73 protein-coding genes and 3 rRNA genes (2 of these 76 running past the window's edge) are annotated in these 88048 nt (G+C 55.4%); 49 read left to right on the top strand and 27 right to left on the bottom strand.

Going from position 1 to position 88048, the window contains the following annotated elements; translation table 11 throughout:
• The 7 genes from L466_RS00005 to aceK form a co-directional block, all read left to right on the top strand.
• Positions 1-42: ribosomal RNA gene (locus tag L466_RS00005) — 16S ribosomal RNA — on the top strand (it extends 1498 nt beyond the left edge of the window).
• Between the two features lie 208 nt (positions 43-250).
• Positions 251-3155, top strand: a 23S ribosomal RNA gene (locus L466_RS00010).
• 63 nt (positions 3156-3218) lie between these two features.
• A 5S ribosomal RNA gene (gene rrf, locus L466_RS00015) occupies positions 3219-3334 on the top strand.
• Together the 16S, 23S and 5S rRNA genes form the textbook arrangement of a ribosomal RNA operon.
• Positions 3335-3512: 178 nt before the next feature.
• Positions 3513-4442, top strand: a complete 930-nt coding sequence (gene metA, locus L466_RS00020) for a homoserine O-acetyltransferase MetA (RefSeq protein ID WP_014168174.1) — start codon at positions 3513-3515, stop codon at positions 4440-4442.
• Positions 4443-4712: 270 nt separating this feature from the next.
• On the top strand, positions 4713-6314 hold the full coding sequence (gene aceB, locus L466_RS00025) for a malate synthase A (RefSeq protein WP_032681929.1): 1602 nt from the start codon (positions 4713-4715) through the stop codon (positions 6312-6314).
• 31 nt (positions 6315-6345) lie between these two features.
• Positions 6346-7650 carry an isocitrate lyase gene (gene aceA, locus L466_RS00030; RefSeq protein ID WP_020882864.1) on the top strand — a complete coding sequence of 435 codons (1305 nt, stop codon included), beginning with the start codon at positions 6346-6348 and terminating at the stop codon, positions 7648-7650.
• Between the two features lie 88 nt (positions 7651-7738).
• The gene (gene aceK / locus L466_RS00035; RefSeq protein WP_032681928.1) at positions 7739-9466 is read left to right on the top strand and encodes a bifunctional isocitrate dehydrogenase kinase/phosphatase; all 1728 of its coding nucleotides are present in this window, start codon (positions 7739-7741) and stop codon (positions 9464-9466) included.
• A gap of 43 nt (positions 9467-9509) precedes the next feature.
• Here the strand turns inward: aceK and iclR are convergent, their stop codons facing one another.
• Positions 9510-10337, bottom strand: coding sequence for a glyoxylate bypass operon transcriptional repressor IclR (gene iclR, locus L466_RS00040; RefSeq protein WP_020882862.1), 828 nt, complete (start codon positions 10335-10337; stop codon positions 9510-9512).
• Between the two features lie 194 nt (positions 10338-10531).
• On the opposite strand from iclR, the gene metH reads away from it, so the two are divergent.
• The 3 genes from metH to rluF all read left to right on the top strand — a co-directional run bounded on the left by metH (position 10532) and on the right by rluF (position 16965).
• A complete protein-coding gene (metH, locus tag L466_RS00045; RefSeq protein WP_032681927.1) occupies positions 10532-14215 on the top strand; it encodes a methionine synthase in 3684 nt (1227 codons plus the stop codon).
• A gap of 114 nt (positions 14216-14329) precedes the next feature.
• Positions 14330-15961, top strand: coding sequence for a Na/Pi cotransporter family protein (locus tag L466_RS00050; protein ID WP_020882860.1), 1632 nt, complete (start codon positions 14330-14332; stop codon positions 15959-15961).
• Between the two features lie 134 nt (positions 15962-16095).
• Positions 16096-16965 carry a 23S rRNA pseudouridine(2604) synthase RluF gene (gene rluF, locus L466_RS00055; protein ID WP_032681926.1) on the top strand — a complete coding sequence of 290 codons (870 nt, stop codon included), beginning with the start codon at positions 16096-16098 and terminating at the stop codon, positions 16963-16965.
• Here the strand turns inward: rluF and L466_RS00060 are convergent, their stop codons facing one another.
• The 3 genes from L466_RS00060 to lysC all read right to left on the bottom strand — a co-directional run bounded on the left by L466_RS00060 (position 16966) and on the right by lysC (position 19675).
• Positions 16966-17238 (bottom strand): YjbD family protein, encoded by a 273-nt coding sequence (locus tag L466_RS00060; RefSeq protein ID WP_014168182.1) that lies wholly within the window; start codon positions 17236-17238, stop codon positions 16966-16968.
• Between the two features lie 50 nt (positions 17239-17288).
• Entirely contained in the window at positions 17289-18233 is a 945-nt protein-coding gene (gene panS, locus L466_RS00065) for a ketopantoate/pantoate/pantothenate transporter PanS (protein ID WP_014168183.1), read from the bottom strand.
• Between the two features lie 92 nt (positions 18234-18325).
• Positions 18326-19675 carry a lysine-sensitive aspartokinase 3 gene (gene lysC / locus L466_RS00070; RefSeq protein ID WP_014168184.1) on the bottom strand — a complete coding sequence of 450 codons (1350 nt, stop codon included), beginning with the start codon at positions 19673-19675 and terminating at the stop codon, positions 18326-18328.
• 375 nt (positions 19676-20050) lie between these two features.
• On the opposite strand from lysC, the gene pgi reads away from it, so the two are divergent.
• The 5 genes from pgi (at position 20051) to L466_RS00095 (ending at position 25897) form a co-directional block, all read left to right on the top strand.
• The gene (gene pgi / locus L466_RS00075; protein ID WP_025206404.1) at positions 20051-21700 is read left to right on the top strand and encodes a glucose-6-phosphate isomerase; all 1650 of its coding nucleotides are present in this window, start codon (positions 20051-20053) and stop codon (positions 21698-21700) included.
• A gap of 367 nt (positions 21701-22067) precedes the next feature.
• On the top strand, positions 22068-22310 hold the full coding sequence (gene yjbE / locus L466_RS00080) for an exopolysaccharide production protein YjbE (protein ID WP_014168186.1): 243 nt from the start codon (positions 22068-22070) through the stop codon (positions 22308-22310).
• A 118-nt stretch (positions 22311-22428) separates the two neighbouring features.
• Complete coding sequence (locus tag L466_RS00085) at positions 22429-23067, top strand: YjbF family lipoprotein (RefSeq protein WP_025206403.1); 639 nt, start codon at positions 22429-22431, stop codon at positions 23065-23067.
• Positions 23064-23801: a capsule biosynthesis GfcC family protein gene (locus tag L466_RS00090; protein WP_032679376.1), complete on the top strand. Its 738-nt coding sequence runs from the start codon at positions 23064-23066 to the stop codon at positions 23799-23801. Before L466_RS00085 ends, L466_RS00090 begins: the two co-directional genes overlap by 4 nt.
• Positions 23801-25897 (top strand): YjbH domain-containing protein, encoded by a 2097-nt coding sequence (locus L466_RS00095; protein ID WP_014168189.1) that lies wholly within the window; start codon positions 23801-23803, stop codon positions 25895-25897. Before L466_RS00090 ends, L466_RS00095 begins: the two co-directional genes overlap by 1 nt.
• 38 nt (positions 25898-25935) lie before the next feature.
• Here the strand turns inward: L466_RS00095 and L466_RS00100 are convergent, their stop codons facing one another.
• Positions 25936-26391: an acyltransferase gene (locus L466_RS00100; RefSeq protein WP_014168190.1), complete on the bottom strand. Its 456-nt coding sequence runs from the start codon at positions 26389-26391 to the stop codon at positions 25936-25938.
• A gap of 8 nt (positions 26392-26399) precedes the next feature.
• Complete coding sequence (locus tag L466_RS00105) at positions 26400-26915, bottom strand: GNAT family N-acetyltransferase (protein WP_032681925.1); 516 nt, start codon at positions 26913-26915, stop codon at positions 26400-26402.
• Positions 26916-27044: 129 nt separating this feature from the next.
• Here L466_RS00105 and psiE point away from each other — a divergent pair, with 129 nt between their 5' ends.
• Positions 27045-27455 (top strand): phosphate-starvation-inducible protein PsiE, encoded by a 411-nt coding sequence (gene psiE, locus L466_RS00110; RefSeq protein ID WP_020882851.1) that lies wholly within the window; start codon positions 27045-27047, stop codon positions 27453-27455.
• 96 nt (positions 27456-27551) lie between these two features.
• Here the strand turns inward: psiE and malG are convergent, their stop codons facing one another.
• From malG to malE, 3 genes are all read right to left on the bottom strand, one after another.
• Positions 27552-28442, bottom strand: coding sequence for a maltose ABC transporter permease MalG (gene malG / locus L466_RS00115; protein WP_014168193.1), 891 nt, complete (start codon positions 28440-28442; stop codon positions 27552-27554).
• Positions 28443-28456: 14 nt separating this feature from the next.
• Complete coding sequence (malF, locus tag L466_RS00120; RefSeq protein ID WP_020882850.1) at positions 28457-30001, bottom strand: maltose ABC transporter permease MalF; 1545 nt, start codon at positions 29999-30001, stop codon at positions 28457-28459.
• A gap of 66 nt (positions 30002-30067) precedes the next feature.
• Positions 30068-31258 carry a maltose/maltodextrin ABC transporter substrate-binding protein MalE gene (gene malE / locus L466_RS00125; protein ID WP_020882849.1) on the bottom strand — a complete coding sequence of 397 codons (1191 nt, stop codon included), beginning with the start codon at positions 31256-31258 and terminating at the stop codon, positions 30068-30070.
• 372 nt (positions 31259-31630) lie between these two features.
• Here malE and malK point away from each other — a divergent pair, with 372 nt between their 5' ends.
• The 5 genes from malK (at position 31631) to ubiA (ending at position 36721) form a co-directional block, all read left to right on the top strand.
• Positions 31631-32740 (top strand): maltose/maltodextrin ABC transporter ATP-binding protein MalK, encoded by a 1110-nt coding sequence (gene malK, locus L466_RS00130; protein WP_014168196.1) that lies wholly within the window; start codon positions 31631-31633, stop codon positions 32738-32740.
• A gap of 42 nt (positions 32741-32782) precedes the next feature.
• Positions 32783-34093 carry a maltoporin gene (locus L466_RS00135; RefSeq protein WP_020882848.1) on the top strand — a complete coding sequence of 437 codons (1311 nt, stop codon included), beginning with the start codon at positions 32783-32785 and terminating at the stop codon, positions 34091-34093.
• A gap of 114 nt (positions 34094-34207) precedes the next feature.
• Positions 34208-35161: a maltose operon protein MalM gene (gene malM / locus L466_RS00140; protein ID WP_032681924.1), complete on the top strand. Its 954-nt coding sequence runs from the start codon at positions 34208-34210 to the stop codon at positions 35159-35161.
• A 180-nt stretch (positions 35162-35341) separates the two neighbouring features.
• Positions 35342-35839, top strand: coding sequence for a chorismate lyase (ubiC, locus tag L466_RS00145; RefSeq protein ID WP_014168199.1), 498 nt, complete (start codon positions 35342-35344; stop codon positions 35837-35839).
• Between the two features lie 12 nt (positions 35840-35851).
• Positions 35852-36721 carry a 4-hydroxybenzoate octaprenyltransferase gene (gene ubiA / locus L466_RS00150; protein WP_025206398.1) on the top strand — a complete coding sequence of 290 codons (870 nt, stop codon included), beginning with the start codon at positions 35852-35854 and terminating at the stop codon, positions 36719-36721.
• Positions 36722-36785: 64 nt separating this feature from the next.
• On the opposite strand, the gene plsB is transcribed toward ubiA, so the two are convergent.
• Positions 36786-39206 (bottom strand): glycerol-3-phosphate 1-O-acyltransferase PlsB, encoded by a 2421-nt coding sequence (plsB, locus tag L466_RS00155; RefSeq protein WP_020882845.1) that lies wholly within the window; start codon positions 39204-39206, stop codon positions 36786-36788.
• Positions 39207-39360: 154 nt separating this feature from the next.
• On the opposite strand from plsB, the gene L466_RS00160 reads away from it, so the two are divergent.
• From L466_RS00160 to L466_RS00175, 4 genes are all read left to right on the top strand, one after another.
• Positions 39361-39729, top strand: a complete 369-nt coding sequence (locus tag L466_RS00160; protein WP_032681923.1) for a diacylglycerol kinase — start codon at positions 39361-39363, stop codon at positions 39727-39729.
• Between the two features lie 108 nt (positions 39730-39837).
• Positions 39838-40446 carry a transcriptional repressor LexA gene (gene lexA / locus L466_RS00165; RefSeq protein ID WP_014168203.1) on the top strand — a complete coding sequence of 203 codons (609 nt, stop codon included), beginning with the start codon at positions 39838-39840 and terminating at the stop codon, positions 40444-40446.
• A 63-nt stretch (positions 40447-40509) separates the two neighbouring features.
• A complete protein-coding gene (dinF, locus tag L466_RS00170) occupies positions 40510-41847 on the top strand; it encodes an MATE family efflux transporter DinF (protein WP_032681922.1) in 1338 nt (445 codons plus the stop codon).
• Positions 41848-41966: 119 nt separating this feature from the next.
• Positions 41967-42176 carry a CsbD family protein gene (locus tag L466_RS00175; protein ID WP_014168205.1) on the top strand — a complete coding sequence of 70 codons (210 nt, stop codon included), beginning with the start codon at positions 41967-41969 and terminating at the stop codon, positions 42174-42176.
• A 48-nt stretch (positions 42177-42224) separates the two neighbouring features.
• Here L466_RS00175 and zur read toward each other — a convergent pair whose 3' ends face one another.
• Positions 42225-42737: a zinc uptake transcriptional repressor Zur gene (gene zur / locus L466_RS00180; protein ID WP_014168206.1), complete on the bottom strand. Its 513-nt coding sequence runs from the start codon at positions 42735-42737 to the stop codon at positions 42225-42227.
• Positions 42738-42852: 115 nt separating this feature from the next.
• Here zur and L466_RS00185 point away from each other — a divergent pair, with 115 nt between their 5' ends.
• From L466_RS00185 to pspG, 4 genes are all read left to right on the top strand, one after another.
• Entirely contained in the window at positions 42853-43341 is a 489-nt protein-coding gene (locus L466_RS00185) for a cupin domain-containing protein (protein WP_025206396.1), read from the top strand.
• A gap of 221 nt (positions 43342-43562) precedes the next feature.
• On the top strand, positions 43563-44822 hold the full coding sequence (gene traF, locus L466_RS00190) for a conjugal transfer protein TraF (RefSeq protein WP_153853120.1): 1260 nt from the start codon (positions 43563-43565) through the stop codon (positions 44820-44822).
• 82 nt (positions 44823-44904) lie between these two features.
• Positions 44905-45900, top strand: coding sequence for a tRNA dihydrouridine(20/20a) synthase DusA (gene dusA, locus L466_RS00195; protein ID WP_032681921.1), 996 nt, complete (start codon positions 44905-44907; stop codon positions 45898-45900).
• 136 nt (positions 45901-46036) lie between these two features.
• Complete coding sequence (gene pspG, locus L466_RS00200) at positions 46037-46279, top strand: envelope stress response protein PspG (protein WP_020882842.1); 243 nt, start codon at positions 46037-46039, stop codon at positions 46277-46279.
• Positions 46280-46463: 184 nt separating this feature from the next.
• On the opposite strand, the gene L466_RS00205 is transcribed toward pspG, so the two are convergent.
• A complete protein-coding gene (locus L466_RS00205; protein ID WP_014168211.1) occupies positions 46464-47447 on the bottom strand; it encodes a quinone oxidoreductase in 984 nt (327 codons plus the stop codon).
• A gap of 66 nt (positions 47448-47513) precedes the next feature.
• On the opposite strand from L466_RS00205, the gene dnaB reads away from it, so the two are divergent.
• The 8 genes from dnaB (at position 47514) to L466_RS00245 (ending at position 54731) form a co-directional block, all read left to right on the top strand.
• Complete coding sequence (gene dnaB, locus L466_RS00210) at positions 47514-48926, top strand: replicative DNA helicase (RefSeq protein WP_008503375.1); 1413 nt, start codon at positions 47514-47516, stop codon at positions 48924-48926.
• 16 nt (positions 48927-48942) lie between these two features.
• On the top strand, positions 48943-50022 hold the full coding sequence (gene alr, locus L466_RS00215; protein WP_014168212.1) for an alanine racemase: 1080 nt from the start codon (positions 48943-48945) through the stop codon (positions 50020-50022).
• Between the two features lie 22 nt (positions 50023-50044).
• Entirely contained in the window at positions 50045-50602 is a 558-nt protein-coding gene (gene pnuC, locus L466_RS00220; RefSeq protein WP_032681919.1) for a nicotinamide riboside transporter PnuC, read from the top strand.
• Positions 50599-51609, top strand: a complete 1011-nt coding sequence (locus L466_RS00225) for an AAA family ATPase (RefSeq protein WP_032681917.1) — start codon at positions 50599-50601, stop codon at positions 51607-51609. Before pnuC ends, L466_RS00225 begins: the two co-directional genes overlap by 4 nt.
• Before the next feature lie 75 nt (positions 51610-51684).
• Entirely contained in the window at positions 51685-52878 is a 1194-nt protein-coding gene (tyrB, locus tag L466_RS00230) for an aromatic amino acid transaminase (RefSeq protein ID WP_032679391.1), read from the top strand.
• Between the two features lie 253 nt (positions 52879-53131).
• Positions 53132-53845, top strand: a complete 714-nt coding sequence (aphA, locus tag L466_RS00235) for an acid phosphatase AphA (protein ID WP_014168217.1) — start codon at positions 53132-53134, stop codon at positions 53843-53845.
• 113 nt (positions 53846-53958) lie between these two features.
• Complete coding sequence (locus tag L466_RS00240) at positions 53959-54375, top strand: secondary thiamine-phosphate synthase enzyme YjbQ (protein WP_014168218.1); 417 nt, start codon at positions 53959-53961, stop codon at positions 54373-54375.
• A 2-nt stretch (positions 54376-54377) separates the two neighbouring features.
• Complete coding sequence (locus L466_RS00245) at positions 54378-54731, top strand: MmcQ/YjbR family DNA-binding protein (protein ID WP_014168219.1); 354 nt, start codon at positions 54378-54380, stop codon at positions 54729-54731.
• Positions 54732-54734: 3 nt separating this feature from the next.
• Here the strand turns inward: L466_RS00245 and uvrA are convergent, their stop codons facing one another.
• Complete coding sequence (uvrA, locus tag L466_RS00250) at positions 54735-57557, bottom strand: excinuclease ABC subunit UvrA (RefSeq protein WP_014168220.1); 2823 nt, start codon at positions 57555-57557, stop codon at positions 54735-54737.
• 251 nt (positions 57558-57808) lie between these two features.
• Here uvrA and ssb1 point away from each other — a divergent pair, with 251 nt between their 5' ends.
• Positions 57809-58336 (top strand): single-stranded DNA-binding protein SSB1, encoded by a 528-nt coding sequence (gene ssb1, locus L466_RS00255; RefSeq protein ID WP_020882840.1) that lies wholly within the window; start codon positions 57809-57811, stop codon positions 58334-58336.
• A gap of 63 nt (positions 58337-58399) precedes the next feature.
• Here the strand turns inward: ssb1 and L466_RS00260 are convergent, their stop codons facing one another.
• The gene (locus L466_RS00260; protein WP_032681916.1) at positions 58400-58681 is read right to left on the bottom strand and encodes a YjcB family protein; all 282 of its coding nucleotides are present in this window, start codon (positions 58679-58681) and stop codon (positions 58400-58402) included.
• 489 nt (positions 58682-59170) lie between these two features.
• Between L466_RS00260 and L466_RS00265 the strand changes: the two genes are divergently transcribed.
• Both L466_RS00265 and L466_RS00270 read left to right on the top strand, forming a co-directional pair.
• Positions 59171-60571, top strand: coding sequence for a sensor domain-containing diguanylate cyclase (locus L466_RS00265; RefSeq protein ID WP_032681915.1), 1401 nt, complete (start codon positions 59171-59173; stop codon positions 60569-60571).
• A 339-nt stretch (positions 60572-60910) separates the two neighbouring features.
• Positions 60911-62476 carry an EAL domain-containing protein gene (locus L466_RS00270; protein WP_032681912.1) on the top strand — a complete coding sequence of 522 codons (1566 nt, stop codon included), beginning with the start codon at positions 60911-60913 and terminating at the stop codon, positions 62474-62476.
• A 6-nt stretch (positions 62477-62482) separates the two neighbouring features.
• On the opposite strand, the gene soxS is transcribed toward L466_RS00270, so the two are convergent.
• On the bottom strand, positions 62483-62809 hold the full coding sequence (soxS, locus tag L466_RS00275; RefSeq protein WP_013095071.1) for a superoxide response transcriptional regulator SoxS: 327 nt from the start codon (positions 62807-62809) through the stop codon (positions 62483-62485).
• A gap of 98 nt (positions 62810-62907) precedes the next feature.
• On the opposite strand from soxS, the gene soxR reads away from it, so the two are divergent.
• From soxR to L466_RS00295, 4 genes are all read left to right on the top strand, one after another.
• Positions 62908-63366, top strand: a complete 459-nt coding sequence (soxR, locus tag L466_RS00280; RefSeq protein ID WP_014168225.1) for a redox-sensitive transcriptional activator SoxR — start codon at positions 62908-62910, stop codon at positions 63364-63366.
• A gap of 302 nt (positions 63367-63668) precedes the next feature.
• Entirely contained in the window at positions 63669-64340 is a 672-nt protein-coding gene (locus L466_RS00285; RefSeq protein WP_032681911.1) for a glutathione S-transferase family protein, read from the top strand.
• A gap of 296 nt (positions 64341-64636) precedes the next feature.
• Entirely contained in the window at positions 64637-65986 is a 1350-nt protein-coding gene (gene ghxP, locus L466_RS00290; protein ID WP_020882835.1) for a guanine/hypoxanthine transporter GhxP, read from the top strand.
• A 152-nt stretch (positions 65987-66138) separates the two neighbouring features.
• Entirely contained in the window at positions 66139-67785 is a 1647-nt protein-coding gene (locus tag L466_RS00295; protein WP_014168228.1) for a Na+/H+ antiporter, read from the top strand.
• Positions 67786-67833: 48 nt separating this feature from the next.
• On the opposite strand, the gene L466_RS00300 is transcribed toward L466_RS00295, so the two are convergent.
• Positions 67834-68715, bottom strand: coding sequence for a LysR family transcriptional regulator (locus L466_RS00300; RefSeq protein ID WP_025206385.1), 882 nt, complete (start codon positions 68713-68715; stop codon positions 67834-67836).
• 102 nt (positions 68716-68817) lie between these two features.
• On the opposite strand from L466_RS00300, the gene L466_RS00305 reads away from it, so the two are divergent.
• Positions 68818-69228: a CidA/LrgA family protein gene (locus L466_RS00305; RefSeq protein ID WP_032679393.1), complete on the top strand. Its 411-nt coding sequence runs from the start codon at positions 68818-68820 to the stop codon at positions 69226-69228.
• A complete protein-coding gene (locus L466_RS00310; protein ID WP_023310063.1) occupies positions 69221-69910 on the top strand; it encodes an LrgB family protein in 690 nt (229 codons plus the stop codon). Before L466_RS00305 ends, L466_RS00310 begins: the two co-directional genes overlap by 8 nt.
• Positions 69911-69942: 32 nt before the next feature.
• On the opposite strand, the gene actP is transcribed toward L466_RS00310, so the two are convergent.
• From actP to acs, 3 genes are all read right to left on the bottom strand, one after another.
• Complete coding sequence (gene actP / locus L466_RS00315; RefSeq protein WP_025206383.1) at positions 69943-71592, bottom strand: cation/acetate symporter ActP; 1650 nt, start codon at positions 71590-71592, stop codon at positions 69943-69945.
• The gene (locus tag L466_RS00320; RefSeq protein WP_014168233.1) at positions 71589-71903 is read right to left on the bottom strand and encodes a DUF485 domain-containing protein; all 315 of its coding nucleotides are present in this window, start codon (positions 71901-71903) and stop codon (positions 71589-71591) included. Before L466_RS00320 ends, actP begins: the two co-directional genes overlap by 4 nt.
• Before the next feature lie 72 nt (positions 71904-71975).
• Complete coding sequence (gene acs / locus L466_RS00325) at positions 71976-73934, bottom strand: acetate--CoA ligase (protein WP_032681910.1); 1959 nt, start codon at positions 73932-73934, stop codon at positions 71976-71978.
• Between the two features lie 423 nt (positions 73935-74357).
• On the opposite strand from acs, the gene gltP reads away from it, so the two are divergent.
• Positions 74358-75671 carry a glutamate/aspartate:proton symporter GltP gene (gene gltP / locus L466_RS00330; RefSeq protein ID WP_013095082.1) on the top strand — a complete coding sequence of 438 codons (1314 nt, stop codon included), beginning with the start codon at positions 74358-74360 and terminating at the stop codon, positions 75669-75671.
• Between the two features lie 73 nt (positions 75672-75744).
• On the opposite strand, the gene L466_RS00335 is transcribed toward gltP, so the two are convergent.
• Together L466_RS00335 and fdhF are read right to left on the bottom strand one after the other, a co-directional pair.
• Positions 75745-76419, bottom strand: coding sequence for a tetratricopeptide repeat protein (locus L466_RS00335; RefSeq protein WP_014168236.1), 675 nt, complete (start codon positions 76417-76419; stop codon positions 75745-75747).
• Between the two features lie 324 nt (positions 76420-76743).
• Complete coding sequence (gene fdhF / locus L466_RS00340) at positions 76744-78891, bottom strand: formate dehydrogenase subunit alpha (RefSeq protein ID WP_081750655.1); 2148 nt, start codon at positions 78889-78891, stop codon at positions 76744-76746.
• A gap of 255 nt (positions 78892-79146) precedes the next feature.
• Between fdhF and L466_RS00350 the strand changes: the two genes are divergently transcribed.
• A complete protein-coding gene (locus L466_RS00350; RefSeq protein ID WP_014168239.1) occupies positions 79147-79878 on the top strand; it encodes a response regulator in 732 nt (243 codons plus the stop codon).
• On the opposite strand, the gene L466_RS00355 is transcribed toward L466_RS00350, so the two are convergent.
• The 6 genes from L466_RS00355 to L466_RS00380 form a co-directional block, all read right to left on the bottom strand.
• A complete protein-coding gene (locus L466_RS00355; protein WP_151712590.1) occupies positions 79875-80882 on the bottom strand; it encodes a carbohydrate kinase family protein in 1008 nt (335 codons plus the stop codon). The genes L466_RS00350 and L466_RS00355 overlap by 4 nt on opposite strands.
• Positions 80879-81739, bottom strand: coding sequence for a ketose 1,6-bisphosphate aldolase (locus tag L466_RS00360; protein WP_032681907.1), 861 nt, complete (start codon positions 81737-81739; stop codon positions 80879-80881). Before L466_RS00360 ends, L466_RS00355 begins: the two co-directional genes overlap by 4 nt.
• A gap of 10 nt (positions 81740-81749) precedes the next feature.
• Positions 81750-82436 (bottom strand): D-lyxose/D-mannose isomerase, encoded by a 687-nt coding sequence (locus tag L466_RS00365; RefSeq protein ID WP_032681905.1) that lies wholly within the window; start codon positions 82434-82436, stop codon positions 81750-81752.
• Between the two features lie 84 nt (positions 82437-82520).
• Positions 82521-83462 (bottom strand): ABC transporter substrate-binding protein, encoded by a 942-nt coding sequence (locus tag L466_RS00370; protein ID WP_014168243.1) that lies wholly within the window; start codon positions 83460-83462, stop codon positions 82521-82523.
• A 30-nt stretch (positions 83463-83492) separates the two neighbouring features.
• Positions 83493-84488, bottom strand: coding sequence for an ABC transporter permease subunit (locus tag L466_RS00375; RefSeq protein ID WP_014168244.1), 996 nt, complete (start codon positions 84486-84488; stop codon positions 83493-83495).
• Positions 84485-86005 carry a sugar ABC transporter ATP-binding protein gene (locus L466_RS00380; RefSeq protein WP_032681903.1) on the bottom strand — a complete coding sequence of 507 codons (1521 nt, stop codon included), beginning with the start codon at positions 86003-86005 and terminating at the stop codon, positions 84485-84487. Before L466_RS00380 ends, L466_RS00375 begins: the two co-directional genes overlap by 4 nt.
• 181 nt (positions 86006-86186) lie before the next feature.
• On the opposite strand from L466_RS00380, the gene L466_RS00385 reads away from it, so the two are divergent.
• Positions 86187-88048: the 5' portion of an ATP-binding protein gene (locus L466_RS00385; protein ID WP_032681902.1), read on the top strand. 427 nt of this gene lie beyond the right edge of the window; 1862 of the gene's 2289 nt are visible here — the first part of the coding sequence; its start codon is at positions 86187-86189; the stop codon falls past the right edge of the window.

The raw sequence follows: 88048 nt of genomic DNA, 5'->3' as shown, positions 1-88048 counted from the left end.
CAAGGTAACCGTAGGGGAACCTGCGGTTGGATCACCTCCTTACCTTAAAGAACCTGCCTTTGTAGTGCTCACACAGATTGTCTGATGAATGATAAATTTCAAAATGTACTGCGAAGTGCATTGTGAAATTTTGCTCTTTAAAAATCTGGATCAAGCTGAAAATTGAAACGACACACAGTTAATGTGTGTTCGAGTCTCTCAAATTTTCGCAAACTGATGATGAATCGAAAGAAACATCTTCGGGTTGTGAGGTTAAGCGACTAAGCGTACACGGTGGATGCCCTGGCAGTCAGAGGCGATGAAGGACGTGCTAATCTGCGAAAAGCGCCGGCGAGGTGATATGAACCTTTGACCCGGCGATGTCCGAATGGGGAAACCCAGTGTGATTCGTCACACTATCGTTAACTGAATACATAGGTTAACGAGGCGAACCGGGGGAACTGAAACATCTAAGTACCCCGAGGAAAAGAAATCAACCGAGATTCCCCCAGTAGCGGCGAGCGAACGGGGAGCAGCCCAGAGTCTGAATCAGCTTGTGTGTTAGTGGAAGCGTCTGGAAAGTCGCACGGTACAGGGTGAAAGTCCCGTACACGAAAACACACAGGCTGTGAACTCGAAGAGTAGGGCGGGACACGTGGTATCCTGTCTGAATATGGGGGGACCATCCTCCAAGGCTAAATACTCCTGACTGACCGATAGTGAACCAGTACCGTGAGGGAAAGGCGAAAAGAACCCCGGCGAGGGGAGTGAAAAAGAACCTGAAACCGTGTACGTACAAGCAGTGGGAGCCTCTTTATGGGGTGACTGCGTACCTTTTGTATAATGGGTCAGCGACTTATATTCTGTAGCAAGGTTAACCGTATAGGGGAGCCGAAGGGAAACCGAGTCTTAACTGGGCGTTAAGTTGCAGGGTATAGACCCGAAACCCGGTGATCTAGCCATGGGCAGGTTGAAGGTTGGGTAACACTAACTGGAGGACCGAACCGACTAATGTTGAAAAATTAGCGGATGACTTGTGGCTGGGGGTGAAAGGCCAATCAAACCGGGAGATAGCTGGTTCTCCCCGAAAGCTATTTAGGTAGCGCCTCGTGAATTCATCTTCGGGGGTAGAGCACTGTTTCGGCTAGGGGGCCATCCCGGCTTACCAACCCGATGCAAACTACGAATACCGAAGAATGTTATCACGGGAGACACACGGCGGGTGCTAACGTCCGTCGTGAAGAGGGAAACAACCCAGACCGCCAGCTAAGGTCCCAAAGTCATGGTTAAGTGGGAAACGATGTGGGAAGGCACAGACAGCCAGGATGTTGGCTTAGAAGCAGCCATCATTTAAAGAAAGCGTAATAGCTCACTGGTCGAGTCGGCCTGCGCGGAAGATGTAACGGGGCTAAACCATGCACCGAAGCTGCGGCAGCGACACTATGTGTTGTTGGGTAGGGGAGCGTTCTGTAAGCCGTTGAAGGTGTCCTGTGAGGGGTGCTGGAGGTATCAGAAGTGCGAATGCTGACATAAGTAACGATAAAGCGGGTGAAAAGCCCGCTCGCCGGAAGACCAAGGGTTCCTGTCCAACGTTAATCGGGGCAGGGTGAGTCGACCCCTAAGGCGAGGCCGAAAGGCGTAGTCGATGGGAAACAGGTTAATATTCCTGTACTTGGTGTTACTGCGAAGGGGGGACGGAGAAGGCTATGTTAGCCGGGCGACGGTTGTCCCGGTTTAAGCATGTAGGCGGAGGTTCCAGGTAAATCCGGTTCCTTGTTAACGCTGAGGTGTGATGACGAGGCACTACGGTGCTGAAGTAACAAATGCCCTGCTTCCAGGAAAAGCCTCTAAGCATCAGGTAACATCAAATCGTACCCCAAACCGACACAGGTGGTCAGGTAGAGAATACCAAGGCGCTTGAGAGAACTCGGGTGAAGGAACTAGGCAAAATGGTGCCGTAACTTCGGGAGAAGGCACGCTGATATGTAGGTGAAGCCCCTGCGGGTGGAGCTGAAATCAGTCGAAGATACCAGCTGGCTGCAACTGTTTATTAAAAACACAGCACTGTGCAAACACGAAAGTGGACGTATACGGTGTGACGCCTGCCCGGTGCCGGAAGGTTAATTGATGGGGTTAGCGGTAACGCGAAGCTCTTGATCGAAGCCCCGGTAAACGGCGGCCGTAACTATAACGGTCCTAAGGTAGCGAAATTCCTTGTCGGGTAAGTTCCGACCTGCACGAATGGCGTAATGATGGCCAGGCTGTCTCCACCCGAGACTCAGTGAAATTGAACTCGCTGTGAAGATGCAGTGTACCCGCGGCAAGACGGAAAGACCCCGTGAACCTTTACTATAGCTTGACACTGAACACTGGTCCTTGATGTGTAGGATAGGTGGGAGGCTTTGAAGCGTGGACGCCAGTCTGCGTGGAGCCAACCTTGAAATACCACCCTTTAATGGCTGGTGTTCTAACGTAGACCCGTGATCCGGGTTGCGGACAGTGTCTGGTGGGTAGTTTGACTGGGGCGGTCTCCTCCCAAAGAGTAACGGAGGAGCACGAAGGTTAGCTAATCCTGGTCGGACATCAGGAGGTTAGTGCAATGGCATAAGCTAGCTTGACTGCGAGAGTGACGGCTCGAGCAGGTGCGAAAGCAGGTCATAGTGATCCGGTGGTTCTGAATGGAAGGGCCATCGCTCAACGGATAAAAGGTACTCCGGGGATAACAGGCTGATACCGCCCAAGAGTTCATATCGACGGCGGTGTTTGGCACCTCGATGTCGGCTCATCACATCCTGGGGCTGAAGTAGGTCCCAAGGGTATGGCTGTTCGCCATTTAAAGTGGTACGCGAGCTGGGTTTAGAACGTCGTGAGACAGTTCGGTCCCTATCTGCCGTGGGCGCTGGAGAATTGAGGGGGGCTGCTCCTAGTACGAGAGGACCGGAGTGGACGCATCACTGGTGTTCGGGTTGTCATGCCAATGGCACTGCCCGGTAGCTAAATGCGGAAGAGATAAGTGCTGAAAGCATCTAAGCACGAAACTTGCCCCGAGATGAGTTCTCCCTGAGACTTTAAGTCTCCTGAAGGAACGTTGAAGACTACGACGTTGATAGGTCGGGTGTGTAAGCGCAGCGATGCGTTGAGCTAACCGATACTAATGAACCGTGAGGCTTAACCTTACAACGCCGAAGATGTTTTGGCGATGAGAGACGATTTTCAGCTGATACAGATAACAGAATTTGCCTGGCGGCTTTAGCGCGGTGGTCCCACCTGACCCCATGCCGAACTCAGAAGTGAAACGCCGTAGCGCCGATGGTAGTGTGGGGTCTCCCCATGTGAGAGTAGGGAACTGCCAGGCATCAATTAAAAGAACCCCGTACCGTATGGTGCGGGGTTTTTTGCTTTTTGGGCTTCTTACTTCCTCCTTGAAACTTTCTCACCTTCCGCTTGCAGACTCGACATTCAGCCTGTTTCTGGGTATCGTTAGCTGTCTGGATGTCTAAACGTTTATACGTATGCTGTGAGGATATGAGGTTATGCCGATTCGGGTGCAGGACGAGCTACCAGCCGTCAATTTCTTACGTGATGAAAACGTCTTTGTGATGACGACTTCACGCGCTACAGGTCAGGAAATTCGCCCACTGAAGGTGCTTATTCTCAATCTGATGCCGAAAAAGATCGAAACAGAGAACCAGTTCCTGCGTTTGCTTTCGAACTCGCCGCTGCAGGTTGATATCCAGCTGCTGCGAATTGATGCCCGTGAGTCGCGAAATACGCCTTCAGAGCATCTGAATAATTTTTACTGTAACTTCGACGACATTCGCGACGAAAACTTCGACGGGCTGATTGTGACCGGTGCACCGCTGGGCCTGGTCGAATTTAATGATGTTGCCTACTGGCCGCAGATCAAACAGGTACTGGAGTGGGCTAAAGATCACGTCACGTCCACGCTGTTTGTTTGTTGGGCGGTGCAAGCCGCCCTGAATATCCTCTATGGAATCCCCAAACAAACCCGCACTGAGAAGCTTTCAGGTGTTTACGAGCACCACCTTGTCCAACCTCACGCCCTGTTGACGCGCGGGTTCGATGACTCCTTCCTGGCCCCACACTCGCGCTACGCCGATTTCCCGGCACAGCTGATTCGTGATTACACCGATCTCGATATCCTGGCCGAAACCGAAGACGGGGATGCTTACCTGTTTGCCAGTAAAGACAAGCGCATTGCCTTTGTTACCGGCCATCCTGAGTACGATCCGAACACCCTCGCGTCGGAGTATTTCCGTGACGTTGAAGCCGGTCTGAATCCGGACGTTCCGTACAACTATTTCCCCAAAAACGATCCACAGAACAAACCGAGAGCCACCTGGCGTAGCCACGGGAATTTGCTGTTTACGAACTGGCTCAACTATTACGTCTACCAGATCACGCCATACGATCTGCGCCACATGAATCCAACGCTGGAGTAATCTTCTGCACTAAACGATCCTAAAGCGTTTCAGCTATTCACATCAGGCACCTTCGGGTGCCTTTTTCATTTCCGAAATGTCACTCAACAAACAATAAAACTTTAATTTCATATTAATCAATGCGTTAAATGCATTTAATAATTAAAATGGAAATTGTTTTTGATTTTGGAAAAAATATAGATAGTCTTAATTCTGCTGAGCGAAAACTACACAACGATCTTTCGTTCGCATCGGGGGCGTGATTTTGGATCTTTGATGAGGAGCAGAGTAATGACTCAACAGGCAACGACGGTCGATGAACTGGCCTTTACCCAGCCGCATGGCGAGCAAGAACAGCAAATTTTGACAGCAGACGCTGTCGAATTCCTGACCGAACTGGTGACCCGCTTTACGCCAACGCGCAATAAGCTGCTGGCGGCACGCATTCATCAGCAGCAGGAAATTGATGATGGCAAGTTGCCTGGGTTTATTTCGGAAACCGCTTCCATTCGCCGTGGTGAGTGGAAAATCCGCGGCATTCCGGATGATTTACAGGATCGGCGCGTCGAAATCACCGGCCCGGTGGAGCGCAAAATGGTGATCAACGCCATGAACGCGAACGTAAAAGTCTTTATGGCAGATTTTGAGGACTCACTGGCGCCGGACTGGCATAAGGTTATCGACGGGCAAATCAATCTGCGCGATGCCGTAAATGGCACCATCAGCTATACCAACGAAGCCGGCAAAATCTATCAACTGAAACCCAATCCGGCGGTTCTGATCTGTCGCGTACGTGGACTGCATCTGCCTGAAAAGCATGTCACCTGGCGTGGCGAAGCCATTCCGGGCAGTCTGTTTGACTTCGCCCTCTATTTCTTCCACAACCACAAGAATCTGCTGGCAAAAGGCAGCGGCCCCTATTTCTATCTGCCGAAAACACAGGCCTGGCAGGAAGCGGCCTGGTGGAGTGAAGTGTTTAGCTTCACGGAAGATCGTTTCAACCTGCCGCGCGGCACCATTAAAGCCACCCTGCTGATTGAAACGCTGCCTGCCGTGTTCCAGATGAACGAAATTCTGCATGCGCTGCGCGACCATATTGTTGGGCTGAACTGTGGACGCTGGGATTACATCTTCAGCTACATCAAAACCCTGAAAAATCATCCCGATCGTGTACTGCCGGATCGCCAGGTTGTCACCATGGATAAACCGTTCCTGAGTGCCTACTCACGCCTGTTGATTAAGACCTGCCACAAGCGTGGGGCCTTTGCGATGGGGGGAATGGCAGCATTTATCCCAAGCAAAGATGCTGAACGTAACAATCAGGTGCTCAACAAGGTGAAAGCCGATAAAGAGCTTGAAGCACGAAATGGCCATGACGGAACGTGGATCGCGCATCCGGGTCTGGCGGATACGGCAATGGACGTCTTCAACCGCGTACTTGGTGAGAACAAAAACCAGCTGTTTGTGACGCGTGATGAGGATGCCCCAACGGCTGAAGAACACCTGCTGGCACCGTGTGCGGGCGAGCGTACGGAAGAGGGCATGCGCGCCAATATCCGCGTAGCCGTCCAGTACATTGAAGCGTGGATCTCCGGTAACGGCTGCGTGCCGATCTACGGCCTGATGGAAGATGCCGCTACCGCCGAAATCTCTCGCACCTCAATCTGGCAGTGGATCCACCATCAAAAAACGCTCAGCAACGGCAAGCCGGTGACCAAATCCCTGTTCCGTCAGATGCTGGCCGAAGAGATGCGGGTGATCCAGGACGAACTGGGTGAACACCGCTTCAGCAGCGGACGTTTTGATGACGCCGCTCGCCTGATGGAGCAAATCACCACATCCGATGACTTAATCGACTTCCTGACCCTGCCGGGCTACCGCTTCCTGGCGTAATTCACCCCACAACAATATGGAGCATCTGCACATGAAAACCCGTACCCAACAAATCGAAGAATTGAAGAAAGAGTGGACCCAACCTCGCTGGGAAGGCATCCGCCGCCCGTATAGCGCGGAAGAGGTGGTGAAATTGCGTGGCTCGGTCAATCCGGAATGTACCCTGGCGCAGCGCGGCGCGGCGAAAATGTGGGATCTGCTGCACGGCGGTGCCAAAAAAGGTTACATCAATAGCCTCGGCGCGCTGACTGGCGGCCAGGCCCTGCAGCAGGCGAAAGCCGGCATCGAAGCCATCTATCTTTCCGGCTGGCAGGTTGCGGCGGACGCCAACCTGGCCTCCAGCATGTATCCGGATCAGTCGCTCTATCCGGCAAACTCGGTACCAACCGTGGTGGATCGGATCAACAACACCTTCCGCCGTGCGGATCAGATCCAGTGGGCGGCAGGCATTGAGCCAAACGATCCGCGTTTTATTGACTATTTTCTGCCAATCGTCGCGGATGCGGAAGCGGGATTCGGCGGCGTGCTGAACGCCTTTGAGCTGATGAAATCGATGATTGAGGCCGGTGCAGCGGCCGTTCACTTCGAAGACCAGCTCGCGTCAGTGAAGAAATGCGGACACATGGGCGGGAAAGTCCTTGTCCCAACCCAGGAAGCGATTCAGAAGCTGGTTGCGGCGCGTCTGGCGGCTGACGTGCTCGGCGTACCTACGCTGGTGATTGCCCGTACCGATGCGGATGCGGCTGACCTGATCACCTCTGACTGCGATCCTTACGACAGCGAGTTCATTACCGGTGAACGCACCAGCGAAGGGTTTTATCGTACCCATGCTGGCATTGAACAGGCGATCAGCCGTGGGCTGGCATATGCACCGTATGCGGACCTGGTCTGGTGCGAAACCTCCACGCCGGACCTGGCGCTGGCAAAACGCTTTGCCGATGCTATCCACGCCAAATATCCGGGCAAACTGCTGGCCTATAACTGCTCGCCGTCCTTCAACTGGCAGAAGAAACTGGACGATAAAACCATCGCCAGCTTCCAGCAGCAGCTGTCCGACATGGGCTACAAATATCAGTTCATCACGCTGGCTGGCATTCACAGCATGTGGTTCAACATGTTCGACCTCGCGCATGCCTACGCGCAGGGTGAAGGCATGAAACATTACGTTGAGAAGGTGCAGCAGCCGGAATTTGCTGCCGGTAAAGAGGGCTATACCTTCGTTTCGCATCAGCAGGAGGTCGGGACCGGTTACTTCGATAACGTGACCACTATCATCCAGGGGGGCACCTCCTCCGTCACCGCCTTAACGGGATCGACGGAAGAAGCCCAGTTCTGAGCCGTGTAACGCCCGGTAGCACGCTACCGGGCCTGTGAACATACTCCCTCTCCCGTCGGGAGGGGGCCGGGGTGAGGGAGCATGAACAATGTCGCGTGGTCTGGAATTACTGATTGCCCAAACTATTCTGCAGGGCTTCGATGCCCAGTACGGACGTTTCCTGGAAGTCACATCCGGCGCGCAGCAGCGTTTTGAGCACGCCGACTGGCATGCGGTTCAGCAGGCCATGAAGCAGCGAATCCACCTTTACGACCACCATGTGGGTCTGGTGGTGGAGCAGTTGCGCTGCATTACCGACGGCAAAATCCCTGACGCGGAGTTTTTACTGCGCGTGAAGGAGCATTACACCCATCTGTTACCTGATTACCCGCGCTTCGAGATTGCGGAGAGCTTTTTCAACTCCGTCTATTGCCGGTTATTTGACCACCGCTCATTATCTCCTGAGCGGTTATTTATCTTTAGCTCTCAGCCGGAACGCCGCTTTCGCACTATTCCGCGTCCGCTGGCGAAGGATTTCTTTCCCGATCGTGGCTGGGAAAAACTCCTGCATCGCGTATTAACGGATTTGCCGCTGCGTTTGCCCTGGGAGAATAAAACCCGTGATATCGGCTATATCTCTGCGCATCTCAAGGAGACCTTCGGCGAAGAGGTGCTCGGGCAAAGCCATTTGCAGGTTGCCAATGAGCTTTTTTACCGTAATAAGGCCGCCTGGCTGGTCGGTAAACTGATGACACCGTCGGCCATTGTGCCGTTTCTGTTACCCATCCATCGTACCGATGACGGTGAACTGTTTGTTGATACCTGCCTGACGACCAGCGCCGAGGCCAGCATTGTCTTTGGTTTCGCCCGCTCCTACTTTATGGTGTATGCCCCGCTGCCTGCTGCTCTGGTGGAGTGGTTGCGCGAGATCCTCCCGGGGAAAACCACCGCCGAGCTGTACATGGCCATTGGCTGTCAGAAGCACGCCAAGACGGAAAGCTATCGGGAATATCTGCGCTATGTCACCACGGCAGATGAGCAATTTATCGAAGCCCCCGGTATTCGCGGCATGGTGATGCTGGTCTTTACCCTGCCGGGTTTTGATCGGGTGTTTAAGGTCATCAAAGATACGTTCGCGCCGCAGAAGGAGATGACCGCTGCTCACGTCCGCGCCTGCTACCAGCTGGTTAAAGAGCACGATCGCGTCGGGCGAATGGCGGACACCCAGGAGTTCGAGAACTTTGTGCTGGATAAGCAGCAGATCGATCCGGCATTAATGGCGTTATTACTGCAGGAAGCGCCGGCGAAAATCACCGATCTGGGCGACAAAATTGCCATCAGCCATCTCTATATCGAACGCCGCATGATCCCACTCAATATCTGGCTGGAGCAGTCCGAAGGTCAGGCACTGCGTGATGCCATTGAAGAATACGGCAACGCTATCCGTCAGCTTGCCGCCGCGAATATCTTCCCGGGCGACATGCTGTTTAAAAACTTCGGGGTCACCCGTCACGGGCGGGTGGTGTTCTACGATTACGATGAAATTTGCTATATGACTGAGGTGAATTTTCGCGATATACCGCAGCCCCGCTATCCGGAAGATGAACTGTCCGGCGAGCCGTGGTACAGCATCTCACCGGGAGATGTCTTTCCTGAGGAGTTTCGTCACTGGCTGTGCGCTGACCCGCGCATCCGGCCACTGTTTGAAGAGATGCATGATGACCTGTTTCGTGCCAGCTACTGGCGGGGTCTGCAGACGCGCATCAGGAATGGGCATGTGGAAGATGTGTATGCCTATCGCCGCAAACAACGGTTTTGCATCCGATATGCGGTGTAATGCCCCCTCTCCCGACGGGAGAGGGATTCAGGTGCACCCGATGTTATCGAATCCCGCCATATGCCAGCGTGACCTCTTTCGCCGCCTTAATCACCAGCGCACCTAACTCCGTGACGCGGTCATCGGTCATACGGGAAATCGGTCCGGAGATCGAAATGGCGGCAAACGGCTCGCGGTGCTCGTCAAAGATGCAGGCCGCAATGCAGCGCAGGCCTAACGCATGCTCCTCGTCATCAAACGAATAGCCGCGCTTGCGGGTCAGGGCCAGATCTTCTTTCAGATGTACCGGTGAGACCAGCGTGGCGTGGGTGTAGGCGTGCAGCCCTTTCCGGTGCAGCAGCCCGGTGACCTGCTCTTCGCTGAGCTGCGACAGAAACGCTTTCCCCGCCCCGGAGGCATGCATCGGCAGCTTGCCGCCAATCGGTGCCGACATACGCATTAGCTGCGTGCACTGTACCTGATCGATGATAATGGCCTGATGGTCGCTCTGGTCGAGCACGGCCAGGTTTACCGTCTCGCCGGAATCTTCCATCAGCTTGCGCAGAATAGGGTGCACAATCGCCAGCAGGTTGCGGCTCTGCAGGAAGCTGCTGCCGACGATAAACGCATGTGCGCCCACCGCCCAGTGTCCCAGCTCGCCCACCTGGCGCACAAAGCCCAGCTGCTGCATCGTGGTCAACAGTCGATGGGTCGTTGAGTTCGGCAGGCCAGCCTGCTGTGCCAGCTCTGTCAGGGCCACGCTGCTGTGCGACTCGGCTATCCATTCCAGCAGCTTCAAACCGCGCGTGAGCGATTGAACCTGTCCGCCCTGAGAGGCGGCGGTGGTGGCAGCAGGTTTTCTGCCGCGTTTAGCGGGAACGGTCGTGACCATGACGAACTCCTTTTTCTGTATCGTGGAAATCATTTTCGTTTTATTTGGTGATTTTGCAACCGTTATCCTGACTGATCGGATGAGTGATAGTGAACATGTCTCATGTTACCGCTGTGTGACTTTTACACCCTGCGAGATTGTGCCAGTATGGACTGCTGGCCTTTTGGCCTGGTTGAGCGTTGTCGGGAGCAAGTGTGAGCAGCAAAGTAGAGCAACTGCGTGCGCAGTTAAATAAACGAATTCTGGTGCTGGACGGCGGCATGGGTACCATGATCCAGAGCTATCGTCTGAGTGAAGACGATTTCCGTGGCGAGCGTTTCGCCGACTGGCCATGCGACCTCAAAGGTAACAACGACCTTCTGGTGCTCAGCAAACCACAGGTCATTTCGGCGATCCACAACGCGTATTTCGAGGCGGGTGCGGATATCGTCGAAACCAACACCTTTAACTCGACAACCATCGCCATGGCGGATTACCAGATGGAATCCCTGTCGGCGGAGATAAACCTTGCCGCGGCAAAGCTGGCCCGCGCCTGCGCTGATGAATGGACAGCCCGTACGCCGGACAAACCGCGCTACGTGGCCGGGGTGCTTGGCCCGACCAACCGCACCGCGTCGATTTCACCCGATGTGAACGACCCGGCCTTTCGTAACATCAGCTTTGATCAGCTGGTGGCGGCGTATCGTGAATCGACCAAAGCGCTGGTGGAAGGCGGTTCCGATCTGATCCTGATTGAAACGGTATTCGATACCCTCAATGCCAAAGCCGCGATTTACGCGGTGAAAGAGGAGTTCGAGGCGCTGGGCGTCGACCTGCCGATCATGATTTCCGGTACCATCACCGACGCCTCTGGTCGTACCCTCTCCGGCCAGACCACAGAAGCTTTTTACAACTCCCTGCGTCACGCTGAAGCGCTCTCTTTCGGCCTGAACTGCGCGCTGGGTCCCGATGAGCTGCGCCAGTATGTGCAGGAACTTTCGCGCATCGCTGAATGCTATGTCACCGCACACCCGAACGCCGGCCTGCCGAACGCCTTTGGTGAATACGATCTGGATGCAGACACCATGGCGGCGCAAATCCGCGAGTGGGCCGAATCCGGTTTTCTGAATATCGTCGGTGGTTGCTGCGGTACCACGCCAGAGCATATTGCCGCGATGAGCAATGCGGTGGCGGGTCTGCCGCCGCGTCAACTGCCTACGCTGCCGGTTGCCTGCCGTTTGGCCGGCCTTGAGCCGTTGACCATCGGTGACGACAGCCTGTTTGTGAACGTCGGGGAGCGGACTAATGTGACCGGTTCGGCGAAATTCAAACGGCTGATTAAAGAAGAGAAGTACAGTGAAGCGCTGGACGTGGCCCGCCAGCAGGTTGAGAGCGGCGCCCAGATCATCGACATCAATATGGATGAGGGGATGCTCGACGCCGAAGCGGCGATGGTGCGCTTCCTCAACCTGATTGCCGGTGAGCCGGACATTGCCCGGGTGCCGATCATGATTGACTCCTCTAAGTGGGAAGTCATCGAGAAAGGGCTGAAGTGTATTCAGGGTAAAGGCATTGTTAACTCCATCTCGATGAAAGAAGGCGTTGATACCTTTATCCACCACGCGAAGATGGTGCGCCGTTATGGTGCCGCCGTGGTGGTGATGGCCTTCGATGAAATGGGCCAGGCCGATACCCGTGCGCGCAAAATTGAGATTTGTCGCCGCGCATACAAAATTCTGACCGAAGAGGTGGGCTTCCCGCCGGAAGACATCATCTTCGACCCGAACATCTTCGCGGTTGCTACCGGTATTGAAGAGCACAATAACTACGCGCAGGACTTTATCGGCGCGTGTGAAGACATCAAACGCGAGCTGCCGCATGCGCTGATCTCCGGCGGCGTATCGAACGTGTCATTCTCCTTCCGCGGTAACGATCCGGTGCGTGAAGCTATCCACGCCGTGTTCCTCTATTACGCTATCCGTAACGGTATGGACATGGGGATCGTTAACGCCGGACAGCTGGCCATTTACGACGACCTGCCGGCGGAACTGCGCGACGCCGTAGAAGACGTGATCCTCAACCGGCGTGATGACGCCACCGAGCGCATGCTGGATCTGGCCGAGAAATACCGCGGCAGTAAATCCGATGCATCGGTAAACATTCAGCAGGCGGAGTGGCGTGCCTGGGACGTGAAAAAACGTCTGGAATACTCACTCGTTAAGGGAATTACCGAGTTTATTGAACAGGACACCGAAGAAGCACGACAGCAATCGACGCGCCCGATTGAAGTGATCGAAGGGCCGCTGATGGACGGCATGAACGTGGTCGGCGATCTGTTTGGCGAAGGCAAAATGTTCCTGCCGCAGGTGGTGAAATCCGCACGCGTCATGAAGCAGGCGGTGGCCTATCTCGAACCCTTTATCGAAGCCAGCAAAGAGAAAGGCTCCAGCAACGGTAAAATGGTGATCGCCACCGTGAAGGGCGACGTGCATGACATCGGTAAGAACATTGTGGGCGTCGTACTGCAGTGTAATAACTACGAGATTATCGATCTTGGCGTGATGGTGCCGGCGGATAAAATCCTCAAAACCGCGCGCGAAGTGAATGCTGACCTGATTGGACTTTCCGGGCTGATTACCCCGTCGCTGGACGAGATGGTCAACGTGGCGAAAGAGATGGAGCGTCAGGGCTTTACCATTCCATTGCTGATTGGCGGGGCGACAACGTCCAAAGCGCACACGGCGGTGAAAATCGAGCAGAACTACAGTGGCCCGACGGTTTATGTGCAAAACGCCTCGCGTACTGTGGGCGTCGTGTCGGCATTGTTGTCTGCCACCCAGCGTGATGATTTCGTCGCGCGTACCCGCAAAGAGTACGAGACCGTGCGTATTCAGCATGGCCGTAAGAAACCGCGGACGCCGCCGGTGACACTCCAGGCCGCACGCGATAACGATCTGGCGTTTGACTGGGCCAGCTATACGCCCCCTGTGGCGCATCGTCTGGGCGTTCAGGACGTCACTGCCAGCATCGAGACGCTGCGTAACTACATCGACTGGACACCGTTCTTCATGACCTGGTCACTGGCGGGCAAATATCCCCGCATCCTTGAAGATGAGGTGGTCGGGGAAGAAGCCAAACGCCTGTTCAACGACGCCAACGAAATGCTTGACCAGTTGAGTGCGCAAAAAAGCCTCAACCCGCGCGGCGTGGTGGGCCTGTTCCCGGCGAACCGTGTGGGCGACGACATCGAAATTTATCGCGACGAGACCCGCACGCACGTGCTGGCAGTAAGTCGCCATCTGCGCCAGCAAACCGAGAAAGTGGGCTTTGCTAACTACTGCCTGGCCGATTTCGTTGCACCGAAGCTTTCCGGGAAAGCGGATTATATCGGGGCGTTTGCCGTGACCGGGGGTCTTGAGGAAGATGCGCTGGCGGAGGCGTTCGACGCGCAGCACGATGATTACAATAAAATCATGGTGAAAGCGATTGCCGATCGTCTGGCGGAAGCCTTCGCAGAGTACCTCCACGAGCGCGTGCGCAAGGTACACTGGGGCTACGCGGCCAATGAGAACCTCAGCAACGAGGAGCTGATCCGCGAAAACTATCAGGGGATTCGTCCGGCTCCGGGCTATCCAGCCTGCCCGGAACACACCGAAAAGGGCACTATCTGGACATTGCTGGATGTAGAAGCCCATACCGGCATGAAGCTCACCGAGTCTTTCGCCATGTGGCCTGGGGCATCGGTGTCCGGCTGGTATTTCAGCCATCCCGACAGCAAATACTTCGCCGTCGCGCAGCTGCAGCGCGATCAGATTGAAGATTACGCCCTGCGCAAAGGCATGAGTGTCTCAGAGGTTGAACGCTGGCTGGCACCCAATTTAGGCTACGACGCTGACTAACGTCACTTTTCCTTACAACAAACAGGGCGCTCATGAGGCGCCCTGTCTCTTTCTTACGTTTAAACCCTTATACTGAATCATAAAAACGTAGAACGATAAGGAGGAGAACCTTCCGTGCTGACCCTGTTACACTTGCTTTCCGCAGTAGCACTGCTGGTATGGGGCACGCATATTGTCCGTACCGGCGTTATGCGCGTCTTTGGCGCGCGCTTACGCACCGTTCTCAGCAGCAGCGTTGAGAAGAAGCCGCTCGCCTTCTGCGCGGGCATCGGCGTGACGGCACTGGTGCAGAGCAGTAATGCGACGACCCTGCTCGTGACCTCGTTTGTGGCGCAAGATCTGGTGGCGCTGGCACCGGCGCTGGTCATTGTGCTGGGCGCTGACGTGGGGACCGCGCTGATGGCGCGTATCCTGACCTTCGATCTCTCCTGGCTGTCGCCGCTGCTGATTTTTATCGGTGTCATCTTCTTCCTTGGCCGTAAGCAGACGCGTGCCGGACAGCTTGGCCGCGTGGGGATTGGCCTTGGGTTGATCCTGCTGGCGCTGGAGCTGATTGTGCAGGCGGTGACCCCCATCACCGAGGCCAACGGCGTTCAGGTCATCTTTGCCTCGCTGACCGGGGACATCATGCTGGATGCGTTGATCGGCGCGGTATTTGCCATCGTCAGTTACTCCAGCCTGGCCGCTGTGCTGCTGACGGCGACGTTAACCGCCGCGGGGGCGATCTCGTTCCCGGTCGCGCTGTGTCTGGTGATCGGGGCCAACCTTGGCTCTGGCCTGCTGGCGATGCTCAATAACAGCGCCGCAAACGCTGCTGCCCGGCGCGTGGCGCTCGGAAGCCTGCTGTTTAAGCTGGTGGGTAGCCTGATTATTCTGCCGTTTGTCTATCCACTGGCCAACCTGATGGACAATCTCCCGTTACCGAAGGCTGAGCTGGTTATCTATTTCCACGTGTTTTACAACCTGGTGCGTTGCCTGGCGATGGTGCCTTTTGCTGAACCCATGGCCCGCTTCTGCGAACGGCTTATTCGGGATGAACCGGAGCTGGATGCGCGTCTGAAACCTAAGCATCTGGACACCTCCGCGCTGGATACCCCGGCGCTGGCGCTGGCTAATGCCGCGCGCGAGACGCTGCGCATGGGCGATGCCATGGAAACGATGCTTGAAGGGCTGCAAAAGGTCATGCACGGAGAGCCGCGAGAAGAGAAAGAGCTGCGCAGGCTGGCGGACGATATCAACGTGCTCTATACCGCCATCAAGCTCTACCTGGCGCGTATTCCGCAGGATGAACTGGCAGAGGAAGAGTCCCGCCGCTGGGCGGAAATCATCGAAATGTCGCTTAACCTCGAGCAGGCCTCGGATATCGTTGAGCGTATGGGAAGTGAAATTGCTGACAAATCCCTTGCCGCGCGCCGCGCCTTCTCGGTTGAAGGCCTGAAGGAGCTGGAGGCGCTGCACGAGCAGTTGCTGAGCAACCTGAAGCTGGCGATGTTGGTCTTCTTCTCCAGCGACGTACCGAGCGCACGCCGCTTGCGTCGTAACAAACATCGTTTCCGTATCCTCAACCGGCGCTACTCGCACGCCCACGTTGAACGACTGCACCAGCAGAACGTCCAGAGCATTGAAACCAGCTCCCTGCACCTGGGGTTGCTGGGGGACATGAAGCGTCTCAACTCGTTATTCTGCGCGGTCGCTTATAGCGTCATGGAGCAGCCGGATGAAGACGACGATCGAGATGAATATTAATCTCTGAAAGCGCCTTTATAAGGTGGTTAACCTGAAAACCAGCAGGTTTACGCCGGGCATGATGCCCGGTAACCGTCGGCTAATCTTTTTACCAGCCCAAACCTAAGGTATATTTCGCCTTTACAGGAGAAACTATGCTGCCAACTCAATCAACACGATTAAACAAATACATTAGCGAGAGCGGGATCTGCTCACGTCGCGAGGCGGACCGTTACATTGAACAGGGTAACGTGTTCCTCAACGGCAAACGCGCCACCATCGGTGACCAGGTCGTGCCCGGTGACGTGGTCAAAGTGAATGGTCAGCTCATTGAACCGCGTGATGCGGAAGACCTGGTATTTATCGCGTTGAATAAGCCGGTTGGCATCGTCAGTACCACGGAAGACGGCGAGCGGGACAACATTGTTGATTTCGTTAACCACAGCAGCCGTATCTTCCCGATTGGCCGCCTTGATAAAGACTCACAGGGGCTGATTTTCCTGACCAACCACGGCGATCTGGTGAACAAAATTCTGCGTGCCGGTAACGACCACGAGAAAGAGTACATCGTCACGGTCAATAAGCCGATCACGGACGACTTTATCCGCGGTATGGGCGCAGGTGTGCCGATTCTGGGGACCGTCACGAAGAAGTGCAAGGTGAAGAAAGAGGCGCCGTTTGCTTTCCGCATTACCCTTGTGCAGGGCTTAAACCGTCAGATCCGCCGGATGTGCGAGCACTTCGGTTATGACGTGGTGAAGCTCGAACGTACGCGCATTATGAACGTGAGTCTGACCGGTATTCCACTGGGCGAGTGGCGTGATTTAACGGATGACGAACTGATTGAGCTGTTCAGGCTCATCGAGAATTCATCGTCTGAAGCGAAGCCAAAAACGAAAGCCAAACCGAAAACCCAGGCCATTAAGCGCCCGGTGGTGAAAGCGCCGCCATCAGAAGAGAAAAGCCGCGGCAAACCTGCGGGCAAACGCTTCGTCCAGCCGGGGCGTAAAAAGAAAGGGCGCTAATTAGCGCCTTCCACGGGGTGAGGTATTGGCTGACCAGGAAAAGGTCGCTTCTTTATCGGGTTTATAAGCCTGCTCTTTTTTCAGCTTGCGGGCTTGTTTCGCCTCAGTTTCACGCTGAGCCATCAATTTATCGATGTACTCTTTTTTAACCTGATTGGTTTCGGCGTTAGTCAGCGTGCGGCCATGGGCGATACGAGCGCGGTCGAGGAGCGTTTTCAGTTCGCGCTGCTCAGCTTCCGTCATGTCTTTCTGGGTCAAACGTGGTGTAGCCATTGCTGAAGCCTCCTGAAGGGGAGGCTCCAGTGTAAAGCAAGCGAAGGAAATTAACCCTGTTTCACTGCATCTTTTTTCGCGGGCTCATTAATGGGTTTGCCTGACCAGTAGCCTGCCAGCAGCGAGCCGGACAGATTATGCCAGACGGAGAACAGCGCACCCGGCAGGGCTGCCAGCGGCGAGAAGTAGATCTTGCCCAGTGCTGCGGCCAGCCCCGAGTTTTGCATCCCCACTTCGATTGCCAGCGTACGACAGGTAGATTCGTCGAAACCAAACAGCTTCCCGCCCCAGTAACCGCCCAAAAGACCAAGGGTGTTATGCAACACCACCGCGATGATCACCACAAAGCCCACTGAGGCAATGTGCGATGCAGAGCCGGCAACCACGGCGCTGATGATGGCCAGAATACAGACCATCGAGAAGGCAGGCAGGTACGGTTCAACGGCTTTGACCACGCGCGGGAACAGATGGTGAATCACCAGGCCCAGCGCAATCGGGATCACCACAATCTGCAGAATACTGAGCAGCATCCCCATGACGTCTACCTGAATCTGCGCATCCACATACAGACGCGTTAACAGCGGCGTGGCAATCACGCCCACCAGCGTTGAAACGGAAGAGATGGTCACCGAGAGCGCCACATCACCTTTTGCCAGGTAAATCATCACATTGGATGCCGTGCCGCTGGCCACGCTGCCAACCAGCACCATACCGGCGGATAAATCTGGCGGCATTTTAAAGGCCATGGCCAGCAGCCAGGCCGCAAGCGGCATGACCAGATAGTGCAGGAAAATCCCTGCCGCTACGGGGGCCGGGCGCGACAGGACGCGTTTGAAGTCGTCAATTTTCAGGTGTACGCCCATGCCGAGCATAATCAGCATCAGCAGCGTCGTGACCCACGGGCCAATGCCCGTAAAGTGGGTGGGAGTGTAATACGCGAGTACGGAAAGCAGCAGTGCCCACAACGGGAACAGCCGGGTGATGGCGGATAACATAGATTGTCCTTGCAGTATTGTCGTGTTGTTTAGTTATAAAAAAGCCGGGTCTGTGCCCGGCTTATAGGTATTGTTTATCGTGCTAACGAATTTTATTCAAACAAATTCTGATGAAGTTTTTGCACGACCTGCTCGGCCTGATCGGCTGGCACCAGGAAGCAGAGGTTGTAGCTGGAGGCGCCGTAGCAAATCATACGAATGCTGAACGGGTCGAGTACGCCGAAGACCTCTTTGCCCACGCCGCAGGCACGCGACAGCTTGTTGCCGATGATGGCAACCAACGCCAGATCTTCTTCCACTTCCACGCGGCACAACTCAGAGAGTTCGATCAGCAACGACTGCGTCAGCAGGGTGTCGCCGGTTGACGTGGAGCCAGTGGTGTCCAGCGTCAGCGCAATGCTCACTTCGGATGTGGTGATCAAATCCACGGAGATATTATGGCGCGCGAGGATGCCAAACACTTCCGCCAGGAAACCGCGAGAATGCAGCATATTGTGGCTGTGCAGCGTCACCAGCGTCTGGCGGCGGCGCAGGGCCAGCGCTCGGAACAATGGCGGGTTTTCGGTTTTCTTGCACACCAGCGTACCGCCTGCTTTGGGATCCTTACTGGAGCCAACGAAGACCGGGATATCGCTGCGCACGGCCGGCAACAGCGTCGCCGGGTGCAATACTTTCGCGCCGAAGGTGGCCATTTCGGCCGCCTCTTCAAACGCGATCACATCAATGCGTTTCGCCGCAGAGACCACGCGCGGGTCGGTGGTGTAAATACCCGGCACGTCAGTCCAGATATCCACACGGGTGGCATGCAGCGCTTCGCCGAGCAGGGCTGCCGTATAGTCACTGCCGCCGCGGCCAAGCGTTGTTGTACGGCCTTTGGCTTCGCTACCGATAAAGCCCTGAGTGATCACCATCCCTTCTGCCAGGCGCGGAGCCAGCTGCTGCTGGGTCAGCTCGGCCAGCATTTCAACATCCGGCTCGGCACGGCCAAAGCGATCGCTGGTGCGCATGACTTTGCGCACGTCAAACCACTGGGCATGGACGTTACGCTCGCGGAGGATCTCCACGAACAGCAGCGTGGACATCAGCTCGCCGTGGCTGACCAGTTCATCGGTCAGCGCGGTGGAGGTCGCCAGAGAGGCGGCTTCAGCCAGGGTAGTGATATTTTCCAGCAGGCGTTCCACTTCCTCACGGATCACGTTCGGATTCTGCAGACGTTCAAGGATGTTGAACTGAATTTTGCGCAGTGCGTCCAGCTTAACGAAACGTTCGGTTGCTTCCAGTCCTTCAGACAGAGAAACCAGCAGGTTCGTCACGCCAGCAGAGGCGGAAAGCACCACCAGGCGGGTATTCGGATCGGCCAGCACCACATCGGCGCTGCGGTTCATGGCATCGTAATCGGCCACACTGGTGCCGCCAAATTTGGCGACCACAAAACTCGTCATAACAACCTCGTGTCAGGGAATGAATAAAGCGACCTTGGCACAAGAATGAAACGAGAACAGGTGCAGGCGCAAAATACGGCCCTATAAATAAAATGTGGGGGAGGTCCTGTCAATGCTGGGATTATGCGGATTTTTTATGGGGGGGTACCCCTCAGTAACAGGACTTATAACAGGGCCATATTTTATGCTTCTTTTTACCGCCTTTTGACCGACATTTCGCCGCCCCTGAAGGGCGTTTCAGCAGCTATACTTTTCGGGTCTTTTCACCTGTGTTTGATGCAGGCCAGGGCAATGGCATAAAAACCATCACAATTTTTATTTGCAGGCGCTACAATCGACCGCAGTCACAATTCTCAAATCAGAAGAGTATTGCTAATGAAAAACATCAACCCAACGCAGACCGCTGCCTGGCAGGCACTACAGAAACATTATGATGAAATGAAAGACGTCACCATCGCGGACCTGTTCGCGAAAGATGCCGATCGTTTCAATAAGTTCTCCGCGACCTTCGATGACCTGATGCTGGTGGATTTCTCCAAAAACCGCATTACCGAAGAAACGCTGGCGAAGCTGCAGGATCTGGCGAAAGAGACTGAGCTGGCCGACGCCATCAAATCCATGTTCTCCGGTGAGAAGATCAACCGCACCGAAGACCGTGCCGTGCTGCACGTGGCGCTGCGTAACCGTAGCAATACTCCGATTGTCGTTGACGGCAAAGATGTGATGCCGGAAGTGAACGCAGTGCTGGAAAAGATGAAAGCTTTCTCTGAAGCGATCATCTCCGGAAGCTGGAAAGGCTACACCGGCAAACCGATTACAGATGTGGTTAACATCGGTATCGGCGGGTCTGACCTTGGCCCATTCATGGTCACCGAAGCGCTGCGCCCATACAAAAACCACCTCAACATGCACTTTGTTTCTAACGTCGATGGTACCCACATCGCCGAGGTGCTGAAGAACGTGAATCCGGAAACGACCCTGTTCCTGGTCGCGTCTAAAACCTTCACCACTCAGGAAACCATGACCAACGCCCACAGCGCGCGCGACTGGTTCCTGAAAACCGCAGGCGACAACAAGCACGTGGCGAAACACTTCGCCGCGCTGTCGACCAACGGGAAAGCCGTTAGCGAGTTCGGTATCGACACTGCGAACATGTTCGAGTTCTGGGACTGGGTGGGGGGTCGTTACTCTCTGTGGTCCGCTATCGGCCTGTCGATCATCCTCTCCGTCGGCTTCGACAACTTTGTTGAGCTGCTCTCCGGCGCGCATGCGATGGATAAACACTTCTCCACCACCGCACCTGAGAAAAACCTGCCTGTGCTGCTGGCGCTGATTGGTATCTGGTACAACAACTTCTTCGGGGCTGAAACCGAAGCGATTCTGCCATACGACCAGTACATGCACCGTTTTGCGGCCTACTTCCAGCAGGGCAACATGGAATCCAACGGTAAATACGTTGACCGTAACGGTAACGCCGTGGATTACCAGACTGGCCCAATCATCTGGGGCGAGCCAGGCACTAACGGCCAGCATGCGTTCTATCAGCTGATCCACCAGGGCACCAAAATGGTTCCGTGCGATTTCATCGCCCCGGCCATTACCCATAACCCGCTGTCAGACCACCATCCGAAGCTGCTGTCTAACTTCTTCGCACAGACTGAAGCGCTGGCGTTCGGTAAGTCTCGTGACGTGGTTGAGCAGGAATACCGCGACCAGGGTAAAGATCCGGCCACGCTGGACCACGTTGTGCCGTTCAAAGTGTTCGAAGGCAACCGTCCAACCAACTCCATCCTGCTGCGCGAAATTACGCCGTTCAGCCTGGGTGCGCTGATTGCCCTGTACGAGCATAAGATCTTCACTCAGGGCGCTATCCTGAACATCTTCACCTTTGATCAGTGGGGCGTTGAGCTGGGTAAACAGCTGGCAAACCGTATCCTGCCTGAACTGGGTGACGATAACGCGATTAACAGCCACGACAGCTCCACAAATGGTCTGATCAACCGTTATAAAGCATGGCGCGCGTAATTAAAGTGTCATGAAAAAGTGCCGGCGAAATGCCGGCATTTTTTTATCGGATAATTCCTGATGTCTGTTATTAAACTCAAATTCCTGTAGTGAGTTTAATCTGAAAATAGCCGTTAACCTGTTAATTGCTGCGGTTTATTTTAGGAAAATACGGATAATTACCGTCACGGGATCTAATTCTATTTCATTGATTTATATAAGTTATATTATTATCTAATCGTCCTTTTGTTTCCATTTTATCCAATTGTCCGAAAACCCTTCTTCTATTTACCCCTACGGCAAACCCTCTCCTTTAGTTGTGTATACTCGAATCCGCCTGAAATTCTTTTTGGGCAAATCTCCATTCATTAAATGAAGGGAAATTCTTATGAAGAAAGTACTGTATGGCATTTTCGCCATATCTGCGCTTGCGGCGACATCTGTTAATGCGGCTCCGGTTCAGGTCGGAGAAGCGGCAGGTTCGGCTGCGACGTCTGCGTCTGCGGGGATTTCTACCGCGTCCAGCGCCAGCACCGTAAGTTCAGCCGTGGGTGTCGCCCTGGCGGCAACCGGTGGCGGTGATGGCTCCAATACCGGAACCACGACCACCACGACCACCAGCACCCAGTAATAACGGGTGTTTTAATCATAACCACACTTCGGTGTGGTTATTCTGGCTTTTCAGTAGCCTTCGGGACCTGTAGACCGGGTAAGCGCAGCATCACCCGGCAATAATGCGGAGAAGAGTCGTGAAGCGACCTGGGATCATCCTGATTTGTCTGCTTTTGCAGGCATGCTCGGCCACCACCAAAGGGCTGGGCCATTCACTGTGGGAAAGCATGTTCGGTACGCCGGGCGTGCATCTGACCGATGACGAACTTCAGAACATGCCCTATGCCAGTCAGTACATGCAGCTCAACGATGGCCCACAGCTGTTTGTGGTGCTCGCTTTCGATGAAAACGGGCAGCAGAAATGGGTGACGCAGGATCAGGCCACCATCGTAACGCAGCACAGCCGTATCGTGAAAACCCTGCTCGGGGGCGACAACCTGCTTGAAGTCAACAATCTCGCCGCCGATCCGCTGAACAAGCCGAACCAGATAACCGACGGGGCAAGCTGGACCCGCACGATGGGCTGGACCGAACACAAGCAGGTTCGCTATGCCACCGCCCGCTCCACCTTCCGCTGGGATGGCACGGACAGCGTCAATGTGGGCAGCGACGAAACCCGGGTTCGCGTGCTGGATGAAGAGGTCACTACCGATCAGGCAACCTGGCATAATCGCTTCTGGGTGGACGATGACGGCCAGATACGCCAGTCGTTACAGTATCTGGGTGCCGGATTCTTCCCGGTCAAAACCACGCTGATCAAGGCCGCGAAATCATGAAAACACTTATTCGCGTTGCGCTGATCGCAAGCTTTGCTACGCCGCTCGCATGGTCTGCCGGGACGGTAAAAGTCTATACGCAGGACAATACGAAGCCTAAAACATTGACCAACGCCGGACACTTAATCGATCTCGTCGGCCAGCCAAGGCTGGCGAACAGCTGGTGGCCGGGTGCGGTCATCAGTGAACGACAGGCGACGGTGGTGGCGGAGCAACAACATAACGCGCTGCTCGCCAGGCTAACAGGGCTGGCGGAGCAGGAAGAGGGTGACGACGCGGCGGCCATTAACAGCCTTCGCCAGCAGCTTAAGGCGCTGAAGGTCACCGGACGGTTGCCGGTCAATCTCGATCCGGACCACGTTCGCGTCGCGGAAACGGCTAACCCGTCACTGGAAGGTGAGTACACGCTCTGGCTACCTGTTCAGCCTTCTACCATTACCGTGTTCGGGCTTGTCAGCAGTCCCGGTGACAAGCCGTTTATGCCGGGTCGCGATGTGGCGAGCTATCTCGATGAACAAAATTTGTTGAGCGGTGCGGATAAGAGCTACGCATGGGTGGTGTACCCGGACGGCCAAACGCAAAAAGCACCAGTAGCCTACTGGAATAAACGCCATATCGAACCGATGCCAGGCAGCGTCATTTTTGTCGGTTTTGCCGACCATTTCTGGACGAAGGCATATGACGGGCTGAACGCCGATATCCTTCACTCCCTGAAACAGCGGATACCGGAATAATGAAAAGAACCTATCTCTATAGCATGCTGGCGTTGTGCGTGAGTGCCGCCTGCCATGCAGAAACGTATCCGGCACCCATTGGCCCGTCTCAGTCAGACTTCGGCGGCGTCGGTTTACTGCAAACGCCTACCGCGCGCATGGCGCGGGAAGGGGAAATCAGCCTCAACTACCGTGATAACGATCAGTATCGCTACTACTCCGCCGCTGTACAGCTGTTTCCGTGGCTCGAAACCACGCTGCGCTACACTGACGTGCGCACCAAACGGTACAGCAGCGTCGAGTCCTTCTCCGGCGATCAGACCTACAAAGATAAAGCGTTCGACGTGAAGCTGCGTCTGTGGGAAGAGAGCTACTGGATGCCGCAGGTCTCCGTTGGCGCGCGGGATATCGGCGGTACCGGTCTGTTTGATGCGGAATACGTGGTGGCCAGCAAAGCCTGGGGACCGTTTGATTTTTCGCTCGGTCTCGGCTGGGGGTATCTGGGCACCAGCGGCAACGTGAAAAACCCGTTTTGCTCCTACAGCGACAAATATTGCTATCGCGATAACAGCTATCAGAAAGCAGGCTCCATCAACGGCGACCAGATGTTCCACGGCCCGGCCTCGCTGTTTGGCGGCGTAGAGTACCAGACGCCCTGGCAGCCGCTGCGCCTGAAGCTGGAATACGAAGGGAATGACTATTCACAGGATTTCGCCGGTAAGATTGAGCAGAAGAGCAAATTTAACGTCGGTGCCATTTACCGTGTGGCTGACTGGGCTGACGTTAACCTCAGCTATGAGCGTGGCAATACCGTGATGTTTGGCGTGACGCTGCGTACCAACTTTAACGATATGCGGCCCCACTACAACGACAACGCGCGCCCTGCCTACCAGCCGGAGCCGCAGGATGCCATTCTGCAGCACTCCGTCGTGGCGAACCAGCTGACCCTGCTGAAATACAACGCCGGTCTGGCGGATCCGAAGATTCAGGTGAAAGGCGATACGCTGTACGTGACCGGCGAGCAGGTGAAATACCGCGACTCGCGGGAAGGGATCGAACGTGCCAACCGGATCATCATGAACGATCTGCCGGACGGGATCAGCACGATCCGCGTGACCGAAAACCGTCTGAACATGCCGCAGGTTACGACGGAAACGGATGTCGCCAGCCTTAAGCGCCATCTGGAAGGCGAACCGCTTGGGCATGAAACCGAGCTGGTGCAAAAACGCGTTGAGCCAGTGGTGCCAGACACCACCGAGCAGGGCTGGTATATCGATAAGTCGCGCTTTGATTTCCATATCGATCCGGTACTGAACCAGTCTGTTGGTGGGCCAGAAAACTTCTACATGTATCAGCTGGGCGTCATGGCGACGGCGGATCTGTGGGTCACCGACCACCTGCTGACCACCGGCAGCCTGTTCGGTAACCTTGCCAACAACTACGACAAGTTCAACTATACCAACCCGCCGAACGACTCGAAGCTGCCGCGCGTGCGTACTCGCGTACGTGAATATGTGCAGAACGATGCTTACGTAAACAACCTGCAGGCCAACTACTTCCAGTACTTCGGTAACGGTTTCTACGGCCAGGTTTACGGCGGTTATCTGGAAACGATGTTTGGCGGCGCGGGGGCTGAAGTGCTCTACCGTCCGGTAGACAGCAACTGGGCGTTTGGTCTTGATGCCAACTACGTAAAACAGCGTGACTGGCGCAGCGCGCAGGACATGATGAAGTTCACCGACTACAGCGTTAAAACCGGCCATCTGACGGCCTACTGGACGCCGTCGTTTGCCCCGGATGTACTGGTGAAAGCCAGCGTTGGTCAGTATCTGGCGGGGGATAAAGGCGGCACGCTGGATATCTCTAAACACTTCGACAGCGGTGTGGTGGTCGGTGGCTATGCCACGATCACTAACGTCTCGCCGGACGAGTACGGGGAAGGGGACTTCACCAAAGGCGTGTACGTCTCCATTCCGCTGGATCTGTTCTCGTCAGGCCCAACCCGCAGCCGTGCGGCAATTGGCTGGACGCCGCTGACGCGTGACGGTGGTCAGCAGCTGGGGCGTAAATTCCAGCTGTACGACATGACCAGCGATAAGAACATCAACTTCAGATGATGCGTGAGTGCCCGGTAGCGTTACGCCTGCCGGGCACCTTACAAACGCCGCAACAGTCTCGCCGGGTTCCCGGCGTAAACCCCTTTTTCGGTGATGGACTTTGTCACCACGCTTCCCGCCCCAATCACCGCCCCATCACAAATTGAGACAGCCAGAATGGTGGCCCCGCTGCCGATTGAAACGTCGTTGCCCACGCGAATGTGTCCCCAGCTGCGCCGGTCGGCATTGGGTTTACCGTCGCGGAACATATCGTTGGCGAACATCACCCCATGGCCAATGAAACAGCGCTCACCGACGGTGACGTACTCGCAGATGAAGGTATGGGACTGAATTTTGCTGTCAGCACCGATGTGCGAGTTAGCCTGGATTTCAACAAACGGGCCGATAAAGACGTTATCGCCCAGCGAACACTCATAAAGATTCGCGGGTTCGTAAATGACGACGTTTTCGCCGCAGACAACATGACGAATAGCCGTCTGGCGTTGCTCTGGCATACATCTCCTTAGACTGGCATCGACATAATATGGAGGGTGCTGGTTTGCGCCGCAGTGACGAAGAGGGTGTCTTTGACATGTTTCAGCCCCTGCGCTTCGTAAAACCGGCGTGCGCGAGGGTTCTTTTCGAGGACTTCCAGCCACAGCAGATTTTCCGAACAGGCTTTTGCCTGGCGAATCACTTCCGCAAGGAGTTGCTCGCCGTAGCGGTGTCCCGTGGCATCCGGCAATAAATAGAGTTTATGCAGGAGCGTACCCGACAGCCCCTCGGGCTCGATGGTCTGCTGGGTTGAGAATTTTGCGAATCCGACTGGCATTTGTGCGCTGGCAATGAGCCAGTAAGTGCCCGGCTGCAGCAGGCTGTCTGCTATCGCCTGCGGCGCGTATTCCTGCTCAAGAAAGGCGGCAAGCTCCGTCTGGTTTTCCCATAGATGCCCAAAGTGATGCCGGTAGCTGGCATACCCCATTTCACTCAGCTGTTTTGCATCATCCACGGTGGCGCGTTGAATGGTTACTTTCATCATCCCTTCGTCGAAATAAGTGTGTCACAGTGCAACATGCCACAGCGCTGAACATAATATAAACAAAAAATATAGATCACCGTCACATTTTTGCGTTATACAGGAACCTCGCCCTGGAGAATGAGGTGCTCTATGACATCCCTGACTCGCCCGCGCGTTGAGTTTATCTCAACAATCCTCCAGACCGTGCTGAACCTCGGTCTGCTGAGCCTTGGCCTGATACTGGTCGTCTTTTTGGGAAAAGAGACGGTGCATCTGGCGGATGTGCTGTTCGCCCCTGAACAAACCAGCAAATATGAGCTGGTGGAAGGCCTGGTGGTCTACTTTCTCTACTTTGAATTTATCGCGCTGATTGTGAAGTATTTCCAGTCGGGCTTTCACTTCCCGCTACGCTATTTTGTTTACATCGGGATCACCGCGATTGTGCGGCTGATCATCGTGGATCATACCTCCCCGCTCGACGTACTGATCTATTCGGCGGCGATCCTGCTGCTGGTGATCACGCTCTGGCTGTGCAATTCGAAACGGCTGAAACGGGAATAAAAAAATGGCGGCCCGGAGGCCGCCTAACAACAGTCACAAGTTGGGTCAATACAATACGTCTAAAGTTGAGGGTTGCAGTGGCATAACAAATGAAACTTAACCTTTCACACCGCCCGCCGTCAGGCCATTCACCAGCCAGCGCTGCGCCAGCAGGAACACGACAGTGATAGGGATGGCGGAGAGTACAGCCGCCGCAGCAAAGTCGCCCCACAAATAGTTCTGCGGATTGAGGTATTGCTGCATACCGACGGCCAGCGTATAGCTGTTGACATCACGCAGTAACAGGGAAGCGACCGGCACTTCGGTGATGGCTGCGATAAACGACAGGATAAAGACCACCGCCAGGATCGGCACCGACAGCGGCAGAAGCACCAGACGGAATGCCTGCCACGGGGTCGCGCCATCCAGCGCCGCCGCTTCTTCCAGCGAGCCGTCGATGGTTTCGAAATACCCTTTGATGGTCCACACATGCAGCGCGATACCGCCAAGATAGGCGAAGATGACGCCACCGTGGGTGTTCAGGCCGATAAACGGCACATACTGGCCCAGTCGGTCAAACAAGGCATACAACGCCACCAGTGACAGTACCGCCGGGAACATCTGGAAAATCAGCATCCCTTTCAGCAGCGTGGCCTTACCCGGGAAACGCATACGGGCAAAGGCGTAAGCACAGGTCGTGGAGAGTGCGACAATTCCAATCGCGGTAATCCCGGCAATTTTCACCGAGTTCCACAGCCATAACAGCACCGGGAACGGCGGTGGCGTGACGCGGCCATCCGCGTGTTCAACGCTGAAGCCCAGCGCTAACTTCCAGTGCTCCCAGGAGATTTCATCCGGGATCAGGCTCCCGGTCGCGAAGTTACCGGCACGCAGGGAGATGGCGATGACCATCAGCAGCGGGAACATGATTGCCGCGATAAAAATCAGCAGCCCTAAATGCGTCGCGAAGAGGCGCAGTTTCTGAGATTTGGGTTGGACCATAGACATATTCTGTGCCCTCCTTAGTCGAATTTCATGCGTGTTGCTTTCAGGTTCACAATCGCCAGAGCGCCAACCAGCAGGAAGATCAGGGTGGCAATCGCTGCCGCCAGACCGAAGTCCTGACCGCCGCCGCCTTCGAAGGCGATACGGTAGGTGTAGCTGACGAGCAGGTCGGTATAGCCTGCCGGCGTGGTGGTGCCAAGACGGTCAGGCCCACCGTTGGTCAACAGCTGAATCAGCACGAAGTTGTTAAAGTTGAAGGCAAAGCTGGCAATCATCAGCGGCGTCAGCGGCTTAATGAGCAGCGGCAGCGTAATCTTAAAGAAATTCTGGAACGGACCCGCGCCATCCATTGCCGAGGCTTCGTACAAATCGTCCGGAATCGCCTTCAGCAGGCCCATGCACAGGATCATCATGTACGGATAACCGAGCCAGGTGTTCACGATGATAATCATCGAGCGGGCGGTGATGGGGTCGCTGAACCAGGCCGGTTTGATGCCGAACAGCGCGCTCAGCATCATGTTGATTTCACCGAAGCTCTGGTTAAACAGCCCTTTGAAAATCAGAATCGAGATAAACGACGGGACGGCATACGGCAGAATAAGCAGCACGCGGTAAATGGCTTTCCCTTTCAGAGATTCCCACTGCACCAGACACGCCAGCACCATGCCCACGGCAACGGTCAGGATCACCGTCAGTATGGAGAACACCACGGTCCAGACAAAGATGGCGAAGAACGGTTTCTGGATCCCTTCATCGGTGAAGACGCGGGTGAAGTTGTCCCAGCCTATCGTCACGGTGTAGCCCGGGCTGAGCTTGTCATCACCCCATTTGCCATCAGCCGTAATGGACTGGTAAAAACCAATGTCGTTGTTTGGACGGTACTTCACGCCGCTCTGGTTGTTTGTCAGCGTGCCGTCGTCCGCCAGCGTATAGAGCGGTTGTGTCCCGGAGAACTGGCGCAGTGAACTCATGGTCACTTTGCTTTCGTCCGGCAGTTGGGCGGTAAGCTGCGTCAGTGCCTGACGGTTCTGCGTAATGATGCGCAGGTTAGCGCGTTCGCCTTCCGGCAGGGCCGCAGCCTCTTTTAAGGCCAGCTTCTGCTCGCCGCCAAATTTGAAAGCGTCAGAGACATAATTTTTGCCGGTTTCTTCGTCAGTGAGTGCTAACTTCCACTCGCTGCCCGCAGGATACAGGCCGAAGTTAAAGGTTTTGCCCGCCTGATAAGAGCGGTCCATCAGCACCTGTTGGGCGCGTTCCTGCGCAAGCTGGTTGGTGCTGCTGTAGTTGGTGAACGCGATAGCAATGGTACAAATCAGCGGGAACAGGACAAACAGACCCATCCCGGCCACGCCCGGGTAAACATATCGCCAGGCATAGGCTTTACGGTTGGCGAAAATATACAGGCCAGCAGAGCTTAAAATCAGCGTCATGATGGCGAACAGATATTCCCCTTGTACGTACATTAAAACAACAAGGTAACCCACCAGCAGACACAGCAGACCCATTACAGACCACTTCAGGGCAGAGCTTTGCCACCAGTGTTTCTTTTTAATGACATCCATGGGGTTCTTCCTCTACAACACATTTTGTTCTCCCTCTCTCCGCAGGGGAGAGAGGGGATAAAAGCCTTACTTCGTGATACGACCCTGAGCATCTTTCAGCGCAGCATCAACCGTCTGACGACCGCTTGCTGCGTTGATGACGGCGGTACGGGTTGCGTACCAGAACGCTGCCATTTGTGGGATGTTCGGCATGATTTCGCCTTTCTGGGCGTTATCCATGGTTGCCGCGATACGTGGGTCTTTCGCCAGCTGATCCTGGAAGGATTTCAGCGCAACCGCGCCCAGCGGTTTGTCCTTGTTCACTTCATCCAGACCCTGATCGGTCAGCAGGTAGTTTTCCAGGAACTCTTTCGCCAGCTCTTTGTTCGGGCTGGCAGCGTTAATACCTGCGCTCAGCACGCCAACGAACGGTTTAGACGGCTTGCCTTTAAAGGTTGGCAGCAGGGTTACGCCGTAGTTGATTTTGCTCTTGTCGATGTTGGTCCAGGCCCACGGACCGTTGATGGTCATCGCGGTTTCGCCTTTGTTGAACGCCGCTTCTGCGATGGAGTAGTCGGTATCCGCGTTCATGTGTTTGTTCTTGATGAGGTCAACCAGGAAGGTCAGGCCTGCTTTCGCGCCAGCGTTGTCCACGCCCACGTCTTTCACGTCATATTTGCCGTTTTCAAATTTGAACGCGTAACCGCCGTCGGCAGCAATCAGCGGCCAGGTGAAGTACGGTTCCTGCAGGTTGAACATCAGCGCGCTCTTACCTTTCGCCTTCAGCTCTTTATCCAGTTTCGGGATCTCTTCCCAGGTTTTCGGTGGGTTGGGTACCAGGTCTTTGTTGTAAATCAGAGACAGCGCTTCTACCGCGATTGGGTAAGCGATGATCTTGCCGTTATAGCGAACGGCATCCCAGGTGAACGGGTACAGTTTGTCCTGGAAAGCTTTGTCCGGCGTCACTTCAGCCAGCAGACCCGACTGGGCGTAGCCACCGAAACGGTCATGTGCCCAGAAGATGATGTCCGGACCGTCACCCGTTGCAGCCACCTGCGGGAATTTCTCTTCCAGTTTGTCCGGGTGTTCAATGGTAACTTTGATACCGGTGTCTTTCTCGAATTTCTTGCCCACTTCGGCCAGGCCGTTATAGCCTTTATCGCCGTTAATCCAGATAACCAGCTTACCTTCTTCAATTTTGGCGAGAGCCGGTGCGGAAATCATCATTGCTGCAAGGGCGGACAATGCGAAAACGCGTGCGCCAGTCTTGATCTTCATATCTGCCATCCTTTTTTGGTGATGTGCTCGTGGATACACTGAGGTGGTTCAACGTGACTCAGTCTCCTTATTTGACATCCTCTTTCCATCCTCCCAACCCCTACGCCCCACCCCCCGTTTGTGTGATCTCCGTTACATAAATTTAAGTTATGAGTGCTGGCGCACATAAAAACATAGTGAATTTTGCAGGTGGCTTCACGAATTTCGCCTCAGCCCTCCAGCGGCGGTCGCAGAGCCTGCTCTCTCATCCTCCCGCCTCCTCCCCCATAAAAAAGCCGGGGGGTGGAGGATTCACGAAAGTAATGGATACCCCATAGTGAACTTATCTTGAATGTTTCTGTCGGTGACAGGTTGTAACGAAGGGAGAAGGGCATGGCGAGCGTACAGCTGCGTAATGTAACGAAAGCCTGGGGTGACGTTGTGGTGTCGAAAGACATCAATCTGGACATCCACGAAGGTGAATTCGTGGTATTTGTCGGCCCATCTGGCTGCGGTAAATCAACTCTGCTGCGTATGATTGCCGGTCTTGAAACCATCACCAGCGGCGATTTGCTGATTGGTGATACCCGAATGAATGACATTCCGCCTGCCGAACGTGGCGTCGGCATGGTTTTCCAGTCTTATGCACTCTATCCCCACCTTTCCGTAGCCGAGAACATGTCCTTCGGTCTGAAGCTGGCGGGCGCGAAAAAAGAGGTGATTAACCAGCGCGTCACGCAGGTGGCGGAAGTGTTACAGCTGGCACACCTGCTTGAGCGTAAACCAAAAGCCCTTTCCGGTGGTCAGCGTCAGCGTGTGGCAATTGGCCGTACGCTGGTCGCCGAACCGCGCGTGTTCCTGCTCGATGAACCGCTTTCTAACCTGGATGCCGCCCTGCGCGTCCAGATGCGTATCGAAATCTCCCGTCTGCACAAACGTCTTGGCCGCACGATGATTTACGTCACCCACGATCAGGTCGAAGCGATGACGCTGGCCGACAAAATTGTGGTGCTGGACGCCGGTCGCGTGGCGCAGGTGGGTAAACCGCTGGAGCTTTATCACTACCCGGCAGACCGCTTTGTTGCGGGCTTTATTGGCTCGCCAAAGATGAACTTCCTGCCCGTCAAAGTGACCGCGACAGCCATTGAACAGGTACAGGTGGAGCTGCCAAACCGTCAGCAAGTGTGGCTGCCGGTCGACAGCGCCAACGTACAGGTGGGGGCCAATATGTCCCTCGGTATTCGTCCTGAGCATTTACTGCCGAGCCACATCGCCGATGTGACGCTGGAAGGTGACGTTCAGGTCGTCGAACAACTTGGTCACGAAACACAGATTCATATCCAGATCCCCGCCATCCGTCAAAACCTGGTCTACCGCCAGAATGACGTGGTGTTGGTAGAAGAGGGTGCCACATTCGCTATCGGTTTGCCGCCAGAGCGTTGCCATCTGTTCCGTGAGGATGGCACCGCATGTCGTCGGTTGCACAAAGAGCCAGGCGTTTAAGCATTCCAATTACAAAGAAAAGCAATGATCTCAGGAGATAGAATGATGATTACTCTGCGCAAACTTCCTCTGGCAATCGCCGTGACGGCAGGCATTTTGTCTGCACACGCGGGTGCCGTGGACTTTAAAGGTTATGCTCGTTCTGGCATTGGCTGGACCGGGAGTGGCGGTGAACAACAATGTTTCCAGGCAACCGGTGCACAAAGTAAATACCGTCTCGGTAACGAATGTGAAACCTACGCCGAACTGAAACTGGGTCAGGAAGTGTGGAAAGAGGGCGATAAGAGCTTCTATTTCGACACTAACGTTGCGTATTCCGTTTCTCAGCAGAATGACTGGGAATCCACCAGCCCGGCCTTCCGTGAAGCAAACGTGCAGGGTAAAAACCTGATTGAATGGCTGCCAGGCTCCACCATCTGGGCCGGTAAGCGTTTCTATCAGCGTCATGACGTCCACATGATCGACTTCTACTACTGGGATATCTCTGGTCCTGGTGCGGGTATCGAAAACATCGATCTGGGCTTCGGTAAACTGTCTCTGGCCGCGACCCGTTCTTCTGAGTCCGGCGGTTCTGCAACCTTCGCCGATCGTGATGCGAACGGCGACCGTATTTATGACAACGTAGTACCAAACGATGTCTTCGACGTCCGTCTGGCCGGCCTGGAAACCAACCCGGGTGGTACACTGGAACTGGGTGTTGACTATGGTCACACCAACATTCCTGACGATTACTATCTGCAGCCTGGCGCCTCTAAAGATGGCTGGCTGTTCACCGCTGAACACACCCAGAGCATGTTGAAAGGCTTCAACAAGTTCGTGCTGCAGTACGGTACGGACTCCATGACCTCTAACGGCAAAGGTATTCCGCAGGGCGGTAGCATTGATAACGACGGTTCCATGTGGCGTGTGCTGGACCACGGTGCAATCACCCTGGCAGACCGTTGGGACCTGATGTACGTCGGTATGTACCAGAATATCGATCGTGACAACAACAATGGTACAGAGTGGTGGACTGTCGGCGTGCGTCCAATGTTCAAATGGACGCCAATCATGAGCACCCTGCTTGAAGTGGGCTACGACAACGTTAAGTCTCAGAAAACTGACGAGAAAAACAGCCAATACAAAATCACCCTGGCACAGCAATGGCAGGCAGGCGACAGCATCTGGTCTCGCCCGGCTATCCGTGTCTTCGCAACCTACGCGAAGTGGGATGAGAAATGGGGCTATGCGAACAACGACTCAGGCGCAGGTTACACCTCCGGCGTAGCGTATAGCGACACTTCCGCGAAAACCTTCAGCCGTGGCGACTCCGACGAGTGGACCTTCGGTGCCCAGATGGAAATCTGGTGGTAATGCGGTAGACCTGACGTAATGACCTAAAAAGAGGGGCGCAAGCCCCTCTATCCTTAGGGTGCTGCGCGCTATTGCCTGGCCACCGCAGTGCTCACGCTATCAGAGGTAATAACAATGAAAATGAAGAAAAGTCTCGTCGCGCTGTGCCTCTCTGCGGGGCTGCTGGCCTGTGTTCCGGCGATCACCTTCGCAGATGTCAATTTCGTGCCACAAAATACCAGCGCTGCGCCTGCCATCCCGGCGGCGGCGCTCCAGCAACTGACCTGGACGCCGGTTGACCAATCCAAAACCCAGTCGACCCAACTTTCTGCGGCAGGCCAACAGCTTAACGTGCCGGGGATTGCCGGTCCGGTTGCCGCTTTCAGCGTCCCGGCCAATATTGGTGAGCTGACCCTGACGCTGACCAGCGAAGTAAGCAAGCAGACCAGCGTATTTGCGCCTAACGTCCTGATTCTGGATCAAAACCTAACGCCATCTGCCTTCTTCCCGAGCGACTATTTTGGCTACCAGGAACCTGGCGTCATGAGCGCTGACCGCCTCGAAGGCAAAATGCGCCTGACGCCTGCTCTGGGACAGCAGAAGATTTATGTCCTGGTCTTCACCACGGACAAAGATTTGCAGCAGACCACTAAGCTCACCGACCCGGCAAAAGCCTATGCCAAAGGAACCGGTAACTCTGTTCCGGATATCCCGGATCCGTTAGCGCGTCATGTCACCGACGGGTTGCTGAAGCTGAAAGTCTCAACAAACAGTGCTTCCAGCGTACTGGTTGGCCCTCTGTTTGGTTCATCCGGTACAGGCCCGGTCACGGTGGGGAACACTGCTGCGCCTGTGTATGCCGCACCCGTTGCTACGGCGGCGGCTCCGGCTGCAACCGCAGCCCCAGCTCCGGCGAAGAAAGCCGAGCCGGTACTGAACGACACCGAAGAATACTTCAATAACGCCATTAAGCAGGCGGTGAAGCGCGGCGATGTCGACAAAGCGCTGAAACTGCTTGATGAAGCCGAACGTTTAGGTTCAACCACTGCCCGTTCCACCTTTATCAGCAGTGTAAAAGGCAAGGGGTAACCGTTTCCCCACAGTGCTGATTTGTTAGTAGTTTAGTGCGCCTGAGTGGGCGCACTTTTTTTGGTGTCACACGGGCTGTTGCGCTCTTGTTGCGATCGTGATCGTTAAATAACGTTTGGCCCCCCTCAATCCGCTTTTCTGCGATACAATGCCATTACGTTATGTATCGGAGAGTCTGGCATGTCACACCCCGCGCTAACGCAACTGCGTGCGCTGCGCTATTTCGACCAAATACCTGCGCTTGACCCGGAGCAACTGGACTGGCTGCTGCTGGAAGATTCCATGACTAAACGTTTCGAGCAGCAGGGCAAAACCGTTACGGTGACCCTGGTTCAGGAAGGGTTTGTCTCTTGCGCTGAGATCGCCTCTGAGCTGCCCCTGTTGCCGCAGGAAGAACGCTACTGGCTGCGCGAAATTTTACTCTGTGCAGACGGTGAGCCATGGCTTGCCGGACGAACGGTCGTTCCCGAGTCCACCCTTTCCGGGCCAGAGCTGGCGCTACAACGGCTGGGGAATACGCCGCTGGGGCGCTATCTTTTCACGTCGTCCGAGCTTACCCGGGATTTTATTGAGATTGGTCGCGATGCCGAACTGTGGGGGCGTCGTTCCCGCCTTCGCCTGAGCGGTAAGCCGTTAATACTGACGGAGCTTTTTTTACCGGCATCGCCGTTGTACTAAGAGGAAGAAAAAATGGAGTGGAGCCTGACGCAGAATAAGCTGTTGGCTTATCACCGCTTGATGCGTACAGATAAACCCATCGGCGCGCTGCTGTTGCTGTGGCCGACCCTTTGGGCGCTATGGGTAGCAACACCAGGGGTACCGCCGCTGTGGATCCTGGGGGTGTTCATTGCAGGCGTCTGGCTGATGCGTGCGGCGGGCTGCGTGGTCAATGACTATGCGGATCGTAAATTTGACGGGCACGTAAAACGTACGGCCCATCGTCCGTTGCCCAGCGGGCAAGTGACCGAGAAAGAGGCCCGTACGCTGTTTATCGTACTGGTGCTGCTCTCTTTCCTGCTGGTGTTAACCCTGAACACCATGACCATTCTGCTTTCAGTTGCGGCCCTGGCTCTGGCCTGGGTTTATCCGTTCATGAAGCGCTACACCCACCTGCCTCAGGTGGTGCTGGGCGCGGCGTTTGGCTGGTCGATCCCGATGGCGTTTGCGGCGGTGAGTGAGTCCGTCCCGTTAAGCTGCTGGCTGATGTTCCTGGCGAACATTCTCTGGGCCGTGGCATACGACACGCAATACGCGATGGTAGACCGCGACGATGACCTGAAGATTGGCATTAAATCGACGGCGATCCTCTTCGGACGTCATGACAAGCTGATCATCGGTATCCTGCAGGTTGCGGTGCTGGCGTTAATGGTGACGATGGGTTACCTGAACGGGCTCAACTGGGCGTTTTACTGGGCCGTGCTGGTGGCGGGAATGCTGTTTGTCTACCAGCAGAAGCTGATTGCGAAACGTGAGCGTGAAGCCTGTTTCAAGGCGTTTATGAATAACAACTATGTCGGTCTGGTGCTGTTTTTAGGGCTGGCGATGAGCTACTTTTCGTAAAAAAACGGCAGCCAGAAGGCTGCCGTTTTTGTTTTCATCGCAGGTCATCAGACCGCTGCACGCTTCATTCGCCTTGCGTCGCACTTTCAATCGTTAAACGCACATCAGACGTGATCAGTTCGGCCAGCATCTGGTACACCTTCAGCGTCTCTTCCGGCTCGGCATCGCCCGTATCACTGATAAATCCTTCATCACGCAGCGTCAGCACCAGAGAGCTGAAGACCGCTTTGTCGAAGAATTCCGGGGCGTTAATCCCGTGCAGAACAGACAGGCGCTGTGCCAGCGTCCGGCTCTCTTTCTCGAGCGTACCGCGGTTAATGGACGGATTCGCGCTCAGCAACCAGAAGGTGATGGCGTAGCGCTGCAGCGTTTCACGCGCGCCCGCCGCCAGCAGTTGCAGGGTACGGGACCGTGACGGATTGATATGCAGCTCGTCGTTCGTGACGGTAATCAGCCCCTGACGACGCAGCTCTTCGGTCAGTTTATCCAGCTCAGTCGCCAGTTCGTCCTTGTCCCAGCGCAGGAACAGCTCCGCTTTCAGCATTGGATAGAGCGTTTCAACATGACGCAACAGCTCCTGACGCGAGATGCGACGATGCTGGGTGATGATGGCCGCCATGAGCGAGGGCAGCATTAGCATATGCGCGATGTTGTTGCGATAGTAAGTCATCAGCACCGCCTGCTCGCGCGGGAGAATGATGATGTCGCCGATGGTGTCCTTTTCGACTTCAAACTTGTTCATCTGCAGGGCATGCTCGATAAGCTCGCTTGCTGTGCTTACCGGTACGGTCGAATCCACCGAGTACGGCACGTTGCGCATCATGTCCAGATAGCAATCCAGCTGCTCCGTAAGCTGTTCACGGGTCAGTGAACGCTGACGAGAGGCCAGAAGCGCCGTACAGCACAGGTTCATGGCGTTTGCCGCACCGGCGTTGTTAATACGCACCATCAGTTCAGAGGCGATGCTGTTGACCGTAGGCGTCAGCCAGGCCGGGCGAATCGCTTCGATAGGATCGATAGACTCGCGCCACTCCGGAACATGGTTGTTCAGGTAGGTCATCAGCGGCATCGGCTCGCCAAAGTTGACGTAGCCCTGGCCAAGGTTGCGTAACTTGCTCAGGCCGCGCAGCATCTGCGGCAGGCTCTCTTTCTCTTTGGTCGCACCGCGCAGCTCTTTGGCGTAGGTGCCCACTTCCATCACGTGCTCGTAGCCAATGTAGATGGGTACCAGAGTGATCGGGCGGGTTCCCCCGCGCAGCATCGCCTGAATGGTCATCGACAGCGTGCCGGTTTTAGGATCGAGCAGACGACCGGTACGGGAGCGACCTCCTTCCACGAAGTATTCAACGGAATAACCGCGGCTGAACAGCTCGCCAAGATATTCACGGAATACGGTGGAGTAGAGCTTGTTGCCCTTAAAGGTACGACGGATAAAGAACGCCCCCAGGCGGCGGAAAATCGGGCCGGCTGGCCAGAAGTTCAGGTTAATGCCGGCAGCGATGTGCGGCGGTACCAGACCCTGGTGATAGAGCACATAGGAGAGGAGCAGATAGTCCATGTGGCTGCGGTGGCAGGGGACATAGACAATCTCATGGCCATCATGGGCCAGCTGGCGTACGCGCTCGGCGTTATGAACGTTGATGCCCTGATAGAGGCGGTTCCACGTAAAGCCCAGAATACGATCGGAAAGACGAATCATCTCGTAAGAGAAGTTCGCTGCAATCTCTTCCATCAGTGCAATAGCGTTCTGCTGTGCTTTCTCATGGGAAATCTTTTTGCTGCGCGCTTCGTCTTCAACGGCCCTGGCAATCGCTTTGGAGGCCAGCAGCTTGTTGAACAGGTCCTGACGTGCAGGAAGACGCGGGCCGACGGCAGCCAGACGCTGACGGGCGAAGTGCATACGCGCCACGCGCGCCAGTTTTTGCGCGATAATCTTGTCGGTGCCGTGCTCGTCCGCCATACGGCGCAGCGAAACGGATGGGGAGAAACGCACGAAGCTGTCACGTCCCAGCCAGGAGACCGCGAAGAATTTCTGAATGCCGTTAAGCATGCGCAGCGGTGGGTTCTCTTCACCTTTCTCTCTGCCCGGGCGGCGACCAAACATCACCGATACCGGCACCATCTGCACATCCAGACCCGGATTGCTGCGGTGCAGGTCGAGATAGTCGTGGAAAAGCTTGATGGACTCTTCCTTTGGCGTGTAATAGGTAAACACGCGCGGCCCGCCGTGAATGAACACATAGCGCGGCAGCAGAGTGCCGTCGACTTCGAGGGGTTCAAGCGGGTCAGGTAAATCATGCGCCAGACACTGGGCGCGAAGCGTCAGTAGGTCTGCCTTCGAGTTATAAGGCAAAACGTACATAATTGGGCGTGACGTATCGAGCCCCAATTCCAGCGCGGGTTCCGCTGGGATAGACTTGCTTTTTACCAGGACGCTTAATGGTAAATTAAGTAATTTGTAGTAAATTCGTGGCCAGCCGGACATAAACGATGTAAAGCCTCTGGTTAATAATGCAATTGCGGCGCAAGGATAACAGAAAGCGCGCAAAATTTCTGTTGTTACCCGTCATACTTCAGGCAGCAGCGAAACACGCTGCGCCTACTGTTACTGACGCTATTTTAATTAAAAGGTTCTTTTAATGGCCAATAATACCACTGGGTTAACCCGAATCATCAAAGCCGCCGGCTATTCATGGAAAGGTTTCCGTGCCGCGTGGGTCAATGAAGCCGCGTTTCGCCAGGAGGGCGTCGCCGCTATCATCACGGTGATTATCGCCTGTTTCCTTGATGTTGATGCGATTACCCGCGTTTTGTTGATCGGCTCCGTGCTGTTGGTGATGATAGTGGAAATTCTCAATAGCGCTATTGAGGCCGTGGTGGACCGTATCGGCTCTGATTTCCATGAGCTCTCCGGCCGGGCGAAAGACATGGGGTCTGCTGCCGTATTGCTGGCGATTATCACTGCGGTCATCACTTGGGTCACGCTGCTTTGGTCACATTTCCGATAAGCCTCGAGAAATAATTAAGTCCCTGGTTTTTTGTGCAGTTTTTGGTTCCAAAATCGCCTTTGACTGTATATACTCACAGCATAACTGTATATACACCCAGGGGGCGGAATGAAAGCGTTAACGACCAGGCAGCAAGAGGTGTTTGATCTCATCCGGGATCATATCGGCCAGACGGGTATGCCACCCACGCGTGCGGAGATCGCTCAGCGTCTGGGTTTCCGTTCTCCGAATGCTGCCGAAGAACACCTGAAAGCGCTGGCGCGTAAAGGCGTCATTGAGATTGTATCGGGCGCTTCACGTGGCATCCGTCTGCTGGTGGAAGAAGAGACAGGCATTCCGCTGGTGGGCCGTGTCGCGGCAGGTGAACCTTTGCTGGCACAACAGCATATTGAAGGTCACTACCAGGTTGACCCAGGCATGTTTAAACCGAGCGCAGATTTCCTGCTGCGCGTCAGCGGCATGTCGATGAAAGATATCGGTATTCTGGACGGCGATCTGCTCGCAGTTCATAAAACCCAGGACGTGCGCAACGGGCAAGTTGTGGTCGCGCGTATTGACGATGAAGTTACCGTTAAGCGTCTGAAAAAGCAGGGTAACACCGTCCAGTTACTGCCTGAAAACAACGAGTTCTCCCCGATTGTGGTGGATCTCCGCGAACATAACTTCTCTATTGAAGGGCTGGCTGTTGGGGTTATCCGCAACGGTGAATGGCTGTAATCATGTCATAACAGGCTACGGACCTGCCGTAGCCTGATTCAATCTCCACTGCCGGTATTTTTCATGTCACTGCTGACGACATCAGATAAGGCATTGTGGCGTCTTGCACTGCCAATGATTTTTTCCAATATCACCGTCCCTCTGCTGGGACTGGTAGACACGGCTGTTATTGGTCATCTGGATTCCCCCGTTTATCTGGGCGGCGTCGCGATCGGCGCGACGGCAACCAGCTTCCTTTTTATGCTGCTGCTCTTTTTGCGCATGAGTACCACCGGGCTTACGGCTCAGGCGTACGGCGCAAAAGATCCGTTGCGTCTGGCGCGTGCGCTGGTACAACCCTTGATCCTTGCCCTGGGCGCGGGTGCGCTGATCGTGGTGTTGCGCACGCCACTGATTGATCTGGCGCTGCATGTCGTTGGCGGTAGCGAGGCGGTACTTGAGCAGGCGCGGCGCTTCCTTGAAATTCGCTGGCTCAGCGCGCCTGCATCACTGGCGAACCTGGTTCTGCTTGGCTGGTTACTCGGCGTGCAGTATGCCCGTGCGCCAGTCATTCTGCTGGTGGCAGGCAATCTTCTCAACATCGTGCTTGATGTCTGGCTGGTGATGGGTCTGCATATGAACGTGCAGGGCGCCGCGCTGGCGACGGCAATTGCAGAATACGGTACCTTTTTCATCGGCCTGTGGATGGTCTGGCGCGTGCTGGCCCTGCGCGGTATCTCGCTTGCGATGCTCAAAACCGCGTGGCGCGATAATATCCGCACGCTGCTGGCGCTCAACCGCGACATTATGCTGCGCTCGTTACTGCTTCAGCTCTGCTTTGGCGCGCTGACGGTCTTTGGGGCGCGACTTGGGCCGGAGATCGTCGCGGTTAATGCGGTCCTGATGACGCTGCTGACATTTACCGCGTATGCGCTGGATGGCTTTGCCTATGCCGTTGAAGCCCATTCCGGGCAAGCGTATGGCGCACGCGAAAGCGGCCAGCTCCGCGAGGTGTGGCGGGCCGCCTGTCGTCAGTCAGGCCTGGTGGCGCTGGCGTTTGCACTCATTTACGCCTGTCTGGGTGAACAGATCGTTGCTTTACTCACCTCCCTCCCATCGCTGCGCGAACTGGCGAGTCACTATCTCTTCTGGCAGGCAATCTTACCGGTGGTGGGCGTGTGGTGTTATCTGCTGGACGGCATGTTTATTGGCGCGACGCGAGGTGCGGAGATGCGCAATAGCATGGCGGTCGCTGCGGCGGGATTTGGTCTGACGTTGCTGACGCTGCCGTATCTGGGCAACCACGGTTTGTGGCTGGCTCTGGCGGTTTTCCTCGCGTTACGTGGTCTGTCGCTGGCCTTTATCTGGCATCGTCACTGGCGAAATAACACCTGGCTGCCTTCCCGCCACGATATATCGTGACGGTTAAAGATTCCGAATATAAAAACAACTGCCGGATCCTTAACTACAATAATAATCACGTCCAGCAGAAAAGAACGAAGCGGACGAAACTTACAGACGCTTAACACGAGGACACGATTATGAATAAAGACGAAATCGGCGGCAACTGGAAGCAGTTCAAAGGTAAAGCGAAAGAACAGTGGGGTAAGCTGACGGATGATGATATGACCATCATCGAAGGTAAACGCGATCAGCTGGTGGGTAAAATTCAGGAACGTTACGGCTACGAGAAAGATCGTGCTGAAAACGAAGTGAAAGACTGGGAAACCCGTAACGATTATCGCTGGTAATCCTTTACTCCCCCTGAGGGCGGCTTCGGGCCGCCTTTTCTTTTGCCGTTAACGCGGCTTTTTCTTCACCAGTACCGAATGGTCGTGCTGGCACTCATCCTGGTGACGACAGGCTTCTACCTCTACGCAGGCTGAGCACAGGCCGTGCGCTTCAATCACGTTATGACGCAACGCAAAGCCCATTTTGGCTGCCAGCGTATGCATAATATCTTCAACGCCTTCCGCACCTTCTTCCTTCACGCTGCCGCAGCGATCGCAGATAAACATGGCCGACGTATGGGTTGGCTGATCGAACAGATGGCACAGCACATAGCTGTTTGTCGATTCAACTTTATGCACAAAGCCCTGTTCCAGCAGGAAATCCAGCGCGCGGTACACCGTTGGCGGTTTAGCCTGTGGCTCGCTTTCGCGCAGCAGATCAAGCAGATCGTACGCGCTGATCGCGCCCTGCTGCAGGCTCATCAAACGTAATACTTCAAGGCGCTGCGGAGTCAGGCGCACATTGCGTTGCACGCACAGCTTTTCTGCCTGCGCTAACAGCTCTTTTGTGGACTTATCCATTTAGCACCCCGGATGTTATAGGCTGGAAAACCCCCACTTTATCATGTTCTGCTAAAAACACCGAGATCCGCCAGGCTGTGCTATACCTGACGCAACGCAATCCGGGGAATAAACGATGAAAAGACCTGACTGTATTCGACACTGGCGCGACGTAGAAGGCGCAGATGACTCAACCTATCCCGACAGTAGTGAACGTTTTGCCATTGGCGCACCGCTGGCGCGTAAGCTCGGCCTTGGACGCATTGGCATACACCATGAGCGTTTACCGCCAGGCCGACGGACCTCTTATCCACATGCTGAAAGCGACGAAGAAGAGTTTATCTACGTGCTTGAAGGCTACCCTGAAGCCTGGATTAACGGATATTTATGGAAACTTGAACCTGGCGACAGCGTGGGCTTTCCCGCCGGAACCGGGGTCTGTCATACCTTCATCAACAACACCGACGAGGAGGTACGGCTCCTGGTGGTGGGTGAGGCCAACAAGAAGCATAACCGTATCTATTACCCGCTTAATCCGGAGTACGCCGCCACGCGCGAAGATCGCTGGGTAGACCACCCTCCTCAGTTTTTTGGACCGCACGATGGAAAACCTGGGAAAAAATAATTTCCTCTTCTATAAATATTGAGGGCCGTCACAAATAACTACAGGCCTGGCGGGAATTTAACTTAAGGAAATGGCGGGTCTTTTTGCACTTATTCACAGCAATAGTTCGTTCCTGTTTGGGAGATAACAGACAGGGGTTATTTAATAACAGACTATAAGACGAGCATACTGTGAAAAAACATTTTAAATTTTCGGTGGTTAGCATCGCTGTCTCCTTGTTTATGGCAAATCAGGCGGGAGCAGCCAATACCTGGACAGAATCACGTAGCGACGCCATGGGGGGCACGGGTGTCGCGGCCGGAAACTATGGCAGCGGGGCGTTAATCAACCCTGCGCTACTGGCGAAGGCGAAACCGGACGACGATGTGACGGTCATTTTACCGTCCGCTGGCGTGCAGGTGACCGATGAAGACAATCTTCAGGATGAGATTGATACCATCAACGATAAAATCAACCATTACAAAGACGTGGTTGATAACCTTACACCGATTGAGATCATTACCAACCCGTTAGGTTCCATCAACCAGTTCCAGGGCGCGGCGAAAGATCTCGCCGATGAGCTGGACTATCTTAAGGGCAAAACGGCACGCGCCACGGCGGGTGCGGGGATAGCCGTCAGTATTCCTAACGATGTCCTTTCCGTGGCCTTTATGGCTAAAGGCTATGCCCACGGACGCGTCAGTTCTTCTATTGATCAGCAAGATATTGATTACCTGCGCGGTATTCAACGCAGCGATGCGGTGGCTGCCGGCGTTGCACTGGACGCTGCGCTAAACGGCACCGATCAAATCACGAAAAACCTCAACTCAACGGCGTCTGGCCGGGCGGCAATTGTCTCCGACTATGGTATCGCGGTGGCGCGTCAGTTCGAGCTTGGCGGTGTTCCGGTGTCTGTTGGCGTGACTCCAAAACTGCAAAAGACCTGGGTCTATAACTACACCACCTCCATTTACGATTATGACAGCAACAAGTGGAACGACAGCCGCTACCGTACTGACGACACCGGCTTTAACGTTGATGCCGGTATCGCGGCCGATTTTGGTGAACACTGGACGGTCGGCGTGAGCGGGCAAAACCTGATGTCACGCGATATCGACACCAAAGACATTCGCATCCGCAACGGGCGCACGGGTGAGGTGGTGAGCTATAAAGACACCTACCAGATCCGCCCTCTGGTTACCGCGGGTGCCGCCTGGCATAACGATCTGGTGACGTTAACCGCCGATGGCGATCTGACGGAAACCAAAGGCTTCAAAAGCGAAGACACTTCTCAGTATGTTGGCGTAGGCGCCGAAGTGACGCCGCTGAACTGGCTGGCGGTGCGTGCGGGTTTCCGTGCTGACATGAAAGGTAACGACAGCAATGTCTTTACTGGCGGTGTCGGTTTTGCACCGTTTAACACGGTCCATGTCGACCTGATGGGCCTGTACGGGGAAGACGAGACCTGGGGCGCAGGCGCCCAGCTGAGCATGACCTTCTAAAGTGCACCGGAGGCGCTGCGCCTCCGGCTTTTCTTTGTGCTATAGTAGCGCCCCCTTTTCACCAGATGCTTAAAACTTCGCCATGTCGTCAGAATTACAGACTGCTTTCCCTGCACACCGTTTCTCCATTGCGCCGATGCTCGACTGGACGGACAGACACTGTCGCTACTTCCTGCGTCAGCTCTCCCGCCATACGCTGCTGTACACCGAAATGGTGACCACCGGAGCAATTATTCACGGAAAGGGCGACTATCTGGCCTACAGCGAAGAAGAGCATCCGGTTGCGCTGCAGCTTGGCGGTAGCGATCCCGCTGCGCTGGCGCAGTGTGCGAAGCTTGCAGAAGCGCGCGGCTATGACGAGATTAACCTTAACGTTGGCTGTCCGTCTGATCGTGTGCAGAACGGCATGTTCGGCGCGTGTCTGATGGGCAATGCATCCCTGGTGGCAGACTGCATCAAGGCGATGCGCGATGTGGTTTCCATTCCGGTGACGGTCAAGACCCGTATCGGCATTGACGACCAGGACAGCTACGAATTTCTCTGCGATTTTATCAATACGGTCTCCGGGAAAGGCGAGTGCGAGATGTTTATCATCCATGCGCGTAAAGCCTGGCTCTCCGGACTTAGCCCGAAAGAGAACCGTGAAATCCCGCCGCTGGACTACCCGCGCGTGTACCAGCTAAAACGTGACTTCCCGCAGCTCACGATGTCGATCAACGGCGGCATTACGTCGCTGGAAGAGGCCAAAACACACCTGGAGCATATGGATGGCGTAATGGTCGGGCGAGAGGCGTATCAAAATCCAGGCATTCTGGCGACGGTCGACAGGGAAATCTTTGGCGTTGAAGGCGCAGATACCGACCCGGTGGCCGTGGTACGCGCCATGTATCCCTACATTGAGCGTGAGCTGAGTAACGGGACGTATCTTGGTCATATCACCCGTCATATGCTGGGCCTGTTCCAGGGGATCCCGGGAGCACGCCAGTGGCGTCGCTACCTTAGCGAGAACGCGCATAAAGCCGGTGCAGACATCGAGGTGCTGGAACACGCGCTACGTCTGGTCGCTGATAAGCGATAATTTTCGCTAAAAGATCGTCAAATTCACCACGCCTCGCACACCCGTGCGGGGCGTTTTGCTTTAAGAACAGCGGGTTATGGTTGGCATGATTCTTGTAATGATCGCGGTATCATTCGGGAACGCGTGGGAGAGCACCATGTTAGAACTACTTTTTGTGATTGGCTTTTTTGTCATGCTGATGATGACGGGGATTTCCCTGCTCGGGATTCTGGCGGCTATCGTCGTGGCGACGGTGGTCATGTTTATCGGGGGATTATTTGCCCTGACGCTGAAGCTCCTGCCGTGGCTGCTGCTGGCCATTGCCGTGGTGTGGGTGATACGGGCGATTAAATCACCAAAACTGCCCACTTATCAGCGCAATAACCGTTTTCGTTACTAAGGTATTGAGGTGTTCGTCACATACCTGCAACTTTTCCGGCAGCATTGCTTAGAACAGAATAGGATTTACTTATCGAATCTGTCACTATGACTGCCGCTAAAGAATTCATCGAGCTGTACCCTACATACAGCCGAACTAAAAAAAGAAAGGGCTTCCCACGGGAAGCCCAATTTCTTTTTAGGGGTCAGGGAATTAACAGACTTGAACCCTGTGTCGCTCTGCTCTCCAGCACCTCATGTGCACGCCTGGCATCGGTTAGCGCGTATTTCTGCGCCTCCGCCACATCCACTTTAATCACGCCGCTGGCGATCAGCGAAAAGAGCTCGTTGCTGGCCTCGATCAGCTCTTCCCGGTTAGTGATATACCCCTGCAGGGAAGGGCGAGTCACATACAGCGACCCTTTCTGGTTGAGAATGCCAAGATTAATGCCGGTCACGGCGCCCGAGGCGTTGCCGAAGCTCACCATCAGACCGCGACGCTGCAGACAATCCAGCGACGCCTCCCAGGTATCTTTACCCACCGAGTCATAAACCACGCGCACCTTTTTGCCGTTGGTTATCTCTTTGAGGCGCTCAGCAATGCTCTCTTCACGGTAGTTAATCACCTGCCAGGCGCCGGCCTGAAGCGCGCGCTGGGCTTTTTGTGCACTGCCCACCGTGCCGATAAGTTTTGCACCGAGCGCTTTGGCCCACTGACAGGCGATCAGCCCCACGCCGCCCGCCGCGGCATGAAACAGGAACTGCTCGTCAGGTTTGATCTCATAGGTTTTGCGCAGCAGATAATAGACCGTTAGCCCTTTCAGGAATGAGGCGGCCGCTTGTTCAAACGAGATGGCATTTGGCAGAAGGGCGGCTTTATCGGCCGGCACGTTGTGCACGGAACTGTAGGCACCCAGCGCGGATTGCGCGTACACCACGCGATCGCCCTCTTTAATATGCTTAACGGCGCTGCCCACTTTGAGCACGACGCCTGCCGCTTCCGTTCCCAGTCCGCTTGGCATGGAGGGAGGCGGATAGAGACCGCCGCGAATATAGGTGTCGATGTAGTTAATGCCGATGGCTTTGTTTTCAACCTGAACTTCGTTTTCACCAGGCGCTGCGGGGGTAAACTCCACCGCGTTTAACACTTCTGGCCCACCATGTTTCTGGAATTCAATGCGCGTTGCCATGCTCCCTCCGTCAGAAAAATATGGTAATCTTTCGACCCACTCTTTATCTCGGTAACTCCATTCACTATGGCAGGAAACAAACCCTTCAACAAACAGACTGAACCTCGCGAGCGTGATTTCCAGGTCGCAGGATTAAAAGTCCCGCCGCACTCGATTGAAGCGGAACAGTCGGTGTTGGGCGGTTTAATGCTGGATAACGAACGCTGGGACGACGTCGCCGAGCGCGTGGTCTCCGAGGATTTCTATACCCGTCCGCACCGTCATATCTTTACCGAAATGGCACGTCTGCAGGAGTCGGGCAGCCCGATTGACCTTATCACGCTCGCGGAATCGCTGGAGCGTCAGGGGCAACTGGACAGCGTGGGTGGGTTTGCTTACCTGGCGGAACTGTCAAAAAACACGCCAAGTGCGGCGAATATCAGCGCTTATGCCGATATTGTGCGCGAACGTGCAGTTGTTCGTGAGATGATCTCGGTGGCGAATGAGATCGCCGAAGCCGGTTTTGATCCGCAGGGGCGTACCAGCGAAGACCTGCTTGATCTGGCCGAGTCCCGCGTCTTTAAAATCGCGGAAAGCCGGGCAAACAAAGACGAAGGCCCGAAAAATATCGCTGATGTGCTTGATGCTACCGTCGCGCGTATTGAGCAACTGTTCCAGCAGCCGCACGACGGTGTCACCGGCGTGAACACCGGCTATGACGATCTCAATAAGAAAACCGCGGGTCTGCAGCCGTCAGATTTGATTATCGTTGCGGCGCGTCCCTCCATGGGTAAAACGACATTTGCGATGAACCTCGTCGAAAATGCGGCGATGTTGCAGGACAAGCCGGTTCTTATCTTCAGTCTTGAGATGCCATCAGAACAGATCATGATGCGTTCTCTGGCGTCGCTGTCGCGCGTGGATCAGACCCGTATCCGTACCGGCCAGCTCGACGATGAGGACTGGGCGCGTATCTCCGGCACCATGGGTATCCTGCTGGAAAAACGGAATATTTATATCGATGATTCCTCCGGCCTGACGCCGACGGAAGTGCGCTCCCGTGCGCGCCGTATCGCCCGTGAACATGGCGGCATTGGCCTTATCATGATTGACTACCTTCAACTGATGCGCGTGCCGTCGCTGTCCGACAACCGTACGCTGGAAATCGCGGAGATTTCCCGCTCGCTCAAGGCGTTAGCCAAAGAGTTGCATGTGCCCGTGGTGGCGCTGTCGCAGCTTAACCGCTCCCTGGAACAACGTGCTGATAAGCGCCCGGTCAACTCCGACCTGCGTGAATCGGGCTCCATCGAGCAGGATGCCGACTTAATCATGTTCATCTACCGTGATGAGGTTTATCACGAGAACAGCGACCTGAAAGGGATCGCCGAAATTATTATTGGTAAACAACGTAACGGCCCTATCGGTACGGTACGTCTGACCTTTAACGGACAGTGGTCGCGTTTCGACAACTATGCCGGTCCTCAATATGATGATGAGTAATTTCTAAGGAATTCAAATGCAAGCGGCAACTGTAGTCATTAACCGCCGCGCTCTGCGACACAACCTGCAACGTCTGCGTGAACTGGCTCCCGCCAGTAAACTCGTTGCAGTCGTGAAAGCGAACGCTTACGGACACGGTCTTATTGAGACCGCGCGAACGCTCCCCGATGCCGACGCCTTTGGCGTCGCCCGTCTTGAAGAAGCCATCCGCCTGCGCGCGGGTGGGATCACTCAACCGATTTTGCTGCTGGAAGGCTTTTTTGAAGCGGCAGATCTGCCGACCATTGCTGATCAGCATCTGCACACCGCGGTACATAACGAAGAACAACTCGCGGCGCTGGAAACTGCCGAACTGAGTGAGCCTGTCACCGTCTGGATGAAGCTCGATACCGGCATGCACCGTCTGGGCGTGCGCCCGGAAAAGGCGGACGCGTTTTATCAGCGTCTGTGTCAGTGCAAAAACGTCCGTCAGCCGGTGAATATCGTGAGCCACTTTGCCCGTGCCGATGAACCCGAGTGTGGCGCGACCGAGCAGCAGCTGGATATTTTTAATACTTTCTGCGAAGGCAAGCCAGGAATGCGCTCCATTGCCGCGTCTGGCGGTATTTTGCTATGGCCGCAGTCGCACTTCGACTGGGCGCGTCCAGGCATTATTCTTTACGGCGTCTCTCCGCTGGAGAACAGACCCTGGGGGCCGGATTTTGGTTTCCAGCCGGTAATGTCCCTTGTGTCTAACCTGATTGCCGTGCGCGATCACAAAGCGGGTGAGCCCGTGGGCTACGGCGGAACCTGGACCAGCGAGCGCGACACACGCCTTGGCGTGGTGGCGATGGGCTATGGCGACGGTTATCCCCGTGCCGCGCCGTCCGGCACGCCGGTGCTGGTCAATGGCCGTGAAGCGAACATCGTGGGCCGCGTGGCGATGGACATGATCTGTATTGACCTCGGACCAGATGCACAGGATAAACCGGGTGATGACGTGGTGATGTGGGGTGAGGGTTTGCCTGTTGAACGCATCGCTGAAATCACAAAAGTGAGTGCTTACGAACTTATCACGCGCCTGACATCAAGGGTTGCGATGAAGTACATCGACTAACAGACCTTTCCAGGGAGGGGTAATGTCACCATCCGAAATGGCCGCTTGTCTGGCTTATGCCCTCTCGGTCTGGCTGGCTGCCAGAAACAGTATTCACACGTGGTGGATAGGCATCATCGGCAGTGGGCTTTATGGCTGGGTCTTTTATTCGGTTCAGCTTTACGCAGACGTTACCCTGCAGCTCTTTTTCATCATCACCAGCATCACCGGCTGGGTGCACTGGCTCAAAGGTCATCGCGGGGAGGTATTGCCCGTTCGGCGTACCCGGCCCAGACATTTCTTCATCCTGCTCGCCTGCGCCCTGCTGGTGGCCGCGGGTTATGGCCTGATCTTGCATCGCTACACTAACGCCTGGGCCCCCTGGGTGGACTCTGTTATTTTGACATTTAGCGTGCTTGCACAGTTTATGTTAATGGGGCGACGCCTGGAGAACTGGTACGTCTGGCTGGCTGTAAACACGCTGGCGGTACCGTTATATGCGATGAGAGATCTGCATTTGACCGCGGGTTTATATCTGGTGTTTTGGTTTAATGCCTGGCACGGTTTATATCAGTGGCGTAAGGAGATTCGCACCCAGTGAAGCCTTATCGCGACGGTCTGGTTGTGGGCAAATTCGCGCCATTACACGTGGGGCATGAAGCGCTGATAAATGCTGCGCTGGCCCAGTGTGAGACGGTCTATATCATCAGTTATTCGCGTCCGGAAATCCCGGATTATGACCCCGACAAGCGCCTTCACTGGTTAAGCGCGCGCTTCCCGCAATGTCATCACCTTGTGCTGACGCCGGAGGTCATCGCGACCCATGCGCTTGAACCACTGCCGCATAATGATGCGGATGCCGATCTTCACCGACATTACGTGGCAACGCTGTGTGAAAAAATACTTCACTGCCAGCCACAGGCCGTATTTACCGCCGAAGACTACGGCGACGGATTTGCGGCGGTGTTAAGCCAGCGTTTTGGCAAGCAGGTTACGCATGTCCGCCTCCAGCGTCCGAAAGGGCCTGAGGCGCCCTCGGGAACCCTGATACGTTCTGACGTCCATCGCTACCGCACGATGATGTCCCCGGAGGTCTACCGTAGCTTTGTCTTTCGGATTTGTTTATTGGGGGGCGAATCGACAGGAAAAAGCACGCTTTCCCGCGCGCTGGCGACGACGCTCAACGCCCCATTTGTCGCCGAGTTTGGCCGAGAATACTGGGAAGAGAAGAATGGCGTGCTGGGATGCGACGATCTGCTGCATATTGCCCGCGAGCAGGTGCGTCGTGAAGCGATGGCCAGCACGGCTCCCTTCCTGGTTTGCGATACCTCGCCCTTAACCACGCTGTTTTATATGCTCGACCAGTTTGGCAGCGCGCCACGCGAGCTAGAGGAATTAGCCGGGCGCGCATATTCTCTGGTGGTGCTCTGTGGCGATGAGTTTCCTTTTGTTCAGGATGGTACCCGTCAGGGGGCTGCATTCCGCCAGCGGCAACAGGCATGGTACATCCGCGCGTTAACAGACAGAAATATCCCCTATCTGCCTGTTTCTGGTTCGCTCGCTGAACGCATTGAACAGATTCGACGACATCTGCAGGAACGGATCTGATATCGCTCTCGATCTTCTGTCATATCCGGTTTATTGTTGAAATCCCTGCCTCATCGAATTCCGGAGAATCATCGCGTGTTTCAGAAAGTTGACGCCTATGCCGGCGACCCCATTCTCTCCTTAATGGAGCGTTTCAAAGAAGATCCTCGCAGCGACAAAGTCAACCTCAGTATTGGTTTGTATTACAACGAGGAGGGCATTATTCCTCAGCTGCAAGCCGTGGCAGAAGCGGAAGCGCGTCTTAACGCTGTCCCGCACGGAGCCTCGCTCTATCTGCCAATGGAAGGGTTAAACAGCTACCGCAATACCATTGCGCCGCTGCTGTTTGGTGCCGATCACGCCGTGCTGACACAAAAACGGGTGGCGACCATCCAGACGCTGGGTGGCTCGGGCGCATTAAAAGTTGGCGCTGACTTTCTGAAAAAATACTTCCCGGATTCTGGCGTGTGGGTCAGTGACCCGACGTGGGAAAACCACGTGGCGATTTTTGAGGGCGCGGGCTTTACGGTGCAGACCTATCCGTGGTTTGACAGCGAAACCAACGGCGTGCGCGTTGACGCGCTGCTGGAAAAACTGAATACGCTGCCGGAGCGCAGTATTGTTCTGCTGCATCCGTGCTGCCATAACCCGACCGGTGCAGACCTGACTAATGCCCAGTGGGATGCGGTAATCGACGTGCTGAAGACGCGTAACCTGATCCCCTTCCTCGACATCGCCTATCAGGGCTTTGGCGCGGGCATGGAAGAAGATGCCTACGCTATCCGCGCCGTTGCCAGCGCTGGACTGCCTGCGCTGGTCAGCAACTCGTTCTCAAAAATCTTCTCCCTGTACGGTGAGCGCGTCGGCGGCCTGTCAGTGGTCTGTGAGGACGCTGAAGCAGCCGGGCGTGTGCTCGGTCAGCTGAAGGCGACCGTGCGCCGCATTTACTCCAGCCCGCCAAACTTTGGTGCGCAGGTGGTCGCCACGGTGCTGGGTGACGATCGGCTGAAAGCGTCGTGGCTCGCCGAAGTGGAATCTATGCGCAAGCGCATCCTGACGATGCGTCAGGAGCTGGTCGACGTGCTGAAAGAGGCCGTCCCAGGGCATAATTTTGACTATCTGCTTAAGCAGCGTGGGATGTTCAGCTACACCGGCCTCAGCGCGGCTCAGGTCGATCGCCTGCGTGAAGAGTTCGGCGTCTACCTGATTTCCAGCGGCCGTATGTGCGTGGCGGGGCTTAATGCCAGCAACGTTCATCGTGTTGCGCAGGCGTTTGCTGCAGTGATGTAAGCGCTCACTATCATCCCTCTCTCCCTGCGGGAGAGGGCCGAATGAGAGCATCAGGACGCACAAAAATCTTGCCCGGTGGCGCTGCGTCTACCGGGCTTTCAGACCCCATCCGCGCTTTGTGATCTTCTTCTTTTTATTCAGCTTCATAAGTAAAAACTCCTTCCCTTCATCTCCCCCCGGGGTTATGGTCGGATAGTTTTTTGACCATTCACTCAAAATAAAACGATAACAAACTGAATATTCAGGGGAAAACATGCGCAAGATCACACTGGCGCTCAGCGCCGCCTGCTTATTGTTCTCGCTAAATAGTGCCGTCGTCGCGCGCGCTTCCGCACCGACGCCGCTTTACACCGGCACAACAGCCGCCATGCTTGCCGAGCAAGCACCTGTTCACTGGGTATCCGTAGCCCAAATCGAAAATAGCCTGTTAGGGCGCCCGCCAATGGCTGTAGGCTTTGATATCGACGATACGGTCCTGTTTTCCAGCCCGGGATTCTGGCGGGGCAAAAAAACCTACTCACCGGACAGCGAAGCGTATCTGAAGAACCCCGAGTTCTGGGAAAAGATGAATAACGGCTGGGACGAGTTCAGCATTCCTAAAGAGGTGGCGCGCGCGCTTATCGCCATGCACGTTAAACGCGGTGACAGCATTTACTTTGTGACCGGACGCAGCCAGACCAAAACCGAAACCGTCTCTAAAACGCTGCAGGATGATTTTCAGATCCCGGCTTCCAGCATGAATCCGGTTATTTTTGCCGGCGACAAACCCGGCCAAAACACCAAAACCCAATGGCTGGAACAGAAGAACATCAAAGTCTTCTATGGCGATTCAGATAACGATATCACCGCCGCGCATGACGTCGGAGCCAGAGGGATCAGGGTGTTACGCGCCTCAAACTCTACGTATCGACCGTTGCCCATGGCCGGAAAGTTTGGCGAAGAAGTAATTGTTAATTCTGAGTATTAACCGCCGGGCGGCGAGGCTGCCTCTTTTTTAATCAAATCTCGCCGCTGTGGGTTTTACCTTTCGCTTTCTTGCTGCACACTTAGAAAGATTCATCTTTCATAACGGAGCAGCACATGTGGTATCAACAGACCCTGACCTTAAGCGCGAAACCTCGTGGATTTCATTTGGTGACTGATGAAGTCATTGGGCAAATTCGCGACCTCTCGCGCATCAGGACGGGGTTACTGCATCTGCTGCTTCAGCACACATCAGCCTCTCTCACGCTTAATGAAAATTGCGATCCCACCGTCCGGTCTGACATGGAGCAGCATTTTCTCAAAACCGTTCCGGACAACGCCCCTTATGAACACGACTATGAGGGAGCAGATGACATGCCGTCGCATATCAAATCCTCTCTGCTGGGCGTATCGCTGATGCTGCCGGTGCACAATGGTCGGTTACTGCTGGGAACGTGGCAGGGGATCTGGCTGGGAGAACATCGTATTCACGGTGGTTCGCGTAAAATTATCGCAACGCTACAAGGGGAATAAAGATGACAATTTCGGAGCTACTTCAGTACTGCATGAGTAAACCTGGCGCGGAGCAAAGCGTTCACAGCGACTGGAAAGCCACGCAGATTAAAGTGGGGGATATTCTGTTTGCGATGGTGAAAGAGGTTGAGGGTCGCCCGGCGGCGTCACTGAAAACCAGCCCGGAACTGGCGGAGCTGTTACGCCAGCAGCACCATGACGTCCGGCCAAGCAAGCATCTCAACAAAGCGCACTGGAGCACCGTTTATCTCGACGGTTCACTGCCGGGTTCGCAAATTTACTATCTGGTGGACGCGTCTTATCAGCAGGCGGTAGAGCTGCTGCCGGAAGCGACCCGACAGCAACTCTCCGTGTGACAATTACAGCAACGGTTTGAGGAAGCGCGCGGTGTGCGAGGCTTCGCACTCTGCAACGGTCTCTGGCGTACCGGAGACGAGGATTTCACCGCCGCCGCTGCCGCCTTCCGGGCCGAGATCGACAATCCAGTCCGCGGTTTTAATCACGTCCAGGTTGTGTTCAATGACCACAATCGTGTTGCCCTGATCGCGAAGCTGATGCAGAACATCAAGCAGCTGCTGGATATCGGCAAAGTGCAGACCGGTGGTCGGCTCATCGAGAATGTACAGCGTCTGGCCGGTACCGCGTTTGGAGAGCTCACGCGCCAGCTTCACGCGCTGTGCTTCACCGCCAGACAGCGTGGTGGCAGACTGCCCCAGACGAATATAGGTCAGGCCCACATCCATCAGCGTCTGCAGCTTACGCGCCAGCGCAGGGACCGCGTCAAAGAACTCACGCGCCTCTTCGATGGTCATATCCAGCACTTCGTGGATAGTTTTGCCTTTGTACTTAATCTCCAGCGTTTCGCGGTTATAGCGTTTGCCTTTGCACTGGTCGCACGGCACGTAGATATCCGGCAGGAAGTGCATCTCAACCTTGATAACCCCGTCGCCCTGGCACGCTTCACAGCGTCCGCCGCGCACGTTAAAGCTGAAACGTCCTGGCGTATACCCGCGTGAACGCGCTTCCGGCACACCTGCAAACAGTTCACGTACGGGTGTGAACACGCCCGTATAGGTGGCAGGGTTGGAACGCGGAGTCCGCCCGATTGGACTCTGATCGATATCGATCACTTTATCGAAATGCTCCAGCCCCTGGATGTCACGGTACGGCGCCGGTTCGGCCAGCGTCGCGCCGTTCAGCTGCGTCTGCGCAATCGGGAACAGCGTATCGTTGATCAGCGTCGACTTACCGGAACCGGATACGCCGGTGATACAGGTAAACAGCCCAACCGGCAGCGTCAGCGTCACATCTTTCAGGTTGTTGCCGCGGGCGCCGGTCAGCTTTAGCACTTTTTCCGGGTTCGCCGGTACACGCTGTTTCGGCACTTCAATCTTGCGCTTGCCGCTCATGTACTGGCCGGTCAATGACTCCGGCACCGCCATAATATCTTTCAGCGTTCCTTCCGCGACCACCTGGCCGCCGTGTACGCCAGCGCCCGGGCCGATATCGATAACGTGGTCAGCGGCGCGGATCGCGTCTTCATCGTGCTCAACCACAATCACCGTGTTACCGAGATTACGCAGGTGGACAAGCGTGCCGAGCAGACGCTCGTTGTCACGCTGGTGCAGGCCGATTGAGGGTTCATCCAGCACATACATCACGCCGACGAGGCCTGCGCCAATCTGGCTCGCGAGGCGGATACGCTGAGCTTCGCCACCGGAGAGGGTCTCTGCGGAGCGGGAAAGCGTCAGGTAATTCAGGCCGACGTTCACCAGGAACTTCAGACGATCGCCGATCTCTTTCAGGACTTTTTCCGCGATTTTCGCGCGCTGGCCGGAGAGCTTCAGGTTGTTGAAGAAGTCCATCGCGTGACCGATGCTCATGTCTGAGATGGTCGGCAGCGCCGTGTTTTCAACAAACACATGGCGAGCTTCACGGCGCAGACGCGTACCTTCACAGGTCGCACAGGAACGGTTGCTGATAAACTTCGCCAGCTCCTCGCGAACCGCGCTGGATTCGGTCTCTTTGTAGCGGCGCTCCATATTGTGCAGCACCCCTTCAAACGGGTGACGGCGCACGGAGGTATCACCGCGATCGTTCATGTACTTGAACTCGATGTTCTCTTTGCCGGAACCGAACAGCACCACTTTGTGCACGTTCGGGTTCAGGCTGGCCCACGGGGCTTCGACGTCGAATTTGTAGTGCTCTGCCAGCGACTTCAGCATCTGGAAATAGTAGAAGTTGCGACGATCCCATCCGCGGATCGCACCGCCAGCCAGCGACAGCTCCGGGTTTTGGATCACGCGGTCCGGGTCAAAATATTGCTGTACGCCCAGCCCGTCACACGTCGGACAGGCGCCCGCCGGGTTGTTGAACGAGAACAGACGCGGCTCCAGCTCGCGCATGCTGTAACCACAAATCGGACAGGCAAAGTTGGCGGAGAAGAGCAGCTCTTCCGCTTTCGGGTTGTCCATATCGGAGACCACGGCCGTACCGCCAGAGAGTTCCAGCGCGGTTTCGAAGGATTCGGCCAGGCGGGTCGCCAGATCGTCACGGACTTTGAAACGGTCAATCACCACTTCGATGGTGTGCTTCTTCTGCAGCTCCAGCTTAGGCGGATCCGACAGGTCACACACTTCGCCGTCGATACGGGCGCGGATATAGCCCTGGCTTGCCAGGTTCTCCAGCGTTTTGGTGTGCTCGCCCTTACGTTCTTTAATGATGGGCGCCAGCAGCATCAGGCGTTTACCTTCCGGCTGCGACAGCACGTTATCCACCATCTGGCTTACGGTCTGCGCGGCCAGTGGGACGTCGTGATCCGGGCAGCGCGGCTCACCCACGCGTGCATACAGCAGACGCAGGTAGTCATGAATTTCGGTAATCGTACCAACCGTTGAACGCGGGTTATGCGAGGTGGATTTCTGCTCAATGGAGATAGCAGGTGATAACCCTTCGATATGGTCTACATCCGGTTTTTCCATCAGTGACAGGAACTGACGTGCGTATGCAGAGAGTGACTCCACGTAACGACGCTGTCCTTCGGCATATAAAGTGTCGAAAGCCAGTGAGGATTTGCCAGACCCCGAAAGCCCGGTCACGACGATGAGTTTGTCGCGAGGGATTATGAGGTTGATATTCTTGAGATTGTGGGTGCGGGCGCCCCGAACTTCGATCTTATCCATTCACCTTTCCCGGTTGGAACACGGATTGCCTGGTTTGTTTGAAGGACAAACGGCTGTCAGAAACGGCTAATTATGACACAAAATGACCTGTTTGAATATACAGTATTGGAATGCATTTTCTGATTCACTGTGTAATAATGTCGAGTTCGCGAGAGATTTCGGAACCGACTACGCAACTATGCAAATTGCAGCGTGGAAATGGTACACTCGCGCGTTTACACTATTAAGAAACGTATTCAGGAGACACGAACATGGCCAGCAGAGGCGTAAACAAGGTGATTCTCGTCGGTAATCTGGGCCAGGACCCGGAAGTACGCTACATGCCGAGTGGTGGCGCAGTTGCCAACATTACGCTGGCTACTTCCGAATCCTGGCGTGATAAAGCGACCGGTGAGATGAAAGAGCAGACCGAATGGCACCGCGTTGTGCTGTTTGGCAAACTGGCGGAAGTGGCTGGTGAGTATCTGCGTAAAGGTTCTCAGGTTTATATTGAAGGCCAGCTGCGTACCCGCAAATGGACCGATCAAGCCGGCGCTGAGAAGTACACCACGGAGGTTGTGGTCAACGTGGGTGGCACCATGCAGATGCTCGGTGGCCGTCAGGGCGGTGGCGCACCAGCAGGTGGCGGTCAGCAGCAGCAGGGCGGTTGGGGTCAGCCTCAGCAGCCACAGGGCGGCAACCAGTTCAGCGGTGGCGCGCAGTCTCGCCCACAGCAGCAGTCCGCGCCAGCACCGTCTAACGAACCCCCAATGGACTTCGACGACGATATTCCGTTCTGATATCCGACTGTTTAAAACAAAAAACCCAGACCTCGGTCTGGGTTTTTTTATTCATCTCAGGGATCAGGTAATCACCATCGGCCAGTCTGGCGGGGTATGGCTCATGGCTTCCACCATGACGACTTTAATATTTTCCCAGACGACAGCGAGATCCAGCAGGGTGATGCCAAGCAGGCCCGTTGCGAACCAGCATGCTGCGCCCAACCCCAACAGGGTGCTGATGACAGCAAGGCCAGCATAGTCAGATTTACGAAACTGAATATTTAGCGTGCTGGCCAGGAACATCAGCACCGCACTTAACAAAGGCCAGCGCAGGAGAACCATGCTGGTAGTAATGGTTGCCATAAAACCCATCCTCAACAAAGCAGACGAACTGAATGAAACAGTGTTTCTCGTTACACAATATGTGTGAACTATATCACATTTGTTGATTTATTCGCCAGCCTCAGACGGGTGAAAAAAGCAGGAATTATCACAGCCAGGCGTCGCACGAGGATTGAGGGGAAAATATATCTTTGCACGCTAATGACCCCCTTTTATCGCTTCCAGGTAATAAATTCATTGAGATAACAAATCCTCTGCAAATTGAGGTGTGCTGTAGAACGTTTACAGCAACAACCCTTTGGATTATGCTTGAGTGGATAAATAAATTTACTCGCATTCTATAATTCAGGTTTTTGAATTTTATTGGTTTTTTTCTCTTTGTACGTTTTTAATTACACACAACGTCTCGCACTCCAGCTGTGCTGATATTCAGCATCCTGCTCTGGCTCGCCGATTTTTGAATCTGAAGAAAGTTGCGTCCGGTTTAACGCTTAATAATCTGCGAAAAAAATGAAAGAAAAACGACGTGAGATTGTTAATGACAGCCTGCAGGCGTTGCATGCGCTGGCAGATCTGATGCCCCAGCTTCACGCCCATTGTTCGCTGGGCGAGATGCTTGAGACGATCAACCGGGCCTTCGGGGCAAGCCTGGCCTGGATTAGCGTTGATACTGACGGGCTGCAGCGCGTGGTCTGTGCCGGTGAAGTGACCTGTCACTCATTTGAGGTGGCCGATTTTCTTGCCGGTACCCTGCTGGAGAAGCATCACCGTGCGTGGCGGGTCGTCTACTGGAAAGAGAATATCGGCCGCGCATTATTCTCCGCTCATCATCCTGGCTATTTGCAATTGCAAAGCGGGGTGTTATGCAAGCTTTCAACCCATAACGGACAAGGCAGCGGCTATTTCTTTCTGGCGTTTGCTGAGCCGTTATATTCTCTGGCCATCCTGAAAAGTATTGTTGCGGTGCTGGTCGAAAAATTAAAAGACTATTTTTCAGAAATTATCGTTCGTGAAAAAACAGCGCAGGAAATGCAGCGTGTGGTGACCCAATATAAAACCCTGTTTGAACGAGCGCCTGTTTTAATGAACTCATTCGATAAATTTAACCGCTGCGTGCTGTGGAATGCTGAGTGTGAAAAAGTATTTGGCTGGACAATGGCGGAGATCAGCGCCCATGCCGATCCGCTCTCACTGTTTTACCCCGACCCGGAAGAGCGGCGACGGGTCAGGGAGTCGGTAAATGTCTCGCCGCTAAAGGATATGTACGAGTGGCATCCACTGCGTAAAGACGGTACGCCGTTGACGGTTTTGTGGTCAAACATTCTGCTGCCGGACAGCTCAGTCCTGAATATCGGGCTTGATATTACCGAACGTAAAAAAGCCGAACAGCAGCTGGAAGTGAAAGCGACCACGGACGATCTTACCGGGTGTTTTAACCGTTCAACCATTTTACAGCAGCTGGAATCCGCGCTGGCGGCAAATGCCAGGCAGGATGCTGACAGCCATTTTTGCGTGCTCATGTTTGACCTGGATTTTTTCAAACAGATCAACGATCGGTGGGGGCATCAGGTGGGCGATCGGGCGCTTATCCACTTTTGCCAGGCTATCCGTGAGTTAAGCCCCGAGAACGCTGCGCTTGGCCGTGTGGGCGGCGAGGAGTTTTTACTCCTGCTGGCGCGAACCGACGGCAACGCAGGCGCACTTTTTTCGGCGAGGCTACGTACTGCCCTCAAAACCAACCCGCTCGTGGTGGGAGAGAAAAAGCTGGTGCTGTCATTCAGCGCCGGGGCGGTGGAGGTCTGCCAGGGCCAACGCGATACTTCAGGATTACTGATGCGTGCCGATAAAGCATTATATGACGCCAAGCGTACGGGTCGGGGGAAAACGGTGGTGGCTGCTGATTATTTATAAATCAAAAAACAAAATACGCGCGAGTAAATAGCATAAAATGTCATGTTGCCGTTGTTGTTTTTTCACACTGCCAGAAGTTTGGCTTAATCAACGATCCTCTGTTGTGTTATCTTCAAATCTCCCGTACCCGCTGGATAATTATTTTCCTTAATTGAAACGGAACGAATACTTACAGTTTAGCTTACGGGAAAATATTATCGTCATAACGAAAATTAAGATTTTTAATACTAAAAGTCAGTTGCTAACTTCGCATGATTCATGCAACGTAATCACCTGTTAAACAAAGCATCCGGCCTTCATTACTACAGGCGTACAACATGCAGGGATATAGGGCGGGAAATGAATCGTAGCGCGCGGCGCAAGATGCTCAGGGTGGTAGGGATCATCATGGTAGTTATGCTGCCGGTGATGCTTGCGCTATGGTTTGCCCAGATAAGAGCCGTGTCGGAAACAAGCGCCCAGCTACGCACCTTTGCTGAACTGGCGTTAGACAAAACAGAGCTGGTAATTCAACAGGTTGATCTGGCCCGCGACGAGGCTGAAAAATATCAGGGTGAACGTTGTACACCAGAACATCGCCAATATATGTTGAACGTTGTTCGCGGTCGTCTGTTTGTTGCGGATTTAATTTATGCAGAAGGTCAGAATTTTCTTTGTTCGACCGTTTTTACACCCGCCAATCCTTATCTGATATCCACTGCTAATTACACACGTAAACCTGACGTTGCTATCTATTATTATCGCGATACGCCATTTTTCACTGGCTATAAAATGACATATATGCAGCGCGGAAATTATGTTGTGGTGGTCAATCCGCTTTCCTACAGCGAAGTAATGTCGACAGATCATTCCCTTTCGTGGGGGGTATACGACACGGTAACGAATGCATTCTTTTCCGTCAGTCAGCGCGCGAATGTTTCTTTATTAAGTTCGATGATTCGGGATAAGGAATCGGTATTTCAAAAAGATAACCGTTTTTATACGGTCGTCAAATCCCCAAAACGGCCTATTGCCGCTATCGTGTCGACGTCGAATAAACGTTTTTATGAAATGCTTTATCACCAGGCGACGTTGACGCTACCGCTGGGGATGATCTGCAGCATAATTATTTTGCTGGTGTGGTCTCGCACCCATCGTGAACTCAATTCTCCCGGGCGGTTACTGCAGCGAGCGCTCAATAAACGTCAGCTTTGTGTCCACTATCAGCCGATTATTGATATCAAGAACAACCAGTGCGTGGGAGCCGAGGCGTTATTACGCTGGCCTGGCTTTAACGGGCCGGTCATGAGCCCGGCTGAATTTATTCCGCTGGCGGAAAAAGAGGGCATGAGCGAGCGAATTACGGATTATGTTGTCGAAGAGGTATTCAGCGATCTGGGCACATTCCTGGCAATGCATCCGCATCTCTATATTTCGATTAACCTGTCGGCCACGGATTTCCACTCTTCACGGCTGATCGCCATGATTTCGGACAAGGCCCGACACTACGCCGTGCGTGCGCAGCAAATTAAAATCGAAGTCACGGAGCGCGGTTTTATTGATGTCCCTAAAACCACTCCGGTTATTCAGGCGTTCCGTCAGGCGGGTTACGAAGTGGCGATTGATGATTTTGGAACGGGTTACTCTAACCTGCACAACCTTTATTCGCTGAATGTCGATATTCTGAAAATCGACAAATCCTTTATCGACACCCTAACAACCAACAGCACCAGCCACCTTATCGCCGAGCATATTATTGAGATGGCACAAAGCCTGCGGCTTAAAACCATTGCGGAAGGGGTGGAAACGGCAGAGCAGGTGAGCTGGTTATTGAAACGTGGCGTTCAGTTCTGTCAGGGATGGCACTTCGCGAAAGCGATGCCGCCCCAGGAGTTTATGACCTGGCAGCAGCAACCTTTGCATTGAGAGCCATTAATTCAACTGGTGGCGATAGTCGCTCGGTGTGCGGTCAAACTCGCGGCGAAACACGCGGGAAAAGGTTTGTTGCGACACATATCCCAGATCCATCGCGATATCAAAAATGGGCCGCTGCGTTGAGCGTAAGGCCTGCGCCGCCAGCAGCAGTCTGCGCTGACGAATGTACTCACCCAGCGTCTGGTGCATAACGGTACGGAACATTCTCTGTAAATACCATTTCGAATAGCCGGATTTTTTAGCGACCACATCAATGTTCAACGGTTGGTCGATATGTTCATCAATCCATTCAATAAGTGTCTGAATAATTTGCTGATGCGACATAAGGTTGCCCCTCTGTAGATACAACTGCCCTGGTTGATTCGTCGTTTTCTCTGCGGGCGAGTATAATTCCTCAAGTTAACTTGAGGTAAAGAGGTTTTATGGAAAAGAGATTGCCGCGAATTAAAGCGTTGTTAACCCCCGGCGAAGTGGCGAAGCGAAGCGGTGTTGCGGTGTCGGCGCTCCACTTCTATGAAAGCAAAGGGTTAATTAAAAGCATCCGAAACGCCGGAAACCAGCGACGCTACACGCGTGACGTGCTCCGTTATGTCGCGATTATCAAAATTGCCCAACGAATCGGAATCCCCCTGGCCACCATCGGCGATGCGTTCGGCGTGCTGCCGGAAGGGCACTCTCTCAGCCCGAAAGAGTGGAAAGAGCTTTCCTCTCAGTGGCGTGAAGAGCTGGATCGCCGCATTCACACGCTGGTAGCGCTGCGTGATGAACTGGACGGATGTATTGGCTGCGGCTGTTTGTCGCGCAGTGATTGTCCGTTGCGTAACCCGGGCGACAGGCTGGGTGAGCAGGGGACAGGGGCGCGGTTGCTGGAGGAAGACTGAGATGCGGCAGAAAACCGCACCTCATACCGCACCTCATAAAGAACTAAAGCGCCAAAAAAGGGCGCTTTAGTTTTTCCCGGTCTTTGTCTTTCACTCTATCCCGCTGGTTCACGGGAGGGTTTCCCCCGACATCAGCACCCCTCATGTCGAGCGTGTTGGGGAGGTTCCGGATTGTGCTGACACTTTAATTCTATGCAAGACCCGTCTTTTCGCCAGTCGGTCAGGCCATTTTTTAGGCGAATTTTTTTCGCGGTGTTGTTCGATTTTCTATAGTTAAAAAGTATGAATAAAAGGAGAACACAATGCTCACGGTACACCACCTGAACCAGTCCCGCTCACACCGTGTGATCTGGGCGCTGGAAGAACTTTCCCTGCCCTATGAGATTGTTCGTTACCAGCGCGAAAAGAGCATGCTGGCGCCTGAGTCGCTCAAAAAAGTGCACCCGTTGGGCAAATCGCCGGTTATTGAAGATAACGGCCTGATCCTCGCCGAGTCGGGGGCCATCCTCGAATATCTTCAGGAAACCTACGATCCGGAGTCGCGGCTTAAGCCTCTGGATCCTGCGCATAAGGTGCAGTACCGCTTCTGGTTGCACTATGCCGAAGGTTCGCTAATGCCGCTGCTGTTGATGAAGCTGGTTTTCAGTAGCCTCGGTAAGCCGCCCGTGCCGTTTGGTATCCGCACGTTGGGTAAAGCGCTGGGGCAGGGAGTGCAAAAAGCGTATCTCAACCGCCAGCTTGAAACCCATGCACGTTTTATTGAGTCGCATCTTGCCCATAACAGCTGGTTTGCCGGCGATACGCTCAGCATGGCGGATATTCAGATGAGCTTCCCGATTTTTGCCCTGCTGGCGCGAAGTGGCATTGATAACCTCCCGCATACCCAGGCCTGGAAGAAAAAAGTGGAGAGCAGCCCTGGCTGGCAAAAAACGCTGGAGCAAGGTGGCCCGTTATCGATTCCGGGTGGGGAGTGAAATGTAAACAAATTGCGCACAGACGATAACGTTTGCGCATCCTCTGTTTATTTCTTCAGCGTCATAAGGGAATTTTAGCGAAAAACGATAAAGTTCAGTTGAAAAGGGCGGGGATTAGGCTAGATAATCGTTTGCCTTAATTTGACCACCCGTTTGTAAGCGCGGAGCTAAACGTTTGCTTTTTCTGTGACGCCCCTTTCGTCGCAAATGCAAAACACGGATTTGACGTTTAGCTGGCAGTGGCGTCTCCACCACGCTTACGGACTTTCTATAAAAACTCTCAGGGGATGTTTTCTATGTCTACGCCATCTGCGCGTACTGGCGGTTCGCTTGACGCCATTTTTAAAATTTCGGCTCGCGGCAGCACCGTGCGTCAGGAAATCGTTGCCGGTCTGACCACGTTTCTGGCGATGGTTTACTCCGTCATTGTCGTTCCGGGTATGCTGGGTAAAGCGGGCTTCCCGCCGGCGGCCGTCTTTGTTGCTACCTGTCTCGTGGCGGGCGTTGGCTCCATCGTGATGGGCCTGTGGGCGAACCTGCCGCTGGCGATCGGTTGTGCAATCTCGTTGACCGCCTTTACCGCTTTCAGCCTGGTTCTGGGTCAGCACATCAGCGTACCGGTTGCGCTCGGTGCCGTGTTCCTGATGGGTGTACTGTTTACCGTTATCTCCGCCACCGGCATCCGTAGCTGGATTTTGCGCAACCTGCCTCAGGGCGTGGCGCATGGCACCGGCATTGGTATCGGGTTGTTCCTGCTGCTGATTGCCGCAAACGGCGTCGGCCTGGTGATCAAGAACCCGCTGGACGGTCTGCCGGTGGCGTTGGGTCACTTCGCGAGCTTCCCGGTCATTATGTCCCTGATCGGTCTGGCGGTGATTATTGGTCTGGAAAAACTGAAAGTCCCGGGCGGCATTTTGCTGACCATTATCGGGGTGTCCATTGTTGGCCTGATTTTCGATCCTAACGTTCACTTCTCCGGGATTTTCGCCATGCCGTCGCTGAGCGATGACAAAGGCAACTCTCTGATTGGCAGTCTGGATATCATGGGGGCGTTGAACCCGGTGATCCTGCCAAGCGTGCTGGCGCTGGTGATGACCGCGGTGTTTGATGCAACGGGTACCATCCGTGCCGTCGCGGGTCAGGCGAACCTGCTGGATAAAGACGGTCAGATTATCGATGGCGGCAAAGCGCTGACCACCGACTCCCTGAGCAGCGTCTTCTCGGGTCTGGTGGGCGCGGCTCCGGCTGCGGTGTATATCGAGTCCGCTGCGGGTACGGCGGCAGGCGGTAAAACTGGCCTGACGGCCATTACCGTTGGCGTGCTGTTCCTGCTGATCCTGTTCCTCTCTCCGCTCTCCTACCTGGTGCCGGCCTACGCGACCGCACCTGCGCTGATGTACGTTGGTCTGCTGATGCTGAGCAACGTGGCGAAAATCGATTTTGCTGATTTTGTGGATGCGATGTCAGGCCTCATCACGGCGGTCTTTATCGTGCTGACCTGTAATATCGTTACCGGCATCATGATCGGTTTCGCGTCGCTGGTGATTGGGCGTCTGGTCTCCGGCGAGTGGCGCAAGCTGAACATCGGCACCGTTGTGATTGCCGTCGCGCTGGTGGCGTTCTACGCGGGCGGCTGGGCAATCTAAGTTGTCCATTGATGCGAAAACGGGTGGCTCAGGCCGCCCGTTTTTATTTTCAGGACTCATCCCGTTGTCTTTTGCGTTACTCTGGGGAAGATAGAATAACAGGCACGACGCCTTAGGTTTGGCTTTTAAGAAACACAGCAAACAGGGAACGCATGGAAATCTTCTTCACAATACTCATCATGACTCTTGTGGTCTCGCTATCCGGGGTAGTCACACGCGTACTGCCCTTTCAGGTCCCCCTGCCATTAATGCAAATTGCCATCGGCGCGCTGCTGGCGTGGCCGACGTTTGGCCTGCACGTGGAGTTCGACCCCGAACTGTTCCTCGTGCTGTTTATTCCGCCGCTGCTGTTTGCCGATGGCTGGAAAACGCCCACGCGTGAATTCCTTGAGCACGGGCGAGAGATATTAGGCCTGGCGCTGGCGCTCGTGGTGGTCACGGTGGTCGGGATTGGCTTCCTGATCTACTGGGCGGTACCGGGCATTCCGTTAATTCCGGCCTTTGCGCTGGCCGCGGTGCTGTCACCAACCGATGCCGTGGCGTTGTCCGGCATTGTCGGTGAAGGCCGTATTCCGAAGAAAATCATGGGGATTTTACAGGGTGAGGCGCTGATGAATGACGCCTCTGGCCTGGTTGCCCTGAAATTTGCCGTGGCCGTCGCGATGGGCACGATGATCTTTACCGTAGGCGGCGCGACCCTGGAATTCTTCAAGGTGGCGATTGGCGGTATCCTGGCCGGGTTTGTGGTGAGCTGGCTGTATGGTCGTTCGCTGCGCTTCCTCAGCCGCTGGGGCGGCGATGAACCGGCGACACAAATTGTGCTGCTGTTCCTTCTGCCGTTTGCCTCTTACCTGATTGCCGAACATATCGGCGTGTCGGGCATTCTGGCGGCGGTGGCGGCAGGGATGACCATCACCCGCTCCGGCGTAATGCGCCGTGCGCCGCTGGCCATGCGCCTGCGTGCAAACAGCACCTGGGCGATGCTGGAATTTGTCTTTAACGGGATGGTGTTCCTGCTCCTGGGCCTGCAGTTGCCGGGCATCATGGAATCCTCGCTGGTGGCGGCCGAGGCCGACCCGAACGTCGAAACGTGGATGTTGTTCACCGATATCGTGCTGATCTACATGGCGCTGATGCTGGTGCGTTTCGGCTGGCTGTGGACGATGAAAAAATTCAGCATGCGCTTCCTGACGAAAAAACCGATGGAGTTCGGCTCGTGGACCACGCGGGAGCTGCTGATTGCTTCTTTTGCTGGCGTTCGCGGGGCGATTACGCTTGCCGGTGTGCTGTCCATTCCGCTGCTGCTGCCCACGGGCGATGTCTTCCCGGCGCGCTATGAACTGGTGTTCCTGGCGGCAGGCGTGATTCTGTTCTCACTGTTTGTCGGCGTGATAATGCTGCCTCTTCTGCTGCAGCATATTGAGACGGGTGACTCGACTCAGCAGCATAAAGAGGAGCGTATTGCCCGCGCGGCGACCGCCGAAGTGGCGATTGTGGCCATTCAGAAGATGGAAGAACGTCTTGCGGCGGACACGGAAGAGAACATCGACAACCAGCTGCTGACCGAAGTGAGCTCGCGCGTGATTGGTAACCTGCGTCGTCGTGCCGATGGCCGCAACGATGTGGAAAGTTCGCTGCAGGAGGAGAACCTGGAGCGCCGGTTCCGTCTGGCGGCGCTGCGCTCAGAGCGTGCCGAGCTGTACCACCTGCGCGCCACGCGGCAAATCAGCAATGAGACGCTGCAAAAACTGCTGCACGATCTGGATTTGCTGGAAGCCTTGCTGATAGAGAATCAGTAGTCCGTGCGGGCTGATGCCCTCACCCTGATCCTCTCCGCCCGGAGAGGGTCAGGGGACCCAAAACCCTTCACAGCATTTCAGCCACGCCTGCGCGCTGTGCGATAAATAAACCCCTTCGCGCCAAATCATCCCTAACTGCCAGTGCAAATCGCTTTCCAGCGGGATCCAGCGCAGGGTGTTTTTATCGAGCCGTTCGCAAATCGGCTGCGGCAATATCGCAATGCCGACGCCAGCCTGCACCATCGCGGCCAGGAAATCCCACTGCCCGCTGCGCACCGCAATGCGCGGCTTCACGTTGTGTTGATTAAACAGCGCCATCAGCTGGCGGCTGAGGGCGAAATCTTCGTTGTAAATCAGCAGCGGGTGTTCACCGAGCCGTTCGGGTTTCACCGTGTCGACCTTCAGCCAGTCACCAGAGCGGGGTACCAGCACGCACAGCGGGTGGCTAAAGAGCGGCAGCGTCGCCAGACCGCTCTCTTCCTCCACAGGGAGGGCGGTCATGGCGACATCCAGCTCGCCGTTGGTGACCGCCTGTTGAACCGTTAAGCCGCCAAACTCGGAAATTTTCAATTCAACGCCGGGATAACGCTGGCGAAACAGGCTGATGGGGCCGGCCATCATCATCCCAACCATCGGCGGGATGCCGAGGCGCAGCAGCCCTTTTGTCAGGTGATTGATATCGCCAAGCTCCGCTTCCAGCTGGCGGAACTCCGCCAGGATCGCCAGCCCGCGTTCAAAGACGACCCGCCCGGTATCGGTTAGCAGCAGCTTGCGTCCGTCGCGGATAAGCAGGGTGCAGTTCAGTTCATCTTCGAGGTTTTTCAGCATCTTGCTGATGGTGGGTTGGGTGACAAACAACTTCTCCGCTGCGCGGGTAAAACTTTGCTGACGAACCACTTCGACAAAATAGCGCAGCGTTCTTATGTCCATGATTATTCCTCGGAACTATACCTTTGATGATTTTAATTCATTTCAGTCCATTACGTGCGCTCACTATACTGGCGCCTCGTCTCATTTTTGAGGAAAACCCCCATGGCCGTGGCGTTAAGCCGTGTTACGCCTGCCGTTGTGCAACGACTTCAGGTACCGGTTCAGGTACTGCTTTATGCGGGACTGTTTGTTTTCGCGGAATATCTTGTCAACTGGTTGCATCTGCCGCTGCCTGCCAACCTGGTCGGAATGGTACTGATGCTGACGCTTATCCTCTGCCGTGTTATCCCCCTCAACTGGGTACGCGCCGGCGCGCGCTGGCTGCTGGCGGAGATGCTGCTGTTCTTTGTGCCTGCCGTGGTCGCGGTGGTGAACTATGCGCAACTGCTGAGGGTAGATGGCTGGCGCATCTTCGCGGTCATTGCGCTGAGCACGCTGATGGTGCTGGGGGCCACCGCCTGGGTGGTTGATAAAGTGTATCGGTTTGAAATCAGCAGGCAAAAGCATGACTAACTTCCAGATAAGCGTGTTGTGCCTGATTGCCACCCTGGCGATCTACTTTGCCAATAAACGGCTGTATCGCCGTTTTCACGCGCTGCCGCTGATGCCGCTGGTCTTCACGCCGATCCTGCTGGTCCTGATGCTGGTCTTCGGGCATATCTCCTGGCAGAACTACATTGGGGAATCCCACTGGCTGCTGTGGCTACTGGGGCCTGCGACCATTGCCTTTGCGGTACCGGTGTATGACAACCTGGCGATCATCAAACGCCACTGGATGTCGCTCAGCGCTGGCGTGATCACGGCCACGGTGGTGGCGGTCTGCAGTTCCGTCTGGCTGGCCCGGCTGTTTACGCTGCCCGATGAAATTCAGCGTAGCCTGGCCGTCCGTTCGGTCACCACCCCGTTTGCGCTGGCCGCGGCCAAGCCGCTCGGCGGACAGCCGGATCTGGTCGCGTTATTTGTGGTCGTGACGGGCGTCTTCGGGATGGCGGTTGGCGACATGCTTTTTTTGCGGCTGTCGATCCGTGAAGGAATGGCGAAAGGGGCGGGATTTGGCGCGGCATCGCACGGTGCGGGAACGGCACGTTCGTATGAACTCGGGCAGCAGGAAGGGGTGGTGGCAAGCCTGGTGATGATGCTCTCGGGCGTGGTGATGGTATTGATTGCACCGCTGGTGGCGTGGGTGATGTTCTGATTTCCCCGGCCGATAAAGCCGGGGAGACGAGGTTAGTGCGCGCGGCCTTGCTCGACGCCCAGACCCGTTTGTGAGCGGATAAACTGGGCGCGGAATTTCTCACGCTCCAGGTTACCTTCCGGCGAGTTATCGGTCGCGGAGAAGATCCAGATACCAATAAACGCCACGGCAATGGAGAACAGCGCCGGGTATTCATACGGGAAGATAGCGCTTTCGTGACCGAGGATCTGTACCCAAATCGTCGGGCCAAGGACCATCAGAATCACGGCCGTCAAAAGCCCCAGCCAGCCGCCAATCATCGCCCCACGGGTGGTCAGTTTTGACCAGTACATGGAGAGCAGGATGATAGGGAAGTTACAGCTTGCCGCAATGGAGAAGGCCAGCCCCACCATAAAGGCGATGTTCTGCTTCTCGAACAAAATCCCCAGCAGAATAGCGACCACGCCCAGCACCAGCACGGTGATTTTCGAGACTTTCAGCTCATCACGTTCGCTTGCCCCTTTGCGGATAACGTTGGCATAGAGGTCGTGCGATACCGCAGACGCACCCGCCAGCGTCAGCCCGGCAACCACCGCGAGGATGGTGGCGAAGGCCACGGCCGAGATAAAGCCAAGGAACAGATTACCGCCTACCGCGTCGGCCAGATGCACTGCCGCCATGTTGTTACCGCCAATCAGCCCGCCCGCCGCGTCTTTAAACGCCGGATTCGCCCCCACCAGCATGATGGCGCCAAAACCAATGATAAAGGTCAGGATGTAGAAGTAACCCATAAAGCCGGTGGCGTAGAAGACGCTTTTGCGCGCTTCACGCGCATCGCTCACGGTGAAGAAACGCATCAGGATGTGTGGCAAGCCTGCCGTACCAAACATCAGACCCAGACCGAGCGAAAGCGCAGAAATAGGGTCTTTCACCAGCCCGCCAGGGCTCATGATCGCTTCCCCTTTCGGGTGTACCGCCATCGCTTCAGTGAACAGATTATTGAAGCTGAACCCGACGTGTTTCATGACCATAAAGGCCATAAAGCTGGCGCCGAACAGCAGCAGGACCGCTTTGATGATTTGCACCCAGGTCGTGGCCAGCATGCCGCCGAACAGGACGTACATCACCATCAGCACACCCACCAGCACCACCGCGATGTGGTAGTTCAGGCCGAACAACAGTTCGATCAATTTACCCGCGCCGACCATCTGCGCAATCAGATACAGCGCGACCACCACCAGCGAGCCGCAGGCGGAGAGGGTACGAATCGGCCCCTGCTTCAGCCGGTAGGAGGCCACGTCTGCGAAGGTATAGCGGCCCAGGTTGCGCAAGCGTTCTGCGATCAGGAACAAAATAATCGGCCAGCCCACAAGGAAGCCGAGGGAGTAAATCAGACCATCGTAGCCGGAGGTGTACACCAGCGCGGAGATACCGAGGAAGGAGGCGGCGGACATAAAGTCGCCTGCAATCGCCAGCCCGTTCTGAAAACCGGTAATGTTGCCGCCTGCGGTGTAGTAATCATTACGGGAGCGCACGCGTTTCGAGGCCCAGTACGTGATGTACAGCGTCAGCAGCACGAAAATCAGGAACATGATAATCGCCTGCCAGTTGGTTGGCTGGCGCTGTACCTCGCCGGTGATGGCATCAGCGGCGTTGGCGGCAAAGGGAAGTGTGGCGGCAAGCGCCGTCAGGACTCTCTTCATGATGCTTTTACCTCTGCCAGGACTGCTCTGTTAAGACGATCGAATTCGCCATTGGCGCGCCAGACGTACACGCCGGTCAGCACAAACGAAATGATTATCACGCCAATCCCAATCGGAATTCCGCGCGTGACGCTGGTGCCCGCGTGCAGCGGCGTACCGAGCCAGTGTGGGGCAAAGGCAATCAGCAGAATAAAGCCGACGTAAATAATCAGCATGATGATGGAAAGTAAGAAGGCAAACCGTTGCCGTTTATCCACGAGCTCCCTGTAGTGCGCACTATTCTCTATCTGCTGACAAATATCGTTATTCATCAGAGGTCTCCAGAAGTATTTATAGGGGAGGTTTTTTTATTCCCTCTCCCGGGGGGGAGAGGGGGGATCGCGTTACGATGGCATTGCGATGGACTGCTTCTCTTCGAGCAGTTTTTCCACCACGCCAGGATCGGCAAGCGTTGAGGTATCACCGAGGTTGCTGGTGTCACCGGCTGCGATTTTGCGCAATATGCGGCGCATAATTTTGCCTGAGCGGGTTTTCGGCAGAGAGTCGGTCCAGTGCAGCACGTCCGGCGTGGCAAGCGGGCCAATCTCTTTACGTACCCAGTTGCGCACCTCGGCATACAGCTCTGGTGACGGCTCTTCGCCATGATTCAGCGTGACGTAGGCGTAAATCGCCTGGCCTTTAATGTTGTGTGGGATTCCGACGACGGCGGCTTCGGCGATCTTCGGATGAGATACCAGCGCGGATTCAATCTCCGCGGTACCCAGACGGTGGCCGGAGACGTTCAGCACATCGTCCACGCGCCCGGTTATCCAGTAATAACCGTCCTCGTCACGCCGGGCGCCGTCACCGCTAAAGTACATGTTTTTAAAGGTGGAGAAGTAAGTCTGCTCAAAGCGCTCGTGGTCGCCGAACAGGGTACGCGCCTGGCCCGGCCAGGAATCGGTGATCACCAGATTGCCTTCGGTGGCCCCGTCCAGCGGATTACCTTCGTTATCCACCAGCGCAGGTTGTACGCCGAAGAACGGTTGAGTTGCTGAACCGGCTTTTAACTGCGTCGCACCCGGCATAGGGGTGATCATAAAGCCGCCGGTTTCGGTCTGCCACCAGGTGTCCATCACCGGGCATTTTTCGTTGCCGATTTTCTTCCAGTACCACTCCCAGGCTTCCGGGTTGATGGGCTCGCCAACGGAACCGAGGATGCGCAGCGAAGAGCGGTCAGTGCCTTCAATGGCCTTATCGCCTTCCGCCATTAATGCGCGGATCGCCGTTGGGGCGGTATAGAGAATATTGACCTTGTGTTTGTCGACCACCTGACACATGCGTGCCGGCGTTGGCCAGTTCGGTACGCCTTCAAACATCAGCGTAGTGGCACCACAGGCCAGCGGGCCGTAAAGCAGGTAGCTGTGACCGGTGACCCAGCCTACGTCGGCAGTACACCAGTAAATGTCGCCCAGATGGTAGTCGAATACGTACTTGAAGGTGGTAGCGGCATAGACCAGATAGCCGCCGGTGGTGTGCAGCACGCCTTTCGGTTTGCCGGTTGAGCCGGAGGTGTAAAGAATAAACAGTGGATCTTCCGCGTTCATCTCTTCCGGCTGATGCTGGTCGCTGGCTTTTTCAATCAGATCGCTCCACCACAGGTCGCGTCCTTCATTCCAGTCGATCTTGCCGCCGGTACGCTTGAGGACGATGACGTTGCTGACGGTTTTCACGTTCGGATTTTTCAGCGCTTCATCGACGTTTTTCTTCAGGGGAATGCCACGGCCAGCGCGCACGCCTTCATCGGCCGTGATCACCAGTTTCGAGCTGGAATCGACAATACGTCCGGCTACCGCTTCCGGTGAGAAGCCGCCAAAAATCACCGAGTGAATCGCACCGATGCGCGCGCAGGCCAGCATGGCTACTGCCGCTTCAGGCACCATTGGCATATAGATAGCCACCACGTCGCCTTTTTTAATGCCCCTTTCCAGCAGAACGTTGGCAAAGCGGCACACGTCGCGGTGCAGTTCTTTATAAGTAATGTGTTTGCTTTGAGAGGCGTCGTCACCCTCCCAGATAATGGCCGTTTCATTACCGCGTTCGGCAAGGTGGCGGTCAAGACAGTTTGCTGCCAGGTTCAGCGTGCCGTCTTCGTACCATTTAATGGAGACGTTGCCGGGCGCAAAGGAGGTGTTCTTCACCTTCTGATAAGGTTTAATCCAGTCAAGAATATGGCCCTGCTCACCCCAGAAGACGTCCGGGCTGGAGACGGATTGCTGATACTTCTCGTGGTACTGCTCCGGGTTTATCAGGCAACGGTCCGCAATGTTTGCGGGAATGTCGTGTTTATGTACTTGGCTCATGGCTTTTTTTCTCCTTGTAAGATGTTAATAATATGTCGCAAAAACGTTAATAGTAGGGGCTTTACAAGCTTTGTTTATTATTTGGGCTACAGATCACGCATTGTTTGAAGAGTATGAAAAATGAGCGAATGAAACTTTGAAGGAAAATAATTCACCGTGCCGATTATTCACAAATTCCATTAAAAAAGCCTTTTTATAACAAAAAGTTATTGATGGGAATTGTGACAAACTCACGTCATGACCGCTTTTTGCAGCGAAATATGCCGTTCTTTAAGGCTTGCGCAACATGCCGCGCAAATGATACTCATACGCCGCGTTAAAAAATCCCATAAACCAACGCAACACAATTCATACCCTTTCAGTATGTATCCATATTCATGCAGTTTATGTGAATAGGGCGCTTCATTGAGGAAGTCAGTTTCTATGAAAAACGTTAAAGTCAGCCTGGCCTGGCAAATCTTGCTAGCCCTTGTGCTGGGTATCCTGCTGGGTAGTTACCTGCATTATCACAGCGACAGCCGCGAGTGGCTGATTGCGAACCTGCTCTCCCCGGCAGGAGATATCTTTATTCATCTGATCAAGATGATTGTCGTACCGATTGTTATCTCAACGCTGGTCGTCGGCATTGCCGGTGTGGGGGATGCAAAACAGTTAGGCCGTATCGGCGCGAAGACAATTCTTTATTTCGAAGTGATCACGACGATTGCCATCATTCTGGGCATCACACTGGCGAACGTGTTCCAGCCAGGATCCGGGATCGATATGTCGCAGCTGGCGACGGTGGATATTTCGAAATATCAAAGCACTACCGCTGAAGTACAGAGCCACGCGCATGGCCTGATGGGAACCATCCTTTCGCTGGTGCCGACCAACATCGTGGCTTCCATGGCGAAGGGCGAGATGCTGCCGATCATCTTCTTCTCGGTGTTGTTTGGTCTGGGTCTCTCCTCCCTGCCTGCCACGCACCGTGAACCGCTGGTCACCGTGTTCCGCTCAATTTCTGAAACCATGTTCAAAGTGACTCACATGGTGATGCGCTACGCGCCGGTTGGGGTGTTTGCGCTTATCGCGGTAACCGTGGCGAACTTCGGTTTCGCCTCCCTGTGGCCGTTGGCGAAGCTGGTGATTCTGGTTCACTTCGCCATCCTGTTCTTCGCGCTGGTGGTGCTGGGAATTGTGGCGCGCCTGTGTGGGCTGAGCATCTGGATCCTGATCCGTATTCTCAAAGATGAGTTGATTCTCGCGTACTCCACGGCAAGCTCTGAAAGCGTACTGCCGCGTATTATCGAGAAGATGGAGGCCTACGGCGCGCCGGCGTCGATTACCAGCTTTGTGGTGCCAACCGGCTACTCCTTTAACCTGGACGGCTCAACGCTGTACCAGAGTATTGCGGCTATCTTTATTGCTCAGCTGTACGGCATTGACCTGTCTCTGTGGCAGGAGATCGTGCTGGTGCTGACCCTCATGGTGACCTCAAAAGGCATCGCAGGCGTACCTGGCGTCTCCTTTGTCGTGCTGCTGGCCACCCTGGGCAGCGTAGGGATCCCGCTGGAAGGTCTGGCGTTTATCGCCGGTGTCGACCGTATCCTCGACATGGCGCGTACGGCGTTGAATGTGGTGGGTAACGCCCTGGCGGTGCTGGTTATCGCTAAGTGGGAGCACAAATTCGACCGTAAAAAAGCGCTGGCGTATGAACGCGAAGTGCTGGGTCGTTTTGATAAGACCGCAGACCAGTAAAATAAAAAGGCCGGGGTTAACCCGGCCTTTTCGCATTCCCTCTCTGCCAAAAGAGAGTGCCGTGTAAGAGACTTTACTCCCCACTCAACGCGTCAAATTCTTCACATCCCGTATCAAATCCTTCGGTACAGCTCAGGTTCAGCCAGTAGAGCGCTTTCTGCTTATTCGGCGTTATAAAGCCTTTCTCGCCCTGCTGGAACAGCATTCCGGCCCAGTACTCCGCGTAACCCGTACGCGAAAGGGAGGAGCTGCGTTTGAACCACGACGCGGCTTTGACGTCGTCCTGCGCCACCTCAACGCCGTTGGCATAAATCATCCCCAGCAGCATTTGCGCATCCACCGCGGAGTCGTTGTCGATATCTTCGGTTGCCGTTTGCAGCAGTGCGATGGCCTGTGGATAGTCAGTTTTCCCTGCCTGGGTGTTGACCAGCACGCGTGCCAGCATAATTGCGCCGCGTTTACTGCCGGCGATAGTGGCCTGCTGCGCCAGCGCTTTGGCCTGCGCGTAATCGCCCTGTGTAAACTGGATTTGCGATAACAACGCCATGGCGTCGACATCGCCCCCTTTTGCTGCTTTCTCTGCCCACTGCGCGGCCTGCTTGCTGTCGCCGGAACTGAAGTAGGTATCGGCAAGGTAATACTGGGCGCGGGCGTCACCCGCTTCCGCCTGTTGCTTGTACTGGCTGCCAATCTCATCCGCGTGGACGAGTGACGTAAAAAATAACAACATCAGAAAAATTGATTTCATGGATTCTTATCATCTGGGTACACGCCGCGCAGTATAATCGTCGTCGCAGAAGAAAAAAACGGGCGCGGTAAAGGTGAAGGAACATTTCCCGGTGTCCGCCGCGTTTCGTCTCACAATAATGCTTGTGAAAGAGGGCATTAGACGCTCGCGGGGGAGATTCTCTCACTGAATTAAAATACAAAGCCGGGTATTTATTTCGGTGCTAATGACATTATTGCTGCGGGGCAGCGTGCACAATATATATTGATAATATAAATAGCTTATTAAGAAATAAAAAAGGGGTGAATAAGTCACCCCCTTTTATTCATCGATTAATTAACGGCATTAACCCAACGCGCTTTCACGCAGTCTGGCTTTCAGCTTGCTATATTCGTCAATCACATACTGTTCCGCGGCGTGCTGGTCAGCAATCGGCTCCACGCGTACGGCGCAGTACTTATACTCCGGCGTTTTGGTTATCGGGCTTAAGTTCTCCGTCACCAGTTCGTTGCAGGCACCAATCCACCACTGGTAGGTCATATAGACCGCTCCTTTGTTAGGTCGGTCGCTGACCTGCGCACGGGTAATGATGCGTCCTTTACGCGAGTGCACCCAGATCAGGGCTTCATCTTCAATGCCCAGAGGCTCTGCGTCAGCGGTGTTGATCTGCGCATAGCCCGGTTCATCCGCCAGTGCCGCCAGCGCAGCGCAGTTACCGGTCATCGAACGACAGGAGTAGTGGCCCACTTCACGCACGGTAGAGAGCACCATCGGATACTCATCGGTGAGTTTATCGATTGGCGCGACCCAGTCGCAGGTGAAGAACTGCGCCAGTCCGTTCAGGGTGTCGAACTTCTCTTTAAAGAGATACGACGTGCCCTGATCGGCCTCTGACTCATCGCGGCATGGCCACTGGATATACCCCAGTTCACCCATTTTCTCATAGGTGGCACCGGTGAAGTCCGGACACAGTTTGCGCAACTCGTCCCAGATTTCCTGGGTGTTGTTGTAGTGCATCGGATAACCCATGCGGGTGGCGATTTCGCTGATGATCTGCCAGTCGGTTTTCAGATCCCACTTCGGCTCCACCGCTTTGAAGAAGCGCTGGAAGCCGCGGTCTGCCGCCGTGTAAACACCTTCATGCTCGCCCCATGATGTTGACGGTAAAATCACATCCGCCGCCGCCGCGGTTTTGGTCATAAAGATGTCCTGGACAATCACCAGTTCGAGATCCTCAAAGCCTTTACGCACCGCTGACAGCTCGGCGTCGGTCTGCAGCGGATCTTCACCCATAATGTAGGCGGCACGCACTTCACCGTGCGCCGCACGGTGCGGCAGCTCGCTGATGCGATACCCGGTATGTTCCGGCAGGCTCTCCACGCCCCAGGCCTTCGCGAATTTCTCACGATTTTCCGGGAACTTAACGTACTGATAGCCCGGATAGGTATCCGGCAGTGCGCCCATGTCACATGCACCCTGCACGTTGTTTTGACCACGTACCGGGTTCACGCCCACATGCGGTTTGCCCAGATTTCCGGTCAGCATCGCGAGGCTTGTCAGGGAGCGTACGGTTTCCACGCCCTGATAGAACTGGGTGACGCCCATGCCCCACAAAATGGCCGCGGTTTTCGCTCCGGCGTACATCCGCGCTGCCTGACGGATCTCTTGCGCGCTTACGCCGGTTATCGCTTCGACGGACTCCGGCGTGTAGCCTTCGACAATTTTCCGATACTCGTCAAACCCTTCCGTACGGGTCGCGACGAACGCCTGGTCGTAGAGATTCTCCTCAATAATGACGTGGCCCATCGCATTCAACAGCGCGATATTCGAGCCGTTTTTCAGTGCAATGTGCATATCCGCAATACGTGCCGTTTCAATTTTGCGCGGATCGCAGACGATGATTTTCGCCCCATTCTGTTTGGCGCGAATCACGTGGTTCGCGACGATAGGGTGAGAATCCGCCGGGTTATAGCCAAAAATAAACACGAGATCGGTGTTATCTATCTCGTTGATCGCATTACTCATAGCGCCGTTACCGACCGACTGGTGCAGACCTGCAACCGATGGGCCGTGTCAGACGCGAGCGCAGCAGTCGACGTTATTGGTACCAATAACGGCGCGCGCGAATTTTTGCATTACATAGTTGGTTTCATTACCAGTACCGCGTGAAGAGCCGGTAGTCTGGATCGCATCCGGGCCATACTTGGCTTTGATGGCGCTCAGGCGCGTGGCGACATAATCCAGCGCCTCGCTCCAGGAGACGGCTTCCAGCTTGCCACCGCGCTCGCGGCGGATCATAGGGGTTTTCAGGCGTGGGGTAAGGATTTGGGTATCGTTAATAAAATCCCAGCCGTAGTAGCCTTTCAGGCACAGCGTGCCCTGGTTGGTTTTCCCCTGGGCGGCCTCCGCCCGGACGATTTTGCCGTTATCGACCACCAGGTTGATCTTGCAACCCGAGGCACAATAAGGGCAAACCGTGACGACTTTTTTCATCAGTCTGCTCCAGTTAATCAATGCTTACGCCCCACTATGCAGCTTCTATGCCATGTTTTTATTGTGGGTATCAGCAGACTTTACGGCCAACAGAGGGGCAAAACCCTGACGAAAAACAGCCAATCGTCAAAATTGACGTGTCGAATGGGCAGTGGATGTGACATGGGTTGTAATTCCGTCATGTAAAAGTCAAATTGGCTGGAGCCGACGGCAGAATAGTTCAGACTTAACATAATCCCCTGATGGAAGCATGCGATGAAACCGGCGATTCTGGTGGTTGATGACGATACCGCAGTCTGCGAGCTGCTGCAGGATGTGCTGAGTGAGCACGTCTTTAGCGTGCTCGTCTGCCATAACGGCCAGGACGCGCTGAGTCTGGTTCAGCATGAGCCACACATCGCCCTTGTCCTGCTGGATATGATGCTGCCGGATATCAACGGCCTGCAGGTATTACTGCACCTGCAAAAGCAACGTCCGGAGCTGCCGGTGGTGATGCTGACCGGGCTGGGCAGTGAGTCAGACGTGGTGGTGGGGCTGGAGATGGGGGCCGACGATTATATTGGCAAACCGTTTAACCCGCGCGTGGTGGTTGCTCGGGTTAAAGCCGTGCTTCGCCGTACCGGGGCGCTGGCCGCAGACACCCCGGTGCCACGCGTGGCGGGCGTGACGTTCAATGGCTGGACGCTGGATACCTCCCGCTGTGAACTCAGCGATCCGCAGCGTAACCCCGTACCGTTGACCCAGGGAGAATATGGTCTGCTGCTGGCGCTCACCCAGAACGCCCGGCGGGTGCTCAGCCGGGAACAACTGCTTGAGCTGACGCACAGCGAAAGTGCCGAGGTGTTCGACCGCACAATCGATGTGTTGATCATGCGCCTGCGCCGTAAAATAGAAGCCAACCCGCATCAGCCCGCACTCATTAAAACCGTCCGGGGGCTGGGCTACGTCTTTGCTGCCGATGTGTCTCACAGCGAGAAAGCGGCTTAAATATTCTCTTTAATAAACAGCTGCAGCTCGGCCAGCGTTTTTGCCCCATCAATGGCGTTCGCAGCCAGCAGGCTTGCCCGCGCGCAGGCATGGGCCAGATAAATACTCTCGATCAGCGGCAACGCTTCATGGCAGCCGTATAAGAAGCCTGCGCAGAAGGCATCACCCGCCCCGACGCTGCCGATAATCTCTTCCCGCTCCAGCAACCAGGAGGGGATCCAACGCCCTTCATCGTCCGGTGTTAACCCCCACGCCCCTTCCGGACAGTGGATCACCACCCGCTGACGCACCCCAGCCGCCAGAAGCTGTGAGGCGGCTTCCGCGATATGGGCAATGTGCGGGGCATCGTTCTCGTCGCGCATTTCCAGCCCGCTAAACTCGCCGGCTTCCAGTTCGTTGATGACCAGATAATCAAGATGGCGCAGGGCAGGGAGGACCAGCGGCTGATAGCGCGGGTCACCCTTTCGCGAGACCAGATCGAGCGAGGTTTCATACCCCTGATCGCGCATCTGGGCCAGCAGCCGTGCGCTGCGGGTGCCGTACTCGTCATCGGGCATATCCAGGCTGTCGAGCAGTAACAGGTAGCCGAGATGGAAAATCTTCATCGCGCCGTCGAGGCGGTCGAAGGCGGGCAGATCCAGAAGACGGTTGGCGCCCGGGGAGTGGAAAAAAGTGCGCTGCCCGCTGGGGTCGGTCATAACCTGTGACATAGAGGTTGGCGCAAAGGTCGTGCGCTGCACCCGCTGGCGGTTGACGTGATACTGGTCGAGCATCGCCAGGATGTAATCGCCGTCGCTATCTTCGCCAATCAGGCCGACGGCCTGCAGCGGCAGGCCAACGTGCATTTTGGCCAGCGTCAGCAGGACGTTCAGCGGCGCACCGCCGGTTGAACGTTCGCTGTGGGTAATCTCCGCCAGCCAGCCGCGCTCCGGCCATTGCACAATCTGGTGGACATGATCCACCAGCATATTGCCGGCGGCGATAATCCCTTTACGTTCCATTATGCCTGCCCCGCGCTGCCAAAGATGCGCATTTGCGCGGCGACCGTATCGGTAATCGCCTCCTCTATGCCCAGCAACAGTTCTGCAAATTCATCGTACAGAGGCTGACGTTTTGCCATCCGTTGCTCAACGGCGGAGAGCGCGGCCTGTGACATGCCGGTATAAAAGTTGATTTTATGGATCCCCAGTTCGATGGCGCGACGAAAATCGGCATCGCTGATGCCGGAGCCGCCGTGTAAGACCAACGGCAGGCCGGTCTTCTGGCGAATGGCGTCCAGACGAGGGAAATCGAGTTTTGGCTCGCCTTTGTATTTACCGTGCGCGTTGCCAATGGCGACCGCCAGCGCATCAATGCCGGTGGCATCGACAAACTCGCGCGCCCGCAGCGGGTCCGTAAACAACGCTTCATCCGCATGGCCATACAACGCGCCACCTTCGTCACCGCCTACCGCACCCAGCTCCGCTTCTACCGATACGCCAACCGCGTGGCACATCTTCACCACCTCCCGCGTCTGGCGAATGTTTTCTTCGTAGCTCAGAGTGGATCCATCAAACATCACGGAGCTGAAGCCTACGCGCAGCGCACGTACCACCGCCTCGAAATGCAGGCCGTGATCGAGGTTGAGCACCACCGGAATATCATGACGGGCGGCTTCAAACCTGACCGCTTCGACCAGCGACTCCAGGGAGACATACTTAAAGTGGACTTCCGCAATATTAATGATAAACGGCGAGCGTTCCTGTTTCGCGGCAGCAAACAGCGCGCGCAAAAAATGGGAGTCGAGAACGTTAAACGCGCCGAGCGCGTAGCGGTGTTTCCTGGCGTGCTCAAGACCGTCGGCAAGAGAAATCAATGGCATTATTTACTCCTTATTTCCGAAACAGGTTGTACTCGTTGCACAACACCAGCACCGCCGGTTCGTCTTCCTCGATATTGTTATAGCGGGCAATGGGCTGTAAAAAATGGTTATCGTGTTCATCGTCATTCACCGATGACACTTCCCCCACCAGTACGTCGCCAAAACCGCGTTCGCCCCAGAAACTGTGGTACAGGCCGGGGGGGAGGCAGATGCTGTCCCCGGGTTGCAGGCGTAACTGACTGCCGGGCGCGTGGGTCTGCAGACAGCCGTCGAGGGTAACGGTCACGTCGGTATTTTCAGGTTCTTGATGTGCGCCGGCATTCCATAACTCGACGATCAGGTTTCCGCCGCCACGGTTGATGATGTCTTCCCGTTTACGCCAGTGAAAATGCATGGGCGTCACCTGACCATCCCGGACGTGCATGATTTTTTCGGCATAGCACTTTTCATAGGGCACGCCGTTCGGTGAGCCATTGCGCAGGGTAAAGAGCGTTAGCCCCTGTGCGGCAAAATGGTCGCTGCCGAATGCCGTTACGTCCCAGCCAAGCCTGAGATCAAACACTTCCTGCCAGGCGGCCGGGTCAAGCTGCTGCCATTTCGTCGGCGGAAAACTGGCAAAGGGAGGGAGATGCACATCGTGCATGGAGAAGAACTGCCGCGTGTGGCCAAGGATTTCATTGATTTCGGAGCGTTTCATGGGGCCCCCTGGACGCTATGTCAGGCCTCACCCCAACTCTCCCGCGAAGAGAAGATCAGGGTGAGGGCATCAAACCGCACTACATCACTTCACTGTCCACCCCTTATAGGATCCGACGTTCTTTTTATCGATCATCGTCACCGGGATCAGCACAGGCTCTTTAGGCGCAGGTTTGCCCTGCAGAATGTCATAGCCGATCTCAACCGCTTTTGCCGCCATTACCTGCGGATCCTGAGCCGGCGTCGCGACAAACAGGGAGTTCTCACGCTTAAGCGCTTCCTCGCCGTCCGGGCTGCCGTCTACGCCAACGATAAAGAATTCATTGCGTTGGGCCTGTTTTGCCGCCAGATCGGCACCGATCGCCGTCGGATCGTTAATCGCGAACACGCCGTCGATCTTCGGATTGGCCGCCAGCAGTGAGGTCATCACTTCCAGACCGCCTTCACGGCTACCTTTGGCGTTCTGGTTATCAGAGAGCACCTTGATATCCGGATGTTTTTTGAACTCGGTCTGGCAGCCTTCGACGCGGTTTTGCACCGCGGACACTGGCGGCCCGTTGATGATGACCACGTTGCCTTTGCCTTTCAGGCGGTCAGTAATGTATTTACAGGCCATTTCCCCCGCCTGGGTGTTATCGGAGGTGATGGTGGCATCCGCCCCTTCCGCCGCGACGTCAACCGCGACAACCACGATCCCGGCCTCTTTCGCGCGTTTAACCGCCGGGCCGATCCCTTTGGAATCCGCGGCGTTAAGGATGATCATGTCCACTTTGGCCGCAATAAAGTTGTCGATCTGCGCCACCTGCTGGCCGAGATCGTAACCGCTGGAGACCAGCGTCACTTTGACGTTATCCCCCGCCAGTTTGCGCGCTTCCAGCTCGGCACCTTTGGTGATCTGCACGAAGAATGGGTTGGCCAGGTCGCCCACCGTCACGCCGATGGACTTCAGATCTTTCGCCTGCGCAAACGGCGTTGCGGCAAGCAGCGCGCCAGCACAGAGCGCGGTCACTAACGGTTTCAAACGCATCTTCTCTTCCTCGCTTGTAGGGTATTGTTGTTATGCACTTTGATGGTGTCGGGTACGGTATTTGTCGATTAGCACCGCTATGATGATCACCGCCCCTTTGATCACCAGTTGCCAGAAGTAGGAGACGCCCATCAGCGTCATGCCGTTGTTAAGCGTGGCGATGATCAGCGCCCCCACCAGCGTGCCGGTGATCGTGCCGATCCCGCCGACAAAGCTGGTGCCGCCGAGGATCACCGCCGCGATCGCATCCAGCTCGTAGCCCATGCCCAGGTTGCCGTTGGCGCTGTAGAGACGCGAGGCACTCATCACGCCGCCCAGGCCCGAGAGCAGCCCGCTCATGCCGTACACAAACAACAGCACCAGCCAGACCTTAATGCCTGTCAGACGCGCCGCCTGCATGTTGCCGCCAACCGCATAAATGTGAACGCCAAGCGTGGTGCGGCGCAGAATAAACCAGCACAGCACAATGACCGCCAGCGCGATCACCACCAGCCACGGAATGGGGCCGAGGTAGTTATTGCCGATCCACTCAAAGTTAATGTTGGAGTTAATGACGGTCGTACCGTCCGCCAGCAAATAAGCCGCACCGCGCAGTGCCGTATAGGTACCGAGCGTCACGATAAACGGCGGCAGCCCGGCAAAAGCGACCAGCGCGCCGTTGAACAAACCCAGCACCAGGCCGAGCATGAGCGCTGCCGGAATAGAAAGCATGGCGAACTCAGGTATTAACGACACCACCATCGCCGCCACGGCCGTGGTGCCCAGAATGGAGCCGACGGAGAGGTCGATCCCGCCGGTCAGAATGATGAAGGTCATCCCTGCGGCCAGTACGATGTTGATCGACGCCTGGCGGGTGATATTGAGCAGATTACTTTCGGTAAAGAAGTTAGGCGCGATAAAACCAAATACCGCCACAATCAGGATCAAGATGGGCAAAATGCCGACCGTCTGCATCAGATCGCTCATCAGCATTTTTTTGGCAGAGGCGGACTTCGCCACCTGCTGCGGATGGGTTGAATTTGTCATAGTTGCACCGCCTGATGATGAGAGTCGTTCACGCCGGTCGCCAGCGTCATGATGTTTTCCTGAGAAATTTCTGCTCCGTGAAGTTCACCTGCAATGCTGCCTTCACGCATGACATAGACGCGGTCGCTCATGCCGACGATTTCCGGCAGCTCGCTGGAGATCATCAGGATCGCCACGCCCTTGCGCGCCATCTGGTTCATGATGCGGTAGATTTCACTTTTCGCCCCGACGTCGACGCCGCGCGTCGGTTCATCCAGAATCAGAATGCGTGGGCCGATGGCCACCCAGCGGGAGATAAGCAGCTTTTGCTGATTGCCCCCGGACAGGCCGCCCGCGCGGACCTGTGAATGCGGCACGCGGATGTTAAGCAGGGCGATCGCATCGTCAGAAATGGTCTGCGCTTTTTTGCGGTTCAGCATGCCGAAGGTGGCGTCGCGCTCCAGCGTCGCCATGGTGATGTTCTCCTGTGCGGCCAGCTCGAGGAACAGCCCTTGTTCTTTGCGGTTCTCGGTGAGAAAACCGATCCCGTTGTCGATGGCGGCACGCGGGGAGTGGATCACCACCGGTTCGCCGTCGACCTCAATCATGCCGCCCGTGGCTTTGCGCGCGCCGAAGATCAGCTGCGCCAGTTCGGAACGTCCGGCGCCCACCAGACCTGCCAGCCCGACAATTTCTCCGGAACGCACCTGCAGACTGCAGGGGAGCACTTTCTTGCCGTCGGTAAGGTGATGCACGTTAAGACGCGAGCTGCCGAGCGGGATATCGCGCTCTTTGTTAAACAGATCGCTTAGCGGACGGCCGACCATCATCTTCACCAGCTCAGAGGCGTTCAGTTTGTCGCGCGTCAGGCTACCGACGTACTGCCCGTCACGCAGAACGCTGACGCGATCGGAGAGTTCATACACTTCCGCCATGCGGTGGCTGATATAGATAATCGCCATTCCTTCCTCTCGCAGGCGCAGTATCAGCTCGAACAGGCGATGGGTTTCACGTGAGGAGAGGGCGGCGGTGGGTTCATCCATCACCAGAATGCGGCTGTTGCGGTGTAGCGCGCGGGCAATTTCAACCTGCTGCTGCTCGGCGATGGTCAGCCTCATTACCAGGTCGGTCGCCTTGAAGTGCGCGCCCAGACGGTCAATCACCGCCTGCGCCTGTGCGGCCATCTCTTTGCGCTGTACCAGCCCCGCGCGCGACAGCTCGCTGCCCAGGAAAATGTTTTCAGCGACGGTCAGATTGGGGGCAAGCTGCATCTCCTGATAAATGAGGGTGATACCCGCGGCCAGCGCATCCTTTGGCCCTTTGATGTGAAACGGCTGTCCGTCAATCAGGATCTCGCCGCTGGTGGCGGTATAGGCCCCCGCGAGGATCTTCATCAGGGTACTCTTTCCTGCGCCGTTTTCCCCCATCAGCGCGTGGATCTCACCGGGGTACACCGTCAAATCCACACCCTTGAGCGCGTGGAAATGGCCAAACGTTTTGGCAATGTTGCGCATCTCCAGTACCGGGGTTCTGCTCATGGCGGATCTCCTTGAATGTCGATATCCGCACTTCATCACAGGTTGGTAAATGCAAAATGTCAGAAGCCGTTCATATTTGTCATAGTTATGAATAGTTAACTTACATCACAATTCCCCGCTTTTTCCCTCTCAGCAGGAGAGGGCCAGGGTGAGGGCATCACATTGCACCGGAGCTTACCGTATGCCATCACACCGTCCGCCCTTCTTTGCCAGCGCCCGTGGTCGCCTGCTGATTTTTAATCTGCTGGTGGTGGCGGTGACGCTGATGGTCAGCGGCGTGGCGGTGCTCGGCTTTCGTCATGCCAGCCAGATCCAGGAACAGGTGCAGCAGCAGACGCTGGATGACATGACCGGCAGCATGAACCTCGCCCGCGATACCGCCAATGTGGCAACGGCGGCGGTGCGGCTCTCGCAAGTTGTAGGCGCGCTGGAATACAAGGGCGAAGCCGAGCGCCTGAAGCAGACGCAGATGGCGCTGCGTCACTCGCTGGAACAGCTTGCCGATGCGCCACTGGCGCAACAGGAGCCCGCGCTGGTGGCGCGAATTATTCAGAGAAGTAATGAGTTACAGCAGAGCGTGACGGGCATGCTGGAGCGCGGGCAGCGGCGTCATCTGGAGCGTAATGCGCTTCTCAGCGCGCTCTATCAAAGCCAGAGCTATTTGCGCCATCTGCAGGACATCAACCGCCGTTACGCCAGCAACGTCCCGGATGCGCAACAGCTTATGGAAATGGACAGGCTAATCATCGCCGCTATTGAAACGCCCTCGCCGCGCGCCACGGTTCAGCAGCTGGATGCCGTGACCGCAACGCTGCCCCGGAGCGTGACGCAGCCCGTGGTGAACGCTATCCTGCCCGATTTTAATGCCGAGCTTCACAAGCTTGTTCCGCTCTCGACGCAGCTGGAGGAGAGCGATCTGGCGATCAGCTGGTATATGTTCCACATCAAGGCGCTGGTGGCGATATTAAACAGCGACATCAATCAGTACGTTGAACAGGTGGCGCAGGCCTCCCGGCTGCGCACTGCCCAGAGTCACCAGGAGCTGCGCTCCATCAGTGTATTTATCAGCGTGTTCGCCGTGCTGGCGCTGATCATCACCGGGTGCGCCTGTTGGTATATCTACCGTAATCTGGCCTCCAACCTGACGGCCATCTCCCGGGCGATGTCGCGCCTTGCCCACGGCGAGCAGGATGTTTCCGTCCCCGGACTGCAGCGCCGTGATGAACTGGGTGAGCTGGCGCGAGCGTTTAACGTTTTTGCCCGCAACACCGCCTCGCTTGTCCACACCACCCGCCTGCTGAAAGAAAAAACCACGCAGATGGAGATCGACCGCATCGAGCGTCAGGGGCTGGAAGAGGCGTTGGTGCACAGCCAGAAGATGAAGGCCGTCGGGCAGCTGACGGGCGGTCTGGCGCATGACTTTAACAACCTGCTGGCGGTGATCATTGGCAGTCTGGAACTCACCGATCCTGACTCACATGACGCCCCGCGTATCACCCGGGCACTCAAGGCCGCCGAGCGTGGTGCGGTGCTGACCCAGCGCCTGCTGGCGTTTTCCCGCAAGCAATCCCTGACCCCGCACGCGGTAGAGATGAAACCGCTGCTCGAGAACCTGCGGGAGTTGATGTACCACTCGCTGCCGGCCACCCTGACGCTGGAAATTGAAGCGCAATCACCGGCGTGGCCGGCGTGGATAGACGTCAGCCAGCTGGAAAACGCCATTATTAACCTGGTGATGAACGCCCGCGATGCGATGGAGGGACAGACGGGGGTTATTAAGATCCGCACGTGGAATCAGCGCGTGACCCGCAGTGACGGACGCAGGCAGGATATGGTGGCGCTGGAGGTTATTGACCGGGGAAGTGGAATGTCGCAGGAGGTCAAATCCCGGGTCTTCGAACCGTTCTTCACGACCAAGCAAACCGGGAGCGGTAGCGGATTAGGCCTGTCGATGGTCTACGGTTTTGTGCGCCAGTCCGGTGGGCGCGTGGAGATTGAAAGCGCGCCGGGGCAGGGGACCACCGTGCGGCTGCATCTGCCACG

This window comes from Enterobacter sp. BIDMC 30 (assembly GCF_000534355.1).
GTDB classification, from domain to species: Bacteria; Pseudomonadota; Gammaproteobacteria; order Enterobacterales; family Enterobacteriaceae; genus Enterobacter; species Enterobacter ludwigii.
This window is presented reverse-complemented; position numbering and strand designations above follow the sequence as displayed.

Bases quoted from the DNA above. Each gene is read 5' to 3' on its own strand.
- metA (WP_014168174.1), top strand. From the start codon at position 3,513: ATGCCGATTCGGGTGCAGGACGAGCTACCAGCCGTCAATTTCTTACGT.
- aceB (WP_032681929.1), top strand. From the start codon at position 4,713: ATGACTCAACAGGCAACGACGGTCGATGAACTGGCCTTTACCCAGCCG.
- aceA (WP_020882864.1), top strand. From the start codon at position 6,346: ATGAAAACCCGTACCCAACAAATCGAAGAATTGAAGAAAGAGTGGACC.
- aceK (WP_032681928.1), top strand. From the start codon at position 7,739: ATGTCGCGTGGTCTGGAATTACTGATTGCCCAAACTATTCTGCAGGGC.
- iclR (WP_020882862.1), bottom strand. From the start codon at position 10,337: ATGGTCACGACCGTTCCCGCTAAACGCGGCAGAAAACCTGCTGCCACC.
- rluF (WP_032681926.1), top strand. From the start codon at position 16,096: ATGCTGCCAACTCAATCAACACGATTAAACAAATACATTAGCGAGAGC.
- L466_RS00060 (WP_014168182.1), bottom strand. From the start codon at position 17,238: ATGGCTACACCACGTTTGACCCAGAAAGACATGACGGAAGCTGAGCAG.
- panS (WP_014168183.1), bottom strand. From the start codon at position 18,233: ATGTTATCCGCCATCACCCGGCTGTTCCCGTTGTGGGCACTGCTGCTT.
- lysC (WP_014168184.1), bottom strand. From the start codon at position 19,675: ATGACGAGTTTTGTGGTCGCCAAATTTGGCGGCACCAGTGTGGCCGAT.
- pgi (WP_025206404.1), top strand. From the start codon at position 20,051: ATGAAAAACATCAACCCAACGCAGACCGCTGCCTGGCAGGCACTACAG.
- yjbE (WP_014168186.1), top strand. From the start codon at position 22,068: ATGAAGAAAGTACTGTATGGCATTTTCGCCATATCTGCGCTTGCGGCG.
- L466_RS00090 (WP_032679376.1), top strand. From the start codon at position 23,064: ATGAAAACACTTATTCGCGTTGCGCTGATCGCAAGCTTTGCTACGCCG.
- L466_RS00095 (WP_014168189.1), top strand. From the start codon at position 23,801: ATGAAAAGAACCTATCTCTATAGCATGCTGGCGTTGTGCGTGAGTGCC.
- L466_RS00100 (WP_014168190.1), bottom strand. From the start codon at position 26,391: ATGCCAGAGCAACGCCAGACGGCTATTCGTCATGTTGTCTGCGGCGAA.
- L466_RS00105 (WP_032681925.1), bottom strand. From the start codon at position 26,915: ATGATGAAAGTAACCATTCAACGCGCCACCGTGGATGATGCAAAACAG.
- psiE (WP_020882851.1), top strand. From the start codon at position 27,045: ATGACATCCCTGACTCGCCCGCGCGTTGAGTTTATCTCAACAATCCTC.
- malG (WP_014168193.1), bottom strand. From the start codon at position 28,442: ATGTCTATGGTCCAACCCAAATCTCAGAAACTGCGCCTCTTCGCGACG.
- malF (WP_020882850.1), bottom strand. From the start codon at position 30,001: ATGGATGTCATTAAAAAGAAACACTGGTGGCAAAGCTCTGCCCTGAAG.
- malE (WP_020882849.1), bottom strand. From the start codon at position 31,258: ATGAAGATCAAGACTGGCGCACGCGTTTTCGCATTGTCCGCCCTTGCA.
- malK (WP_014168196.1), top strand. From the start codon at position 31,631: ATGGCGAGCGTACAGCTGCGTAATGTAACGAAAGCCTGGGGTGACGTT.
- L466_RS00135 (WP_020882848.1), top strand. From the start codon at position 32,783: ATGATGATTACTCTGCGCAAACTTCCTCTGGCAATCGCCGTGACGGCA.
- malM (WP_032681924.1), top strand. From the start codon at position 34,208: ATGAAAATGAAGAAAAGTCTCGTCGCGCTGTGCCTCTCTGCGGGGCTG.
- ubiC (WP_014168199.1), top strand. From the start codon at position 35,342: ATGTCACACCCCGCGCTAACGCAACTGCGTGCGCTGCGCTATTTCGAC.
- ubiA (WP_025206398.1), top strand. From the start codon at position 35,852: ATGGAGTGGAGCCTGACGCAGAATAAGCTGTTGGCTTATCACCGCTTG.
- plsB (WP_020882845.1), bottom strand. From the start codon at position 39,206: ATGTCCGGCTGGCCACGAATTTACTACAAATTACTTAATTTACCATTA.
- L466_RS00160 (WP_032681923.1), top strand. From the start codon at position 39,361: ATGGCCAATAATACCACTGGGTTAACCCGAATCATCAAAGCCGCCGGC.
- lexA (WP_014168203.1), top strand. From the start codon at position 39,838: ATGAAAGCGTTAACGACCAGGCAGCAAGAGGTGTTTGATCTCATCCGG.
- dinF (WP_032681922.1), top strand. From the start codon at position 40,510: ATGTCACTGCTGACGACATCAGATAAGGCATTGTGGCGTCTTGCACTG.
- L466_RS00175 (WP_014168205.1), top strand. From the start codon at position 41,967: ATGAATAAAGACGAAATCGGCGGCAACTGGAAGCAGTTCAAAGGTAAA.
- zur (WP_014168206.1), bottom strand. From the start codon at position 42,737: ATGGATAAGTCCACAAAAGAGCTGTTAGCGCAGGCAGAAAAGCTGTGC.
- L466_RS00185 (WP_025206396.1), top strand. From the start codon at position 42,853: ATGAAAAGACCTGACTGTATTCGACACTGGCGCGACGTAGAAGGCGCA.
- traF (WP_153853120.1), top strand. From the start codon at position 43,563: ATGGCAAATCAGGCGGGAGCAGCCAATACCTGGACAGAATCACGTAGC.
- dusA (WP_032681921.1), top strand. From the start codon at position 44,905: ATGTCGTCAGAATTACAGACTGCTTTCCCTGCACACCGTTTCTCCATT.
- pspG (WP_020882842.1), top strand. From the start codon at position 46,037: ATGTTAGAACTACTTTTTGTGATTGGCTTTTTTGTCATGCTGATGATG.
- L466_RS00205 (WP_014168211.1), bottom strand. From the start codon at position 47,447: ATGGCAACGCGCATTGAATTCCAGAAACATGGTGGGCCAGAAGTGTTA.
- dnaB (WP_008503375.1), top strand. From the start codon at position 47,514: ATGGCAGGAAACAAACCCTTCAACAAACAGACTGAACCTCGCGAGCGT.
- alr (WP_014168212.1), top strand. From the start codon at position 48,943: ATGCAAGCGGCAACTGTAGTCATTAACCGCCGCGCTCTGCGACACAAC.
- pnuC (WP_032681919.1), top strand. From the start codon at position 50,045: ATGTCACCATCCGAAATGGCCGCTTGTCTGGCTTATGCCCTCTCGGTC.
- aphA (WP_014168217.1), top strand. From the start codon at position 53,132: ATGCGCAAGATCACACTGGCGCTCAGCGCCGCCTGCTTATTGTTCTCG.
- L466_RS00240 (WP_014168218.1), top strand. From the start codon at position 53,959: ATGTGGTATCAACAGACCCTGACCTTAAGCGCGAAACCTCGTGGATTT.
- L466_RS00245 (WP_014168219.1), top strand. From the start codon at position 54,378: ATGACAATTTCGGAGCTACTTCAGTACTGCATGAGTAAACCTGGCGCG.
- uvrA (WP_014168220.1), bottom strand. From the start codon at position 57,557: ATGGATAAGATCGAAGTTCGGGGCGCCCGCACCCACAATCTCAAGAAT.
- ssb1 (WP_020882840.1), top strand. From the start codon at position 57,809: ATGGCCAGCAGAGGCGTAAACAAGGTGATTCTCGTCGGTAATCTGGGC.
- L466_RS00260 (WP_032681916.1), bottom strand. From the start codon at position 58,681: ATGGCAACCATTACTACCAGCATGGTTCTCCTGCGCTGGCCTTTGTTA.
- L466_RS00265 (WP_032681915.1), top strand. From the start codon at position 59,171: ATGAAAGAAAAACGACGTGAGATTGTTAATGACAGCCTGCAGGCGTTG.
- L466_RS00270 (WP_032681912.1), top strand. From the start codon at position 60,911: ATGAATCGTAGCGCGCGGCGCAAGATGCTCAGGGTGGTAGGGATCATC.
- soxS (WP_013095071.1), bottom strand. From the start codon at position 62,809: ATGTCGCATCAGCAAATTATTCAGACACTTATTGAATGGATTGATGAA.
- soxR (WP_014168225.1), top strand. From the start codon at position 62,908: ATGGAAAAGAGATTGCCGCGAATTAAAGCGTTGTTAACCCCCGGCGAA.
- L466_RS00285 (WP_032681911.1), top strand. From the start codon at position 63,669: ATGCTCACGGTACACCACCTGAACCAGTCCCGCTCACACCGTGTGATC.
- ghxP (WP_020882835.1), top strand. From the start codon at position 64,637: ATGTCTACGCCATCTGCGCGTACTGGCGGTTCGCTTGACGCCATTTTT.
- L466_RS00295 (WP_014168228.1), top strand. From the start codon at position 66,139: ATGGAAATCTTCTTCACAATACTCATCATGACTCTTGTGGTCTCGCTA.
- L466_RS00300 (WP_025206385.1), bottom strand. From the start codon at position 68,715: ATGGACATAAGAACGCTGCGCTATTTTGTCGAAGTGGTTCGTCAGCAA.
- L466_RS00305 (WP_032679393.1), top strand. From the start codon at position 68,818: ATGGCCGTGGCGTTAAGCCGTGTTACGCCTGCCGTTGTGCAACGACTT.
- L466_RS00310 (WP_023310063.1), top strand. From the start codon at position 69,221: ATGACTAACTTCCAGATAAGCGTGTTGTGCCTGATTGCCACCCTGGCG.
- actP (WP_025206383.1), bottom strand. From the start codon at position 71,592: ATGAAGAGAGTCCTGACGGCGCTTGCCGCCACACTTCCCTTTGCCGCC.
- L466_RS00320 (WP_014168233.1), bottom strand. From the start codon at position 71,903: ATGAATAACGATATTTGTCAGCAGATAGAGAATAGTGCGCACTACAGG.
- acs (WP_032681910.1), bottom strand. From the start codon at position 73,934: ATGAGCCAAGTACATAAACACGACATTCCCGCAAACATTGCGGACCGT.
- gltP (WP_013095082.1), top strand. From the start codon at position 74,358: ATGAAAAACGTTAAAGTCAGCCTGGCCTGGCAAATCTTGCTAGCCCTT.
- L466_RS00335 (WP_014168236.1), bottom strand. From the start codon at position 76,419: ATGAAATCAATTTTTCTGATGTTGTTATTTTTTACGTCACTCGTCCAC.
- L466_RS00350 (WP_014168239.1), top strand. From the start codon at position 79,147: ATGAAACCGGCGATTCTGGTGGTTGATGACGATACCGCAGTCTGCGAG.
- L466_RS00360 (WP_032681907.1), bottom strand. From the start codon at position 81,739: ATGCCATTGATTTCTCTTGCCGACGGTCTTGAGCACGCCAGGAAACAC.
- L466_RS00365 (WP_032681905.1), bottom strand. From the start codon at position 82,436: ATGAAACGCTCCGAAATCAATGAAATCCTTGGCCACACGCGGCAGTTC.
- L466_RS00370 (WP_014168243.1), bottom strand. From the start codon at position 83,462: ATGCGTTTGAAACCGTTAGTGACCGCGCTCTGTGCTGGCGCGCTGCTT.
- L466_RS00375 (WP_014168244.1), bottom strand. From the start codon at position 84,488: ATGACAAATTCAACCCATCCGCAGCAGGTGGCGAAGTCCGCCTCTGCC.
- L466_RS00380 (WP_032681903.1), bottom strand. From the start codon at position 86,005: ATGAGCAGAACCCCGGTACTGGAGATGCGCAACATTGCCAAAACGTTT.